The sequence below is a fragment of the Agathobaculum butyriciproducens genome, from assembly GCA_003096535.1.
Classification (GTDB): domain Bacteria; phylum Bacillota; class Clostridia; order Oscillospirales; family Butyricicoccaceae; genus Agathobaculum; species Agathobaculum butyriciproducens.
Map to the genome: position 1 here is coordinate 1 of QEKJ01000006.1, position 115,343 is coordinate 115,343.

Consider the following 115,343-nt stretch of genomic DNA (forward strand, 5'->3'; position numbering starts at 1 on the left):
TCGGACATTTTTGCACCTCCATTCGGATTTTTTGTAATAAAAAAACTTACCTCGAGGACTACTCCTTTGCGGTAAGTTAATTATTGCATTTTGGGTCTGCTGATATTACAAAGAATTGCTATTGCGGCCCACCCTGCCGCGGTGTTATAATGATAAATTGTGAAAGTGTATAAACCACGCGCATGATTTTCTGCGCGAAAACAATCACGGAGGTTTACTCTTTTGAAAAAACATCGCTATACCGCGGCGGCCGTAATGCTCAGTCTTTCGATGCTGACCGGCGCCGCTGCCGCCGATTATTCCGATTTAAAGCCGCACTGGGCCGAGCAGGCCATGGAATTCGCCGTACAGTCCAATCTGATGGACGGCATTTCGGAATACACCTTTGCTGCAGATGCACCTGCGACCCGCGCCTGTCTGGTGCAGGCGCTGTACCGCATGGAGCACGCGCCTGCAGCTGACACAGTGCTTACCTTTCAGGATGTCGCGGAGGATGCGTCCTTCCTGACCGCGGTTCAGTGGGGTGTGTCCAACGGCATCATCACCGGTTACAGCGACACGGTATTTCGCCCCGGCACCTCACTTACGCGCGAGCAGTTCGCCGTTATGCTGTACCGCTTTGCCGAATACAAAAAGCTGGATGTGGCGGCACAAAGCGCTCTCTCCGGCTACACGGATGCTTCTTCGATTCATCCGTATGCGCAGACCGCTATGCAGTGGGCCAACGCCGAGGAACTGATCACCGGCACGACCGCGACCACGCTGTCTCCGCAGCGCACGGTCTCCCGCGCACAGCTGGCGACTATTTTGCAGCGTTTTGCGCCGATGGTCTCCTACCAGCAGCGGGAAACCGATGCACCGAAGCCGCCGCAGACCCATTCCTACACAGCCTTCACCACCAAACTGGGCGACGTGACGCGCAGCGAGACCGAACAGGACCTGACCGAAGTCCATCGAGCGACCCGCCGCTACACGGACGGTCAGGGCTGCGCGGTTGAGATGGGACACTCTGCCGCCGTACTGGATGCACCCGCGCACACAGCCGCGCAGTTTGAGATGAAGGGCACGTCCGGCACCGTTCGCTGGTACGACACCGCAGCGTCCTCGTGGAAACAGCAGCCGCTCACTGCGGGTACGCTGCCGAGCGGCATGTACTTCCTGCGGGTGGACGGCGTGGACAGCATTCTCGTCACGCCGATGACCTATGCCGCGCGAGACAACGGCATGATCGAGTATTTTCCGGGCAAAAACGGCTCTCTGAAGATCGAGCGGACAGCTTCGGGCTTCCGGTTCTCCGTGCAGGTCGCGGCTCTTACGCAGGGCACCTACAGCGACTATCTGCTGCTGACTTCTCAGCAGACGCTCATCGACTGGAGCGACCCGTCCATGCTCAGCCGCTGGGCGAACTACAGCCTGATCGGCACCAACCGCTGGTGCTACAACGGCTACTACTATACCGCACCTTCAACCTACTATCCGTTCGACGAGAACTACTTCTACTCACTTCCGGCGGCGCATATTGCCGGCAAGATGGCAAACGACACCGATCAGCCGGCCTCCCGCGCGATCGGTCTGGCGATGATCGACCTGATGCGCGAGCAGCAGAACGAGTACGGCTTTATCCCCTCTCAGGCGGGCAGCACATGGCTCAAGACGGATTACGGCATCGAACCCGGCTACTACGATACCCGCTTCAACACGGATTTCTGGCTGGCGAACATCAACGCAGCCGAAAACTTCGGCGTGACCGGCTGGCTGGACAAGACCCGCAAGTATGCGGATTTTCTCGTCAGCTTTGCCGAGCAGCATCACTTCACCTTCGGGCCCGGCGATGACGAGGGATGGCTCGTGCAGGATTACTGGCACCCGAACGGAGAGTCCTCGCCGACACACGCTTCGCTCAACCATCATGCCGCCGAAGCCGAATTCCTGTACCGGATGGCAGACGCAGTTGATGAGGACAGCTACGCCGTCCTCGCTGACCGCATGGTGCGCGGCATTGAGCAGAGCGAACTGCTGTGGTACAAGCCGGACGGTGATCTGAACTACTCCTACAAGCCGGACGGCACCTGTTCCGGGCAGGATTATCCGTATTTGACCTACAACGACCTGCTTGAGCTGCAGCGGCTGTATGCAGCCCGGCACGGTCAGGAAAATCCGGCGATCGCCCGTTTGCTGCAGGTCAAGCTGACCTGGATGAATAAAAACGGCGTGACCGGCTACAACAAATAATTTTGGGGACGGAGAGAAATAAACGTGACACCAAATTCATTCGCTTATATCGTCTTTCTGGTGATAGGCGCACTCATTTACCACCCACTGTCACAGAAGGCCAAGAAACCCTTCCTTCTGCTGCTGAGCATCTGGTTTTACGCCATCGGCGGTGTAAAATTTCTGCCGCTGCTGGCGCTGACCGTTGCCTTCAACTTCTTTGCAGCGCAAACGCTGGAACGCACCGAGCGTAAGCGCAGTCTGCTCACGCTGGTTCTTGTGCTCAACCTCGGCGCACTCGGGTTATTCAAATACCTCGGCTTTTTCGGAGAGCTGCTCGGCTGCACCGGTGTGCAGCTCAGTCTGCCGCAGCTGGCCCTGCCGATCGGCATTTCGTTCTATACGTTCGTCATCTGCGGCTATATGATCGACGTGTACCGCGGTCGTGAAGCCGAGCGCAATTTCCTCGATTTTGCGCTGTTCACCACCTTTTTTCCGGCGATCCTGTCCGGCCCGATCGAGCGCTCGAAGAGCCTGCTCCCGCAGTTCAAGCAACCGCGCCGCGCAAACGCGGACGATGTGCGCTTTGCCGCCGAACGGCTCATCGAGGGCACGGTCAAGAAGGTACTGCTCGCAGATAATCTGGCGATTCTGGTCAACACCGCATACGCTGATCCGGCGCAGTTTTCCGGTCTGGAGCTGGCGTTCGCCGCGGTGGCGTATGCCCTGCAGATCTACTGCGACTTTTCCGCCTACTCCGACATGGCGATCGGCTCCGCACGGCTGTTCGGCATTACGCTGATGGAAAACTTCCACGCACCGTACATGGCGCAAAGCTCCAAGGAATTCTGGCACAGATGGCACATTTCGCTGTCCACCTGGTTCCGCGACTACTTATATTTCCCGCTCGGCGGCAGCCGCAAGGGCAAAGCGCGCACCTACATCAACGTGCTGATCGTGTTCGCACTGAGCGGCCTATGGCACGGTGCCGCCATGAAATATGTGCTCTGGGGACTGCTGTTCGGCGTTTTTCAGGTTATCGGCGGCCTGCTGACACCGGCAAAGCAGCGCCTGTGCGCCGCACTGCACATTCCGTGGGACGCAGGCTGGCTGCAGATCATCCGCGTGATTATCACCTTCGGCCTTTCCACGTTTGCGTGGATATTCTTCCGCGCGGATTCTGCTTTGCAGGCGTGTGCTATTATCAAACGCATTGTGACGGCGGCAGGCGCATGCTTCCCGCTTGACCTGACGCATCTCGGTCTGACCGAGCGTGCGCTGCATGTGCTTGCCGTGAGCCTCATCGGACTGGTGCTGACCGACATCATCGGTGACCGTTTTCCGCTGCGGGAAAAGCTGCTGGAGACCGTCTGGCTCCGGTACGCGGTCTGGGTTATCCTGCTGGCAGTGACGGCCGTCTGCGGCGCGTACGGCACCGGATTCAACCCGCAGGAATTCGTCTATTTCCAGTTTTAAGGAGGAATCGCCGTGAAACACATTTTCAAGAGAGAACTGGCGGCCTTCCTTGCCGCTGCGGCAGTGCTCGGCGGTATCCTCGCCGGTGCGACCCATTATCTTACACCGCAGCAGCATGATTACGGCTCGGTCTGGGGCATGTACGAACAGGAGCAGACGGATTCGATCGATGTGCTGTTCTTCGGCTCGTCCGTCACCTACTGCGATGTGGTACCTGCCGTATACTGGGAAAATTCCGGTCTGACCGCCTTTGTGCAGGCCGGACCCGAGCAGCCGCTTCCGCTGACGCTGGATTACTTAAAGGAAAGCCTGCGCACGCAGTCACCCAAAGCGGTTTTTGTGGAGTGCACCGGTATAGCGTTCCACAAATACATGGGCTTTACCAAGACCAACATCGGTCAGATGCCGTGGGGCATCAATCGTCTGCACGCGACCTTTTTTAATGCCGAACCCGAGGTCCGCAAGGGACTGCTGTTTCCGCTGTACTTCTATCACGACCGCTGGACGACCCTCAAGAGCGAGGACGTGCAGCCGTACACCGAGGATATGCTGGCCGGCTACACCTTTCTGTCCGGCGGCACGGACAAGGGTCCGGACGACTGCGAAACGGTTGATATTGCCCCGGAGGACTGGGAACGAAACACGGACGCCCTCGAGGATATTTACGCGCTCTGCCGCAGGAACAATATTCAGCTGGTGCTGTACCGTGCTCCGACAAAGCGTCTGCACGACGCTGACTGGGACAGGCTGACCGCGCAGTTTGCAGGACGCGACGGCGTATCGACACTGAATTGCAACGACTACACCGCGCAGATTGCCGCAGATCCGGAAAACGACTTCTACGACTCACTGCATTACAACTGTGTCGGTGCGGAGAAATTCAGTGCGTTTCTCGCGGACTGGACGAAGAACAATCTCTCGATCTCGCCGGATGAACCGCAGGATACCATGCTGTGGACGGCACGCCTGCAGCATTTCCGCGATTTAACGGCAAATCCGCCGCAGGAGAACACAAACGCATAACAAAAAAGGACTGCTGCACAGGTTTTATCCTTGTGCAGCAGTCCTTTTCTTATGCGCTTATTTCCAGAAATCAGTTTCTTCCTTGATGCCAATGTTCTTCGCGTGAAATACCGGATTCTCACCGCGCTTGCGGCTTGCAACGTAATCATTCAGGCACCTGATTGCCGTGCCGCCAAGAATCAGAATGGTCGGCACGTTGACTACGACGATCATACCCTGCAGCATATCCGCAGTATCCCAGACCAGACCGGCGTTTGCAATCGCACCGATGAACACGATGACCGTAGCAAACAGGCGGAAGAGGAGCAGCTCATGCTTTTTGATGCTGCGGTGCAGGATGAACTCCAGACAGCCCTCGCAGTACGAGTAGTTGCCGAGCAGCGTGGTGAACGCGAACAGCATCATCGCCACAGCAAGGAACACCGGACCTGCCGTGCCGAGCGTGGATGCGATAGCATTCTGTACATAAACCGCGCCGGCGATTTCCTCGGTTGGAACAACGCTGGTGGACAGACACATGAACGCCGTTGCCGTACAGATGAGCAGCGTGTCGATGAATACGGACAGCATCTGCACCAGACCCTGCTTGGCCGGATGGGAAACAGATGCGGTTGCGGCTGCATTCGGTGCAGAGCCCATACCTGCTTCGTTCGAGTACAGACCGCGCTTTACGCCGTACATGATGCAGCTGCCGGAGAAGCCGCCCATCACGGACTGGAAGTCAAATGCGTTGCGGAAGATGGACGCGAACATGCCCGGTACATTCCTGATGTTCAGGCAGATAATGAGCAGCGAAACCAGTACATACAGGATACCCATGAACGGAACAAGGATTTCGGTGATGCTTGCCAGACGCTTTGCGCCGCCGAGTACCATTACGCCGAACAGGAACGCCAGAATGACGCCGATGAACGCCGGCGTGATAACCGGATGGTAGAACTTGAACACCGAGAACGTGGACTGCAGATTGTACGCCGCCAGCATGTTATAGCCAACTGCGTAGATCAGGATGATGAGCACCGAGAAGATGACACCCATCCAGCGCTTGCCGAGTGCATCGCGCATGTAGTACGCAGGACCGCCGTAGCAGCTGCCGTCCGGTGCACGCTTTTTGTAAATCTGCGCGAGCGTAGACTCGATGAAGGCGGTTGCACCGCCGAGCAGTGCGGTTACCCACATCCAGAAGATAGCGCCCGGTCCGCCGAGGCAGATTGCCGTGGATACACCGATGATGTTGCCCGTGCCGACACGCGACGCGGTGGAGATCATGAGTGCGCCAAACGAGGAAATGCTCCCCTCGCTTTCCGGCTTCTCCATGATGACCTTGCACGCGTCCCTGAACAGACGAATCTGGATGAACCTGCAGCGGAACGTGAAGTAAATGCCGCTGACTACCAGAAACAACGGCACAAACCACGGCTGATACAGTACATCCGATATCGCTGCGATAACGGAGTTGATCGTTTCCAACATAATTTCTATTCCCTTTCCAAAGTACTTTTGTTATCGGTTGTAGTCAACCGGTAACATTTATTTATTATTATACAGGAATTCGACAGACTTCTCAAGCACAAGTTATACCTTAATAAAATAAGTGTTCCAGTACCCACGCAAACGCCTTTGCCGTGCGGCAGTCTGGCTGCTGAAAATGCCCGCCGCTGTTCCATTCCAGTGTGCAGCTTACGTTTTTCTCCTGCAGGAGCGCATACGCTGCCCGCATGCGGTCACCGACGGCAGCCATCACCGGATTGCGCGTCTTTTCCTCGCGGTTGCCCAGGCTGAGATAGACGGCAGCGCTGTGCAGATCATGCACCTGCATGTACTCCAGAAATTTCGGAAACCACAGCGACGGCGAGGCTGCCGCGATGCCGGAAAAACGGTCGGTCCGATATGCGCTCCACAGGGCAAACAGCCCTGCCATTGAGTATCCGCCGATGATGTATCGTCTGTCTGCGTCCTCACACAGCGGCAGGATTTCGCGGAGCAGTGCCGCAGCACCGTCTCCGAAGTCCTCATGGCCGAAAACCGCCGGTGCGCACCACGGAGACAGGTCGTCGTTCCACCTTTCAACCTTGACGGCAATCAAACGGAACGGCTGTGCAGTCAGCCGCTTGATCTCTCGGATTTCGTTCTCGATGGCTGGCAGGTCGTGGTCCCCAACCGGCTGCAGCAGCACGTTTTTCGCATTCGGCTCGCCGTATTCGTAAATCCTCATGCAATCCTCTTCTTCTATGCATTTTCGCACTGATTTTACCACAAAATGCACCGCACCGTCAAATTTGCAGTGATTGACAATCCGCGTCCGCAACGGTATGATAGATGCAAAGGGTAAAAAGGAGTTTCCGCTATGGAAAAATATATACTGGCGCTCGATCAGGGCACGACAAGCTCGAGAGCGATCTTATTTGACAGCGAACAGAATATTCTCGCCATCCGGCAGCATGAGCTGACCCAGCATTATCCGCACGAGGGATGGGTCGAGCAGGACCCGATGGAAATCTGGTCCACGCAGTATGCAGCTATGCTCGAGGTGCTGGCTGCCGCCGATGTTTCTCCGTCCGATGTGGCGGGCATCGGCATCACCAACCAGCGCGAGACGACCATCCTGTGGGATAAAAATACCGGACGGCCGATTCACAACGCTATCGTCTGGCAGTGCCGCCGCACAGCGGATATTGTGGACAGGCTGGTGCAGGACGGTCTGTCCGGGCACATCCGCCGCACGACCGGTCTGGTTCCGGATGCGTATTTTTCGGGAACGAAAATCAAGTGGCTGCTCGACCATGTGGAGGGCGCACGAGAGAAGGCCGAGCGCGGAGAAATCCTGTTCGGCACGGTGGATTCCTGGCTGGTGTGGAAGCTGACCGGCGGCAAGGTGCACATTACGGACGCGACCAATGCCGCACGCACGATGATCTTCGATATTCACCGTCTGGACTGGGACGATACCCTGCTTGAAGCGCTCGATATTCCCCGGGCGATGCTGCCGCGCGTGTGCTCCTCAAGCGAGGTGTACGGTTCTGTTTCCCTGCCGGGCGGCGATATTCCGATTGCAGGCATTGCAGGCGACCAGCAGGCGGCGCTGTTCGGTCAGACCTGCTTTGCGGCAGGCGATGCGAAAAACACCTACGGCACGGGCTGTTTTCTGCTGATGAACACCGGCACGACCGCCTGCGAGAGCAAAAACGGCCTGCTGACCACCATCGGCATTCAAATCAGCGGAGAGACGCAGTACGCGCTCGAGGGCAGCGTGTTTGTCGGCGGCGCCGTCATCCAGTGGCTGCGGGATGAGATGCGCTTTTTCTCCGAGAGCCGCGATGCGGAATACTATGCGGGCAAGGTGAAGGACACCGGCGGCGTGTACCTCGTACCTGCATTCACCGGTCTGGGCGCGCCGCATTGGGATATGTACGCACGCGGCTGTCTCATCGGTCTGACGCGCGGCACGACCCGCGAGCACATCATCCGCGCCGCACAGGAGTCCATCGCCTATCAGGTGAACGACCTGCTGACCGCCATGAAACGCGATACCGGCACTGCCCTCTCCTCCCTTTCTGTGGACGGCGGTGCTAGCCGCGACAGCTTCCTGATGCAGTTCCAGAGCGATATTTCGGACTGCACGATTCGCCGTCCGGTCATCCGCGAAACAACCGCGCTCGGCGCATGCTATCTTGCCGGACTCGCGACCGGTGTGTGGCACAGCCGCGAGGAGCTGAAGCAGCTCTGGCGGTGTGATACGCTGTATGCGCCCTCGATGGACGAGAATAAACGCCGCAAGCTGCTCTCCGGCTGGGATAAGGCGGTTGGACGGTCGCTTGATTGGGCTGAGCATTAAAAACAGCAAAAAGTAAACCCGAAGTGCAGGTGTAAAACCTGCACTTCGGGTTTTGTATTTAAGGCAACACCGCACAATTAAAGCGGCGGCTCCTTAATCTGGTTTAGTCGTTCGCTTGAATCCATGCGGGCAGCTACTCGATATTCAGCAGCACATCATCGGCTCCGGCCTCGAGGAACATCTGCCGCGCACGGTCAAGTGCGGCCTGCTTTTTCTCAGCGGAGAGTGCCTCATAGGCTGTCTGCGTCATGCCCATCACACTGCTGCCCTCGAGCACGCCGAGCGAGCGGACACCGGCGTTCTTGCCCTCCCGGATGTCGGACACAGTGTCACCGACCTTGATGACCGTCTGTACGGACGGCACCCCCCCTCGCTCACGAAAAGACGGGTTGTCAGAAAGCTGATAAGTCATCAATCGTCCTCCTTTGGGTCTGCGTGTTCCATTGGAACACACTCGACTTGGTGATGTGTAAACGATACGACATTAACTTCACTCCATCGGCATATGAGCGATTTCATCGAACTGTGCTTGATACTTTGCAGCGCAGGCAGGGCAAATATGCTGTTCACCGATTTGCACACGAGTTGGCTTACCACAAAAGACACAAGCCGTTGAATGTTTTGCGACAATTACTTTCCCGTCAGCAGCGGAAATTTCAACCTCCATGCCGATGGGCCAATTAAAGGTTTTCCGAAACTCCTTGGGAATGACTACGCGACCGAGATCATCTATCTTACGAACCGGACCCATTTCAGCCATTTCACAGTATCTCCTTGTATTATAGAGTAGTAGTTATTAGATCCCCTCTCCAAGGGCTGTGCTACAATGTAAAGGATGCTGTGGATTGGTTCGCAACTCCTACCGTCAGACGGTTCACGGAAGGCTCCGACCACAGCCCTTTACGGTATTGTTAATCAGTTAGATACCGCCAGACGGTTTATGTTGAACAAGGTTACAAGAGTAAAGTGTTCTGTGGAACCGGCATCAAATAAACATATCGGAGGTATTCATTATGATTTGTGTGGGTATTGATGTTGCCAAGGATAAGCACGATTGCGTTATCCTGAATTCGGAAGGGAAAGTCCTTGCAGGTGTATTCACCATTCCTAATAATGCAGATGGATTTGATACCTTGCTACAAAAGATTCACGGCTGCACAAGTCCAGATGACAAAATAAAAGTAGGACTTGAGGCTACTGGACATTACAGCTACAACATTCTCGGATTTCTGCTTAACCAAGGCCTGCCAACCTATGTTATCAATCCGCTGCACACCAACCTTTTCCGAAAAAGTATGAGTCTTCGTAAAACCAAGACTGATCGGGTTGATGCTAAAACTATCGCAGCTATGCTTATGTCTAATGTGGACCTCAAGTCCTACACAGATACAGCATACCACAACGAAGAGTTAAAGTCACTAACCAGATACCGATTTGATAAAGTTCAAGAAAGAGCTCAACTGAAACAATCGGTTTCTCGTTTGGTTACCATACTGTTTCCAGAGTTAGAAAAACTGGTGCCAACGCTGCATATGTCGTCTGTTTACGCACTTCTCATTGAATTTCCCGGAGCAAAGCAGATTGCCGAAGCTCATTTGACGCACTTGAAATCTCTCCTGAAAGATGCCTCTAAAGGCCGATATGGACGAGATATGGCAACAGAAATTCGTGATGCTGCCAAGCGTTCAATCGGTTCTGTTATGCCCGCTAAATCGCTTGAGTTGCGTCATACAATCCGCTTGATCCGTGAATTAGATTCAGAGATTAAAGATATTGAAGCAGCTATTGAGGCCATCATGGAAGAACTTCAGTCTCCCATTACGACTATTCCCGGCATGGGTTTTCGCATGGCAGCTATGATCCTTGCCGAAATCGGTGATTTCTCCTTTTTCGATTCTCCAGACAAGATCCTTGCCTATGCAGGCATGTCACCGTCCACCTATCAATCAGGGCATCTTTCATTGGCTGGAACCTACTCTCACATGGAGAAACGAGGCTCTCGCTACTTGCGCTATGCGCTTTACAACGCGACCAAGTATGTCTGCCATTGGGATCCGGGCTTTGCGGCTTACCTTGCTAAAAAGCGAGCTGAAGGAAAGCATTACAATGTTGCACTTTCTCATGCCGCTAAGAAATTGGTTCGGCTGATCTACGCCTTGGAGAAATCTCGGCAGCCGTACAGGCGTGCAGCTTAAGTTCTTATAATAAGCTCAGTTAGGCGTCCGACGGACGTCAGCTTTGCCATACCTTTTTTGAATCGTCTGCATTATTTTCACCTTTCCACACATTTGGGGTTGACTTCTAATAGTTAGTCTTCCGTTATACAGATATAAAAAACTTACCTTTGAGGTGTGTTCCTCTTGGTAAGTTTAATATTACATTTTTCGTCGAAAAATGTAATGCGGTTGCCACTTTACAAAAACGGTATATCGTGGTATTATAATCTATACCACGGTAAGGGAGGTTTCGCCATGGCTGTTGACAAAAAGGGCACAAAGCAGATTGCGGCCAACAAAAAGGCATGGCATGACTACTTTGTCGAGGAAAAGTATGAAGCGGGCATCGAGCTTGCGGGTACCGAGGTAAAGTCTATCCGTCTGGGACAGATCAATCTCAAGGATTCCTTCTGTTCGTTCAAGGACGGTGAGATTTTCGTGCGTGGCATGCATATTTCGCCGTACGAAAAAGGCAATATCTTCAATAAGGACCCGTTGCGCGTGCGTAAGCTGCTCATGCACAAGCGCGAGATCGTCAACCTGTTCAGCAAGACCAAGCAGGACGGCTATTCGGTCATTCCGCTGGCGGTTTATTTCAAAAGTTCGCGCGTGAAGGTTGAAATCGGTTTGTGCAAGGGCAAAAAGCTGCACGATAAGCGTGACAGTATCGCCGCACGCGATGCAAAACGCGAGATGGACCGTGCGATGAAAGAGCGTAATCGTTAATCAAAAAATGGAAAAGCTGAGAGCAGAATCATTCGCTATTCTCAATTTTCCATTCTCCATTTCAAAATGGGGCCGTAACGGGTTCGACGGGGGTGTTGAAGCCGGGATAGCGGGCCGCAGTGGGGATCTGCGATAAAAGCTCCAACTGTTTATAAATTAAACAACAACAATTATACTCTTCAGGCTGCCTAATTAGGCTTAGCCCGTCGGCTCAGAGAGGACCACGGCTCAGAGACCCGGCGTCGATTAGTGGTGAACGTGTACGAGGTAAGAGTTGCCCTCGTCATGTAAAATGACTCTACCAAAACGGTAAGCCTGTTTGCCGGCGTGCCGCGGCGGGAATCTTAATCGACAAACTGCGCCCGGAGAAGTCCCCGTGGATGCGCTTTCGGACAGGGGTTCAACTCCCCTCGGCTCCACCAAAACCAACACAAAACCGACGGTTTAGACCGTCGGTTTTGCTTTTATCTGCAGCAAATAATATTTTTGTGAGAATGCGATTTTGCGTTGCAGCAATTTGCAGCCATTGACAGCCGCAAAATTCCATGGCATCGTTAAGCCACAGAGGTGAGGAGCATGGCATATGGCAGCATTACACAGCGCGGCGACAAGTACCGCGTGTGCTTTGACTACGGCGTTGACCGCGAGGGAAAGCGTGTTCGCAAATACCGGACGTTCGACACGAAACGCGACGCGATCCGTGCGTTCAACGAGCACAAGGTCAAGATGGACAGGGGACGCAGGTCATGCCGAGCGAATACGCGTTCGCGCAGTGGCTTGACTACTGGTACGATAATATTATCGTGCCACAGATCGAGCAAACGACGTCATACGGTCATCAAGCATCATAATCTGCTGACGAACACGCTGAACGCGGCGGAGCGGCAGGAGTACATCACGAAAAATCCAATGCGTGCGGTATCGCCCCCGAAAAAGCGTCAGCGCGAGGCGAAGTTTTACACGCCCGAACAGCTTGGTGTTCTGCTCGCCAAGGCTGTCGGAACGCGGCTCGAGCTGCCGATGTTTATCTGTGCGTATCTCGGACTGCGCCGCGGCGAGCTGTGCGGCCTGCGGTGGAGCGATGTTGACCTTGAACACCATACCATCACGATTGAGAATACGCGCACGCAGGCCGGTAAAAAGGAAATCGAGAAGGGCACGAAAACGGCGTCCTCTACGCGCACGCTTTATCTGCCGGATACACTGTGCGATATGCTGAAGGCAGCAAAGGAGCATCAGCAGGCGTGCAGGGCAACGTACAAGAACACTGTGATTGTGATGGAGGACGGCAGGCCGTTCCGGCCGAATTATCTGTCCGAGCTATTCGGAAAGTTCCTCGCGGACAACGACCTGCCGAAAATCGTGCTACACGAGCTGCGGCACACATTCGCGTCGCTGTCCAATCAGGCGGGCATTCCGGCGTACAATATCGGTAAGGCGCTCGGCCATTCCACGCCGGCCACCACGCAGAAGATTTACACGCATCTGCTCGACCAGACGCACACGCAAGCGGTTGAAGGCGTGGCTGCAATCGCGGACGAGGCACGCCGGAAGGCAGGCAAGGAATATCTTTTACAGCTTGCGAAGGCGCTTATTGATGAAATCCGCGTGTGGGACCCGATGAAGTTCGGGGGACTGCAACGAGTACATGGAGGAAATCCAGTCAATCGGAGGGCGACTCGAGCCGCATACGGATGCGGCAGCACTCGGCAATATGCTTTACGAGACGTTTCGCGCGTCCTTCGGCACCCGCTCGTTCCGGTGTACGATTGAGGAATGCAAGGCAGTAGCGGAAAGAGCATTTGAGCAGGTGCAGAGGTGAGGAACGCGACAGAGTATATCCTGATGAATAAGGATGTGCCGTATGCGCTGTTCTCCTGCGCGCAGGATGAATTTGGCGAGGAGAGTGCTATTCTTCGTGAGTGGTATACCAACCTGCGGCCAATCGGCCTGCAATCGCTCACGGCGTGGCTTGAGAAGCGCAGAGCGCCCAAACGACGCAAACATATGGAGCAGCTTCTCGAGCAGTACGGCTGTGTCGGTCTGGAGGGCTTTCTGCGTGTGACGCATGCGCTGTCAGCGGCGTCAAGTAAAGTTCGCAAAAAGGCTCCTGAAAAATGAAGTTAAGCTATGGTGGTCAGTGTGGCCGCAATGGATGCATGGCTTATGTAGGCTCTGGAAACAGACCAGTCCTCGGCGTATTCCATGAGATACGCTGTCACCAGACGAACATAAGAACTTTCATTCGGAAAGATTCCAATCACGCGAGTACGTCTGCGGATTTCACGATTCAATCTCTCAATCATGTTGGAAGATGAAATCTTTCGCGCGTCCAGTATGGGGAATGCATAGAAGACCAGAGAATCTTCCAACCCCTCTTCAAGACACTGAACCGCTTTCGGAAAGCGCTTGGCATAGGAGTCCACATCGAGTGGGGGTGCGGTTCTAATGAGAACGCTAACCGTCTAATCCGGCGATGGTTTCCAAAAGGTACTGACTTCTCCAAAGTGACGGCAGCACAGATCGCTGCCTTGCAGGACTGGATCAATAACTATCCACGCAAGGTTCTCAACTGGTCAATCTCCAATACAGTGTATGAACTGTATATGCAGCAGGAATAAACCGTTCAAATCGCATATTTTCTCATTTTAGGAGTGGCGAAAAAAGTCACTCCTTATCGGCGCACTTAAAATACCGAAAAGCGTGATAATACGGTGTATACAAGCCTAAAAAGCGAAGATATTGTATGCTTTATATATATTACCTAAATTATGCAACTCAGTTTTTGGCAAGTTTACTATTGCAACTCAGCCATTTCATTTTTCGATGGGTTTCGCAGTCTCCCCTGTTTTTCTGCAACTTCGAAAAGGAGAACGGCAGTCGGGTTACTCTTGCGTTTGTTTCGTGAAATATTCGCAATTCACAGATACCGTACTGCTACACATAGCGGCTGCTCTGCGCAACTCTTTTGTCTGGTGATCATGCACGGCGCCTGCGAATTATATTTATCAACACACTTTACCGTAGGATGCGACGACTCGTCACACCGTATGTAACTCATCTGCGCCTTGCCTAACCGCAGGGGCGCACCATGTGCGCCCGAGAACACGTTCGATATGGCGTTGCGTGGGAGCACAATGTTCTCCCCTACGATATAACATGTGCCAATCGTTCAATGCGGTGCGCCGAGTCGCCTCACCCTACGATATATGTAATATAAAACATGAAAAAGGGTAAACCATCGTTTCTCTTCACTCTCCGAAAACTCCTAACTCCTGTCTTTCATCTAATCCCCACTCCCGCAAACAAAAAGAGGAAGGCTCAACGCCTTCCCCTTTCAAACTTTCTATATTACTGCTCTCTAAAGTGCACCTCACCGGTCTCAGCGTCCATGCCCTCCACGATAGCGAGCGACTCAAGCTGATAGCCCAGATTGCGGATAATACGGCCGCCCTGCTGGAAACCCTTCTCCACGGCGATGCCGATGCCCTCGACCGTACCGCCGGCCTGTGCCACGATGGAGATCAGGCCCTGCAGCGCACAGCCGTTTGCCAGAAAATCGTCGATAACAAGCACATGGTCGTCCGGACCGAGGAACTTCTTAGAAACGATAACCTGATTCTTACACTTATGCGTAAAGGATTCGACCTCGGCAACATAAACCTCACCGTCGATGTTGACGCTCTGGGTCTTCTTTGCAAACACAACCGGAACACCGAAATGACGTGCCACAATGCAGGCAATGCCAATACCGGATGCCTCAATGGTAACGATCTTGTTGATCGGCTTGTCCGCGAAACGGCGCTTGAACTCCTCGCCCATCTGATCAAACAGGTTAATATCCATCTGATGGTTCAGAAAGCTGTCTACCTTCAGAATGTTGCCTTCCTTAACAACGCCATCCTTGACAATTCGTTCCTCTAAAAAGTTCATGCTGCCACTCCCTGTTTTTTGCTTTATTTTCATCAGCTCTGCAATAGCTGCACTTGGTATTTTATCATTGTACTATACTTCGACAGGTTTTTCAATCATTCGTGCGGAAATTATTCCTCAATTTTCTCCACGTACTGCTGAATGATTTCCGCAACCTGCTCATGCGTGCCAACAGCGTTGATAAACTCCAGCAGCGCATTGGCCGTCATGTGCGCGGGCAAATCCAGCGCGTGCAGCACGGCAGCGCGGCGTGCGGTGCTGTCGGGTCTGCCGGACAGTCCCCACTCGTAAAAATCCGCCTTGGTGATGACCGGATGCACCGGCATTTCGCTCTCGTCCTGCTGTGCAAAAGTTGCACCCGCTCGGCGGAGCGCATCCAGAATCACCTGCGGACGCATGCCCTCCACGCCTAGCTTGCCCTCCTTGGAGCCGTGTCGCTTGCGGCGTTCCTTGCCCGCGATATCAGGCACATACGCCTGCTTGACGCAGCCCTTCGGCAGCGCGCCCTTGAGATAGTTGCGGATGACAAAACCCGCACCGTCACTGTCGGTCAGCACAATGAGACCGCGCGTTTCCGCGATACGGCGCAGCAGCTTGAGCTGGTCTTTATTGTTAAAAATGCGGAATCCGCCGCTTTCAAGCACCACGGTGTCCACCACCTGCCGGACGGTGTTCACATCATACCGGCCCTCTACCAGAATTGCTTCCCTGATGCGTGTCATTTCTTTTCCCCCTTCAGCTCTGCCGCCATGGTGAGCAGCGTCAGCTCGATCTGCTTCTGCCGGTCTGCTGCGCCGCCCTTGAGTGCGGCATCGGTCTCCGCGCACAGCGACGCCGCCTTTCGCAGCCAGCTGAGCGGCACACGCCGTGCTGCATTCTGAATCTGCCTTGCGTAGTACGGCGATTTCGAGCCAATCATCTCCATCAGCTGTTTTTCGCCGCTGCGGTTCTCCGCGCACAACTTGGCAGCATACAGACGCTGGATGTGACGTGTGATGGCGGTGAAGATCATGACCTCGTTGTTCTTCTGCGCGAGCAGCTCCCCGACGAGTGCGACCGCCCGATCAAACCTGCCTGCGGTTACCGCGTCGGTCAGGTCGAACACGACTGCATCCAGCACCGGCGAGCATACCGCATCGATGTTATAGCGCTTGATAACGCCGGTCGTGGTGTGCGCGGCTGCCTTTTCCATCTCACCGGCGAGGTTGGTCATGGAATTGCCGCACAGGAAGATCATGTACGACGCATCTCCCGGTTCGATCATGCAGCCAAGCGCCTTTGCACGACGCTCGAGCCACGCCACCAGCTCCTGCTCCTCTGCGTGTGCGAACTCGGCAAAGCAGGCATGCTTCTCGAGCGTTTTGTACAGCTTGGTGCGCTTGTCCGGCTTGCCGTCCAGCACGTCGTAGTAGAACACGAGGCAGACGTACTCCGGCAGATCACCAAGTACGCTCGGCAGCACGTCTGCGAAACCGGCAGGCGGCTTGAACAGGTCGAAGTCCTTGACGATGATGAGCTTTTTATCTGCCATCGCGGGATAGCTGTCAATGGCTTCGGTCAGCATTTCCGGTGTCAGACCCTTGCCCTCGAACTCAATAAGATTGAAATCCGCAAAGGTCTCGTCCACCACCTTCTGCCGCAGCTGCCGCAGATAGTATTCCTTCATGTAGCTTTCCTCGCCCGAAATGATGTACAGCGTGGCAAATTCGCCGTTTTTCAGGTCGCGGATCAGCTGTGATTTTCCGTTTGGTTTGGTTTCTCTTGCCGCCATGTGTTACTCCTTTTTGAACTGCCGTGCGATCTCGCCTTCCTTATAGGTGCTCTGCACGTCCAGTCCCTTGTGCGACCGCAGTCCCTTCTCCGAACTCGCCGCAATGATGATATGCTGTGCGCCTGCCGCTTCGGCGTACTGTGCCATGCTTTCGCCGCTGCTCAGATGGTTCGCGCTGAGCACCAGCTCCGCTGCGGCAGGCAGCGTGTTTTGTTCCAAATAGGCCGAAAGCTGCTTCTCGGTCGGACTGTGCAGGATGAGCACCTCGTCCGCTATGCTTACGGCCAGTTTTCCCTCGGTGATCGGGAAAAGCTCCACCGGCGCGATCGGATTTGTGAGCGTCACCGGCTCGCTTACCTCCTGCGCCTCACGCTCGTGCACGAAGAAAAGCAAATCGGCGTTGGTCCTGCGCTCCTGACAGCCTGCGGGCATGAGCAGTTCCCCAACCTCGACCGTTTCCATCAGCTCCGGCAGGTTGCGCGCATGTCCCTGATCGACCGCGGTCAGCACGACCGTATCCAGCCGCTTCAGACCATTCCAGCGCAGCCACTCGCGTACCTGACGCGCAGCGTTCCGGTAGCTGCCGCAGTCTATGAGCATCGCGTGTTCGGTGTCGCTCAGCAGAATGGCCTGACCGCTGCCGCACGGCAGATACGTCACCGTATACTGGCCGTTCTGGTGCTGCACCTCGGCAATACATAAGCCGATCAGCACCACCGCCAGACACGGCAGCACGGCTTTCCATTTGACGTGCTTTCCGGCAGTCAGCCACACGAGCAGCGCCGCGAACACGATGCCGAGCGCCGCCAGACCGAAGGTGTTGTTCGGGTGCAGCGTGCCGAAGCCGAGGTCCGCGATGATATTCGCTGACCAGAGCAGATAGCTTATGAGCGGACGCACCAGTCCGGCGAGCATCGGCACAAGCGCCGGACAGACGGCTGCTGCAACACACAGCACGAACCCGCCCACAAAGCAGAGCGAGGTCACGCCGACCGTCATCAGGTTGCTGATGGGCGACAGCACGGACACCGCGCCGAACGAGGTCAGCAGAATCGGTACTGTAAATATCGTAGCGCAAACCGTGCAGCTGAGTGCGCTCGTGATGACCGCAAGCGCCTTGCGCACGAGTTTCGGCGCACCGGCAAACGGCTTTTCGAGCGCATGCTGCAGCTTCCCTGCGAACAGGATAAGACCGAGCGTAGACGCGAATGAAAGCTGCAGACCCACACTTGCGATCGCGTACGGATTGACAAGCAGCAGAACAGCCAGTGCCATCAGCAGCGCGTTCAATCCGCCCGACCGGCGCCGGAGCAGAAATCCGCCTGCGGCCGTCAGGTACATCAGTGCCGCACGCAGCACGGACGGCGTGGCTCCCGCGACCGGCACAAACAGCAGCACCAGCGGGATGGACACAACCGTTCCCCACCGTTTGCCGAACAGCAGCGTGCAGAACCCGACGAGAAAGCCGATGTGCAGTCCGGAAACAGCCACCAGATGGCTGAGACCCGCAATGCGGAACGCAGTCTGATCGGTGTCGCTCAGATTTTTGCTGCCGCCGACCAGCAGTCCGGTCAGCAGTCCGGCTTCGCGTTCCGGAAGGGCACGCTGCACCGCATTTCGGCAGAACCGCGCGATCCTCTGCGGCGCAAAGCGCAGGCTGTCCCGTTTAGAGTCCAAGACCTCGAACTGCACCGCGTTGTGCTCCTCGTCGGTCGCATACGCGCCCGCGATATAGCAGCCCTCTGACGCCTGATACGCCGCACGGTCAAAGCCGCCGAGCGTGTCCGGCACATAAAGTGTGGCCATGACGCGTACCCTGTCTCCTGCCAGCAATGGCGGTTCGGTTTCCGGCAAGTAGCACCGCAGGCGAAACCGCCTGCCGTCCGTTGTCTCCGCCGAGAGCAGTACGCGCTGGTCGGTGTCGTACACCTCGGCATCCCGCAGGGCGGCTGCGGTGATCTCCTGCGTTTCGCCGGCTAAAGCACGAATGGGCACGACCCGCAAATCCCGGAACACGGCAAAGCCGGTCAGCGCAAGAGCGGCAGCCGCCAGCACAGCAAACACATTCAGCAGACACTTGCGGCGGCGCAGAAACACAGCCGCAAGTACCAGAAGAAGCGCGATCGGTGCAATGATATGCAGCTGCACCGGCAGCTCCAGGCAGACTGCCGCGTACAGCGCGGCAGCCATCGGCGGCACCAGATAAACCAGAGGGCGTTCTCGCATACGGGGTCACTCCCTTGCCTTTTCTACTATTATAGCAAAGACCGGAACGCGCCGCAACCGCAGACCGCCTTACAGCGTACTTCTGCGGAACTGGGTCGGTGTTGCGCCGGTTTTCTCGGTGAAGGCTGTAATAAAGTTGACCTCACTGCGGTAGCCGACGCGGAACGCAATTTCCTTGACCGAAAGCGACGTGGACTGCAGCAGGGCCTTGGCCTCGTCAATCCGATGCAGCATGATGTACTCGTGCGGGGAAAATCCGGTCGTGCTGCGGAACAGCCGCGAGAAATGCGACGGACTCAGGCTGACCGCGTCCGCCACCTTCTCCACGGACAACGGTTCAAACAGGTGTTCTCCGATATACTTGACCGCCTGTGCAATGGCATCGTTTTTCCGGTCGGGTCCCGCCTGCACCGGAAACAGCAGCGCGCACAGAATTCGGTAAATGCGCTGCGAGCGGTCCAGCTCGGTCATGTCGCCGGTGCGCAAGCCGGAAATGATCTGTGCCAGCTCCTGCTCGATGCGTAAATCCGCCGGCGGCGTAAGCACCTGCCTGCCGCCGCGGAACGCGAGTATCTGCTCGAAAAATGCCGCCGCATTTGCGCCGTCAAAGTGAATCCAGAGCGCTTCCGCGTCGCCCTTGGTATAAAAATGATGCGGTCTGCGGCAGTCCACCAGTCCGATCTGTCCGCGCTCGGCGCAGTAGAGCTGGTCGGTCTCGAAGTACATCGTACCCGAGCGAACGTAGGTCAGAAAGAGATTCTTGTGGCTTTCCAGATGGGCGATGTCGCAGCTGTCGAGAAAATTATACCGCGCATCGTAGTAATAATGTCCCACGCGGGTGACATAGTAAAACAGCCGCCGAGCCGTTGCGGACGGCGTTGAGAAAAATCGTTCCGAGCGCGACAGCACACCCGGCTCACTGAAAACCTTCACGGCATTCCCTCCTCTGCCTTCTATGATAGCACAAAATATGAATAGATTGCAGTATTTTGTTATTGCCAAATCAAAGAAAATTCGGTATGCTGTTAGCAGAAGTAAAAAAGCTGAACCGGAACGATAGATATTGCGGTTCGTTCCGTCCGATCAGCTTTGAAGGCAAGGGGTTGTTGTAATGATAAAGGAAAAGACGTTTTATAAATCCTTTATGGTGCTGGCACTGTCGCTGGCGCTGCAGAACCTGCTCACCTACGGCGTAAACCTGATGGACACCATGATGCTCGGACGGTACAGTCAGGATGCCATGGGCGGCGTAAGCCTGTGCAATCAGGTGCAGTTTCTGCTGCAGATGCTGGTCGTCGGTGCAGGCGAGGGCGCGGTCGTTATGGGCTCGCAGTACTGGGGCAAAAACAAGCTGGAGCCGATCCCGCACATCATCGGTGTGGCTTTGCGCTTCGGCGGTTCACTGGCAGTGCTGATGTTCGGCATTGTACTGTTCTTCCCGCACCAGCTGCTGTCGCTGCTGTCCAACTCGCCAACGGTCATCGCGGAAGGTGAAAAGTATTTCCAGATCATCTGCTTTACCTATATTATCTTTACAATAACCAATATTCTGGTCGCATCCCTCCGCTCGATCGGTGTAGTAAAGATCGGTTACATGATCTCGGGTTCGACGCTCATCATCAACGTGTGCCTGAACTACTGCCTGATCTACGGCCACTTCGGGTGTCCGGAGCTGGGCGTGCGCGGTGCGGCTATCGCAACGCTGGTTTCCCGCTGTGTGGAGCTGCTCATCGTTATCTACTACCTGAAGTTTAAGGAGCACAAGCTGAACCTGAGCCTGCGCAAGCTGGTTCACATCGACACCAGCTATGTGCAGGATTACATGCACGTTTCCCTGCCGGTGCTCATCAATCAGGCGCTCTGGGGCATCGCGCAGATGGTACAGACCGGTATCCTCGGTCATCTCGGCGGTGATGCCACGGCTGCCAATGCGATTGCGGTGCAGGTATATCAGGTTCTGTCGGTTGTCTGCTATGGCGCCGCGTCCGCATCCGGCATTGTGGTCGGCCGCACCATCGGCGAGGGCAACCAGCAGCGGCTGCGTCCGCTTGTACATACGCTGCAGGTCCTGTTCGTCTCCATCGGACTGTGCTCGGGTCTTTTGATCTTCCTTCTGCGCGTACCGATCCTTGCGCTGCTCGGCGGTACGCTCACCGAAACGGCGTACACGTATTCCCTGCAGTTCATGCTGGTGCTCGCCATCACAACGGTCGGCACCTCGTACCAGATGGCGTGCGATAACGGCATCATCCGCGGCGGCGGCGACACCAAGTTCAGCGCCAAGATGAATATCATCAGCATGTGGCTTATCGTTGTGCCGTTCTCGGCAATGGCGGCTTTCTGGTGGAAGTTCCCGCCGGTTGTCGTATTCTTCCTGCTCAAGTGGGATCAGCTGTATAAGATCATTCCCGTGGCTATCCGCCTGCACAGCTGGAAGTGGGTCAAGAAGGTGACTCGGCCGGATACCGCAGAAGGTTAAAATCGAATTTATCCTCTCTCTTTGGGGCTCGCTGCAAGGCGGGCTCCTTTTTCTGCACCGAGTTTCCGGGGCATACGAACTGCGTTAGCGTGTTCGCCCCTGCCGGGCGGCTCCTTTTTCTACACCGGCTGACCGAGGCACACGAACTGCCGCAGGCGAGTTCGCCCCTGACGGGCGGGGGTTTTTCGCTGAACCTCAGCGGGGAGTTGCGCTCTTCGGAGTGCGGAGATTCGCCGTACCCACGGCGAGGGGCAAGAGGGTAGACACCTACGGTTTCTACCCTCTTAACTCCCGTTTCCCTTTATTTCTTAGTCTGGCGCAGATTGCCGACATGTGACCGCTGCGAAATGGGGAACGGCAGTCGGGTTACTCTTGCGTTTATTTCATAAAATATTCGCAGTTCACAGATAGCGTACTGCTACACATACGGGCAACTCTACGCTGGGTGCGGCATAACAGTGCCGCACAATTCTTTAGCGCGTTGTTATAGACAGGGCCTGCGAGAATAAATGCTGCCGAACGCCTACATTCGCAGGTGCCGGGCGTAACAACGTGCAAACGAATTGCGCGACACGGGTATGTCGCGCCTGCGCAGATGAAATCACATGTGTAGCAGAACGGTATCTGACACTGCGAACAGGTTGCGAAAGATACAGAAGTAAAAATCCTCTGCCGTTCCCCATTTCGAAGCGGTCACATGTCGGTAATCTGCGCCAGACTATCTAACAAGGGAAAGGTAGGAGTCCAAAGAGGAAGGGAAACCGCAGGTGTCCCTTCCTTTTTGCCCCCGCCGTGGGTACGGCGTCACCACCGCCGCGGGCGCGGCAGCCCCCCGCACACTCCGCAGAGCGCAACTTTCCGCGATTTCAGTTGACAACTGCCCGCAAAAGTGGCATAATAGATACGCAATACAGAAAATGCGATGAGGAAACGAGTTTTCCATCCGCCGTTCTTCAGAGAGAGGACATTCGCTGCAAGTCCTTGTCCGGTGCGGAAAACAGCCACTTCCGAGCAGTCTGCAACTGAAACAGACCGTCCGATCCCCGATACCGGATTACCGAGATGGATATGGCATACCCATATTCAAATCAAGGTGGTACCGTGGAAGCATGCTTTCGCCCTTGAAGTCCGGGCGGAGGCTTTTTTCATTTTCTGTTTTATTTCCGTAAATTCTTTTTTGGAGGAATCAATTTATATGCAGTACAGAGGACTCAACGAGCTGCGCGAGATGTACCTCAGTTTCTTTGAAACCAAGGGTCATCTCCGCCTGCCGAGCTTTTCGCTCATCCCGCAGAACGACCCGTCGCTTCTGCTCATCAACTCCGGCATGGCGCCGATGAAGCCGTTCTTCACCGGCGAGCAGGAGCCGCCGCGCCACCGCGTTACCACCTGCCAGAAGTGCATCCGCACCGGCGATATCGAGAACGTTGGCAAGACCGCCCGTCACGGCACCTTCTTCGAGATGCTGGGCAACTTCTCCTTCGGCGACTACTTCAAGCGCGAGGCTATTCACTGGAGCTGGGAATTCCTGACCAGTCCGGAGTGGGTCGGCATTGACCCGGATCGCCTGTATCCGTCCATCTACGTTGACGATGACGAGGCATTCGAGATCTGGAACAAGGAGATCGGCATTGCACCGGAGCGCATCTTCCGCTTCGGCAAGGAGGACAACTTCTGGGAGCATGGCTCCGGTCCGTGCGGCCCGTGCTCTGAGATCTACTACGACCGCGGTCCTGAATACGGCTGCGGCAAGCCGGGCTGCACCGTCGGCTGCGACTGTGACCGCTACATGGAGGTATGGAACAACGTATTCTCCCAGTTCGACAACGACGGTCACGGCAACTACTCTGAGCTGAAGCAGAAGAACATCGACACCGGCATGGGTCTGGAGCGTCTGGCGTGCGTGGTACAGGGCGTTGGCTCTCTGTTCGACGTTGACACCGTGCGCAACATCACCAACAAGGTTTCCGAGATCGCCGGCAAGCACTACGGCGAGAGCGACAAGACCGATGTTTCCCTGCGCGTTATCACCGACCACATCCGCTCCACCGTTATGATGATCTGCGACGGCGTTATCCCGTCCAACGAGGGCCGCGGCTACGTTCTGCGCCGCCTGCTGCGCCGCGCCGTTCGTCACGGCAAGCTGCTCGGCATTGACAAGCCGTTTATGTCCGACGTTGCTTCCACCGTTATCAACGAGTCCGGCGGCGCATATCCGGAGCTGGTTGAGAAGCAGAAATATATCCACAAGGTTATCGAGAACGAGGAAGCCAGCTTCAACAAGACCATCGACAGCGGTCTGGCTATCCTGAATGACAAGATTGCCGCTTCCGACGGCAAGGAGCTGTCCGCTGCGGACGCATTCCAGCTATACGACACCTACGGCTTCCCGATCGACCTGACCCTTGAGGTACTCGAGGAGCAGGGCATGACCACCAGCCGCGAGGAGTTCGACCGCCTGATGAACGAGCAGCGCGAGCGTGCCCGTGAGGACCGCAAGAAGATGGGCGACCTCGGCTGGCAGAGTGAGGATCTGGGTCTGGACAAGTCCATCAAGACCGCATTTGATGGCTACACCACCCTCGAGGAGTCCGCAAAGATTCTGGCTATCGTAAACGAGGGCGAGGTTTCCGGCGCAGCTGCCAAGGGTGAGAAGATCACCGTTGTACTCGACCGCACCCCGTTCTACGCAGAGATGGGCGGCCAGATCGGCGACCACGGCGTTATCACCGGCAAGAACGGCGCTATGGCCGTTTCCGATGTTCAGAAGACCAAGGACGGCAAGTATATGCACATCGGCGTTGTCACCGATGGCGAGCTGTCCGTTGAGGACGAGGTTACGGCTTCTGTTGATGCGGCTTACCGTCAGGCTATCTGCCGTGCACACACCTCCACCCACCTGCTCCAGAAGGCGCTCCGCACCGTGCTCGGCGACCATGTTGAGCAGGCAGGCTCCTACACCGCAAACGATCATATCCGCTTCGACTTCACCCACTTTGCAGCGCTGACCGCTGAGGAGCTGGCTAAGGTCGAGGATATGGTTAACGATGCGATTCTGGCTGGCAGCCCGGTTATCACCGAGGAAATGAGCATCGACGATGCCAAGAAGAAGGGCGCTATGGCACTGTTCGGCGAGAAGTACGGCCAGACCGTCCGCGTGGTACAGGCCGGCGACTCCATCGAGCTTTGCGGCGGTACCCATCTGGACAACACCGCGAAGGCCGGTTCGCTCAAGATCATTGGTGAGGCTTCTGTTGCCGCAGGCGTGCGTCGTATCGAGGCCGTTACCGGCAAGGCTGTCCTCAAGCTGATGAACGACCGTCAGGCTGTTCTCAACGAGGCCGCTGCTGCACTCAAGACCAATCCGAACGAGCTGTCTGCCAAGATTGAGCAGCAGGTAAACGATATGCGTGCTCTCAACAAGAAGCTCGAGAAGATGGGCGCAAAGGTCGCTGCAATGCAGATGGTTGACCTGTTCAACGTATCCCGCAACATCAAGGGTGTAGAAGTGGTTGCCACCAAGCTGGATGACGCATCTGCTGACATGCTGCGCACCATGGGCGATGACATCAAGGGCAAAAAGGACAACATGGTTGCTGTTCTCTCCGCAGTCAACGGCGACAAGGTAAGCCTGCTTTGTGTCTGCGGCGCTGAGGCCGTCAAGAAGGGCGCACACGCCGGCAAGATCATCAAGGAAGTTGCCAAGATCGTTGGCGGCGGCGGCGGCGGTCGTCCGGACAGCGCAACCGCAGGCGGCAAGAATCCGGCAAAGCTGGAGGAAGCACTCGAAGCTGTCAACAACATCGTTGACGCAATGCTGTAAACCGTAAATCAGGGCAAAACCGCGGGAAATCCTCCCGCGGCACACCCATTCAGAAAGGAGCGATCATTCCATGGAAGATTGTCTGTTCTGTAAGATCATCGCGGGCGATATCCCGTCGAGCAAGGTGTACGAGGACGACCTCTGCTACGCCTTCAATGACATTGACCCGCAGGCTCCCACGCATTTTCTCGTGATCCCGAAGCAGCACATCAAGTCTGTGGCCGCCGTTGATGCGTCCAACAGCGCGATTGTAGCGCACTGCTTTGAGGTCATTGCGAAGATTGCCAAGGAGCGCGGCATGGACAGCTTCCGCGTGGTCTCCAACATCGGAGAACAGGCGGGTCAGAGCGTGTTCCATCTGCATTTCCACGTTCTTTCCGGACGGGATATGACCTGGCCGCCGGGCTAAACCTTCTTCTAAGGGGGACGCTGTCCCCCTTAGATACCCACAAAGTTCCGTAGAAACTTTGTGGGATATCCCCCTCTCGTCCGCACAACGGACGAGGCCGTGCCGCTGCGGCACGGGCAGTGGAGAAAAAGTCCGGCAGAGCCGGACTTTTTCAGGGAATTGAATCGGCGTACTGCGGTACGCCGCTGCCTGCGCTTGCGCGAACGGCAGAAAAAAGGCACACCGTTTGGTGTGCCTTTTTGTATGCGTTGGTTTACGTTTTGCTTATTTCTCAGATGATAATACCCTCGCAATGGTCGATTTCGTGCTGGATAATCTGTGCGGTCCAGCCAGTGAAGGTTTTCAGTCTCGTCTGGAACTTTTCGTTCTGGTACTGCACCTTGATGGATTGCCAGCGACGCGTTTTGCGCGTGCCGGTCAGCGACAGGCAGCCCTCCTCGGCCTCATAGCCGCCGGACTGCTTGACAATTTGCGGGTTGAACATCACCATGTACGTTCCCTCGTTATCGAACGCGATGATGCGCTTGTTCACGCCGATCATGTTCGCCGCCATGCCGACACAGCCGTCCTTGTGCGCTTCGAGCGTTTCCAGCAGGTCGGTTGCGGTTTGGATATCGTCCGGCGTGGCCTGCTCGGCCTTCTGCGCTAAAAATTTCTCGTCTTTGCAGATTTCCTGAATCATATTGTGCTCCTTATTTATGTTTGCGTTCCCAGTCGGCCATAACGGCCAGCTGCTCCGGTGTGTGGAACCAGTGCTCGCCTTGCGGCACGATGATCAGCTCCGCACCGGATTGTGCCGTGTAAGTGCGGATAGTCGCCAAGTCGGTCATGCTGTCATTTTCGCCGTAGAGAATGTACTGCGGGCAGTACCAGTCCTTTGCCGGATGCGCACGCACCCAGCAAAGGTAGTCCCACGAGAGCATATCCCCTTCCCTTGCGGGATACATGCCGCGCTCGCGCAGGATTTTCTCGGTAATGCCTGCCGCGCATATTCTGTCGCAGATCAAGCGCTCCATATCCACGATGGGCGACACGAACAACGCTTTTTCCGGTGCGGCAAACGCCAGCCGCGCAAAATACGCCCCGATACTGGTCGCGCGCACGTTTGTCGCGCGCCAGTGTGCTCTTGCGTAAGCCATCACGCGGGTGAGTTCAGGGGCGGCTGTCCATGGTGCAAATTCCTCATCCCGGTTTTGGCGTGTGCCGTGATTCGGCAGGTCGATGGACAAAACCTGTGCGTCCGGAGACATGATTTCGGCAAACGGCAGGGCTTCTTCCTTACAGCCGAATTGTCCGTGAACGAACAGCCACAGCGTGTCCGACGGCTCGCCGTACAGCACCGCCGGTGTGTTTTCGATGAAGAGTTGTTCGGTTTTCATGCGTTACCCTTGTCTGCCAGCCAGTTCAGCGCGCACCATGTGTGCAGTGCTGCGCCGCGCGGCAGGATATCCTCGTTGAACACGACCCTTTCGTTGTGCATCGGCTCACCGAACGCAGGATTTTCCTGTTTGGTGCCTGCACCGATGAGCAGGTATGCGCACGGTAAATCATAGGTGTAGGACGCGAAATCCTCCGAGCCCATGCCGCCCTCGTCCAGCCGATAGACCAGCTTTTCACCGAACAGCGCCCCGGCAAGGTCTGCCATACGATTGGTCAGCGCAGCGTCATTCCTGAGCGGCGGCGCGGACGCGATCTCTTCCGTGACGGCTGTGCCGCGGAACGCCTGTGCAGTGCACCGGGCGATTTCCCCGATGCGGGTGAAGAGCTGTGCGGACAGGTCGCGGTCAAAGCTGCGGATGGTGCCCTCGAGCACCGCGGTCTGCGGGATGATATTGGGCGCCTCACCGCCGGTCATGCGGCCGATGGTCACGACAGCAGGCGTTTTTGCGCCGATCTCGCGGCTGATGATCTCCTGCAGCGACAGGTAAATGTGGCTTGCGATATTGAGCGGGTCCACGCCCTTTTCCGGCATTGCGCCGTGGCATCCAACGCCGTTTACCGTAATGCGGAACAGCGTGCAGCCCGCCATAAACGTGCCGCGTCCGCACAGAACCAGTCCGGACGGCGTGCCCGAATTGACGTGCAGCGCAAAGCCTGCCTGCGGTGCCGGGTCTTTCAGCACGCCCGCCGAGAGCATGGCCTTCGCGCCGGTAAAGCCCTCCTCGTCCGGCTGAAACACCAGCTTGACCGTGCCGTTCAGCTCACCTTGGTACTCGCGCAGCAGCTTTGCCGCACCGAGCAGCATCGCCGCGTGCATGTCGTGGCCGCAGGCGTGCATGCAGCCGTTCGCGGATGCAAAATCCAGTCCGGTCTGCTCGGTCACGCGCAGCGCGTCCATGTCGGCGCGCAGGAGCAGACAGCGGCCGGTCTCGGTGCCGGTTATCTCCGCGACGACGCCGCCTGCCAGCTCGCGCGGCTGATAGCCCATCTCAAGCAGGCGTTTTTTGACGCAGGCTACGGTGTTCGGCAGGTCGGTGCCGACCTCGGGTGCAGCGTGCAGCGTCCGCCGGTCGCGGACAATATCCTCTCGGATGCGCTCTGCCGACGCAAGCACCTGCTCCGCCGTTATGGTTAAGGTTTGTGACATAGTTGTACCTCCCTTGTTGGTGTTTCTGTATTGCCTTAAGTATACCATAAATTGCAGAAAAAAACCGCTCTGTTTTTATTTGGCGCAGCCATTTCCCGTATTTGCCTTGACGAAACGCGCTGTAAATTGTATCATATAGGTATATCATTGTGTCCACATGGCAACTTGGCGGCAGCGTGACAGGCTGAGGGGAAATCCGCCGATGTCATCCAGATGCAACGCAAACAAAGGGAGTATGTAGGTATGAAAAAAATTCTAAACAGCCTGCCGTTCAAGCTGCTGCTTGGCGTTGCGGTGGGCATCGTGCTCGGTCTGGTGGCGAACGAGGCCGTGATGAACGTGGTCGTAACGATCAAGCAGGTGCTCGGTCAGATCATCACGTTCTGTGTGCCGCTGATCGTTATCGGCTTTATTGCGCCGTCCATCACCAAGCTGGGCCACAACGCATCCAGAATGCTGGGCATTGCGCTCATTATCGCGTATGTGTCGTCGGTCGGCGCAGCGCTGATGAGCACGGCAGCCGGTTACGCACTCATTCCGCACCTGTCGATCGTATCGCAGGTTGACGGTCTGCGCGAGCTGCCCGAGGTACTGTTCCAGCTGGAGATTCCGGCGATCATGAACGTGATGAGCGCACTGGCTCTGTCGCTGATGGTCGGTCTGGCTATCACCTGGACCAAATCCAAGATGATGGAGTCCCTGCTTGACGAGGTGCAGAACATTGTCCTCGCCATCGTCACCAAGATCATCATCCCGATTCTGCCGTTCTTTATCGCGTCCACCTTCTGCGGTCTGGCGTATGAGGGCACGATCACCAAGCAGTTTCCGGTGTTCATCAAGGTCATCATCATCGTTATGATCGGTCATTATATCTGGATGGCGCTGCTCTATGGAGTTGCGGGCGCATACTCGGGCAAGAACCCGATCGAAGTAGTGAAGCACTACGGTCCGGCGTACATCACCGCAGTCGGCACGATGTCCTCCGCTGCGACACTGGCAGTTGCTCTGCGCTGCGCAAAGAAATCATCTGTACTGCGTAAAGACATGGTCGATTTCGGTATCCCGCTGTTCGCCAACATCCATCTGTGCGGCTCGGTGCTGACCGAGGTTTTCTTCGTCATGACAGTCTCGCAGATTCTGTACGGCAAGATTCCGTCTGTCGGAACCATGATCCTGTTCTGCGTGCTGCTCGGCATTTTTGCCATCGGCGCACCCGGCGTGCCGGGCGGTACGGTTATGGCTTCGCTCGGTCTGATCACCGGCATCCTGCTGTTTGACGGCACCGGCACCGCGCTTATGCTGACCATCTTTGCCCTGCAGGACAGCTTCGGCACCGCCTGCAACGTCACCGGTGACGGCGCGCTGACGCTTATTCTGACCGGCTACGCGAATAAGCATCATATCGCGGAGGAAAAGCGTGAGGTTGAGGCAGCGGAAGTTCAGTAATCAAATGAGAAAAGGAGTCCGCTTCTGCGGGCTTCTTTTTGTACCGAGAGAAATGAGGTGTTCGGATGAGGAAAGCGTATTATGTCGCGTGCGCTTAGTGTATGAGCGGATGTTTCTGCACGGAGAGCGTGTTTGCAGCGATTGTGATCGCTGTGCTGATCGGTTTTCTGCTCTCGCGTTGCGTGACACGCACGCCTGCGTTTCGTCCGGTCAAAGATTCGCTGCTGTGGCTGGGTACGGTTCTGGCAGCGCATTTGCTCGCGGATTGGCTGGGTCTGCCACTGTACATCGCGCCCCTGTGCGATGTGGAGATTCAGGAATCCGGGGCGCTCTCTGCTGCTGACGGATTGCTCGTCTTGATGGTAATGGCCGTGTTTGCGATGGGTTCTCTCAGCGTGTATGCGGTTTCGCTGGGGTTGACGGTGCGGTGGCGCTCAAAACAAGCGGCATGACGCAAATTTCCTTCAGGAATTTTCACAAAACACTTGACTTTTCCCTCCGGATTTGGTATCCTATTTAGGCAAGGTTTGATAGACCGTTGCAAATCCGGGTGTAGCGCAGCTGGTAGCGTGCTTGACTGGGGGTCAAGAGGCCGCAGGTTCAAGTCCTGTCACTCGGACCAGATAAAGCCGTTCTTTCGTTGGAAAGAGCGGCTTTTTTGCAATTTATTTGGCGTTTTCAAAATCCTGAAAACTGCATTAAAATCCAAGCTGAAACAAAACGGATGCCTCTCCAGGTACAGAGAAGCATCCGTTTTTGCAATTTCAATTATTTAACAGAAAACTATAACCGCAGCACACAGCAAATCACGAAGCGACGATCACACGGATTTTTCCGCCGTTTTCCGCTGTTTTATTGGCGTATACGCGGAAGCTCGTGTAGTTGGATTTCGCCGTCTGCAGCGAAACAAACCGGTTCTGCTCCGAGACGTAAACGCCGATGTTCTCTGCCAGCTCGTAATAGCCGTCCTTGGTGCGGACACCGGAGGAACCGTCAAATGCCGACGGCTTTACCGTGTCAATCAATGTCAGCTTGAGCGTATCCAGCGAGGTATTGACGATGCTTTCATCGGTTGAGTACCCTCTGGGGACTGCAATCGGTACACCGCCCAGACCGCGCGGCAGCGTGAGTACACGGAATGTGCTTTCCTCCTGTTTGGCTCCGTCCCAATGGCGGAGCACAACATATTCCGGAGAATTGCCATCTTCCTCATCCGTCTTATCCCGCTTGCCATAGCCAATACCATAAATCCAGCTTTCTCCGGTCACATCGCCCAGAACAATATTCGTCACCGTACCTGCATTATCCTGCACGGTATACTTAATCTGCGAAGCCGGAACCGAGGTCAGGTCAATATCGCTGACGTTGATCGCGTTCAGCGGTGCGCCGGAGAGCACCTCCTCATACACGCGCACCTTGGAGGAAACAGCGTTACTGCCCAGTTTGCCCTCCGCAACAGACCAGTTTCCGGCGGTCTTTCCGGAGAGCGTGCGGCGAATCAGGTCTGCCCCCTCACCGGACTGGCTGACCGTAACAAGACGCCCCATCACATCGGTTTTTACGTCCTTGGCGATTGAAATATCCCGCAGTGTCAGACCGTTTGTCAGCGTGACCGTGGCCTTTTCCGCGTCAATCTTGGTTACAATGCCCTGCATCTCCGCGCTGACATCCTTTTTCGGGTACGCAGCCGCAACATTGCCGTCCGCGTCAAACAGCAGCGTGATGTAATCGTTCAGCTTCATATCCTTGAACGTTGCCGCCGCCTCGGAGGAAACCGAGAATTTCTGTCTCAGAATCTCCACCTGAGAGGGATGGCTGTACGTTGTCGAGTCGGTCTGATATTTTCCGCTCAGCCTGGTATCCGAAACGATCGCCTGACGGTTTGCGGCATCGAGCGTCACAACATCGTACTTTTTCAGCTTGCTCGCGTCGATCTTCGCACCGTTTTTGATGATCGTATACTCCGCCGGAATCCGGCGCGAGGTCGCCAGACCGTAAACAAACGAGTGCGCGGCACCTGCTGTCGTTTTCGGCAGGACTGCCATCAGCTGCAGCACGCCGTACTCGTTGTAGTACAGGGTCAGCGTGTCGCCGGACTGCAGGTTCGCCCATGCATTTTCGTACTCATTCATGACATGGTCGCGGCTGATATACAACTTAGTCTTGCGGTCCGGACGCAGTGTTCCGTTCGTGGTAACGATACGATCTGCTGCCGCATTGACAACCTCATAAGTTTCAGTCTTGTTGCCGTTCGGAATCACACCGACCGCAACCTTGCTGCTGCCCTTGCCGATAACGATTGTGCCGTACACGCCGATCATGCTGCTGTCCAGCGTACCGGCGGTCTTACGGGGAGATTCCGCATCCACAACACCGTCCTCATAGAACAATGCCGCATCTGCAGCAAGGCCGCTGTGTGTTTTTCCGGTCTCAAGCAGAATGCAGTCCTTGACCGTCGAGGACGCGACCTTGTCAAGCAGTGTGCTGCCCTCTTCTCCCTTTTTATCCGTATTCAGAGCGTTCAGCAGAAGCACCGCCGCGTCTCCGCGCTTGACTGCGGCACGCGCATCCGTAATCGTGACGCCGTCCGTCAGACCGATGGCCTGTGCCTGCGCGATATAATCTGCAGGCCAGAACGGACCGACATCCTCCTCTTTATAGCCCAGCATACGCAGCAGCATGGTGCAGACCTCGCCGTAGCTGACAATCTTATCCGGGCCGAAGCTGCCGTCCGCATAGCCGCGGATGATGGACTTTTCCTTCAGCTCCGGATGGCGTACTGCCGCGTTGATATACGGCGCTGCCCAGTGCGAATGCTTAACATCCGGAAAAATCGTGTAGCTGGCATACGGACTCACATCCGTCACACCCATGGCGGTAACCGCCAGCTTGCAGAACTGCGCCCGCGTCAGCGCCTTACCCGGCGCGAAGCTGCTGCCGCCTACGCCCTGCATGATACCCAGTGCATCCAGAACGGCGGCCGTCTGCGATACCCTGCTGTCTGAAATATCGGTAAACACCGCCGAAGCCGGTGCAACCATGATCAAGCCTGCCAGACACAGGCTGACAAATCTTTTTTTCATTTTCCTACCTGTCCTTTCCTTTTACTGCGTCCGCAGCGCATCTACCGGCTGCAGGTTCGAGGCTTTATTGGCGGGATACAGTCCGAAGATGATACCCAGCAGCGCAGAAAACAGAAATGCGCCGATGACCAGTCCCGCAGAGGGCAGTACGGTGAACTGCTCCACGGTCGGCATGTAGCTGTTCTGCGTTTTTGCGAGCAGCAGATTGCCCAGCACCGCCGAAAGAAAGCAGCCGAGCACAATGCCGATCACACCGCCGCAGCACGAGACCACCGAGGCTTCTACCAGAAACTGCCCGATAATATCCCGCTTGCGGGCGCCGATTGCCATACGGATACCGATCTCGCGGGTGCGCTCGGTAACAGACACCAGCATGATATTCATAATGCCGATACCGCCGACGAGCAGCGAGATTCCGGCAACACCGCCGCCGAGCAGCGCAAGCATGTTGTTGGAGGACTCGCTCTGCTCCTGCCACTGGCTGTCCGACGAAGCAGAAAAGTATCCGTTTCCCGCCTCGCAGCGGCCCTGCATAAAGCCCGGCAGAAGCTCGTCTGTCAGCTCGGCAATCACGTCCTTTTCCGCCGCCTTCACGATATACTGGCGGTCTGCCATGCCGTATACACTCATCATCGTGCTCTGCAGCGTGTACGGCATCACAATCATCTGATCGTCTGTATTCAGCTTGCCGTCATACTTGCCGGCATACACGCCGATGACCTCAAAGCCCTTGCCGCCGATCTGCAGCTTCTGCCCGATCGGACTCATCGCCCCGAAGAAATACTTGCGCAGTGTTTCTCCGATCACGCAGACGCGGGCGCGCGTGCGGCAGTCCGCAGCGGAAATATCCCGTCCGGCGGAAAGCGCATGACTGGTCACCTCGCCGTAATGCTCGTTGCCGAAGTACATATAGGTGTAGCCGCTGTTGCTGTCGTTGTTATCCAGCCTTTTGGCCCGGTACTGGATGCCGCTGTTCTGCCAGTCGTAATACTGGCTCTGCGGCGACCATGCAGCGATTTTGTCGGACAGATCATTCGTCATATAGTCCTCAAACTCCTGCCAGTCGCGGTTTTTCGCACCGTATCCGTAAATGTCGATGCGGTTGACGCCCATCGCCTCATACTGCAGGCGCTGCAGCTTGCTCGTGCCCTGAATCGACGCCACGATAGCGATAACCGATGCCACACCGATGATGATGCCCAGCATGGTCAGAATCGAGCGAACCTTGTTGTTCAGGATGGACTTGAACGCCATACGAACCGTCTGCATCCAATTCATACGGACCCTCCTTTCGTGTCCGAAATGATCCTGCCGTCCTGTATCGTCACGATGCGTTTTGCCATCTGTGCAAGATGGTTGTCATGCGTGATGAGGATGATGGAGGTTCCCTGCTCATTGAGTGCAGTCAGCTTGCGCATAATATCCAGACCGGAGGCAGAATCCAGGTTGCCGGTCGGCTCGTCCGCCATGATGATCGGCGGCTTTGCCGCCACTGCCCGCGCGATCGCAACACGCTGCTGCTGTCCGCCGGACATCTCACCCGGACGGTGATCCATGCGCTTTTCCAGTCCGACCGAGACCAGCGCCTCCTGCGCCAGACGGCGGCGTTCCTCCCGCGGCATACCGCGGTAGATGAGCGGCAGCTCGACATTTTCGAGCGCCGTCAGCGCCGGAATCAGATTAAAGCCCTGAAAGATAAACCCGATCTCCCGGTTGCGGATACCGGACAGCACAGACGGCTTCATATCGCTGACCGGCTGCCCGTTCAGATGATAGGAGCCGTAGGTCGGAATATCCAGACAGCCGAGAATGTTCATCAGCGTGGACTTGCCCGAGCCGGACTGTCCGAGAATGCACAGAAACTCTCCCCAGGATACCTGCAGCGAGATATCATCCAGTGCACGCACTTCGTTTTCTCTTCCTTCGTTGTAAATCTTGCTCATGCGCTGAACGTCAATCAACAATTCAGCGCGACGCTCCGTGTCAGGAGTCTGCGCCTTTCTTTCCCACATAAGCGCGCCCTCCTCAACCGACTGACATGCCGTCATCCGACATATCGGCGTACAGATCGCTCGGTCCGGCGAGGAATACCTCGGTGCCTTCTTCCAGACCGCCGAGGATTTCCGTGTTGGTCGAATCGGCAATGCCGGTCTCGACCGGTACAAGCTGATAACCCTCCGGAATGCCTTCGGTACCCTCGGGAATCGGCAGGGTCTCTTCAAACGGAATCTCGTTTCCGTTCTCGTCCGTCAGCGGCTTGGCGAATACAGCTGTGCCGCTGTCCGTGTTGACGATAGCCGACGACGGTACCATCAGGCAGCCGTAGGACGAGGCCGTCGTGATTTTATATTCGATAGACATGCCGCTGTAAACTTTCTGTCCCTCCAGCGGATCCACCGAAATGACCGCCTTGAAGGTCGGCATGCTGCCCTGCCCATCACCGGAGCTCTGTGTCGGCTCCAGCGCTACCGACTGCACCTCGCCGGTCAGCGAAATCTCGGAGCCGTCCGACGCGTACATCGTCATAGTCGCCTGCTGTCCTTGCTGCACCGAGCCGATATCCATCGAGGAGACCTCGGCGTTGACGACAATATCATTCAAATCGGCAACCACAACGAGCGTCTCCGAGCCGGTCGCCTCCTGTCCTTCAACCGCGTTCAGGCTGACAACAATGCCGTCCATCGGAGAGGTAACAGTCGAGTTCTGAATCTGCTGCTGCAGTTCGGCAATGTGTGCCCGCTTTTCGTTTGCAGCCGTCTTTGCACTGTCAACCGTGCGGTTTGCCGCCGCAATACCATTCTGCGCGGCTGCAATCTCATCCTGAGAAGCGTCACTCGACAGGGACATGATAAGCGCACCGCCGTTGTAGGTGCTGTAGCTTGTGCCGTTCAGCTTGATGATCTCGCCGCTCATCTGTGCGGTGACGGCTTCCTCGCGGCTGTATTCCAGTGTGCCCGCGTTCGCCGGATAGATCGCACCGAGGCGCCCGGCATTGATCGTCGCGGTGGCTGTCATGCCCTTTGTCAGCGAACCGGGGTTATTCACCGTAATGCCGACGCGGATAACGCGCACACCCTCACTCGAAATCTGCTGTGCTGTCTCGACCGACGATACCGTACCGCTCACCTCGCTCATCGCAGAAGCGATGGATACCGTGGCCGACTGTCCGGTGCGAATGCTGCGGGCATATTCGGCGCTGAACGCCAGCGTCAGCTTCATCTGGCGGTCATTTACCATGTAGCCGATGACCTGACCCTCGCTCACCTGCTCACCGACACGGAAGGACACATCCTTGTCGTCCGAATCCTTGGCCGGAATCAGTTTGCCGGTAAACGGCGCCGTGATGTTCAGACGGCTCAGTTTTCTCTGCGCCGCGCTCAAGTCGGACTGTGCCTTGGAGACCTCCAGCTGCGCGTCCGAGACACCGCGTTCCGCCTCGGTCAGTTCCTTTTGTGCATCCGCAAGTTCCTTGCGGGTTTCGGTCGGGTCGATCACCAGCAGCGGATCACCGGTGTGTACCTCGTCGCCCTCGGCGACCAGCACCTGTGTTACCTTGCCCTTAACCTCCCGGCCAAGTTCCTCGCGTTTTTTTGCAGCAGTAACGCCGCTTCCCTCTATGTAGGTCTCCAGATCGCCGCAGCTGACCATAGCCGTGGTCTGCGTCACGTCCTCCGTACCCGCATCGCGGGATTTCACCACGGCCCAGATGCCGCCGCCAAGCAGCAGCGCAACTGCCGCCGCCGTAATGCCGATACGCGCACCCTTGCTCAGTCTGCGCTTTTTGCGATTCATTTTGTCTGCGTATTTGTTGCGCTTGGGCAACACCTCGGCTGCAGGCTCTGCCGTGATTTCATCCTGTACCGCAGGCACCGCCTGCGTCTGCTCTAAAGGCGATTCTTCCTGTTTCTTGTGTCTGTCGAATAACCTCTTCTCGTTTTGGCTCAAACTATGATGTCCTTTCTGTTCTCTATCCATTATTGATAAAGCGGCATAGCCGCCTTATTCCCACGTAAATCTGTGCTTGCAAAAGGTTAAGCATCCTAATTTGAGTGAATATGACTTTTTCAGCGGCACCTCCACTGCCGCTTCCGATCGCTGTCAGACTTTCTCGGAATTCGTTCCCGTGTCCGCATATTGTACATTTGTGCATCGGACATATATCACCATCATATTAGCATATTGCACAAATCCTTGCAAGACATGTTTGCTTACAATTTAGTGAAAAACACATCCGGAGGCAGGTGACGGGCGGAAACGATAAGTTAGAACAAGCTAACCCATCTGCAGTATATACCGTAACTAATAAGGCTGTATCTGTCTATGCTTTCCTTTATTATATGAGCAGAGCAGGTTTTATGCGCTGTCCAAAAGCAAATTTTCAACGCTTGTTTTCCTGCGCTGGCAAAACGCGTTTGCTTATCATATTTTCTGGCTTCCGTCACAGCATTTGCATCTCATATTTCGACCTTTGGTGCGCAACCTACTATCAGCAAAACCCAACACACCAAACCGAATCGAAAAGGAGCGAACAAACATGACTAACACGAAAAATGGTTCTAATCAGGGCATGGTACCGGAAGCACGCGCGGCAATGGATCGCTTCAAAATGGAGGCAGCTGCCGAGGTCGGCGTAAACCTCAAGCAGGGCTATAACGGCGATCTGACCAGCCGTCAGGCCGGCTCCGTAGGCGGTCAGATGGTGAAGAAGATGATCGAATCCTACGAGCAGAATATGGCAAACCAGGGCTAAACGCTTCTCTTTCCTGCGTAAAAAGGGACACAGAATCATTCCGTGTCCCTTTACTTATGCTTTCTCTGCCTGTCTGCGGAACAACTCATCGAGTGTTCTGCCGCTCTTGTCCTTCCATTCCGTCCAGCCGTTCGCGCTTGCGCCCAAAACGAAGCAGGCCGCCGCACTGGGCGAGGAAAACGACATGGATTTGCTCAGATAATGCTTGTTATCCTGATAAACGATATCCATTTTCCGATACAAGTCAATTTCTATCCATCCGAACAGTACAAAGCCGCCGCTTCACAGGGAAACGGCGGCTTTTTACTCTTACTCAGGACTCTCTCCAGTCCGCGAAAATACGCTCTGCGTCAGACGCACTTGCGCACGCGAGCAGCTTGTCAGCCAGCTCCTTGCATTCGCCGCAGGAGTGCTTTGCAAGGTCTGCCTTTGCTGCCAGCATTGCGGATGCCGACATGGACAGATTGGTCACGCCGAGACCGCACAGCACCGGCGCCATGCCGGCCGTGCCTGCCATCTCGCCGCACACGCCGACTTCGATACCGTTCTCGTTCGCTGCTTTGGCCGTCATGGCGATCAGGCGCAGCACGCCCGGATGCAGCGGACGGTACAGATAGGAAATCTTCTCGTTGATGCGGTCCACCGCGCAGGAATACTGAATCAGGTCATTCGTGCCGATCGAGAAGAAGTCAACCTCCTTCGCCAGCACATCTGCGCAGACAGCCGCCACCGGAATCTCGACCATAATGCCGACCTTGACGTTCGGATTGAAGGGTACGCCTTCCGCGGTCAGCATGTCCTTCGCCTGCTCGAGCACCTGCTTTGCACCACGCACCTCATCCACCGACGAAATCATCGGGAACATAATGCGCAGATCGCCGTACTGCGCGGCACGCAGCAGCGCGCGAAGCTGAATCAGAAACAGCTCCGGCTGATTCAAGCAAATGCGGATCGCGCGGTAGCCGAGGAACGGATTCTGTTCCTTCTCCAGTGCCAGTGCGGGCACTTCCTTGTCGCCGCCGATGTCCAGCGTGCGGATGATAACCGGCTTGCCCTGCATGATCTCACACGCCTTCTTGTAGGCGGCGAACTGCTCTTCCTCGCTCGGCAGGTCGGTACGATCCATGAACAGGAACTCCGAGCGGAACAGACCGACGCCTTCACCGCCAAGCTCCGCTACGCGGACTGCGTCATCCGGCGTACCGATGTTGCCCTCGATAATTACACGGCGGCCGTCCGAGGTCGCGCCCTCCTTATCCTTGTACTGCGCGAGCATGGCACGATGCGCCGCATCGGCCTTCTGGCGCTCCGCAAAGTCGGCAAGCGTCTGCTCATCCGGCTGCGCGACTACTTCACCTGCCGCGCCGTCGATCAGCAGCAGGTCGCCGTCCGCGATCTCGTCCGCCTTTTCGCCGGCACCGACAATCGCCGGAATACCCATCGAACGCGCCATGATCGCCGAATGGCTCGTGCGGCCGCCGATCTTCGTGATAAAACCGGCAACCGGCTTGCCGCCGATCTTCGCCGTGTCGGACGGCGTAAGGTCGTTCGCCACAATAATGCACGGCTCGGTGATCGTGTCGATCGCGTTATCCGCAATGCCCTTCAGATTCTTAATGACCCGCTGCGAGATATCACCGATGTCTGCTGCACGCGCCTGCATATATTCGTCGTCGAGTGCGCGGAACATCGCCTGAAAGTTCTCGCAGTTGACAAAGCACGCGTACTCCGCGCAAACCTTCTCATCCGTTACAATGTTTGTCATGCCCTCAACAAAATCAGGGTCGTCGAGCATCATCAGATGTGCGTCAAAAATTTCCGCCTCAGCCGCACCGATATTCTTTTCCGCATCGTCACGCAGCACTTCGATCTGCTGCTTGGCTTTTTCCACTGCGTCAAGAACGCGCTTGCATTCGGCTTCCACATCGGCAACGGTCTCCTTAACGACCGAAAGATCTTCTTCCTTGATCACGAGAGCCTTTGCCTTCGCCAGACCCTCCGAAACGCCGATAGCCTTGAATTTAACCATGGGGTTTTCCTCCGTTTTTACGATTGTATTTTTATACAAATTTCGCAACCAAACCTATATTATATTGTACAACATCCCCATACTTTCGTCAAGCAAATAAAGTTTTTTCTGCAAACCGACATTTATTTTTGAAAAACGAGTGCCGTACTCGGGATTTGTCTGCTATAATAGAGGCATTCCACACTACTTCTACTGGAGGAAGGATAATTATGGCTAATCGCTGCACTCGTATTCCCGAGATCATGTTTCCGCGTGAAGGCGTGGACCTGTCCAAGTGGGCAGTCATCGCCTGCGACCAGTACACCTCTCAGCCGGACTACTGGGCCGAGACTGACAAGACCGTCGGTGACGCACCCTCTACCCTGCGTCTGACCCTGCCGGAGGTTTATCTGGAGGACGCGGACGTTGCTGCCCGCACGGAGAAAATCCATCAGACCATGCAGCAGTATGTGCAGGACGGCACGCTGCGCACCCTGCCCGCCGGCGTCGTTCTGACCGAGCGCTGGTCCGGCGGCTCCTGCCCGCGCCGCGGCATCGTGCTGTCGGTCGATCTGGAAGCGTATGAATACACGCCCGGTTCCGCATCGCTCATCCGCCCGACCGAAAAGACGGTTGTCGAGCGTATTCCGCCCCGTCTCAAGGTTCGTCAGGGCGCGTGCCTGGAGCTGCCGCACATCATGATCCTGATCGACGATCCCGACCGTCAGATCATCGAGCCGCTGTTCGAGCAGACCGCCTCTTATGACAAGCTGTACGATACCGACCTGATGCAGAACGGCGGTCATATCACCGGCTGGTTCCTGCCGAACGGTCCGGAGACCGAGGCCATCGAGGCCAAGCTCGAAGCACTCTGCGACCGCGAGACCTTCAACAAGAAGTACGGCTGCACGGACGCACAGGCGCTGCTGCCGTATGCAGTAGGCGACGGCAACCACTCCATGGCCACCGCAAAGGCGTACTGGGAAGAGGTTAAGAAGGGCCTGACTGCAGAGGAGCAGGAGAACCATCCGGCACGTTTTGCACTCGTTGAGGTTGTCAACATCCATGACGAGAGCCTGATCATCGAGCCGATCCACCGTGCCCTGTTCGGCGTAGACGCCGATGAGCTGCTCGGCGCACTGACCGACTTCTACAACGGCGAGGGCTGCAAGGCTTACGTTGCCGACGAGGCTCCCAAGAGTGAGAACGCGCACTTCTTCCCGTTCTGCTCGGCGAACAAGTCCGGCGTGTTCATTGTTGAGAACCCGAAGTGGGCCATTCCGGTCGCTACCATCCAGACCGGTCTGGACGCTTATCTTGAGACCCACACCTCCGCGAAGATCGACTACATCCACGGCACGGACGTTGTTGTTTCGCTGGCGGAAAAGCCGGGCAACCTCGGCTTCATCCTGCCGGACATCGCCAAGAACGACCTGTTCCGCGGCGTTGTTTTCGATGGCGTTCTGCCGCGCAAGACCTTCTCCATGGGTGAGGCGCACGAGAAGCGCTACTACATGGAGGCAAAGACCATCGTAAAGTAAAGGCAATACCGCACAATTAAAGCGGCGGCTCCTTGTGCAGGCTCCGGTCGCACTGCCGCGGTGCTTTGCGGAAATTTTGTGTCCTGACTTTGGCTTCGGTTCCTTGCGCGAGTTCCGTCCGCGCTGCCGAAGTTTCACGGTAATACATCAAGTATTACCGCAAAACTGTGCCTCGTCAGTACGCAAAATTTACTCGCAAATCACTCTTGTTCAATTATGCGGTATTACCTAAAGTTACGCCTTTTCAGAGGACGCAGCCGCATCGGCTGCGTCCTTTTTCCATTCCAGCACTGCCGTGTTTCCTTCTGTGCGGCAAAGCACAAAGGCGGGCGCCAGCGCGAACGGCTTTTTCGGGTCGAACGGACATTGCAGACGCAGTCCGGTCTCGGTCGGCTGAATCTGCACGTTTTCGTTGGATAGAAGCGCGTCCAGGACCGTATCTCCGGTGACAAGCGGCGGCTCGGGCGGCGCATTGCTCTGCGGCAAAGGCTCCGGCGCAGACGCGAGATAGAACCGTTCGGGTTCGCCCTCACAGCCAGTCTCATGCAGCATTTGCCGCGAGAGATGCCGGCGCAGGCGCAGACGGCCATGCTCCGGTGCAGGCAGACCAACCCGCAGGATGTTTCCGTTCACAACCGCATAGCAGCGCAGCAGTTCGTCCCCGCAGACGGCGCAGTCGAGATTGACCTGCACGCCGCAGGCATCCGGGGTCCAGTCGATCGTGCCGATTGGGTTGTTGTTACAGAATACGTCTGCGCGCATGGGCGGTTCTCCTTTCTGTGCAAATTTGAATTTTACTACTTGCTAAAGCATATAAAATGGGAGCCAACCTTTGGCTGGGAGGTTCAAAAGGATAGACACCAAGGTTTGCCCCTGCCGCGGGCGCGGCACGTTCCTGCCGTCCGCAGACGGCAAATCCCAGTCTATACGCAAAAAGCGCATACCCCATAAAAAGGATATGCGCTTTCTCCCGCCGTTATACGGCTTACCCTTGCACCGAGCCGAGTCCGAAGCTGACTGCCAGTGCTTCATCGACGTGCCGCATGGCTTTTTCGTCGAGCGAGCCCATTTTCTCGCGCAGGCGGCGTTTGTCCAGCGTGCGGATCTGCTCGGTCAGGATGATGGAATCCTTGGTCAGTCCGTAGTTCGGCGCACCGACCGTGATATGCGTCGGCATTTTCGCCTTGTTGATCTGCGATGTAATAGCGGCGGCGATCACGGTCGGACTGTACCGATTGCCGACGTTGTTCTGCACGATCAGCACCGGACGGATGCCGCCCTGCTCACTGCCAACCACCGGACTGAGATCGGCATAGTAAATATCGCCTCGTTTGATGTTGCTATCCACTTTGGTTCACACTCCGATGAAATAGATTTACGGTGCTGCCTGATGTTTTTCCCGCAAACCTATTTTCCCCGTGTCACACAAAATTATAACTGTATAATGCAGAAAAGCGGAGAGAGAAAAATCTCCTCCGCTTCAAAGCTGTCGCGAAACTACAGTTTCGCCGACAAGCAGGAACGGACCGCAGGCCGTTCCAAAGTCGTCCGAAAGTTCCTGTTCAGAAACTTTCTCCCTCCAGAAGTAAGAAAACCGTGATACATGCTCCCGGTTTTCTTGCATTTGCAACGCAAATGCTGTTTTAATAGCGCTGCCGCGCGATACTATCAAACTAACAGGATACCGACTTTGAGAGACAAATGAAGCGAGGGAAAATCCCTCGCTTCATCTTATGCACGCAATGTCAGTAAATTACCGATAGAAGCGCGGCACGCGCCGGCTGATGGCGCACAGCACCTCGTACGAGATGGTGCCCGCCGCGTCTGCTGCGTCCTCTGCCGTCCAGCCTTCAGGACCGAACACGGTCACTTCGTCACCGCGATGTACGTCTACGCCCTCCGGAATACGCACCATGCACATATCCATGCAGATGCGGCCGAGCACGGGCGCTTTCACGCCGCCGAGCAGCACCTGCGCCTTGCCCGAGCCTGTACGCAGATAACCGTCCGCATAACCCATTGAGATAACCGCCATATGGGTCGGCTCTGCCGTCTCGAAGGTGCGGCCATAGCTGATGGTCGTATTCGCCGGAATATCGCGCACCTGCACCACACGCGCCTTGACGGTCATGGCGGGTCTCAGATCGAGCACCGGCGGCACGGAGGCATCCGGCCGATAGCCGTACAAGATAATGCCCGCGCGGGTCATCGTGCAGTGCATCTTCTCGTAGGTTTGGATGGCGCCGCTGTTCGCACAGTGGCGCAGCGGCAGGTCAAGGCCGGCCGCTTGCAGACCCTCGCACACATCCGAGAAGCGCTTGTACTGCAATTCCGTGTACGCCTCGCCGGAGGGCACGTCGGCAACCGCAAAATGCGTGAAAATGCCTTCGCTGATCAGGCCCGGCAGCTTGGAGCACGCAAGGATATCCTGCACGGTCTGCTCACACTCCCACGACGGGAAGCCGAGCCGCGTCATGCCGGTATCCAGCTTGTAGTGTACGGTGACCGGCTTGCCGGTGCGCTCTGCTGCCGCGCTGATGAGTTCTGCGGTCTCGCGGTCGTACACCGGCACGGTGATGCCGTACTGTACCGCCGTGTCCATATCCTTCTCGTCCACATAGCCAAGGATGAGGATGGGCGTTTCGATGCCTGCTTCTCGCAGCTCCACACCCTCCGGAATGGTCGCTACCGCAAAATACGGTGCGTCCATCTTCTCCAGCCGCTTAGCCACCTGCACGGCACCGTGACCGTATGCGTCCGCCTTAACGACACACAGGACCGGCGCCTTTGCCTGCTCGCAGATCACGCGATAATTATGCTCGATCGCACCGAGGTCGATCTCCGCCCAAGTGCGGTGTTGATTTACTTCCATTGTTTTCGTCACTCCAACAGAACCGTTTGGTTCCTGATTTACTGACAGGATTCCACCTGTATGGTCAGCACGCGCGCACCGTCCGCATACAGCTCGGCATAGACCGGCTGCAGATCGCTCTGCCGCAGCCACACCTGCTTTTCCACGCTGTCGTCTGCCTTCTCATAGCGCAGCACGAGCAGGCTCTCGCCGTTTGTGTGCTCGCTCCACACCTGTGCAGGCGCAGCGTACCGCAGATCGTTCAGCAAACAGAACCACGCGTCTGCCGGGGTCAGTCCGGTGTGTCGAGGAGCAATATCATCCAGCTGCAAGTCGTTGTACTGCAGCGTGAACGCGCCGTTCTCCTCACCCGAGATGCGCCCGCCGATACCGGCGACCGACTCCGGTGCGGTCAGCGTGAAGGAATCGCTGTCCTCTCTATTATAGACATAGTCGCTTTCAAATTCCAGTACAGATTCGTCCAAATCCGAGATTATTTTCAAATGCGCCGTACAGCTGTCCAACGATGCGAAATGCGCACGCACATCCTCAGCACTCATTTCCGCCGAGCGGCCGCAGCCGCAGAGCAGAACAAGCGCCGCCAAACCACACAGCAGCCTGTTCAGATTACCACTCCTTTGACCGGTTTATCACCATGTTTTCGAGTTATATCGTTTCAGCAGAATCGGCAGCTGCGTCAGCATATCGCTCGGCGTCATGCCGTATTCGCTCAGCGCATTCGCAGCCAGATCTCCGGCTCTGCCGTGCAGCCACGCCGCCGTACAGGCTGCCGAAACCGCGTCAATGCCCTGTCCGCACAGCGAAACCAGCATGCCTGCCAGCACATCGCCGCTGCCGCCTTTCGCCATGCCGGGATTGCCCGAGGTATTGCGATAGCAGCCGCCGTCCGGCGTAAAAATGCGGGTGCGGTGTCCCTTGTAGAGCACGATGCACCGATAGTCCTGCGCGAACTGTGCCGCGTCCGCAGCGGTCGCATCCGGCTTGCCGCTGAGCCGTGCAAACTCGCCTGCGTGCGGCGTGAGCACGACCGGCTTTGCCGTTCGCCGCAATATATCCTTATGCCCGGTAATCGAATTTATGCCGTCCGCATCTAGCACAATCTGGCAAGCAGCTTTTTCAAGCAGGGTACACACGATTTCGGTCAGCGTATCCGAACGGCCGAGTCCGCACCCGATGAGCAGCGCGTCCGCCTTTTCGGCAAGCGCAAGCAGCTTCGACAGTGCGTCCATGGAAAACAGCCCGTTTTCATCCTGCGGCATGGGCCGCACGACCGGCTCATTCAGCTTGACCGCCAGCACCGGCCACGCACCCTGCGGAACTGCCAGCGTCACAACGCCGCTTCCCATGCGGACCGCGCCCTGTGCCGAAAAATATGCCGCGCCTGTATATCCTGCCGAGCCGCACACGCACAGAATGCGGCCGTAGTCGTTTTTATTTGTCTCCGGATTGCGCGGATGCAGTACGCTGTCCACAAAATCCTGGTTTATCTCTGTCATATCGTTTCCTTTCAAGTCGAAGCCGCTGCCGCGTTCGCCTGCGCGTGCACTGCGTCGATTGCGAGGACGACCGCCAGCGCAAGCATCTCATCCGCCGAATCTGCGATGTCCAGCGCGTAGCAGTCGCCCCATGTGAACCACTCCTTGGAGATGGACACGACCTCGCGGCCATTCTGCGTGATACGGTATTCATGCGCCCAGAAATCGCCCTCGATTGTCCAGTCGAGACCCTCTATCCCGTACTTTTCGAAGAAAAACGTAAACCGCTTGACGATTTCCGCGCGTTCCACGCCGTCCATGTACACAAAGAAGCGAGGCATCATGCTGAACACCTTCTGCTGGATGAATGCAGTTTCCCGGCCGGTCAGGTCGGTAACGTGCAGCTTCTTTCCCCACGAGAAAAATTCGCCCTCAACGTAGTATTTGTCCGCGCCGGTTTCATCAAACACGGTGAAGCGATCTACCCACGAAAAGACTTTCTGTTTGATGCATAGTTTCATAACTATCCCTCCCCCTTTTCTTACAGAATAACACGGCGTGTGCTGACCGTCAAGCACGGACGTTTCGCTGCACCGCCGCATAGGCTGACACGAGGAGGTGATACTTTGGCGATCAAGATTTTTGTCGATCAGGGACACAATCCGTCCGGTCCGAACACCGGCGCGGAAGGCAGCGGACTGCTCGAGCAGGATGTGACCTACGCGGTCGGCGTGTATCTGGCCGATCTTCTGCGGGCTGACCCTCGGTTTGAGGTGCGACTGAGCCGCAGCACACCCGAGGAAATCCTCGGCACAAGCAACGCCACCAGTCTGGCCGAGCGCGTGCGGCTGGCGAACGAGTGGCCTGCGGATTACTTCATCAGCATCCACTGCAACGCGAACGTAAATCCCGCCGTCAACGGCACCGAGGTGTATGTTTATCGGGAAAATACGCAGGCGTACTGGCTGGCGCAGCATGTGCTCGCCGGCATCGTTGCGCGTGTCGGCACGCGCGATAACGGCGTGCGCGTCCGTCCAAGCCTGTATGTCCTGCGGCGGACGCAGATGCCTGCGATTCTGGTCGAGCTGGCATACCTGACCAATACTTCCGATGCGATGAAGCTGGAGAACGATCCGTTCGGGTTTGCACAGGGCATTTATAACGGTCTGCTCAGTTATTTTGATTTGGAACCGTATTAAACAAAAAAACGAGAGGTCTTTTGACCTCTCGTTCTATCTTTCTTAACGCACTTTACTAACGTCGCAGCTTTTCGCGCGTTAGCGCGCATTTAATAGAATTTGCAGTGCAAATTCCAAAAAAGCGGGAGCATGTATCGGCGCAGCGCGGCCGAGAAGCCGCGCAAGGATAGCGCAGGATTTTTTGACTTTGGGAGGGAGAAAGTTTCCGTATGGGAACTTTCGAACGACTTTGGAACGGCCCACGGTCCGTTCCTCTTGTCGGCCAAACCGTGGTTTGGCGACAGCATCTTAAAATCCTCCGGTGACGCCTAAAACCTGTCCGGTAATGAAAGACGACTTATCCGAGCACAGATACAGAATGCTGTCCGCGACCTCGGCTGCCGCGCCGACTCTTCCGAGCGGTGTCTGATCGGCAAGCTCCTGCATGGTATCCGCACTGTGCATGGCATTCATGTCGGTGTCGATCACGCCCGGCACAATGCAGTTGACCCGGATATTGCTCGGGCCAAGCTCCTGCGCGAGCGACTTGCTCAGGCCGATAATCGCAGCCTTGCTCGCGGAATAATGGCTCTCGCAGGACGCGCCGCACTCCCCCCACATGGACGACACCGTAACGATGCTTCCCTTGTGATTGTGCAGCATTTCAGGCAGCACAGCGCGGATGGTGCGTACCGTACCCATGAGATTGACATCCAGCATGCGCATCCAGTCCGCGTCGGTGATATTCTGGAACAGCTTTTGTTCGGCGATGCCTGCATTGCAGACCACGGCATCGATGGTGCCGAATCGCGCCTTGACCTCCGCCGCGGCCAGCTCGACCGCTGCGGTATCCTGCTGGTCGGCCAAAAGCGCCAGTGCGCCAGTCTCCCCAGCGAGCCTGTCCGCCGCCTCACGGCTTTTGCTGTAAGTAAACGCGATATTCCATCCGTTTTCGGCAAACGTGCGCACACAGGCGGCACCGATGCCGCGCGAGCCTCCGGTGATGAGAACAGTCTGCGCCATGTCAGATGGCAACCGTCTGCTGTGCCTCGAACAGGCACTGGTTCAGATCCTTGCTCTGTGCCAGACCCTCCTCAATGTCGATATCGGTAACAATGTTGTTATCCGAAACAACAACACGATTGGCCTTGCCCTCCATCAGAGCACGAACCGCAGCATAGCCCATGCGAGTCGCCATAACACGATCCATAGCAGACGGAGAGCCGCCGCGCTGGATGTGACCAAGGATCGTTACACGGGTATCAATGCCGGTAGCCTCGTGAATCTGGTCTGCAACGGCCTGTGCGGAGCCATAGCCCTCGGCTACGATGATGATATGGTGGTTGCGGCCCTTGATACGGCCGATACGCATTTTCTCTACGATCTCGGTGTCGAAATCCAGCTGACGCTCGGGCAGGCAGATCGCGGTCGCGCCGACTGCACAGCCAACCTGCAGTGCCAGATGACCTGCACGGCGGCCCATGACCTCTACGACCGAGCAACGCTCGTGGGACTGCATGGTATCGCGCAGCTTATCGATGCACTCGATCGCAGTATTGCAGGCGGTGTCAAAACCGATGGTGTAATCCGAGCAGCCGATATCATTGTCGATGGTACCCGGAACGCCGATGCACGGAACACCCTTGCGGGAAAGCGCCTGTGCACCGCGGAATGTACCATCGCCGCCGCAGCAGATCAGGCCGTCAATGCCGAGGTAGCGGCAGGTGTCAGCCGCTTTCTGCAGACCTTCCTCGGTCAGCATCTCCTTGCAGCGTGCGGTGTACAGCATGGTGCCGCCCTTGCGGATAATGCCGTCTACACTGCGGGCACCCATCTCGATGATGTCACCGTTGATGAGACCGCTGTAACCGCGGCGAATGCCGAGAACGGAAATATCGTTTGCGCTTGCGCTGCGGACTACCGAGCGAATAAGTGCGTTCATGCCGGGTGCGTCGCCGCCGCTGGTAAGTACGCCGATTCTGCGAATTTGTTTATCCATGATAAAGCCTCCCTGTTGTCGGTTCTGTTTTCTTTCTTGGCGGCACGGTCAATGCCGCACTGACCTCTGTATTGCAGTTCTGTTTCCCTCTGCGGAAACCGTCTCTCTCCCCAAGGATAAACACAGTCTCCTATTGTATTATAACATCTTCCTCGCGCAAGAGAAAGCGTAATTTTGTTAAAAATGCAATATCCGGTTTGCACCAGTACCGGCGGGCAGCGAGCGTCTTTTTCTTCGTGTCCATCGGGTAGAGATAGACCGGCGTATCACCGGGCTGTGTGCACAAAACCTCTTTAATCTGCGTCCATTCATCACTCTGCAGGCTGGAAATACGCAGGAACAGCTTTTGCGGCGCCAGCTTTGCCGCCTGCGCATCGGTGTAGACCGACTTCTGCGTGCCCTTTTTCGGCTGCTGCAGGCTCTCCACTGCACTCTCGGTGAGCGGCTGCGCCTCGTTCAGCAGCACCTTGGGCGCCTCGTCCTCTCGTGCGTCGATCTTACCGGTAAGCAGGACTGCGCTGTCCTCGGTGAGGTATGCGCCGCACTGCTGCAGCGAACGCGGGAACACGACAAGCTCAATCGCCGCCGTGTCGTCCTCCGCGGTGACATACGCCATCATCGAGCCGTTCCTGGTCGATTTCAGACGCACCGCCGTGATAACACACGCAAGCCGGACGGTCATGCCGTCCTTGTAGACCGGCCTGCTGCTCTCGCCCGTCAGGTCGTCGATGATCTGCTTGACGGAGGCCGCCTGCGCCTTCTGCGTCAGGCTGCGATACTCGTCCATCGGGTGACCAGAGAGGTACAGACCGGTGGTCTCCTTCTCCATCGCCAGCAGTTCCCGCTTGGGTACTTCCGGAATGTTCGGCATCGCAATCTGCGTGTCGCGCACCTCGTCGTTGCCCATGCCGAACAGGTCCATCTGACCCTCGATGTTCTTCTTGCGGTTCTGGGCAATGGCATCTACTACGGGATTGACGATTTTCAAAAGCTGACTGCGGTAGTAGTGCATGGAATCGAACGAACCCGCCTTGATGAGACTTTCGAGCGCTCTGCGGTTGAGTTCGCGGTCATACATGCGCTCGCAGAAATCCTGGAACGAGGTAAACAGGCCGTTCGCCTCTCGCTCCTCGACAAGCTGCTTCATAAACGAGCGTCCCACACCCTTGACGGCTGCCAGACCGAAGCGGATATTCTCTCCTGCAACCGAAAACTCATCGTAGGATTCGTTTACGTCCGGCGGAAGCACCGCGATGCCCATATCACGCGCCGCCTGAATATACTCGGAGATCTTATCCGAAACATCCAGAACGCTCGTCAGCAGCGCCGCCAGATATTCTCTCGGGTAGTGGCATTTGAGGTACGCCGTGCGGAACGATACGACTGCGTAGCATACGGCATGTGCCTTGTTGAACGCGTAGTTTGCGAAATCCATGATCTCGTCAAACAGGCTTGCCGCAACAGCTTCAGGCACGCCGCGCTTGATGGCGCCGTCAATGCCCAGCTCCTCATTGCCGTAAATGAAGTTGACGCGCTCCTTTTCCAGCTCCTTCATCTTCTTTTTACTCATGGCGCGGCGCACCATATCTGCCTTGCCAAGCGAGTAACCAGCAAGGCTCTGGAACACCTGCATAACCTGTTCCTGATAGATCATACAGCCGTAGGTGACGCTTAAAATCGGCTCGAGCAGCGGATGCTTGTACGTTACCTTTTCCGGATGGTGACGACACTCAATGTAGCGCGGAATGGACTGCATCGGACCGGGTCGGTACAGCGCAACGACTGCGGTAATGTCCTCGATGGACTGCGGGCGCAGACCGGTAACGACGTTGGTAATGCCCGCGCTTTCCAGCTGGAATACGCCCATGGTCGAGCCCTTGCCGAGCATCTCGTAAGTCGCGGGGTCGCTCATATCCACGTTCTCGATGGAAAAATCCGGCGTGTGACGGCGAATCAGCTTTTCCGCGTCCGCGATAACGGTCAGGTTGCGCAGGCCGAGGAAGTCCATCTTGAGCAGACCGAGTTCCTCGATGGTCACCATCGTAAACTGCGTTACCATCTGGTCGCCGTTGCGCGACAGCGGAACGTAGGTGTCCACGGGGTCCTTGGTGATAACCACGCCTGCCGCATGCGTCGATGCGTTGCGCGGCATGCCCTCGAGCGCACGCGCCGTATCAATAAGCTCTTTGACCTGCGGCTGCTCGTCGTACATCTTTTTCAGCTCCGCGTTGATGGTCAGCGCCTTGTCGATCGTAATGTGCAGCTCGTTCGGCACCTGCTTGGCAACCGCGTCAACATCGTTGTACGGAATGTTGAGCGCACGGCCGACATCGCGGATGGCACCGCGGGCAGCCATCGTGCCGAACGTGACAATCTGCGCCACGCGATCCTTGCCGTACTTGCGGGTAACGTACTCGATGACCTCCGGACGGCGAACATAGCAGAAGTCCACGTCGATATCCGGCATGGAGACACGCTCCGGATTCAAAAATCGCTCGAAGTACAGCGAATAGTGAATCGGGTCAAGGTCGGTGATAGCGAGGCAGTACGACACGATCGAGCCTGCTGCCGAGCCGCGTCCGGGTCCGACCGGAATGCCCTGACTTTTTGCGTAGCCGATAAAGTCGGACACGATGAGGAAGTAATCGACAAAGCCCATCTTGGCGATCATGTCGATCTCGTACTGCAGACGCTTGCGCACGGTGCCGTCATCGTTCGGATAGCGCCTTGCGAAGCCTTCATCGCACAGCTTCTGCAGATATTCGAGCGAGGTGTAGCCGTCCGGCACATCGAATTCCGGCAGGTGGTACTTGCCAAACTCAAACTCAACCTGACAGCGTTCTGCGATCTTTACTGTGTTGGCGAGTGCCTCCGGGTGCTCCGGAAACAGCGCCGCCATTTCGTCCGCGTCCTTGATGTAGAACTCCTGCGTCTCAAACTTCATGCGGGTCGGGTCATCCACGGTCTTGCCCATCTGAATGGACATCAGCACGTCCTGAATGCGCGCATCCGCCTTAGTCAGATAATGCGCGTCATTGGTCGCCACCAGACCGATATTCAGCTCTCTGGAAAGCTGGTACAGACCCTCATTGACTTTCTGCTGCAGCGGAATGCCGTGGTCCTGAATTTCAAGGTAGAAATGCTCCCGGTCAAAAATATCGAGGAACTGCTCGCAGAGGTCATACGCGCCGTCCATATCACCGTCCGCCAGCGCACGCGGAATCGCGCCCGCCAGACACGCAGACAGACAAATCAGACCTTCGCTGTGCGCGCGCAGCAGCTCCATGTCGATACGCGGCTTCATGTAAAAGCCCTCGGAGAAACCGCACGACACCATGTGGATGAGGTTGCGGTAGCCGGTCATGTTCTCGCACAGCAGGATGAGGTGCGTGTGCCACTCGCCGTTGATGTAGCTGCGATCAAAGCGCGAATGCGGCGCCAGATACACCTCGCAGCCGATGACCGGATGGATCCCCTTCGCCTTGCAGGCGCGGTAAAAGTCGATCACGCCGTACATGACGCCATGGTCGGTCAGCGCGCAAGAGGTCTGCCCCAGCTCTGCCACACGGTCCACCAGCTTTTCGATACGGCAGGCGCCGTCCAGCAGGCTGTATTCGCTGTGGACATGCAGATGTGCAAATGGTACCAATTTAGTCCTCCTTTTCCGCAAGCTCAATGATCTTTTTCAGGCGGTGGCTCAGTCCCGGTTTGGAGATAGGCGGGTCAAAGCGCTGCGCCAGCTCGGACAGGCTGTCCGTCGGGTATTCCAGACGCAGGCGCACAGTCTCCCACAGGTTGCCCGGAAATGCATCCTCCCCCTGCCGGTCGATCAGCGCCTGAATCGCCGCGATCTGCCGTGCCGATGCATCGGCGGCCTTCATCATGTTCGCGGTCTCACAGTTGACCTGCCGGTTGATCGTGTTGCGCAGATTCTTCTCTACCTTCGCCTGCATCAGCTCCATCGCCGCGTGCGGCGCACCGATGCGCGTAAGGAAATCCTCCGCGCTTGCGCCGTCCTTAAAGTACAGCAGATACGCGCTGCCGCGCCGTGCCTGCTTGGGCGATAAACCTAAATCAAGCATCAGGCTTGTCTCCTCGCCCGACAGACTCTGGTGGGTGGTTTTCAGCTCGAGATGGCTTTTCTTGTCCGGTCCCGCGACCGTGCCGCCCATGAGGAAGGCGCCGCGCAGGAAGGACGCAATGCAGCAGTCCTCCTCGAGCAGATTGCGGTTGATGTGATAGGTGATGTGGCTCTTGCAGTCGTAGCCGAGCGCGTCAAACACGCGTCCGATCTGCGCCGGTTCGGTGAGCACAAGCTGCTGCTTGCGGCCTGCCTTCTGCGGCTCGCACTCAACAAAAAACGCGCGCTGCAGCAGCGCCTGCAAGCGGCGGACAACGGTCATGTTCTCCGCCGACAGCCGTATCTCCTTGTGCGAAAAAACCGAGGCATGGAGCAGTGCGCCGTAAACCTCGGCACGCGTGCAGCAGGCGCGCTGCATGGATACCCGGCACAGCTCGTTTTTGACCTCGGTTGAAAAAGACATATATTCTCTCCGTTCTGTACAGCACGCTTCGCCTGTCCGGAACGAAGCGGGTTTATCTCTGGTAATCGCGGTGCATGGTTACTACACCGTATTCCTGCCTGCGCAGGTGTTCGCTCAGCGCCTCGGTGATAGCGACCGAGCGGTGCTTGCCGCCGGTGCATCCGATGCTGATAATCAGATTCGCCTTGCCTTCCGCGATATAGCGCGGCAGCAGAAAGTCGATCATGCCCGTCAGGTATCGCATCAGCACATCCGCCGTACCGCCGCGGAACACATAATCGCGCACCTCCGGATCGGTGCCGTTGCGCTCGCGCAGGCTCATTTCATAATAGGGATTGGGCAGGAAACGCACATCGAACACAAGGTCGCTCTCGGGTGGAATGCCGTACTTGAAGCCGAACGACTGTACGATGACCTCAAACACCTCTCCGCTCTCGGTTCCGGAAAACATCGTCAGCAGACGTTCGCGCAGACCGGCAGCAGACAGTCCGGTGGTGTCCACCACAAAGTCGGCACGGTCGCGCAGACCGGACAGCATTTCGCGCTCCTTTTCAATGGCGGCTGTCATGGACATGCCCTTTTCCATCAGCGGATGCTTGCGGCGCGTCTCCTTGTAGCGGCGGATGAGCGTCGGCGTGTCCGTGTTGAGGAACAGGATACGGTAATCGCAGCCCATGCTCTTGATCGAATCCAGCGAATCAAACAGCTGCTGAAAATCGCCGCCTGCACGCACATCGGTGACGAGCGCCACACGTTCATAGCGTTCGGTTGCCGCCAGACAGATCTCCGCAAAGCGCGGTATGAGGGAGATCGGCAGATTATCGACGCAGTAATAGCCTAAGTCCTCAAGCGTGGCGACCGCGCGGCTCTTGCCTGCGCCCGACATACCGGAAACGATCAAAAAATACATGTTACCTTTCCCCCTGCCCTGTGGTTCTGCTGTGATAACGCCGCCGAGCGGCGCTGCTGATTATTTTACGATGCGCACCTCGCACTCCAGCTCCACGCCGAACTGCTCACGCACCCTGTTCTGCACCAGTTCGATCAGACGCAGCATGTCATCGCATGTTGCACCGCCGCGGTTGATGAGAAATCCTGCGTGTTTTTCCGAAACCTGTGCCGCGCCGACGCTCGTGCCCTTGAGACCGGCCTGCTCGATAAGCTGGCCCGCAAAGTGTCCCACGGGCCGCTTAAATGTCGAGCCTGCCGACGGGAAATTGAGCGGCTGTTTGTCGCGTCTGCGCTGCGCGAAATCGTTCATCTTATCCAGAATCGCCGCCGAATCGCCGTTCTGCAGCTGCATGGTCGAACGGAGCACCGTCCAGTCCGGATGCTTGCGGAACACGCTCGTGCGGTAGTCGAAGCCGTGCTCATCGCCCTTGAGGGTACAAATATTGCCTTCGCCGTCCACGAACTCGGTCTCCTGCACAATACCGGCCATCGTGCCGTCATACGCACCCGCATTCATGTAAACCGCGCCGCCCAGACTGCCCGGAATGCCGCCGGCGAACTCGGCTCCGGTCAGACCGGAACGCTGTGCGCGGCGGGCAATGCGGCTGAGCAGCGCGCCCGCCTCGGCAGAGACGGTGTTATCCTCGTTTACGCGGACTTCATCCAGCTCGGATGTGCAAACAACCGCACCGCGGATGCCCGCATCGGCCACCAGCATGTTGGAGCCGTTGCCGAGCAGCAGGAACGGAATATTGCGCTCGCGCAGTACGGCAAGTGCCGCGGTCAGTTCCCTGCGGGTCTTCGGCTGCACGAACAGGTCCGCCGGTCCGCCGATGGCGAACGTAGTATGGCGGCGCATGAGTTCGTTTTCTGCAATATCTATTTCAGGTGCGGCCTCTCGCAATGCCGCGATGCAATCCTTAATATGCTCCATAAGGCGTTTAATCCTCCAAAAAATCTATATAAAAAAGTTTAAGTAGTATACCCTCGGAATTCCGGCCGCGTCATGCGGCGGTGCATCGAAGGTCCGGCACCGGGAGCAGGCTCCAGTTTGTCCTGCCGTGCCGTTTTGTTTTTTGCTTTACTGTTTATTATAGCAAATACAAATGGGATAAGCAATCAGTCCAAGCGGGTTTCCGCAGATTTTTTCGGTTAAAAATCGGATTTTTCTCTATTCGGCACCGGCTGAGCGGGGCACTCGAACTGCCGCTGGCGGGTTCGCCCTATCCGGGCGGCAGCTTTTTTCAGCACCGGCTGACTGGGGCACGCGAACTGCGTCAGCGTGTTCGCCCTATCCGGGCGGCTCCTTTTCTTCACCGGCTGAGCGGGGTACTCGAACTGCCACTGGCGGGTTCGCCCCTAACGGGCGGGAAGTTTTTCGCTGAACTTCAGCGAGGGGATTCGCCGTCTGCGGACGGCGGGAACGTTGCGGCGCCCGCCGCGGGGGCAAAAAGGAAGGGACACCTGCGGTTTCCCTTCCTCTTTGAACTCCTACCTTTCCCTTGCTTCCTAATCTGGCGCAGATTACCTACATGTGACCGCTCCGAAAAGGAGTACGGCAGTCGGGTTACCGCAGCGTGTCTTTCTCCGCCTTTTCGCAGTTCACAGACAGCGTACTGCTACACATACGGGCTACTCTGCGCAGGCGCGGCATAACCGTGCCGCGCAATTCGTGAGCGCGTTATAATAGACAGGGTCTGCGAGAATAAATTGTACCAAACGTCTAAATTCGCAGGTGCCGTGCGTTACAACGTGCCAAAGAGTTGCGCGGCACTGCTATGCCGCGCCTGCGCAGGCTCTCCGGCCTGTGTAGCAGAACGGTATCTGGCACTGCGTATAGGTTTCGGCATGGGAGCACACTGTGCTCCCCTACGGTAGAAAAAATCCTCTGCCGTTCCCTTTTTCGCAGCGGTCACATGTCGGCAATCTGCGCCAGACTATCCAAGGGAAAGGGGTGATCCACAAGAGGGTGGAAACCGCAGGTGTCTACCCTCTTGTGCGCCCGCGCGGCGTCAGCGCAGATGTCTACCCTCTTGTGCCCCTGCCGGGCAGGCAAGATTTCCTCGCTTCGCAAGCGACACTCTGCCATTCTGCACCTGAACGCAAAAGAGGAACACTGCTGCCTCGCAGTGTCCCTCTTTGCGCATATTACTGGTTTTTGTTTTCCTGATTTTTCTGCTGTGCCGCACGGCGGCGCTCTTTTGCGCTCACCGGAGGCATAGTCTCCTGCGCTTCAACGAACGCGTGTGTCTCCGGGTCGATGCGCTTATGCCCGCGATAGTCGTTCGTATCCACGGACAGACCGCGCTTTTTCAGCAGATGATTGATCTTCTCGGTCAACATGCTGTACAGCACGGCAAACAGCGGCACGCCGACCACCATGCCCGCGAAGCCCATCACGCCGCCGAACAGCAGAATGGCGAACATGACCCAGAAGCTCGACAGTCCGGTGGCGTTGCCGAGGATTTTCGGTCCGAGGATATTGCCGTCAAACTGCTGCAGCAGCAGCACAAAAATGACGAAATACAGCGCCTGCACCGGACTGATGACCATGATCAGAATGGTGCTCGGAATCGCACCGATGAACGGCCCGAAAAACGGGATGATATTGGTCACGCCGATGATAACCGCAATCAGGAGCGCGTACGATGTCGGCATGGTCATCCAGCCGAACGAGATCATAAGACGCATACCGATAAAGCACAGCACGCCGATGATCGACGAGTCCATCAGTTTGCCGGTGATGAAGCCTCCGAACACGCGGTGGATATGCGCCACACGCGCCATGATGGCATTCGCCTTTTCAACCGCGAAAAGGCTGTACGTCATCTTTTTCGCCTGTGCACAGAAGGTGTCCTTGCTGTTGAGAATGTACAGCGCGATAATGACACCGATCAGCAGATTCATCAGCACGTTTACGGTCGTAACAACGCCGCTCATCATGTTGCCGAGCTGCGGCAGCAGGTCATTCTGCGCCCAATTCATTATCTGTGCGGAGAACTGATCGTACAGGCGCATGAAGCTGTGCTCAATTTCCGGGTTGTTGTGCAGCAGCGACGCCACCCAGCCGGATATCTCGTTCATATACAGGTCCATCGAGTCTACCAGCGAGGTGATACTCGTGACCAGTTGCGGCAGCACCATCCACAGCAGCACGCCTACAACCGCCAGACCGAAGGCCAGCGTCAGCGCACTGCACAAACCCTTGGCAAGCCGTGTGCCGTTTTTAAATTTATGCGACATCGGCGGCTGCAGATTGCGGTACAGCATGTTGAACACCGGCATGAGCAGGTACGCCATCACAAAGCCGTAGATAAACGGGCTGAGGATGCTGAAAAATTTCTTGATTACGCCCCAGATTATTGTCATGCGGAACAGCACGAACACGACCAGTACGCAGGCTACAATGACACCTAACGCAGTCAGCCCCCACTCAATATAGTGCGGCTGCAGGTCAAGCCGGGACTTTTTTTCCTGATTGGGATCTTCCAACAATAAACTCCTTCCTGTTAGCTGTCAGAGAATGAAAATGAAGATTGAATACGCTTAGTCCTCATCCTCATCAAAGAACACGCGCCACAGCAGGTACAGCCACGTTGCGGCAAACGCTGCGAAGATGATCGCGCGGAACTTCTTGAAGAATTTAGAGAAGCAGGTGCCCAGCCACAGACCGAACGACAGCAGGCAGGTCTCGTAGATGAAGAACTCGATGAGCGAGAAGCCGCGGATCTTTTCGGTCGTGGTGTTCATAAAGCGTCCTGCCTGATCGCAAGCGTTTCCTGCGGTGTGCAGCATCTGCTCGGCACGGCTGCGCAGTGCATCGCGGTCAATACTATCCAGATAGTTTTTCATAGCTTGTTCTCTCCTTTTCGTTTTACCGTATTACGCGGACGCGCTGTCCGCCTGTGCTCCCTGGGTTTGGGGGCCCCGGCGATGCTGCACGGCGTTTTCCCCATCGGGGAAATACGGCCGAGCCGCATGCCGATTTTTTCTGCCAGTGCGTCGGCGTCCGCGCTGCTCGTCCTGCGCAGAGCCGCCTGCAGGATCAGTCCCGCAGCCCGCGCATCCGACCCGGCCTCGTGGTGGTTCAGGTCGATGTGCAGCGCGGCGGATACCGTATCCAGTTTATGATTTTCCAGCTCAGGCCATACCCGCTTGGACACCTTTACCGTGCATAAGTACCGGCATTCGGGCATTTTCAGTCCGTAATGCGCCAGACAGCTGCAAAGCACATTCGTATCGAACATAGCGTTGTGGCACACGATGACGCTGCCCTCCGCGATGTCGGCGAGCGGCTCCCACACCTCGGCGAACGACGGTGCGTCCGCGACCATCTTCTCCTTGATGTGGTTGACGCGGACATTGCCCCAGTGGAACTTGCCCACGCATTCCGGCGGACGGATGAGCGAGATTTTCTCATCTACCAGCTGATTATCCTCAAACACGCTTGCGCCGAGTGCGCACGCGCTCAGCGGCGAGGCGTTTCCGGTCTCGAAATCCAGTGCAAGATATCTCATTGCAGCGCCTCCCGTCCGGCCGCGTCTGCGCGTTCCTTCGCCGCGAGCAGCAGTCTGTACAGCGGCGCAAGCTGCCGCATGGTCTTCAGCATGAACGGAACAAACGTGCCGTCCAGCACCGGAGCAAAGTCCTCACTGTTTGTGTAATCCACGCCGATCTCCTTGCGGTTCAGCCAGTCCTGATATTCCGGCTTTGCGTCCGGGAATTTCGGGCGCTTGTACATCTCGCCCGCAAGGTGCACCTGCGGACAGCTGTTCACCGCACGAAAGGCGTCAAGGAACAGCCTGTCTTCTGCGAGGATCATTTCGCGCAGCGCTTCCATTTCGCCTCTGCCCCACGCGCCCCAGCAGCCGAATGCCCAGTATTCGGGATGCAGTTCAAAGTAGTATGCGGGAACGGATTCGCGTTCCCGTCGTGCTCTGCGGAAGAACAGCCACATGTTCGCCCGGTAGAGCGTTTTATCCTTGGTATATCGGGTATCGCGCCGCACGCGGGATACCATGCGGGACGGCACAGTGACGAACTGCGGGTCGATCTTGACCATCTCCGGCGTCATTTCCGCGATCAGTTCGTGAAAGGGCCGGATGGATAACCGCTTGATCTCGTCCTTGTGTGCATCGTAAAATTCTTTGCTGTTTTGCAGACGATTCAGTTGCAGAAGATCCACGCCTTCTGCGGAAAAACCGTGAAATGCCATTTGTGTTGTTAGCCACCTTTTTGTTTTTGACGATTGTAAATCGTCGTTCAGGCATAGAAATACCTAAGTATATTTTACCGCGTTTTTTCATTTTCTGCAACAGGAGTTTGACAGTTTTCCGTTCATAACACGTTAATCTCCCTGTGTATTTGTGCAATTTGTTGACCGCCGCTTGACAGAAAGGGTTGTTCCCTGCCGAAAATTCTGGTATACTGAGGATAAGTATATTGATAGAAAAAGGTGGAACGATCATGCTTACTGCTGCTAAAAAGGAATTTATCGAATTTATGATGAGTGCCGACGTACTGCGCTTCGGCGATTTTACAACCAAATCCGGCCGAAAGACCCCGTATTTCGTCAACACCGGCAACTACAAGACCGGTCTGCAGAACTCCCGTCTGGGTGAGTTTTACGCAGCTCTGGTCAAGGAGACCGTCGGCGATCAGTTCGACGCAATGTTCGGTCCGGCGTACAAGGGCATCCCGCTTGCTACCTCGGTTTCCGGTGCGCTGGCCCGCAATTACGGCATCGACAAGCCGTTCTTCTTCAACCGCAAGGAGGCGAAGGACCACGGCGAAGGCGGCAATATCGTCGGCTACAAGCCGCAGGACGGCGACCGCGTGATCATCATCGAGGATGTAATCACCGCAGGCACCGCTATCCGCGAGACCATGCCGGTGCTGCAGGCCTGCGCAGATGTGAAGGTTACCGATATGTTCATTTCGGTAAACCGCTGTGAGGTCGGCCAGAACCCAGGCAAGACCGCTGTTATGGAGGTCGGCGAGGAGTTCGGCATCAAGGTGCACGCACTTGTCACCGTGCAGGATATCCGCGAGTATCTTGCGGATAAGGAGGAGTATGCTCATCTGCTGCCGCTGATGGATGCTTATATGAAGCAGTATTGCGTATTTTAACTATCGCGGCACAATCGCATAAGAAAAAAGAACGCTCGATGGAGCGTTCTTTTTGTTTGCCTTTTTTCCACTAAGCACCGCCCATTTCGGGCGGTGCTTTCATTTTATCTCACTTTTCCGCCTGCAAAGTCTGCAAAAACTTACGCATCCTGCGGCAAGCCTCGCGCAGATGGTTCATCGAGTACGAATACGAAATACGCACATGACCCTCGCCGCTCTCGCCGAAGGCGCTGCCCGGAATGACCGCGACCTCCTGCTCGTGCAGCAGTCTCTCGCAGAATTCGTCACTCGACAGACCGGTGGACTCGATCGACGGGAACATATAGAACGCGCCCTGCGGCTCAAAGCACTCAAGGCCCATGGAACGCAGCTCGCCGAGCAGGTAGCGGCGGCGCAGGTCATACTGCTCGCGCATGCGCTCGATGTCGTCCTCACCGGTGCGGATAGCCTCAATGCCCGCGAACTGCGCGGTCGTCGGCGCGGACATAATACCGAACTGATGAATCTTGCAGATGTGGCGCATCAGCTCCTTCGGACCCATTGCCCAGCCGAGACGCCAACCGGTCATCGCATAGGACTTGGAGAAACCGTCCACAACAATGGTGCGCTCCTTCATGCCGTCCAGCTCCGCAAAGCAGACGTGGCGATCCGGGCCGTAGGTCAGGCTGTTGTAAATCTCATCCGACAGCACGATGATATTCGTGTCCTTGATAACCGTCGCAATCGCCTGCAGCTCATCGCGCGTCATGATCGCGCCGGTCGGGTTGTTCGGGTACGGCAGGATGAGCAGCTTGGTGCGCGGCGTAATAGCGGCGCGCAGACTGTCCGCCGTCAGCTTGAACTGGTCCTCCGCGCGGGTCGGCAGCGGCACCGGAACACCGCCTGCCATCTGCGTCAGCGGCTTGTAGCATACAAAACTCGGCTCCGGAATGAGCACCTCGTCACCCACGTTGACAATCGCACGGATGGTGTTGTCGATCGCCTCAGAGCCGCCGACCGTCACAAGGATCTCCTTGTCCGCATCGTAGCACAGGCGGTACTTGCGGCGCACGAGCGCGGCAATCTGATTGCGCAGCTCGGCAAGACCCCAGTTGGAGGTATAGAAGGTCTGTCCTTTTTCCAGAGACTGAATGCCGGCGCGGCGAATCTGCCACGGCGTTTCAAAATCCGGCTCGCCCACACCGAGCGAGATCGCGTGCGGCATTTTAGCCGCCAGTTCAAAAAAGCGGCGAATGCCGGAAGGCTGTACCTCTTTTACACGCGCAGAGAGAATCTGCTCGTAGTTCACCATGCCATGACCTCTCTCTTATCGCTGTCTGCCGGGTCAAATTCCACACTGTTGTCCTTGTATTTTTTGAGGATGAAATGCGTACCGGTGGACAGCACGTTCTCCATCGGCGCCAGCTGCTCGGAGACAAAGCGGGCAACCTCGCGCATGGTGCGTCCCTTGATGATAACGGTCAGATCGAAGCCGCCGCTCATCAGATACACGCTCTCCACCTGATGGTGCGAATAGATCTGACGGGCGATCTCATCAAAGCCCATACCCTTCTGCGGGGTGATCTTGACCTCGATCAGCGCGGTTACGCTCTCCTTGGATGTTTTATCCCAATCGACCACGGTCTTGTAGCCGAGGATCGTCGAATTCTTCTCGTAGGCCTTGATCGCGGCAGCAACGTCCTCTTCGCTTTCGCCGAGCATCGCGGCCAGCTGTGCCGGAGTCAGGCGGGCATCCTGCGCCAGCAGATCAAGCAGCTTTTCAGGGTTTTTCATAATAAATGACCTCCCTTTTTCGTTTTTTAAGAATTACTTTATTATAGCACTGCGGTGCAGTTCTGTCTATGCTTGGAGCAGAAATTTTGCGGCTGCGGAATGGAGAATTGAAAATGGAGGATGGAGAATGAACGTGATTGGCAATCGGTGTACCGCACAAACGAATTTTCACGAACTGCATCGCAGGAGCGAACATTATTCGCCCACACCCATTTAACGGCAATGCGGGCGCACACTGTGCGCCCTACGGGATAACCGATGCCGATGAATTGCCCAATCCATTCACACAAATGAAACCATCGAGTTAATTCTCCATTTTCTATTCTCAATTCTCCATTACTCAGCAAAAAAGAAGTCCGAAAAACTTTCGGACTTCTTTTCATTACGCCAAAATCAACGAACCACAGCGCCCTGATCCGCAGAGGTGACCAGACGCGAGTAGCGGTACAACCAGCCGGACTTGACATTCGGCTCACGCGGAACGTACTTGGCACGGCGTGCCTCCAGCTCCTCGTCGGAAACATTTACGTTTACCTTGCTGTTCGGGATATCGATGGAGATGATATCGCCTTCCTGCACCAGACCGATCTCGCCGCCGGAAGCAGCCTCCGGCGAAACGTGGCCGATGGATGCGCCGCGGGACGCACCGGAGAAACGGCCGTCGGTGATGAGCGCAACCGTGGTATCCAGCTTCATGCCGGCCAGCGCAGAGGTCGGGTTGAGCATCTCGCGCATGCCCGGACCGCCCTTCGGGCCTTCGTAGCGGATGACAACAACATCACCCGGCACGATCTTGCCGTTGTAGATGGCGGAAATTGCGTCCTCCTCGCAGTCGAACACGCGTGCCGGACCTTCGTGCACCATCATTTCCGGTGCAACAGCCGAACGCTTGACAACACAGCCGTTCTTTGCGATGTTGCCCCACAGAACAGCGATGCCGCCGGTCTGCGAATACGGATTCTCGAGCGGACGAACGACCTCCGGGTTCTTGTTGACAACGCCTTCGAGGTTCTCACCGACCGTCTTGCCGGTGCAGGTGATGAGCGACAGGTCGAGGAAATCGCGCTTGGTCAGCTCCTTCATGATGGCCGGAACGCCGCCTGCCATGTAAAGCTGCTCAATGTGATGCGGGCCTGCCGGAGCCAGATGGCAGATATTCGGCACCTTGCCGGACAGTTCGTTCAGGGTCTCAAGCTGCAGTGGAACGCCTGCTTCGTTTGCGATTGCCAGCAGGTGCAGAACCGAGTTGGTCGAGCAGCCGATCGCCATCTCGCAGGTCAGCGCGTTGCGGAATGCTGCCGGCGTGAGGATGTCGCGCGGCTTGATGTCCTTCTCGATCAGCTCCATGATCTTCATGCCGGCGTGCTTTGCCAGATGAATACGGGCAGCCGAAACCGCCGGGGTCGTGCCGTTGCCCGGCAGCGCCATGCCGATCGCTTCGGACAGGCAGTTCATCGAGTTTGCGGTGTACATGCCTGCACACGAGCCGCAGCCCGGGCAGGAATTGCACTCGGCCTCGTAGAACGTTGCCTCGTCCATCATGCCGGCCTTGTAAGCGCCGACCGCCTCGAAGGTCTTGGACAGGGATACCTCCTCACCGCCGAAATGGCCTGCCATCATCGGGCCGCCGGAAACCAGAATGGACGGAATGTTCAGACGAGCGGCAGCCATCAGCATACCGGGAACGATCTTGTCGCAGTTCGGGATGAGCACCAGACCGTCCAGCTGGTGCGCCTGTGCCAGCGTCTCTACGCTGTCCGCGATCAGCTCACGGCTTGCCAGCGAATATTTCATGCCGATGTGGCCCATCGCAATGCCGTCGCATACGCCGATGGCCGGAACGAGCACCGGCGTACCGCCTGCCATGCGAACGCCTGCCTTAACCGCATCCGCGATCTTATCGAGGTTGATATGGCCCGGGATGATCTCGGAATACGCCGAAACCACACCGATGATCGGCTGATTCATTTCCTCGTCGGTCATACCGCAGGCGCGCAGCAGCGAACGGTTCGGCATGCGCTCGGGTCCTGCAGTGATGTTGTCACTTCTTCTCACGGGGATTTTCCTCCTTTGAAAGCAGTCCAGCAGACTGCCTGATAGAAAAAACGGGCGGACGGGAAAATCCGTCCGCCCGTTCGGGGTAACTAAAAGCTGACGATCAGCACGCGAAATGCTTCACGTCTAACCGCAACCAAAGGTTGCGGCAATCATTCGGCACACAAAGTGTGCCGTAAAAAGTCAGGACATGCGCCTGACTTTTTACACCCCGACTCAGCGCCCGTGGGGCGCGTCATTGGGGTATTGACCAGTGGTTTCTACGGAACCGCTGGTCATATATAGGGGGCTTTTGAAGCCCCCTATAAGAAATAGTCTCAAGCGGAGCGCGAGATTATTTCTTCAGCCAGCTCATCATGCCGCGCAGCTTCTTGCCGGTCTTCTCGAGCTCGGTGTCTGCTTCCAGAGCACGGGTAGCGAGGAACTTGGCACGGCCGCCTGCACGGTTCTCCTGAATCCACTCGGTAGCGAAGGTACCGTCCTGGATCTCGCGCAGGATCTTCTTCATCTCCTTGCGGGTCTCCTCGGTGATGATGCGCTTGCCGGTGCGGTAATCGCCGTACTCAGCGGTGTCGGAGATGGAGTAACGCATCTTAGCGAAGCCGCCCTCGTTGATCAGGTCAACGATCAGCTTCATCTCGTGAACGCACTCGAAGTAAGCGTTCTCCGGAGCGTAGCCAGCCTCAACCAGGGTCTCAAAGCCAGCCTTCATCAGCTCGCAAACGCCGCCGCAGAGGACAGCCTGCTCACCGAACAGGTCGGTCTCGGTCTCGGTCTTGAAGGTGGACTCGATGATGCCGGCACGGCCGCCGCCGATACCGCAAGCGTATGCCAGAGCGATGTCCATAGCCTTGCCGGAAGCGTCCTGATATACGCAAGCCAGATCCGGTACACCCTGACCCTCTTCGTATGTACGGCGAACGATGTGACCCGGGCCCTTCGGAGCAATCATGATAACGTCAACGTCAGCCGGCGGAACGATCTGCTTGAAGTGGATGTTGAAGCCGTGAGCGAAAGCCAGTACGTTGCCCGGCTTCAGGTTCGGCTCGATAACGTCCTTGTAGATGTCAGCCTGCTTCTCGTCCGGGGTCAGCATCATGATGATGTCGCCTGCTGCTGCAGCCTCAGCCGGAGTCATAACCTCCAGACCGTAGTCCTTAGCCTTCTTCTCGTGCTTGGAGCCCGGGCGCAGACCTACTACAACGTGTACACCGGAGTCCTTCAGGTTCATTGCGTGAGCATGACCCTGGGAACCAAAGCCGATGATTGCAACGGTCTTGCCGTCGAGCAGAGACAGGTTGCAGTCTGCGTCATAAAACATCTTTACCATTTTTATTTCCTCCTAAAAATTTATAAAGAGTCAATTATATGAATCAGCAGTCAGTAATCAGTGATTGCAAGGTGCTTCCTCCCCGGTTATAAAACATTTCTCCGGCGCGGCAGCGCTTTTCAGTCCCAATTTCCAACTCCTAATTAACCAAAATTATTTTTCAATTGCCGTAACACCCGAACGGCTCATCTCGAGGATCTTAAAGTTCGAGATGACGTCGAGGAAGGCATCGATGCGGCTCGGCACTTCGGAAAGCTCGATGATCATTTCGCTCTCCTGCGTATCGACCACGCGCGCGCCATACAGGTCGCACAGTTGGCGGATATCATTTCGAACGCTCACGTCCGGCGTATGCAGCTTGACGAACACCAGCTCACTGCAGCAGGAGCTGTCTTCTTCGAGGTGTACAACATGCATGACCTCTTCCAGCTTTGCCAGCTGCTTCATGATCTGCTCAAGCACCATATGGTCGCCCTGCACGATGATAGACATGCAGGAAACCTTCGGATCAGTCGTGGCCGAAACGGTCAGCGAGTCGATGTTGTAGCCGCGGCGGCCAAACAGGCTGGATACGCGGGCCAGAACACCGGCGTTGTTCTGTACGGTGACAGAAAGGATATACTTTTCCATAATTTCTCCTTCCTTATTCCGTTACAAGATCGTCAACCGTGCCGCCTGCCGGGATCATCGGCAGGACGCGCTCGTCCTTGTCGATCTGTGCGTCGATCAGCACAGGACCGGTACGCTTCATCGCTTCACGCAGCGCGTCGCGCAGCTCGGCGATATTGGAAACACGGAAGCCGCGTGCGCCGAAGGCGTCGGCCAGCTTGACGTAATCTGTCTTGCGGTGCGGGTCGGTCTGCGAGTAGCGGCTGCCATAGAACATGGTCTGCCACTGACGCACGTTGCCGAGCACGCGGTTATTCATAATGATCGTGATCACCGGCAGATTATAGGAAACCGCGGTGCAGATCTCGTTAAGGTTCATGTGGAACGAGCCGTCGCCCGTGATGTGGACAACCGTTCTGTCCGGGAAGGCCACCTGTGCGCCGAGAGCCGCGCCGTAGCCGAAGCCCATCGTACCCAGACCGCCGGACGTCAGAAACTGACGAACGTGCTTGCGGCCGTTGTACTGCGCGCTCCAAAGCTGGTGCTGACCAACGTCGGTTGCGATAATGGTGTCCTCCGGGGTCTCCTCCGCAACTGTGCGGAGCAGCTGGTGCGGATGGATAACGCTCTCGTCGTCCTTCGGCACATAGTCGAGCTTTGTCTGCCACTCGGCAATCTGCGCGCGCCATGCGTCGTGCTTTGCCTCCTTGATATACGGCATAACCTTTTCGAGGAAGGTCTCCGCATCGGAAACAATGGCATAATCAACGCCGATGTTCTTATTGATCTCCGCGTTGTCAATGTCAACGTGGATAACCTTCGCCGACGGTGCAAAACGCTTGGTGTTGGTCGCAACGCGGTCGGAGAAGCGGGCGCCGATGCAGACCAGCAGGTCACAGCGCTCAACCGCCCATGCGGCAGAAACCGTACCGTGCATACCGATCATGCCGAGGCTGAGCGGCTCGGTATCCGGGATGCAGCCGATGGCCATCATGGTGTGCGCCGACGGAATATCCGCCTTGCGCTGCAGCTGCAGCAGCATGTCGCCTGCGTCAGAGGTTTCAACACCGCCGCCGTAATAGATCATCGGACGCTCGGAGGCGGCGATCATATCCGCTACGGTCTGCAGCTCTTCGTCCGAAATCTCGTAGGTCTCGTTGATCTCAACCTTGCCCTTCGGGATAAACTCACACTTAGCGGCGGTAATATCCTTCGGGATGTCGATCAGCACCGGACCCGGACGTCCGGAAGCAGCAATGCGGAACGCATCGCGCACGGTGTCAGCGAGTTCGTCAACATCACGGACAACGAAATTGTGCTTGGTGATCGGCATGGTGATGCCGGCAATGTAAACCTCCTGAAAGGAGTCGCGGCCGATGAGGCTGGTGCCGACGTTGCCGGTGATGGCAACCATCGGGATGGAATCCATATACGCGGTAGCAATACCGGTTACGAGGTTGGTCGCACCCGGTCCGCTCGTTGCCAGGCAGACGCCTACCTTGCCGGTCGCACGGGCGTAGCCGTCCGCTGCGTGTGCTGCGCCCTGTTCGTGCGCGGTCAGAATATGTCGAATGCGGTCGCTGTTTTTGTAAAGTGCGTCATAGATGTTCAAAACCGCACCGCCGGGATAACCGAAAATGGTATCAACTCCCTGCTCTACAAGTGCGTCGATCAGAATCTCTGCGCCGTTCTTTACCATTGCGAATCCGCCTCCTTTCTCTCATTTCAACATAGCATACATACTTATGCAGCAGCCGGATAACGATTGCCGCAAGATACCGTATAAACAAAAAAGCCCTTGTCTCACAAAGAGACAAAGACCAAAAACTCTGCGGTACCACTCTTTTTGCCACACTGCCCTATTCGGCGGCATGACCACTCACCCGATCGTTTAACGCAGATCATGCGGGATAGCTTACACTGAACCCTGTTTCATTTCATTTCAGCAATCCGGCTCCCGGAGGACTTTCGCACTTTCCGTTTCCCACTGTCTTACACCAGCCGACAGCTCTCTATCATGGGTCCGGGACGCTACTTTTCCGTTCGCAGCCTGTATCTTTTTGAATGTTGTTTATATTATAAAGGCGTTTTCTCAGAATGTCAACGTCTTTCCGACTGCAAATATGCGAAAACTGTCGTGCATATTTCTTTGTTTTTTCGCCATACTACACAATGCCAAACATGTACAGTTTTCGCCCCGGTAAACTGTGCTATTTTCACAAACAAAGGAGGTGCAGTCGTATGGCAGTGCCGCTGCTGCGCACGCTGATTTTATACTGTGCGGTCATCTGCGCCGTGCGGCTGATGGGGAAACGGCAGATCGGCGAGCTGGACCCGTCCGAGCTGGTCGTTACCATTCTGGTATCCGATCTGGCGGCTGTGCCCATGCAGGATTTAGGAATTCCGCTGCTCTCCGGTCTGGTGCCGATCGCCACGCTCGTGGTGCTCGAGATTTTCCTCAGCTTCGCCGCACTCAAAAGCCGCAGATTCCGGCGGCTGCTGAACGGTCAGCCGGCCATCATCATTCGCAGGGGACAGCTCGATATTGGCAAACTGCGGCAAATGCGGCTGACGACCGACGAGGTGATAGAAACACTCCGCAAACAAAACGTTGCAGCCGTGTCCGATGTGAAATACGGCGTCATCGAGCCGGACGGCACGCTGACGGTTATCCTCAAGCAGCCGCAGCAGCCGGTCACGGCGGAAATGCTCGGCATTACGCCCAAGGATACCGGTCTGCCGCTCGTTGTCGTGTCGGACGGCAAGATGGTTTCGCGCTCGCTCGAGCTGCTGCACCTCTCCCCTGCGGATATCGAGCGGCGGCTGAAAAACCAGAGTATCGCGGTCGAGGATGTGTTCCTGATGACGCTCGACGACTGCGGCAACACGTTCCTGCAGAAAAAGGAGGGCCGTGCATGAAGCGATTGCTGACGGCTGCCGTGCTGTGTACCGTGCTCATCCTCGGCAGTGTATGGAGCGTAAGAGCCGTGGATAACACGGCACAGGCGGTCGCCCTCGAAGTAGAGAACGACCGCCTGAATGAAGCGCAGGAGACATGGGACGCAGCACAGACCCTGCTCGGCGCTCTGCTGCTGCACAGCGAGATTGATCAGGCTGACCGGCTGTTTGACCGTATGCTTGCCGCACAGCAAAACGGCTTGACGGACGAATTTTCGCTTGACCGCGCAGAGCTGCTCGCTCAGCTGAGGCATTTGCCGGAGGTGCAGCGTCCGACGCTTAAAAATCTGTTTTAAGGCAACACCGCACAATTAAAGCTGCGGCGCTTTGCGGAAATTTTGTGTCCTGACTTTGGCTTCGGTTCCTTGCGCGAGTTCCGTCCGCGCTGCCGAAGTTTCACGGTAATACATCAAGTATTACCGCAAAACTGCGCCTCGTCAGTACGCAAAATTTGCTCGCAAATCGCTCTTGTTCAATTATGCGGTATTCCCTTAACGGTATTCACGCACCTGCACGGACAGACCGTCCGGATCGTAAACGTAGAAGTAGCGCGCGTCCGGCTCCGGCTGGCGGATATCGGACGGATTCATGCCGTGCAGGACGGCACGCTCATGCGCACTGGCGATATCCTCCGTACCGAAGCAGAGGAACATACCGGACGCCTTGACGGTCTCACCCTCCGGCATGCCGATCAGCTCCAGCTGGGTTTCGCCGTTGGCGTTCTGCAGATAAGCAATGCTGCCGCCGTTCGCGGAGAACTGCGTGTGAATCTTCAACTCGGTGAGCGTCTGGTAAAAATGCAGCGATTTCTCGAAATCGCGCACGCGGAGCGCTAAATGGTGGATGTGCATAGCAGACACCTCGTTTCGTTGTTTTGTTTTATTGTATAAAACTCTGCGACAGGCTGTCAATAGGAAAGTTTCTGCTGAAATGGTGATTTGTTGCTTACGAAGCAAGCGGAATCCTGCCTGCCCGGCAGGGGCACAAGAAGGAGAGAACCAAGGTTCTCTCCTTCTTGTGAATCATCCTTCTTCCTTAGAGGGTCTGACGCAGATTACCGATATGTGACCGCTGCGAAATAGAGGAACGGCAGAGGATTTTTTCTTCCGCAGAGACGCACTGCGTGCGCTCATGTATCCGCGTATTCGCAGCGTCAGATACCATTATTCTGCTACACAGGCGGGCAACTCTACACTGGGTGCGGCATAACAGTGCCGCACGATTCGTAAGCGCGTTATGATAGACAGGGCCTGCGAGGATAGATTGTACCGAACGCCTAAATTCGCAGGTGTCATCCGTTATAACGTGTTAAAGAGTTGCGCGACACGGGTATGTTGCGCCTGCAAAGATGAAACCGCAGGTGTAGCAGTAATGTATCTGACACTGCGAATAAGTCGAGAAAGACACGGAAGAAAAAATCCTCTGCCGTTCCCCCATTTCGCAGCGGTCACATGTCGGCAATCTGCGCCAGACTAACTGACAAGGGAAAGGTAGGAGTCCAAAGAGGAAGGGAAACCGCAGGTGTCCCTTCCTTTTTGCCCCCGCAGCGGGCGCCGCACTCTCCCGTGCTCCGCAGAGCGCAACTCTCCGCTTGATTTCAAGCGAATACCTCCCGTCCGTTAGGGGCGAACCCGCCTGCGGCAGTTCGTGTTCCCCAGTCATCCGGTGCAGGAAAAAGGAGCCGTCCGGACGGCTCCCATCTCCCCGGGCAAGCAGTAAAATTCCCTCTTGACATTCCGCAATCACCGACTACAATATTACTTAGGAAACGAAGTAATTAGGCGAGGTGATTTCATGGATACCGGGCGGCTTATCAACAAGCTATCCAACTGCCTGCGCCGCCGGTCGGCGGAAACGCAAAAGCGCATTCACATCAGCGGCACCAAAGGTCAGATACTCAACTATATTTTAATAGAAAGCCAAAAGCGCCCGCTTGTACAGCGCGACGTCGAACAGGAATTCGGCCTGCGGCCTTCCACCGCAACCGAAATGCTGCAGACCCTGCAGGCTGCCGATCTCATCCGCCGCGAACCCGATCCTGCGGACGCACGGCGCAAGTGCATTGTCTGCACTGAAAAAGCCGAAGCCTTCCGTCCCGCCTGCCTGCAGGAGATTACGGAGACCGAAGCCATGCTGCTCCGTGGCATCTCGCCCGAGGAGCGGGACACATTTATGCGGATCGGGCTGAAAATGCTTTCAAATTTTGAAAAAAACGATTAACCATTCCCGCAGGGCGGGCTGTCCTGCCGCTTCGATGGGAACAATCGTTAAATTTCCAAAGTAAGGAACGTGAACAATTTGGATAATGATACTCTCCTCGGCAAAGCGCCGATACCTCGTGCAGTAGCCGCAATGGCGATTCCGAGCGTCATCAGCAGCCTTGTCACCGTGGTGTACAACATGGCGGACACCTTTTTCGTCGGACAGACCGGCGATGCCCTGCAGGTAGCCGCCGTCAGTCTGACCAACCCGATCTTCATCCTGCTGATGGCGTTCGCCAACATGTTCGGCATGGGCGGCAGTGCGATAATCTCGGTCGCGCTCGGCGAGAACAACCACCAAAGCGTGAAGAAAATCTCCTCGTTCATCTCATGGGCGAGCTTGGTCGTCGGCGCAGCGTTTGCCGCCGTACTGCTGTGCTTCACCGCGCCCATCCTGCACCTGTTCGGCGCGGACGCAAGCACATTTGCGTTTGCCCGCGGCTACACGGTTTACATCGCGTTCGGCGCACCGTTCGTCATCTGGTCGGCGGCAGCCAGCTTCGTTGTGCGTGCGGAAGGCGCGAGCAAGGAGGCCATGATTGGCAGCATGATCGGCACGATTGCGAACATCGTACTCGACCCGGTTTTCGTCTCCGGTCTGGGACAGGGCGCGGCAGGCGCAGCCATTGCAACCACCATCGGCAATATGCTTGCGGCGCTGTACTACCTGTGGTATTTTCTCAAAAAGTCGCGGCGGTTTTCGCTTGCGCCGAAGGACGCGCTCTGCGGCACGCACATTGCCGTGCGCGTGTGCTCTGCCGGCTTTCCAACCGCCATTTTCTCCGCGCTGATGTGTGTTTCAACCATTGTGCTCAACCTGATTCTGGTCGCCTACGGCAACGCGCCCGTTGCGGCGATCGGCATCGTGTTCAAAGCGAATATGTTCATCACCTTCCTGCAAATGGGCCTTGCAAACGGTGTACAGCCGATTTTCGGTTACAGCTACGGTGCGGGTGATATCAAGCGTTTTGCCGATACCGAGCGTTTTACCAAGCTGTGCTGCTTTGTTGTCGGATTGGCGGCAACCGCGCTCTATTTCTTCCTGCGCAAGCCGATCATCGGCCTGTTCGTAGACGACAGCGGCGTTATTACATACGGCGTGCAGATGCTGATCGCCTACATGCTGTCCGGCCCGTTCATCGGTTTTTTGTTCGTCAATATGAACTGTATGCAGTCGGTCGGACGCGCCCTTCCGGCTACCGCGCTGTCCGTGCTGCGGCAGGGTCTGCTGCTCATTCCCCTGCTGTATCTGCTGAATGCGGTTTTCGGTCTGAATGGTGCAGTTCTCGGACAGTCCATCACGGATTATGTCACTATTGCGCTGTCGTGCGTGGTTTGGAGAAGGATTCGGCACGGATTGGAGCAGCATCCATAATGGAGATGAATGTGATGGTTCAACGTGTGCCATCCCTAACCATTCACCAACACTGCCGCAGGGGGGACCAGTGGTCGCCCACGCAGCGCCATATCTTTAATTTTCCATTCTCAATTCTCAATTTTTACCCATGAACGTAAAACAAAAAGAGGTCTGCCCCGCAGACCTCTTTTTCCTATTCACTTCGCCAGCATAAAGTACGCCAGCACGGCGATACCGAGGATAATACGATACCAGCCGAACACCTTGAAATCGTGCTTCTTGACAAAGCTCATCAGGAAACGGATGATGAGCAGCGAGGACACGAACGCGGTGATTGTACCGATACCGAGGATCATCAGCTCGGTGGATGTAAACGCAAAGCCGAACTTGAGAATCTTGAGCAGGCTTGCGCCGAACATGACCGGAATGGCCAGAAAGAACGTAAACTCCGCAGCCACGGTACGCGACACGCCGAGCAGCAGTGCGCCGACGATGGTCGCGCCGGAGCGCGAGGTGCCCGGGAACACAGCCGCAATCAGCTGGAACATACCGATCATAAATACGGTCGGATAAGTAAGCTCCGTGAGTGCGTTGATGCGCGCCGGCTTGCCCTTATGCGCATTCTCGACCAGAATAAACGCTGCGCCGAACACGATCAGCGCAATGGAAACCGTCTGGTAATTGTAGAACAGTTCTTCAAACAGGTCGTTCCACTTGAGACCGACGATCGCCGCCGGAACGCAAGCTACCAGAATCTTGATCCACAGCTTGACGGTATCCATATTCAGCACGATGGATGCGCCGCCGTGACGGCCCTTTCGCCGTTCAAACGGGAAAATTTGTCCCCAGAACAGGACAACGACCGCGAGTATCGCACCGAGCTGAATAACCACCTCGAACATGCTGTAAAACGCTTCCGACACGTCCAGCTTTACAAACTCATTGAGCAGAATCATGTGTCCGGTACTGCTGATCGGCAGCCACTCGGTGATGCCCTCTACAATGCCGAACAGAAATGCTTTGAGCAATTCTATCACAGGGTTTTCCTCCTTAAATTTTTGTTCCGTTTTTCTTATGTTATTTTATACCTTACCACAACTTATGCCATCCCGCAAGCAAACAAGCGGAAATGTCATAAAAAAGTTATACTTTGCAGCAGGCTGACTTGCCATTCCGAGTGTACCGTGGTATATTATAAATGTATAGTTATGATTGACAGAAAGGTGTTTTCATGGAATATATCACCCACTCACCCGAGGAGACCGAAGCACTCGGCGCAGAATACGCCAAAAGCCTCAAGGCAGGCGATGTCGTTGCGTTCTCCGGCGACCTCGGTGCCGGCAAGACCGCATTCACGCGCGGCGTGCTGCACGGACTCGGCTACGAGGGCCGCGTCACCAGCCCGACCTTTGCCATTGCAAACGAATACGAAACGCCGACGGTCAAGGTCGCGCACTTCGACCTGTACCGCATTCTCGACAGCGAAGCGCTGTTCGAGATCGGCTTTGACGAATATCTCGACGGCAGCCGCATTGTGCTCATCGAATGGAGCGAAAACGCCGCAGACGTTCTGCCGGAAGCCTACAAAACCGTCCATATTGCCTACGGCGATGCGGACAACGACCGCCGCATTACGATTGGAGAAGTGACTGTATGAAAATTCTTGCACTGGAATCCTCGGCGGTCAGCGCGTCTGTCGCGCTCACCGAGGACGAAAAACTGGTGGCGCAGTCCTTTCAGAACTGCGGCCTGACGCACTCGCGCACGCTGCTGCCGATGGTGGAAAACCTGCTGGCAAACTGCGGCGTATCGCTCGCTGACGTGGACGCGATCGCTGTCGCGCACGGCCCCGGCTCGTTTACCGGTGTGCGCATCGGTGTGGCCACGGTCAAGGGTCTGGCGCTCGGCGCGGACAAGCCGTGCCTCGGTGTCTCCACGCTCGAGGCGATGGCATGGGGCGCCCGCGCACTCGGCGGCGATCTGTGCTGCGTGATGGATGCGCGTGCGGGTCAGGTCTACAACGCGCTTTTCACCGTGGAGGACGGCAGAGTACGCCGTCTGTGCGATGACCGTGCGATCAAGCTGACCGAGCTTGCCGAAGAAATCGGAGAAGCGCCGTATTTTCTGGTTGGAGATGGCGCAGATCTGTGTTATAATACTATCAAAGAGAACTGCACCGGTCTGCGGCTCGCACCTGCCGAGCTGCGGTTTGCGACCGGATTTGGTGTTGCCGCCGCCGCACTCCCCCTGTTCCGCGAGGGCAAAGCCTGCTCCCCCCAGGAGCTGGACGCCTTCTATCTGCGTCGTCCGCAGGCAGAGCGCGAGCGCATGGCGCGTCTGGCACAGACCAAACAGCAGACAACACCGCACAATTAAGCTGCGGCGCTTTGCGGAAATTTTGTATCCTGACTTCGTTCCGATTTCACGGTAATACACAAAGTATTATTGCAAAACCGCGCCTTGTCAGTGCGCAAAACCCACTCGCAAATCGCTCTTGTTCAATTATGCGATATTGCCTGAAGCAAAAAAGTTTTAGGATAAAGGAGATTTTTATTATGGCAACCGTACATGAAATGGACCACCCGCTTATCAAGCACAAGCTGGCGCTGATGCGCGACAAGACCACCGGCGTTAAGGAGTTCCGCGAGGCTGCTGCTGAGATTGCAATGCTGATGTGCTATGAGGCTACCCGCGATCTGCCGCTCAAGGAGATCACCATCGAGACTCCGGTCGCTGAGGCGCGCGTACAGGTTATTTCCGGCAAGAAGATCGCGCTCGTGCCGATCCTGCGTGCAGGTCTGGGCATGGTTGAGGGCATTCTGGAGATGATTCCGGCAGCCAAGGTCGGCCACATCGGTCTGTACCGCAACCCGGAAACCCTGCAGCCGATCGAATATTACTGCAAGCTGCCGAATGACATCGAGGATCGCGACGTACTGCTGCTCGACCCGATGCTGGCTACCGGCGGTTCCGCTATCGCTGCCATCGACGGTCTCAAGCGCCGCGGCGTAAAGCACATCAAGCTGATGAACCTCATCGGCGCACCGGAAGGCGTTGCCGCTGTTCAGAAGGCTCATCCGGACGTTGAGATCTTCGTTGCCGGCATTGACGAGAAGCTGAATGACCACGGCTACATCGTTCCGGGTCTGGGTGACGCCGGCGACCGTATCTTCGGCACCAAGTAAGCAATATACCGCTGATTTTTCGGTATCTGCAGTACAATTTCACACCGACCGTCCCTGCAAAGAAGGGTGAACCGTATGACATTTGATGGTATCCGGCGTTTATCCCCGTATTGGAGCCTCGCCCTTTGCTACGGCGTCGTGACGGCGGTCGGGCTGATCCCCGGTCTGCTGTATGGCAATGAATTTGCCTACTGGCTGCTCGGCTTCTGGCTGATTCTGCCGGTTTCGGCGCTGCTGTGTACGTTCCGGGCGGCATACCGCGCCCTGCCGCGATACGGTCTGATGCCCGTGTTCGTCGGCCTGTGGGCGATTGTTCTGCCGCTTGCCACGTTCCGCTCGACTGAGATGCAAAGCCTGTTTTACGGGCTTGTTCCCTCGCTGGTCGGCTTAACGCTAGGCGTACTGGTGCGCAAATTTGTATTCTGGTATCGAAACAGATAGAGACACTTTTAAGGACACTTTTGCGGTGCGGCTTTCGAGCCGCACCGTTTTGTTGGGAGAAAATTGAACCTATGCAATTTTACGAACTAAACTCCAGCCGCATGGACTACCGCGAGCTGAGTGCGGACGACCTCGACCTGCTGACGCCGCTCCTGCGCAGCGCGGAGACCATGCAGACGCTCGGCGGCGCACTCTCCTACGAGCAGACGCTGGACTGGCTGGTGGATACGCTGCGCCGCTATCAAACCGAGGGCTGCGGTTGGCTGCTCGCACTTGATAAGCCGACCGGCGTTCCCGCGGCTCTGTGCGGCCTGACTTACGAGCAGGTCGGCGCGGAACGCGTGCTGACCGCGAACTGCATCGTCCGGCATGAGCTGCGCGGCATCGGCGTCGGCCGCGAGTGCATCGCCGCGTGCCTGCTGTACGCGTTCGAATCCATGCACGCCGACGAGGTCAGCGCCTTCGTGCAGAAGGATGATCTCGCAGGACTGCATACCGCCGTTGCCTGCCGTATGCAGCCGACCGAAAAGGTCAGTCATACCGTCTTCGGCAAGACCGCACCGTGTGTACGGTGTGTAGTCCGGAATCCGCACCTCGCAGAGAAGGCAGAATCAGAAAACGAACTGTCAGAAAATAAAAAGAGCACCGAAACGTGAGTTTCTGTGCTCTTTTGTTATCATTTTGTGCGATACGCATTGTTTAGCAATGGTGCATGCGGTTTACCCGGTGCGCCAAGGTCGTACCCCAGGGTACCTTCTCTTGCGGCGTTGCCGCAATTCACCTTGCCGCACCCTACGGTAAAGTCCGTCATTAAATGAAACCCGCAGGTGCCGTCCGTAATAACGCGAAAAAGAGTCGCGCAACACTGTTATGTTGCGCTTGCGTAGAATAAACCGCATGTGTAGCAGTACGGAATCCGGCATTGCGCAGAGGTAAAGAAATGGGAGCACACTGTGCTCCCCTACGGCAGAAAAAAATCCTCTGCCGTTCCTTTATAGTCTCAGTTCTGAAAATTTCGCCGTGCTATTCCAAAGGGAAACGGGAGTCAAGAGGGTAGAAACCGCAGGTGTCTACCCTCTTATTGCCGCGGCGCAACCGCCGCAATTCCCCACACGCCGTGGGTACGGCGCGTTTCTCCGTTTGCCAAACGATAATCATCGATACTGCTCCGCCCAGACAGCCTCATTCGCCTCCAGCGACTTCGGCACATCCAGTACCCGCTGGTTCGCGCTGCCGCGAAACCGCAGCTCGATGTTCTTCTCCGCCATGATAAACGGCCCGTCTACCAGTAAATCCAACTGCCCGAGCAGCTTTTTCACAAACGGATCGCTCAGCTCCAGCAGCTGCTCAAACGTGTACCCCGAGTACGCCATCAGGTGCTTGCCCTTGCGCTTCAGCTCCACCGCAAGATGATACAGCGGTTCTGCCTTACAGAACGGCTCGCCGCCCGAGAACGTCACACCCTTGATGAACGGATTGCGGCACATATCCTTCAGCAGCGTGTCCAGCTCAATATCCTGACCGCCCTCAAAGTCGTGCGTCTGCGGGTTGTGGCAGCCCGGACAGCCGTGCGGACAGCCCTGCACAAACAGCGTATAGCGGAAGCCGGGGCCGTCCACAATGGACTCCCCGACTGTACCTGCAATGCGGATTTTACCTTCCATCAGGCGGTGTGCTCCTGACGCATGGAGCAGCAGCTCGAAACACTGTGCTTTACGCGGTCGTGCTCCTCCGCGCGCTTGCCGTTGTTGAAGCGGTCGAGCGTGCCTACCAGATAACCCGTAATGCGGCGGATACGTTCAAAGCCTACACCTTCACCAATCATCGGCTCCTGTGCAGCGATATTCTTAGTTTCCATGATAGAATGCTCCCTTTCCTGTCACTTTTTGACGATTTTCAATGCATTCGGCTGACGGTCGGCTTCTTCGGCAGGGTCGCCGTGATAGCCGATCGTGGTGCTGTTATAATTTTTATACAGTCCCAGCTTCTGCAGCTTGGACAGCGGAACGCCTTCACCCTCGCGGCGGCCGCAGCGCGGACATACTTCACCGATAATGCCGGTATAGCCGCAGACCGGATCGCGGTCGATCGGGTGGTTGATCGCGCCGTAGCCGATGCCGGCTTCCTTCATCGCGCGAACGACAGCCTCAAACGCTTCGAGATTCTGCGTCGGATCGCCGTCCAGCTCAATGTAGCTGATATGACCGCCGTTGGTCAGCTCGTGATACGGCGCCTCGCGGGCGATCTTCTCAAACGCCGAAATCGGATAGTAAACCGGCACATGGAAGGAGTTGGTGTAGTAATCACGATCGGTAACGCCGGGAATCATGCCGTATTTCTCACGGTCGATCTTGACAAACCGGCCGGACAGACCCTCTGCCGGGGTAGCGATCAGCGAGAAGTTGAGGTGGTATTTCTCGGTTGCCTCATCCATGCGCTGACGCATGTGACCAACGATCTCAAGACCAAGGTTCTGCGCCTCGTCGCTCTCGCCGTGGTGTACGCCGATGAGCGCCTTGAGGCACTCTGCCAGACCGATGAAGCCGAGCGTCAGCGTTCCGTGCTTAAGCACCTCGCCAACCTCGTCATCCGGACCCAGTTTTTCGGAATCCAGCCATACGCCCTCGCCCATCAGGAACGGGTAGTTGCGCACGCGCTTGCCGCACTGGATACGGAAACGGTCGAGCAGCTGGTCGATAACGAGGTCGATCTTGCGGTCGAGATCCTCGAAGAACCAGTCCAGATCGCCGTGGCTGCGGATTGCGATGCGCGGCAGGTTGACCGACGTGAACGACAGGTTGCCGCGGCCGTAGGTAATCTCACGGGTCGGATCGCACACGTTGGACATAACACGCGTGCGGCAGCCCATGTAGCCGACCTCGGTCTCCGGATGACCCGGCTTGTAATACTGCAGGTTAAACGGTGCATCGAGGAACGAGAAATTCGGGAACATGCGCTTCGCGGAAACGCGGCATGCCAGCTTGAACAGGTCGTAGTTCGGGTCGCCCTCGTTGTAGTTGACGCCTTCCTTGACCTTGAAAATATGAATCGGGAAAATCGGGGTCTCCCCGTTGCCCAGACCGGCCTCGGTCGCGAGCAGCAGCTGCTCCATGACCAGACGGCCCTCCGGTGAGGTATCCGTACCGTAGTTGAGCGACGAGAACGGAATCTGCGCACCTGCACGCGAATGCATGGTGTTCAGGTTGTGAACCAGCGCCTCCATTGCCTGATAGGTGGTCTTGCGAGTTTCCTTATCCGCGTACTTGCGGGCAAACTTCATGCACTTTGCAACCGTCTTTTCGTCGAGCGTCTCGGAAAGTACCTTCGCCATCGCTTCATCATAGCCGTTACCGCCTGCCAGACAAGCCCACTTGCCGGTCTCCTGCTCGACACGCTCGGTCAGCGCACGCGCATCGACCTCGTTGTTGTCGTCCTCGCCGAACACCTCAAGGGCCTTGGCGAGATTGTCGCGGAACAGCTTGCGGAAGGTCTTGCGCACGCCCGGCGCCATCGAGTAATCGAAGTTCGGCACGCTCTGACCGCCGTGCTGGTCGTTCTGGTTGGACTGGATGGCGATGCACGCCAGCGCGGAGTACGAACGGATGTCGTTCGGCTCACGCAGGAAGCCGTGACCGGTGGAAAAACCATCGCGGAACAGCTTCAGCAGGTCAATCTGACAGCAGGTGGTGGTCAGCGTCAGAAAATCCAGATCGTGGATATGGATATCGCCCTCGCGGTGCGCCTTGGCATGCGCCGGATCGAGGATAAACATCTCATAGAACTGCTTGGCGCCCTCGGAGCCGTACTTGAGCATGGTGCCCATCGCGGTATCACCGTCGATGTTGGCGTTCTCTCGCTTGACGTCGTTCTCGAGCGAGGACTTGAACGTCAGATCCTCGTACACCTTCATCAGACGGGTGTTCATCTCACGCACGCGGGTGCGCTCGTTGCGGTACAGGATGTACTTCTTGGCCGTGCGGGCATGTCCGCTTTCGATCAGAACCTTCTCAACAGTGTCCTGCACCTGTTCAACGGTGGGAGTTTCGGTTCCAGCAGTCTCCTCCAGCGTTTTTTCGACCTGCTCTGCCAGCTCCTGCGCCATATCGTGGTCCTGGCCGCCGGATGCCTGTGCTGCGCCGAAAATTGCATTTGTGATCTTGTCGATCTCAAAGGGAGCCATGCGCCCGTCCCGCTTGACGATCTGCTGAATCATAAAGAAAAATCCCTCTCTCATACAAAAACCGCCTGACGGCGATTTCTTGATTATTTACTAAATTATGTAGTGCTGCATTCGATATCGCACAATATCTTGTGTCTGCTTATCTCTTGCTTATATATTCTAACGCAGAAACACCGCCCTGTCAAGGCGCTAAATTCTTTTTGGCACATTTGCAAGAAAAGCACTATTTTTATTGGAGTATTCTCTAAACTTTTCCTCTTGACTCGAAAAATTTATCAGAAAAGCGCGACAAATTTCACAAAGTTTCTCCTTTATTTTCTCTGTGGTAATTTCTCCCGCGAGAAACGGATACACTATATATGGTATCCGTTCTATTCTCCATCACAAGATGAAAAAAAGAACCCCGGAACAGGATTCCGAGGTTCTTTGGTTTCGATCAGAAAATGATCTTATGCCTTGCCGTTGCAGCCCAGAACATTGATCAGCTTGTGGGTAACCATGTCCTTGACAGCCTGACGAGCCGGCTTCAGGTACTGGCGCGGGTCGAAGTGATCCGGATGCTCAGCGAAGTGCTCGCGGATAGAAGCGGTGATAGCCAGACGAATATCGGAGTCGATATTGATCTTGCAGACGGACAGCTGTGCAGCGTGACGCAGCTCTTCCTCCGGAATGCCGATTGCATCCGGCATCTTGCCGCCGAACTTGTTGATCTTGTCAACAAACTCACGCGGTACGGAAGAGGAACCGTGCAGTACGATCGGGAAGCCCGGCAGACGCTTGGAAACTTCCTCGAGTACGTCGAAACGCAGCGGAGGCGGAACCAGAACGCCGTCAGCATTGCGGGTGCACTGCTCCGGAGTGAACTTGTAAGCGCCGTGAGAGGTGCCGATTGCGATCGCCAGAGAGTCACAGCCGGTGCGGGTTACGAACTCCTCAACCTCTTCCGGATGAGTGTAGGAGGAATCCGCAGCGGAAACCTTAACGTCATCCTCTACGCCAGCCAGGGTGCCGAGCTCAGCCTCGACAACAACGCCGTGAGCGTGAGCGTACTCTACAACCTTCTTGGTCTCCTCAACGTTCTCGTCGAACGGACGGGAGGAGCAGTCGATCATAACGGAGGAGAAACCGCCGTCGATGCAGGCCTTGCAGGTCTCGAAGTCCGGGCCGTGGTCCAGGTGCAGAGCGATCGGAATATCCGGGCACTCGATAACAGCAGCCTCTACCATCTTAACGAGGTAGGTGTGGTTTGCGTAAGCGCGTGCGCCCTTGGATACCTGCAGGACTACCGGAGCGTGCTGCTCCTGGCAAGCCTCGGTGATACCCTGAACGATCTCCATGTTGTTCACGTTGAAAGCGCCAACAGCGTAGCCGCCGTCGTAGGCCTTCTTGAACATCTCAGTAGTAGTAACTAAAGGCATGGGAATACTTCCTTTCTGATAAAAACTGAATCTTAAAAATTCTGCTTTTATTTTATCAGTTAAGCATACTAAAATCAAGTCCATATCAAAAAAATCCTGTCATTTTTTCGCCGAATTCCTGCGGCATGTTTGCCAAAATTGCCAAACCTGCCGAAAACGCAGGATTTTCATTGATTTTTTTCATATTATATGATACTCTTTATGAGTAAGAAAATGCATGGCACAGCTCTGCGTTTTAATTTGCTTAGGAGGTTTTATCAATGAGTGAACTGAAAGGCGCTTGCGTCATCGGTCAGTCGGGCGGCCCGACTTCCGTAATCAACTCTTCTGTTCTGGGTGCGCTGGAGGCAGCACTGGACAATCCGTCCATCACCCGCGTATTTGGCATGGCACACGGCATCAAGGGCCTGCTGAACGACGACCTGTATGATATCGACAAGGAAGACCGCGACGAGCTGGCTCTTCTGCGCTACACCCCGTCCTCTGCACTGGGCTCCTGCCGCTACAAGCTGGCTGATCCGGATGTTGACGACACCGATTACAAGCGCATCCTTGAGATCTTCAAGAAGTACGACATCCGTTACTTCTTCTACAACGGCGGCAACGACTCCATGGATACCTGCAACAAGGTTTCCAAGTATATGATGAAGTCCGGCTACGAGTGCCGCGTAATGGGCATTCCGAAGACCATCGACAATGACCTGTTCGGCACCGACCACTGCCCGGGCTTTGCTTCCGCTGCCAAGTATATCGCTACTTCCTGCATGGAGATCTATCAGGACGCTCGCGTATACGACACCGGCATGGTCTGCGTCGTAGAGATCATGGGCCGTCACGCTGGCTGGCTGGCTGGTGCTGCCGGTCTGGCTACCGCTATGGGCGCAGGTCCGGATCTGGTTTACCTGCCGGAGACCGACTTCGATATGAAGAAGTTCCTGGCTGACGTAAAGCGCATCTACGACGAGAAGGGCAACTGCCTGGTAGCTGTTTCCGAGGGTATCCACTACGCTGACGGCTCCTTCGTATCCGAGGCTAAGACCTCTGCTACCGACGGCTTCGGCCATGCACAGCTCGGCGGTCTGGCTTCCATGCTGGCTGACACCGTTAAGAACGAGCTGGGCTGCAAGGTTCGCGGCATCGAGCTGAGCCTGCTGCAGCGCTGCGCTGCTCACTGCGCTTCCAAGACCGACGTCGACGAGTCCTATATGTCCGGCAAGGCTGCTGTTGAGAACGCAGTTGCAGGCAAGACCGACTACATGCCGGGCTTCAAGTGCACCCGTGACGAGAACGGCTACAAGTGCGAGATCGAGCTGCTGCCGCTCTCCGAGGTTGCCAACACCGAGAAGAAGGTTCCGCGTGAGTGGATCAACGAAGAAGGCAACGGCGTAACGCAGGAGTTCGTTGACTACGCTCTGCCGCTCATCAACGGCGAGAACGTTGGCCCGAAGGTATCCGGTCTGCCGCGCTTCGCTAACCTGAAGAAGATCAAGGCTGAGGCTTAATCTTTTCGGTTTAACTGAACAGAGCGTGCCTTGCGGTGCGTAATCAAAACGGGTAGAGCCGCAAGGCTCTGCCCGTTTGCTTTTAAGAGGAATTTCTGTATGAAGCTTTTGAAATCCAAGAAAAATCTTCTGCTTGCGGCTTCCGTCATCGTCTGGCTGGGCACCTGCCTGCTCGCCATGCATTGGAACACCGTGTATGACGGTGCCATCGGCGGCTTCCCGACCTATCTGTGGGTGTTCGCGCCGGTCGCGCTCATTTTCAACATTTTTATGAACAGCAGACCCAGTAATCCCGACGGCAGGGATCACAGCCGCTGGGCGCAGGCGCTGCTCGTCTTTCTGGTGGCGCTGATGCTGTTTATTGCCCTGCTGTCCGGCATGAACCCGCTGTATGAGATCAGCTTCTGGTGGATTGCAGCGCTGATCGTGCTGTCCTTCATCGGCCTGCTGATCGGCAAGTGCATGAACCACCCTCTGCAGGAGGCTTCGCTGCGGCAGTCCGCCTATACCATCTTCCTGCTGTACCTGTCCTACGCCATCGCGCAGCTCGGCATGATCGCCGTGCTGCATCCGGTATCCGTTGACGAAATCATCCGCACCGGCGAGGCCGCAGGCGGCGAATATATGTCCCGCATCGGAGGCAGCGCGGAGCATCCTCTCGGCGTGTATTTTTTCATCAGTCCGGACGACGGCTGGTGCTACTATGACGTGCTGACCGGCGAAGCCGCTGCCGATTATCACAGCGCCTACGAACCCGCTTAACAAATCGAGGTACTCTTATGCTTGAAATCACCAAGGACCCGACCTTTGCCGAGCGCAATATTCCGCTCGGCATCCTCGAAGTCACCTATCCCGACCGTTCTGCATGGGATATAACGAAATTTTACGACCTTGTTCACGCAGAACTGGATGCCCTGCGCGAAAAGTATGCCGACTACGACCGCAAGGCCGTTTTCGGTGAAAACCCGTACTTCCGGTTTTTCAAGAAGTTCAAAAAGACCTATCCTGTCATGCAGCAGTTCGAGTCGGTGCTGTTCAAGGGACGTCCGTTCCCCGAGGATGACCCGGTGATGGGTGTTCCCTTTCTGCTGGAGCTGACCACGTTCGTACTCTCCGGCACACATGACATCGACCGTATGGACGGCCCGTTGACCATCTTCACGCCGAGCGAAAAGCTGCCGTTTCTGGGTATGCGCGCCGCAAGTACGCATACCTACCCGAAGGACATCTGCGGACGCGATAGCTCGGGTATCATTTTCAGCATGATCGCCGGTGCGGACGACCGAACCTGCATCCATCCGGACAGCCGCCATGTGTTCCATCCCGTGTTCGGCACGCCGGATACCGATCAGGCGGTTATCGAGAACGCACTCCGACGACTCGAGTTCTTCGTGAAGGTTCTGGCACCGGATGCAGAAATCGAAAGCCGCATCATTTAAGCGATTGCAGTAATGGAAAATTGAAAATGGAGAATTGAGAATTGCGGTATCGCGCACAGCGCGATGATTTAATCCCGCCTTTCAGGCGGCTCCTTCATTTTCCATTTTCCATTCTCAATTCATCTCTAACGAAAAAAGCTCTCTGAACAAAGTTCAGAGAGCTTTTCTTATCTGTGCTTACTTTTTCAGCGTTTTTGCAAAGCTGTCCTTAAGGGTAACAATGCGGTTGAATCGGCCGCTCTCGCGGTCCTTGCAATAATAACCCATGCGGACAAACTGGAAGCGTTCGCCTTCCTTGGCATCAGCCAGCGACGGCTCGAGCTTGCAGCCGGTCAGCTTCTTGAGCGAATCCGGATTGAGGTAATCCAGATAATCCGTGCCCTCCGGTACGTCATTAACGTTCTCGAGGGTAAACAGATTATCGTACAGATACAGGTCCGCGTCGATGGCGTGCTCGGCAGATACCCAGTGAATGGTGCCCTTGACCTTGCGGCCGTCCACCGGCATGCCGTTGCGGGTCTCAAGATCAGCCGTGCAGCGGATTTCCACGATCTCGCCGTTGTCGTCCTTGACGATCTCGTTGCACTTGACGATATACGCGCCCATCAGACGAACCTCGCCGTCCGGCTTGAGACGTTGGAACTTCGGAGGCGGAACCTCCGCGAAATCGCTCTTTTCGATATACAGCTCACGGGTGAACGGAACCTTGCGGTTGCCTGCTTCCTCATTGCGCGGATTGTTCGGCACTTCGAACTCCTCGCACTGACCCTCCGGATAGTTGGTGATAACCAGCTTGACCGGCTCGGTGACTGCCATGCGGCGCAGCGCGGTCTCGTTCAGCTCCTCGCGGATGCAGTGCTCGAGCAGCTTGATGTCAACCAGCGAGTTGGCCTTTGCGATGCCGGCGCGCTGTACAAAATCGAGGATGGCGCTCGGCGTGTAGCCGCGGCGGCGCAGCGCACACAGCGTAGGCATACGCGGATCGTCCCAGCCCTCAACGTGCTTTTCAAATACCAGCTGACGCAGATAACGCTTGGACATAACGGTGTGCGTTACATTCAGGCGGGCAAACTCGCGCTGCTTGGGATGATGCGGCAGCGGGCAGTTGTCAACCACCCACTCGTACAGCGGACGGTGGTTCTCAAACTCAATCGAGCACATGGAGTGCGTGATGCCCTCAAGTGCGTCCTGAATCGGGTGTGCAAAGTCGTACAGCGGATAGATGCACCACTTATCGCCCTGACGGTGATGGTGTGCACGCACGATGCGGTAAATCGCCGGGTCGCGCAGGTTCATGTTCGGACTTGCCATGTCGATCTTGGCACGCAGCGTCTTGGAGCCGTCGGCAAACTTGCCGTCGCGCATGTCCTGGAACAGCTGCAGGTTCTCCTCAACCGAACGGTCGCGGTACGGGCTCGGCTTGCCCGGCTCGGTCAGAGAGCCGCGGTACTGGCGCATTTCCTCCTGCGTCAGATCGTCAACATACGCCTTGCCGTCCTTGATCAGCTGTACCGCGCAGTTAAAGCAGGTTTCAAAGTAGTCCGAGCCGTAGTACACACCGCCGCTCGGCTCCTCGCCGGTCAGCCACTTGATGTCCTCCCAGATGGAGTCTACATACTCGGTATCCTCCTTGACCGGGTTGGTGTCGTCATAGCGCAGATTGAACAGACCGTTGTATTTTTTTGCGATAGACCAGTTGATGAAGATCGCCTTTGCCGAGCCGATATGCAGATAACCGTTCGGCTCCGGCGGAAAGCGGGTGTGGATGCGCTCGGAAAGACCGTTTTTAATATCCTCGTCGATGATTTCTGTGAGGAAGTTGTTTACATTCTCTAACATTTATTATTCTCCCTTGGAATTGAGAATTGAAAATGGAAAATTGAAAATTGCGGTATCGCGCTGCGCGCGATGATTTAATTCCGCCCTTTGGGCGGCTCCTTCATTCTCCATTATCCATTTTACATTTTCCATTATTCAAAGCGCATCTGCGCACTTAGACAGGCGTTCCAGAACCTTTTCCTTACCCAGAATACCCATTACGGTCTGGAGGTCCGGTGCGTTCTGGCGGCCTGCCACTGCCACACGGACAACCATGGACACATCACCGACGGCGCCCTTATAGGCGGACGGGTCAGCCTTATACGCCTTGGTGTCGGCGGCGTAGCCGTGTGCAGAAGCGATCTGCTTCATCTTGTCGAAGAAGCCATCCGGCGTATCGTTCTCGTCGAACATGCCTGCAAAATCGCTCAGGATTGCCTTGGCGTCCTCAGCGGAGACGCGCTCCGGCATGGTGTAATCCGGCTGGAACAGCTCGTCGAACATGAAGTCCATGTAGCCCTTGGCATCCGACCACAGCGCAAGATCCTTGCGCGGCTTTTTGCCGCCGCGGCCGATGGCGAGGTACGCCTTGGAGAATGCCGGGTCGCGGGTCAGCAGTGCGTTAAACTCCTTGTCGTTGACAGCAGACCACTCGGCAACAAAGTTGTAAACCTGCTCTGCCGTCATGCGCGAAATGACGTTCTTGGAAACGTCGCGCAGCTTCTCGATGTCAAACAGCGCGCCCGAGCCGCTCATCTTCTTGGTGGTGAACTGGAAATCGTTCATCGGCAGATCGGGATTTGCGCGGCGCCACTCCTCGAAGTTGGAGTTGAGGAGCGTCATCAGGTACTCGAGAACCGCCGGTACCGGATAGCCCTCCTGCGCGTAGAACGTCAGCGCCAGTTCCGGGTCCTTGCGCTTGGACAGCTTGCGCTTGCCGCCGGTCTCCGGGTCGATCTTCATCAGCTGGGCGGTGTGTGCGTACTTCGGCGCCTTCCAGCCCATCGCGCGGAACAGCTGCAGGTGTACCGGCAGCGTTGCCAGCCACTCCTCGCCGCGGACAACGACGGTCGTGCCCATCAGATGGTCGTCCACAACGTGCGCAAAGTGGTAGGTCGGGATGCCGTCGGACTTGAGGATAACCACGTCCTGATCGTTCTCGGTGACTTCCATCTTGCCCTTGACGAGATCTTCATGGCGGATCTTGTGCTCAATGCTGCCCTCCGAGCGGAAACGAACAACATACGGCGTGCCCTTGGCGAGCTCTGCCTCGATGTCCTCCATCGGACGGTCGCGCCATACGGCGTACTTGCCGTAGTAGCCGAAGTTTTCCTTGTTCTTCTCCTGCTGCTCGTGCGCGGCGGAGAGCTCCTCCTCGGTGCAGAAGCACGGGTACGCCATGCCGCGCTGCACGAGGCTCTTGACGAAGGTCTGGTAGATCTCGGCACGCTGGCTCTGTCGGTACGGACCGTAGATGCCGGTCTCGCCGTCAGTCGTTGCACCCTCGTCGAACGGCAGGCCGAACGACTTGAACGCGTCGATGATCATCTGTACGCCGCCTTCTACCTCACGCTTGCGGTCGGTGTCCTCAATACGCAGATAAAATACACCCTTGGACTGGTGCGCCAGGCGCTCATCCACCAGTGCACCGTACAGGTTGCCGAGGTGCATGAAGCCGGTCGGGCTTGGGCCCATGCGGGTTACCTTTGCACCCTCGGGCAGCTCACGCTTGGGATAGCGGGCCTCCATCTCCTCCGGCGTGGTATTGATATGCGGAAACAGCAGTTCCGCCAAACGGTTGTAATCCATTTATCTCTCACTCCAACTCGTTAGACTGCGCGGAGACGCGGTTTGTGCGCTCCACGAGTGTTTTTCCCATAATAGTATTATTTTAGCACAATGCAGCCTTGTACGCAAGACATAAAGCCGGTTTTAATCGCTTGTTTTGCCGCTTGCGAAGCGAACGGAAATTGCGCTGACGCCGCGCGGGCGCACAAGAGGACAGACACCTGCGGTTTCCGCCCTCTTGTGAATCTCCCCTTTCCCTTAGATAGCCTGGCGCAGATTGCCGACATGCAACCGCTGCGAAACAAGGGAACGGCAGAGGATTTTTTCTTCCGTGTTTTTCTCAACCTATTCGCAGGGTCAGATACATTACTGCTACACATATCAGAGGGTCTCCGCAGGCGCGACATAGCAGTGTCGCGCAACCCGTTGGCACGTTGTACCGCACGGCACCTGCGATTTTAGGCGTTTGATACAATTTATCCTTGCAGGCCCTGTCTATCATAAAGCGCTAATAAATTGTTCGGCACTGTTATGCCGCACCCTGCGTAGAAGCCGATATGTGTAGCAGTAAGCTATCTGTGAACTGCGAAAAGGCGGAGAAAGACACGCTGTGGTAACCCGACTGCCGTTCCCCTATTTTGGAGCGGTCACATATAGGAAATCTGCGCCAGGCTATCTAAGGGAAAGGTAGGAGTTCAAAGAGGAAGGGAAACCGCAGGTGTCCCTTCCTTTTTGCCCCAGCGGCGGGCGCCGCAACGTTCCTGCCGTCCGCAGGCGGCACACTCCCCGCTGAGGTTCAGCGAAAAACGCCCCGCCCGTTAGGAGCGAACACGCTGACGCAGTTCGTGTGCCCCGGTCACTCTATGTCAAGAGAAAAGGAAAACGGCACAGCTTACGCCATGCCGTTTCTGTTTTACGGATTTTCCGCCGGAGCATTCGTACCATTCGCCGTATTCGGCTGCTTCGCCGCATTATTGTTATCTCCGGTCACGGCGTCTGCGCCATCGCGGATAGCGTTGCCAGCATCGTCCACCGCGTCTCCGACGGCATTGCCTGCTTCGTCCACGCCTTCGCGGACGTCATCACCGACGGTATTCGTGTTGGTGTCGCGCCGCTCATCAACAGCGTTGTTGGTGCCATTGTTGGTGCCATTGCCGTTGTCTGTGCCGTTATCCTTGCTGTTGCTGCCGCAGCCGCAGACGAACAGCATCGTCAGCGCCGCCAGCAGGGCGATCAGCTTTTTCATAGCAGTCCCTCCTAATCTGTTTTCGTTAGTATGAGGCTGCTTTTTCAAATTTATGCACTGAAATCAATTTTTTTGAGGTGATGTAACACGACCGAGCAGGTCAGTCCCGTCACCAGTCCGAGCGGCACGCTCATCACGAGCAGGAACGGCAGATATGCGATTACGGCCCAGTTTTTCAGCCAGATCACAGCCGCTGCCATCTGTCCGATATTATGCGCCGCAGCGCCGCCTACGCTCACGCCGAACAGTGAGCAGAATCTGCCTTCGGCTTTGAGCAGGATTCCCATCACGATGAGCGACAGCAGGCCGCCGAACAGCGAGAACAGGAACGCCGACACGCTGCCCATCAGCAGCGAGGAAATGGCAACGCGCGTTACCACAATGGCGAATGCGTCTCTCGCGCTCAGCCGCGTGAGCGCAAACAGCGTCACCACATTCACCAGCCCTAATTTGACGCCGGGCACGGGCACGATGGCATCCAGCGGGAACATGCGCTCGACCAGCGAGAGCACGACGGCCACCGCCGCCAGCATGCCGCAGAGCGTCAATCGTTTTGCATTTTTCATGTGCTGCACCCCTTACGATACCACAGCGTCGATGCTGCTGTCATTCACGCCGACCAGCTTGAGCACCACGCGGTGCGGCAGACAGACCGCCGCCTGTCCGGCATGGGTAAGTGTACCGGTACGCACGCACACCTGATCCCGACAGTCTGCGTCCGCCATTTTCGCTGTTTTGCCCGAGAGCACAATGGTGTTGCCGTCCAGCTTGATCGTGCGGTCGGTCGCGTCGTTCAGCTGTACCCGCTCGATGAGCGTATCGTTCTGCCAGACCTCAGCGTACAGCTTGTCGCCGGAGCTGTGAAACGTCAGCGCTGCCGCCAGCGCGCCTGCCATCGCCAGAACCACGCCGATGATGATAAAATCACCGAATTTCAGCTTATTCCGCATAGGTGTATCCCTTTTTCTCGCCGAGGAACTCAAACGTGCAGTCCCCTGTCTTGGATGTGGTGTACACCTGCTTGTCCGAGGTGATGAACACGGCCGCAATCTCGTTCTCCTCGCAGTATTTCATGCCCTTATCCAGACCCATGACGAACAGCGCGGTTGTCAGCGCATCCGCCTTGGTCGAGCACGAGTCAATAACGGTCACGCCGCGCAGGCCGCTGTCCGCCGGATACCCTGTTGCTGGGTCAAAAATGTGGTGATAGCGCTTGCCGTCCTTTTCAAAAAATCGCTCGTAATCACCCGAAGTAACAACCGAGCCGTCACGCAGCGACACCACCGCAATCGAATCCGTGTTGTCGTCTGGATCGGCAATGCCGATGTTCCAGTCGTCCGTGCCGCTGTCTGCGGTTTTGCCGCCGTACATCTCAATATTGCCGCTCAGCCGCGCCAGAACGTGCCACTGATCCGAGGTGTCGCTCTCCACCATTTCGTGCACGATGTCGCCTGCGTAGCCCTTGCCGATACCGCCCAGATCGACCTGTGCGCCGTTCAGCAGCTGCACCTGATTGTTGCCGAGCAGCTTGACGTTCTGATAGCCGACATGCGTCAGCGCTTCATCAATCTCGCTCTGCGCGGGCACACGCGCGTTGTCCGTGCCGATGCCCCAGAGGTCGGTCAGCGGCGCCATCGTCGGGTCAAACGCACCGTTTGTCGTCTCGGCGTACTCGAGTGCTTTCTCAAGCGCGGTGTATGTGTCATCGCTCACCTCGGTCGGCTGGCCGTTCGCGTGATTCAGCTTGTAGAGATCGCCCGCCTGCTGCGTGCGCGAGAGCGCCGCGTCCAGCTGATTGACGCGCTGCTCGATCTTGACAGCCATGTCCTCTGCCGCGCTTTCGCTCTTTTCGCTTGACACATCGACCGACATGTAGGTGTCCATCGCAAAAAAGTCCTCGGTGATAGTGTAGAGCTGTGTACTGCTGCCGCTTGAGCCGCAGCCGGACAGCGCAAGCAGCAGCATCGCCGCTGCAAGATAGCGTTTCATAGCATTGCTCCTTTGTTTATACAATACAAAATCACTGTACATTATACCGCACGTTCCCGCAGCGTGCAAGTATCATATAAGACAAAAAAACAGCACCGAACCGTAAAGTTCGATGCTGTTTGTGACTTATGCAGCCAAAGGATTAAAGGCCAAGCTCCTTCTGGAGAGCCTCGATCATTTCCTTGTACTCCTCGTCCTTCAGGATAACCGGCTCCGGATTGGTGATGGCAAAGCTGCCGCCGAACTCAAAGCCGCCCTCGTACTTCGGTACGATATGGAAATGCAGGTGCGGATTGCTGTCGCCGAACGAACCGAGGTTGATCTTGGTGCAGCCCCACAGCTTCTTGATAGCGCCGGAAGCAGCAGCCAGATCTGCACAGTAATCGTTGCGCTCCTGCTCGTCGCACTCGCACAGCTCCTTCTTATGGCTCTTGAGCGCCAGTGCGCAGCGACCCTTGTGTGCCTGATCCTTGAACAGGTACAGGGTACCTGCCTTCATGTCGCCAACCTTAAACATGATTGCTTCGCGGCCCTCATGGTGCTCATCACAGTAAAAACAGCCCATTGTTATGATCTCCTTCATGTATAAATTCTCCGGCAGGTCACACCCTGCCGTAATCTATCTTTATTATACAACGGCCCGGCCGGGATTTCCACTGTTTTTTATATGGCGTACAAATTCGTATCCCACGCCGGAACATAAGGATGGTGACGCAGATACAGCCGGTAGCTCGGCTGCAGCGCATGGATGAGCAGCGGCAGCTGGAAAAAATCCTCACTGCGGTGATAGGCAGCAATATTCAGCTTGGGCGCGTACTGCCGAATGGTTTTCTCGGCGCCGGCGATGGCTTCGCGCTCTGCGCCCTCCACGTCCATTTTGAGATAGGTGCACGGGCGTCCGGACAGCACGCTGTCGAGCGCACGCATCTGCGTCTCTTTGCCCTGCCCCGCTACGCGGGACTGGCGGCCTGCCTGATCGGTGAAGCATTTGACCGTGTCCTCGTTCCACGCGCCCGCCTGCACGAGCGTAACATCGCCCGTGATATTGGCACTCGCCCACTCATTCAGCTTGCGGAAGCTGCGGCGATCGGGTTCGAGGGCGGTAACGGACGCAAACCTGCCGTCCGTGTAGTGCAGCAGCTCGCGGATGGTGTCACCGTTGTATGCGCCGAGGTCGGAGAAGTGCTCCTCTGCGGTCGGGCGCAGGAGATTATGAAACACCTCATCCTTGTCGGATTCGCTGTGACGCAGGTATTCCATTTTGCCGGACAGCTTAAAGCGCACGGTATCGAGGAAAACCTCGCGCGACAAATCATCCGCCAGAAGATCATACGCGCGCTGCATTTCGTCCCGGTGCATGCGCACGAAATCCTCATCGAACAGCGGTCCCTCGACCACCGGCACGTCCGGTGCCACCGCATCGTATTTGTCCTCGAGCGCATACATCAGCTGCAGCACCTCGGCTCTCTGGCTGGCGAACGCAATCACGATTACAATATCCTCGCCAAGCTCCGCCACCGTGTCCGACAGCTTGCGCACGCAGAACCCGTGGAACAGATTGCCGCGGGCAAATTCATCACTCGCGAACACCGCAGACGCACGAATGCCCAGCCGCTCGAACTGTGCAAGTATTTTGTCCGCGCCGTCGCCCATGCCGTACAGCGCGATTGGACGCGTTTCTTCCTGCAATCGACGCCAGACCGACTGCTCTAACGATAAAAAATCCATAATTTCTCCCATTCTATATACAAATGACATTTATCTAACTTTTACCGTAGGGCGAGTGCCTCACGGTAGTTGTTTCATCCAATCCGCAGAATGGATATTGTGCCAACCTGATAAAACGGACGCGCAATGCGCGCCCCTACAATATTTTACATGGTACAGCATAATAAACCGACCGGAACACCGTATCTGTTTTCTCCCTACTATTATACGAAAACCGTCTGCGGATTGTAAAGCCAAAATTTTGCTTGTTTGCGGTTGCGGATTACGCTCCCTTCATATATAATTATAATTAGTGAATGAGAGGTGTGTGGTGTTATGTCCAAGCCGAACGGTATTGTGGCAATGAATCCGGAAAAATACCGCGAGATCGACGGCGTTGTGTTCGACGAAGCGAGCTATGCGCGGCATTGCCAACCGAAAACCGAGGAAGCACCTGCTCCCGAGACCGCACCCGAAGCAAGTGATCCGGCACAGTCTGCCGCACCAGCATCTGTTTTCGCGGTGGACCCCTACCCGGAAGGCTGGTATCCTGCCGATGACGAGCGCCCGCCGGTGCCCATCATGGGCGGCGCTGTCCCCTCGACAGCTGGTGAGGAAACCGTTGTCTCCGCATCCGGTGAAACTACCGTTATACAGACCGTCTGCGTGCCGTGCGGCTCAGGCTCCGGCTCGTATGTGACCTCGTACACCACCTCTTACCGCACCAGTTATTCCGGTTCCGGATCAGGTTCGTTCCGGTTCGGTTCCGGCTCGTGCCCGGTCGGCGGCTACGGATTGGAGCTGATCTGATGCAGGCGTTCCACTCCAACTGGACAAGACCATTTTTCATCAGCAATCCCCATATGGAATACCGAATCGAGCCGTTTGAACTGCTCACGACCGCGCTTTCCGCGCTCGAGTGGCGCAGAGAGAACGGTTCGATCCGTATGATCTGCGACACACCTGCCAAGCGTTATTATGAATCGCTCGGGTTTTGTTTTTTGTGGGATGACGGCGTGTATCCCCTGTTGGACACCATGCCCGAGGACATAAACGCCACAGCCTTCTGGGCGGCCGGCAAGCTGTACGCGCTCTCCGCTGTGCCATCGCCGTGCGTGATGCTTGATACAGATTTCATCTGCTGGAAATCCATCAGCAATCTGCTCGACGGACCGGACACCGCAGCCATCCACCGCGAGGACATTATGCCGTCCATCTATCCGGATCAAACGGCATTCGCCAAAACCGAAGGCTTCCCGCTTGATTCATTTGACTGGACGGTACAGCCGTTCAATACCGCGCTCGCCTATTTCGGCAATGACGAGTTCCGACGGTACTACACGGACACCGCCATCCGCTTCATGCGCTGCTCACCGGATGCCGACGACACACTCACCTACATGGTGTTCGCCGAGCAGCGGCTGCTCGCCATGTGCGCCGAGAAAAAGCACGCACGCGCGGCTGCCCTCAGCGACCTGCCTGCGCTGTTCGGCGGTGCGCAGAACGGCTGTTTTACCCATATCTGGGGCTTTAAGCAGCAAATGCGGGAGAATCCCGAGTTGTATGAGGATTTCTGCAGACGGTGTGCCGCAAGGCTGCAGAAAGACTTCCCGGAGGAATCCAAAACGATTGCGAAAATTGCGGAATTATCTCCGTTTTTTGCATAAAAAAAGACAGCCTGTCGGCTGTCTTTTGCTTTTTGTTTACAGAAAATGCAGCTATGTTCATTCTCCATTTTCCATTCAGAATTTACCGCTTCTCCCATGTCCGCCGCTGCTGGTATGGCTGACGCTGCCGGAAAATCCGGCTCCGCCGTGACCGCCGCCGGTCGAATTGTTATTATTGTCATTCCGCGGAATCTGCCGCCGCTTCTGCGAGGTATAACGGTAAATATCGCGGCTGAGCGTCAGCTTGAGACCGCCGTTTCCCACATACTGGTTTGCGGTCGTCTGCGTACGCACGGATTTCATCTGCGAGCGGAACACCATGCACACGATGAGTGCAATGACGCACGAAATGAGCAGCGACAGGCCGAATGCACCGCCGAGCGAAAACGAATCGTCCGCTGTGTCTTCCTGCGTACTGTCCGAAATCTCGACCTCATTATGCACCGGCACACCGGCTTCGCCGCCTTTGGCGACATGCTGCAAATACCACTCACAGCCGGAAACGAAGTCCGAAAAGCCGCCGTACCAGTCGTCGTTTCCGAAATTATCCAGGAAATACGACTCCAAATCCTGCTGGACCGCATCGCTGAAAATCTCCTCGGCTTTCGCGCCGTGCGCATAGGTCGCAAAATCGCGGTCATCCAGACTGATGAGCAGCGCCACGCCGTCGCCGTCCTCGCTCGCACCCAGATCAAGCTCGTTGTAGAGCTGCTCCGCCGCGTCGTAAGCGCCGTCTCCGTACGGCGTGTAGTCGTCAATCGTGATGATGCCGATGCCGATGCTGTATTTCTCCGCGATCGCCCTGGTCTTTTCCTCGAGCGTGTCAATCTGGGTCTGCGTCAGCACCTCTTCATAGTCGAACACGCGCGGCTTGTCTGCCGACGGGTCAATCGAATCCGTACCGCCGAGCGGTGCGGTCTGGTCAGTTTCCTCCGTCTGGGTGGTCGAGGTGTCGCTCTCATCCGTTATATCGTCCTCAACCGCAAAGGCCGGAAACAGCAGCAAAAGCACTGCCAAGAGCGCAGCCAGACGCAGTTTTCTCTTGTTTTTCATCTACGCCGCCTCCTTACAGAAAATACAGCAGCGCCGTCAGCACCGCAGTCATGGGCGCGGCAACGGCGGCAAACAGACCCCAGAACCGCTTTCTGTCCACCGGCAGGTCACCGACCATGCGTCCGGTCTGACCGTTCATCGCAAACATGTAATTCTTGCCGTTCCAGCGGGTATTCAGCATCCAGACCGGCAGCAGCGCGTAATGCACGCCGGTGCGTTTGAGGTGAATGTCCTCGCCGGTCGGCATGACCGAGGTATACGGACGGCCGTTTCGCGCGGTTCCCTGCAGCGCATCCGACAGCGACTGCCGACAGCGTTTGTCCGCGCGGCTGCTACTCTCCTCGATGGAAACATCGAACTTATCCGCGAAAAATCCGGGCAGATAGGCGGTCGAGAACGGCTTCAGGCCGGCATAATCAAACGGCTCGATGGAATCCATATAATCATCCGGCATCTTGCGCGATGCATCCACCGGCACGCGGCTGAACGGCAGCGTACCCGCGCGCTGCACCTCGTAAAAGCTGGTCTCGGTGATTTCCGTGTCTCCGTAACGGAACACGCGCGTGGTCGTCGCCATGTAATTCGCGCTGCCTTCGGCTTCACCGTCGAACAGCCAGAACGGCACATAAATGCCGCGCAGCTCCTCGATATGATTATTATCGCGGAACAGCTTGGGCAGCAGCAGCTTTCCCTTGTAATGCTGCTTGAGCGCGGAAACCGCATCCTCCTTGCTCAGCGTGAACGGCAGTATGTAGTCCGGCTTGAGAATGCCGCTGAACTGCTCGGGAATGACGGTCGGGTTGCCGCAGTACGGGCACGAGGTCGCCGCCGTGGTCTCCTCGCAGATCAGCTGCGCACCGCAGGACGGACAGCTGTATACGCGCATCTTGTCCGCGTCCGTGCCCCAGTCCTCATCTGCGGAGGATTGCCATTCGCCGGTGTCGCTCCCCGTCTCTGGCTGAGACGCGGCCTGCTGTTCCTTTTCGGCGTACAGCTTTTCGATCTCTGCCGGGTCAAATGACGAGCCGCAGTAGTCGCATTGCAGCCGTCCCGTAGCGCCGTCGTAGTGCAGCGGTCCCGTGCAGGACGGGCATTGGTAGTTTGTTGCTTTGTCTGACATTTCTTCACCATCACTTTTTATTTTTGAAGTGAATCCGTAGGGCGGGTTTCCCTCACCCTACGATATACATTGAATCGTCTATCATTTTTACATATTTGGTTTCGCCTTGCCGCACTCCGAGCAAAACTTTCCCTGATTGACTGCGCCGCACGAGCACGTCCAGGTCGTATTCTCCGGTCGGGGCTTTCCGCACTCAGAGCAGAATTTTCCGGTATTGACCGTACCGCAAACGCATTTCCAGCTGCTCTGCTCAGGTCTGGGCCTGCCGCAGCCCATGCAGAATTTGCCGGTGTTGCCGGTCTGTCCGCACGAGCACGTCCACTCACCTGCCGTCTGCGCCTGCCGGGCCTGCTGCTGACCCATTGCGTACAGATTCTGCACGCTGGCGCCGCCTGCCTGACCGGCCATATTCATGCCCATGAACGCCATCGCCGGACCGGCGTTCGCATTCGCTGCCGCAGACTTCATCGCCTCGGCCTGCGCGTGCACGAGCGAGCCTGCCGCACGGGTCGGATCGCGGTAGGCAGCCTCGCGCTGCATTTCCTTGATGGTCTTTTCGTCCTCCTCGTCTGCCTTGACCGAGTTGACGCCGAACGACACGATCTCGATGCCGCGCAGCTCACGCCACTTGGATGAAAGCTGTTCGTTGAGCGCGTCCGCAATTTCCATCGTATGCGCGGGCAGCGCCGAGTAGCGCACACCGTTTGCACCAATGCGCGCAAAGGCGGGCTGCAGCGCGGTCAACAGCTCGCTTTTGAGCTGGCTGTCCAGATTTTCCCGCCGGTATTCCTCTGCCATGTTGCCGCACACGTTGGTATAGAACAGCATGGGATTGACAATCTTGTAGCTGTACTCGCCGAAGCACCGCAGGCCAATGTCCATGTCGATGCCCGCCCGCTCATCGAGCACGCGGAACGGCACCGGAGACGCGGTTCCGTACTTGTTGCCGGTCAGCTCCTTGGTGTTGAAATAGTAGACGCGCTGCGTGCGCGGCGCTTCTCCGCCGAACGTGAAGCGCTTGGCCATGTTGGCGAACATTTTGCACACGCTGTCACCGAACGAACCGGCGAAAATAGTCGGCTCGGCGGACGAATCGTAGACGAACTCGCCCGGCTCGAACGCGGCTTCCACGACCTTGCCCTGATCGACGATCATCATCGCCTGTCCGTCCGCCACCGCGATGACCGAGCCGCTCGTGATGATATCCTCGTCGCCCTTGGTGTTGCTCGACCGCTTGGTGACCTTTTTGCGGCCCTTGACCGCGAGCACATCCGCGTTTATCGCATCACAGTAAAAATATTCCTTCCACTGGTCAGCCAGCACACCGCCGCCCGCGCCTGCTGCTGCTTTGATAAGTCCCATTTGACATTCTCCTTTTATCTGATAGCGTGCCGTTGTTTTACAATCTATACCTTGGTGAATAATTCAGGCAGCACCGCACAATTAAAGCAGCGGCTTCTTGCGCAGGCTCCGGTCGCGCTGCCGCGGCGCTTTACGGAAATTTTGTGCTCTGACTTCGTTGTGATTTCATGGTAATACATCAAGTATTACCGTGAAATCACGTCTTGTCAGTCCGCAAAATTTACTCGTAAATCGCTCTTGTTCAATTACGCGGTATTGCCTTAAGAAATCCTATTTCCAGTTTACGTTTTTTCAGCGCAAAGCGCAAGTCCATTCACACACATTTCACATTTTTGTCAAGATACGGTTGTGCCATGCTATTTCTTCCGCTTTTTCGTAGACTTTCGACGTGCGGTGTGATAGAATAAGATATCTGCATACCGCATATTTCGAAGGCGGTACTGTCTGGAGGAGTAAACAATGGAAGCGAACAAGGAAAATCAGCAGAGCATTGAACAGGCGTTCGAGCAGGCTCTGGACGCATATAAGGCAGGCAATTTTGCCGAAGCAGCCGGTCAGTGGCTGGCTCTCGCGGAGGACGGCTGTGCACCGGCGCAGCGTGCGCTCGGCTCGCTGTATGAGCGCGGACAGGGCGTGGAAAAGAATGCTGAAAATGCCTTTGAATGGACAAAAAAGGCGGCTGAGCAAAACGATCCGGTTGCTATGTTTAATCTGGCGTGCTACCATGACAAGGGCTTCGGCGTGAAAAAGAATCAGCAGACCGCGCTCACCTGGTACCGCAAGGCCGCTGAATACGGTCATCCGGAGGCTGCGGCACTGATCGCCAGCCTGATCGAGACGGGCGACCGCGGCTTGGAGAAGGACATGGACGAGGCTGTCCGCTGGTACCAGATTGCCGCAAACCGCGGCAACGTACTGGCGATGGGCCGTCTGGCATGGCTGTACAGCACCGGTACCGGCGTTCCGCAGGATGCGGCCTTCGCCTTCCAGTATTTTCTCAAGGCCGCTCAGGGCGGCAACGCAGCGTGCATGATGAACACCGCCATCCTGTACGCACGCGGCGAAGGCACGCCGCATAACGCGCACGAGGCGCTCTACTGGGCCGAGCAGGCCAAGAAGCACGGCGCTCCGCAGGCCGAGCAGCTCATCAATGCCATCAAGAAGAACGGATAAGATCGAAAACCGGCGTTTTTACGTCGGTTTTTCTTTTTTTGCAGGTCAGATCAAGCGGCACAGCTCATTTTCCTGTATCATGCAGGGACAAGGAGGGATTTTCATGCAAAACTGGCACGACAATGTTCTGCGGCTGATCGCTGAGATTGACCGCTGTATCCGTGCGCACGAGGGCGAAACGCTGACACTCGCGCATTTAGCGAGGCTGCTTGACTGTTCGCAGTCGCAGGTTTCGCACCAATTCCACGCGCTGACGGGCACTTCCCTGCGGGATTTTGTGCAGGCACGCCGTCCGGCGCTCGCGCTGCCTGCGGTTCGGGACGGAGAACAGCGGCTGCTTGATATCGCGCTCGACTGCGGTTTTTCCTCGCAGGAGGCGTTCACGCGCGCGTTCCGTGCGGCTTACGGCATCACGCCCGGCGAATATCGGCGCTCTCCCCGCCCGCTGTCGCTGCGCACGGTGATTCGGCCGTTGGACTGTTATCTCGCAGAGCAGGCTCCCGCAGGCACGGAAGGAGATGTGCAGACGTATTTTATCACGCTTCCGTCGCACCAATTTGCACACATTCGCAACTATGAGAGCATCGGCTACTGGGATTTTATGCAAAAGCAGTCCCGCATTCCCGGAGCGGATTTGGAGACGGTCAGCGCACTTCTGCGGCAGCTTGCCCCCGAAGCCGAGCAGCGGATGGCGTTCGTGAATGAGCCGAGCGGCCGTATCTGCAGCTGGGGCATTCCTCTGGCGGAATGCTGGGGTGTGCGTCTGCCGCGCGATTGCACAGATGCGGTGCCCGCTCCGCTGCAGCTGATGGAGGTCCCCGAAGGGGATTATCTGGTTTTCGAGCACGGTCCGTTTGATCTGCAGACGGAAAACGGTCTTGTTGAGGCAAAAATCGAGCGTGCGATGCGTGATTTCGATTACGAGGCCGCCGGCTGCTGTCTGGATACCGCACCCGGTCGTGTGTTCTATTTTGTGCACGATTGTGTGCGTTTCTGGAAATATATCCGGCCTGTTGTTCGATTTTAGAAAAAACAGTTGAAATTCTTTCTCGATGGTGATACAGTTATATAGTTACTCATTTTCACCGATTGGAAAGGAATTTCATGACATTTTATCAGGAATTACAGGTCAATCAGGCAGGCTCAAAGAAAATCATCCGCGAGAGTGCGTCACAGCGTGAAAAACTGTACCATATTGCCGTATATTTGACCAAAATTGCGATAACCGTCGCATTCTGCTTCATTTTTGTTTCACTTTACAGTCTGGGCTTCGGCGCGGACAACAGCATTGTCGGCGTAGTCGTGCTGCTGTATCTGCTCGTATTTCGCAGCGCACATCTGTGCATTCGCACAGGGCAGTCCACGCTGCTGCTCGCCGGATTTTTCGGCATTATGGCCGTCGGACCGCATGCGGCTAATCTGGCCGGCCCGGTCGGCGGATTGTTCATCAATGCTGCTGCGATTGCACTGCTCATTCTGTTCGGCTGCCACGAGCCGAGAATGTTTAATCAGTCCACACTCGTGCTCGGCTATCTGCTGCTGTATGGTTACGATGTGAGCGGGCACGCCTATCAAATGCGCCTGTTTGGACTTGCTGTCGGTGCGCTTCTGGTCTGCGCGGTATTCTACGGCAACCATCGCGGCAATGCCTATGAGCTCTGTGCAGGAGACATCCTTCCTGCTTTCGATCTGCGCCATCCGCGCTCCAAATGGCAGCTTTGCCAGATCATCTGCGTTCCGCTCGTGCTTTTCCTTGCAGAGCTGAGCGGCATGCCGCGTGCGATGTGGGCGGGCATTGCCGCCATGAGCGCAATCCTTCCCGCGATGGACGATATGCGCTACCGCGTTCGCTGGCGTATCATCGGAAATATCGCAGGTGTTTGCTGCTTTTTAGCGCTGTATTTCCTGCTTCCGTCCTCGATTTACGCCTATATCGGCGTGATTGGCGGCATCGGTGTCGGTTTCTCTGCGAAATACGGCTGGCAGGCTGTGTTCAACACGTTCGGTGCGCTCGCTATTGCAACCAGCGCATACGGACTCAAAAGCGCGGTCGGTCTGCGTGTCGCGCAAAATGTGTTCGGCGTGGTCTTTGCGCTGCTGTTCTGCCTGATTCTCCACCGCATTTTGGCCCGCTGGGAGCGCTCTGCAAACTGAGCCAGCAGCTGTTCTGTGCAAATGCACGGAACAGCTGTTTCTTTTTTGCACATACCGTAAACCATTTTTATAAAATCAGTTGACATTGCAGTAAATCTGTGGTTTAATGCAATAAGCAAAACAACGAGGAGGAACTCCCAATGAGTGACATTTCCAGCAAAACTGCGCCGCGCAGCCGTTTTTCCGTGCGCGAGATCTGCTATTCCGGCCTGTTCGCAGCGGTCATCGCGATCATGGCGCAGATTTCCATTCCGATGCCCGGCGGCGTACCCATGACCATGCAGACGTTCGCAATCACACTGGCGGCTGTCGTACTCGGCGCCAAGCTGAGCACGGTTTCAAGCGTAATTTATCTGCTGCTCGGTGCCGTCGGCGTACCGGTGCTTGCGAACTTTTCCGGCGGTTTTGACAAGTTTATCGGTCCTACCGGCGGTTTTCTGATCTCCTTCCCGCTGATGGCGTTTATCATCGGCTGGGGCGCCGACCACCGTCATGCATTCCGCGGCGCGTATGTACTCGCACTGATCGTCGGCACGATTGCCAACTATGTTGTCGGCACGGCGATGTTCTGCGTACTCATGAACAGCTCGATCGCCGCAGGCGTGACCGCATGCGTGCTGCCGTTCATCCCGACCGCTATCATCAAGGCTGTTCTTGCAACCGTGATCGGCTTTCTCGTTCGCAAGCGCATCCCGGGGCTCAAGGCATGATCCGGCTGCGCCCGCATCATCTGCTTTGCACACAAGGCTACTCCGGCAAGGGCTATAGCACAGAATTTGTGCAAAATATGAGTGCAATTGTGCATTCTCTACGAAATGTACCGGGAACCCGAATCCGGCTTGTCTTTGGTTCGGATTCTCTGTGCGCGCACTGCCCGCACCACACCGCTGACGACCTGTGCGAATCACAGGAAAAGGTCTCTCGTTTTGACCGAAAGACGGTCGAATACTTTGATTTGCACGAGGGCGAGTACGTTTATCAGGACCTGATCCGTGCTATCGACACACAAATGACTCCGGCCATGCTGGAGGATATTTGTCGCGGATGTGCATGGTACCCCGTCAGCGCCTGCAAAAAGAATATCTGCGGAAAATGAAATGAGGCACACCGAAAGGTGTGCCTCTGAGGCTGTCGAAAAACTTCGTTTTCCGAACAGCCTCTCGCTCGAAACCACGCTTTCGAGCGAATCTCGAAGAAAAAACGCGTCCTGCGGACACATTTTTTCTTCCCTTGTATAAATTCCGAGATACACAAGGTGAATTGCCGCATAGCGGCAAGAGAGGGTGGCCTGGGCCATGCTCCCGGAATTTATGAATTTGCAAAGCAAATTCGATTGAATGCGTGCTGCCGCACGAAGCATAAAAATCGAATATTGCTTTTTCGACAAGCTGTGAGGCACACCGAAAGGTGTGCCTCTCTCCCTGTCGTCAGAAAATATGTTGTCACTTCTCACAATTTATCATGTCCCGTTTTAGATATTCCTACAAATTTCCATCAAGATATTGACAACCACCTTAAAGGTGGTTATTCTTATCTTATAATAAACACCTTACAGGTGATTATCAAAACAGAGGTGAGGTCAATGAAGCGCTTCAAGCTGTCCAACTCCGAGGAAATTCTGATGGACACCTTATGGCGGGAAGACCGTCCGCTCACAACGCTGCAGCTTGCCGAAAAAGTTACGGAAGCCCGCTGGAACACCAATTATATCGACAAACTGCTCGGTCAGCTTGTCAAAAAAGGCATGGTGCAGGTCAGCGGTCTGCTGCAGAACGGACGCTATCAGTCGCGGCAGTTCGTCCCCTGCTACACCAAGGACGAATTTCTGGCGAATATGCTCGAGGAGCAAGGCGTGAACCAGGCACTGTTTGCTCGAATCGCCGTGGCGCTGTTCAAAAAACCTGCCAAATCAAACGAATCCGAGCAGGAAGAAAAGCTGATTGCCGAGCTGGAAAAAATGGTCGATCAGTACGAAGCTGCGCTACAGAACAAAGAAGAGAAATAATATGCAAATAACCCTGTTTTCCTTTATATCTGCACTTTTGTGGAGCAGTTTGTTGATTATTGTAATCTATCTTGTGCGGCGCACACGCTTCCGGCCGCATTTCGGCGTGCTGACCATGGTGCTGCTGTACCTGTTCTGCGCCGCGCGCCTGCTGCTGCCGCTCGAGTTTCCGTACACAGTGATTGTGAGCGACAGCGTCGTGTATCCGCGCATCTACAGCTTTCTGGCGCGCAAGCCCGATTCGGTCACGCACCTGCCGGTCGGACTGCTTTTGTGTGCAATCTGGCTGTTCGGCACAGTTTTTCTGCTGATTCGTTACGCGCTGCAGTATCGCAAAGCCATCCGCGCTGCGCGGCAAGCCAGGCCATGGGACAGCCGCACGGCTTCCCTGCTGAGCGAGATCCGGCGGCAGACCGGCCGCACCATCAAAGTTCGCGGACGTACAGCCGCGAATATCGAATCCGCCTTTGGCGTAGGTGTGCTGCACCGGTACATCATTCTGCCGGACAAGACGTACACAGATGCCGAGCTGCACTACATTCTGCTGCATGAGTACACGCATTTTCTCAACCATGATACGGCTGTCAAGCTGCTCGTAACGCTGTACTGCATCATTTTCTGGTGGAATCCGGTCGTATACCTGCTGCAGAAGGATTTGGAACAGACGCTCGAGCTTAAGTGTGACCGTGCGATTGCACAGACGCTGAATGCGCAGGAACGCACAGCCTATCTGCGCGCCATCCTCGCCGCAATGAAGCAAGGCTGCACGCAGCAGCCGGTGCCGCAGCCGTCCACGGCCCTGTTTCGCGCCGAGGCGAACAAGGCCATGCGGGAGCGGTTCACCGCCGTGCTCGCCTGCGCGGAGCAGCCGAACGACCGAACCGCAAGTGCCGTACTCATCGGCAGCTTTGCTGTCCTGCTGGCACTGTCGTATGCGGTGCTGCCGCAGCCAGCATTCGAGCCGCCGGCCGAGCCCGACAGCAGCTCGACCGTCTATTTTGACGACGAGAATGCCTATCTCAAGCAAAGTGCAGACGGACGATACTGGCTGTGCATTGACGGCCACAAGCCGTATGAGCTGACAGAGGGTGACGTGCAATTTTATCTGGAGCACTCGGTTTTCAAATATATCCGCGAGACCGAGCAATAAAAGGCAGCTGCCGAAGGATAGCGGCAGCACAGAGAGTAAAAGCAAAATGTGGGACGAAAATAGAAGCAGCTGAGATGTGGGGTCTCAGCTGCTTTTGTGCAGACAAAAGAAAAAGCCACTCAAAATGAGTGGCTTGGTGGTGGACATTAACGGGTTCGAACCGCTGACCTTCCGCACGTCAAGCGGATGCTCTTCCAGCTGAGCTAAATGTCCAAATCAGGGATGGCGGCTGCCATCCCTGTTGGCTGCAAATTTTTACTTGGTCTTGCTGCGGCCCAGATACTCACCGGTACGGGTGTCGATCTGGATGCGCTCGCCCTGCTCGATAAAGATCGGAACCTTAACAACAGCACCGGTCTCAACGGTAGCGGGCTTGAGTACGTTAGTAGCAGTGTTGCCCTTAACGCCCGGCTCGGTCTCAGTGATCTCGAGCTCAACGAACAGCGGCGGCTCAACTGCGAAAACGCTGCCCTTGTAGGAAAGAACCTTAACGTTCTCGTTCTCCTTCACGAAGCGGAAATCGTCGCCCAGAGTATCCTTGCTGATCGGAATCTGCTCATAGGTCTCGTTGTCCATGAAGTAGTACAGGTCACCTTCATTGTACAGATACTGCATCTCGCGGCGCTCTACGAAAGCCTCCTCGAACTTAGCAGTCGGGTTGAAGGAGGTCTCAGTAACCGCACCGGTTACGACGTTCTTCATCTTGACACGAACAAAAGCAGCGCCCTTGCCCGGCTTTACATGCTGGAACTCAATAACCTGCTGTACCTGACCGTCCATTTCAAAAGTTACGCCGTTACGAAATTCACCTGCGGTCATAATCGCTATGCCTCCAAATAATAGTATTTTTTACATCATTAAGCATCATTCGACTGTTCATACAAAACAGTGCTTGTATATAATACCCTATTTTCGCGTATTTTGCAAGAGGGTAACGCATATTTTCTTGAAAATTTTTATCGCGGGTTGAACCTGGCACTTTCCTGCACCGGTTGACCTGGGCACACGAACTGCCGCAGGCGGGTTCGGCCTGACGGTGCGGCTCACGGGCGGCTCCTTTTCCTGCACCGCCTGCGCGGTTCGCATTTCCTCAGTTGCCCTATGCCGAGAAAACGAAAAAGGCACCGCTCACGCGGTGCCTCTCCCTTCTGCGGATATGTTGGCCGCTCAGCAGCAGCAGTTGCCGCAATTACCGCAGCCGCCGCAGGTATTATCACCACAGGTACCGCAGGAACCACAGCCGCCGCTGCCCTGACCGCAGCATACCCAGATCAGGATGATCAGGATGATAATCCACCACCAGGAATTTTCGCCCCAGAAGCTGTTAGAAGAACACATACTGTCATTTCCTCCTATCAAAGATTTCATTACATTCTATGGTAAGAGGCCGAAAATGGTTACACATTCTCAATTCTCAATTTTCGCCAATACGCCGTCCTTGTGCAGACCGATAACCTTTACGGTGACCGGATGATTTTTCTCCGCCTTATCCTCTATATATACAGGAAAGCCGTAGCGTCCGTGCGCCGCCCACAGGCCGCCGGTCGGGTGCTCGGGCAGCGCGTACAGCGTGCGGCCGACAAACTGCTTTCGATAGACGATACTGCTTGTCTCCGCCACCTGCTTTGCCCGCTCGGCGCGGGCGGTTTTGGTCTGCTGATCGAGCTGACCCGGCATGGCGGCCGCCTTTGTGCCCTCGCGTACGGAATACGGGAATACATGCACGGACGCGAACGCGCATCTCTCCAGAAAGGCCAGCGTCTGCGTAAACTCGTCCTCGGTCTCGCCCGGAAAGCCGACAATCAAATCGGTCGTAACCGAGCAGTCCGGAAACGCACGTCTCAGCCGCTCGACACACCGGTAAAATTCCTCGCTCGTGTAGTGGCGGTTCATGCGCCGGAGAACGGTATCGCAGCCGCTCTGCATAGACAAATGAAAATGCTGTGCGAGATTGGCAAAGCCGGCAAGCCGTTCACAAAACGCATCGTCCACCGCCCGCGGGTCGAGGGAGCCGAGCCGGAACTGCACGTTCGGCTGCGCGGTCAGCAGCTTCTCCAGCAGCTCGGTGAGCGGCACCTGCGGCTCGAAGTCCTTGCCGTAGGACGCGATCTCGATGCCGGTCAGCACGATCTCGTGCACGCCCGCGTCAGCCAGCCGCGCCGTCTGATCGAGCGCCTGCTCGACCGGCAGTGAGCGCACTCGCCCTCTCGCATACGGAATGATGCAGTAGGTGCAGAAGTTGTTGCAGCCGTCCTCGATCTTGAGCAGCGCGCGCGTGCGGCCGTGCGGGATACCGGCAGGCAGAGTCTCAAAGCCGCTGTCCTCGCTCTCATGTACCTGTACGGCCTGTCCGCTGACGGCCTGCTCGCACAGGCCGATCACCTGCGCCCTGTTCCTGGTACCGCAGATGAGGTCGATCTCGCCGGTGGCGCGGACACGCTCCGGATCGGTCTGTGCAAAGCAGCCGCACGCCGCGATAACCGCGTTCGGATTGTCTCTCCGCAGCTTGTGGAACGCGCGGATATTCTTATGGTCGGACACCGATGTTACCGTACAGGTGTTGACGATCACGGCGTCCGCGCCCTTATCCACGATCTCATGTCCGCGCGCCTGCGCCAGCTGACTGAGCGCCTGCGTCTCAAATAAATTAACCTTGCAGCCCAAGGTGAAAAAAGCAAATTTCACAAATGTACATTCCTTTGCTCTCAGCGGCCCGCTGCGCGCTTGCGAATCCCCTATATATAATAATAAGGTGTTCGATTGGATTACAGCGTTTGTAACCTTACTCTCGCGCGCGTGCGGCCGCTGTGGATTTTCGCTGTCGATTCCTGCGTTTTTTTCGCGTTTGACAGGCTCTATTTTATCACAAAAATGCGAAATTTCAAAACAATGTTTGACAAACCTGTTCAAGCATGCTATACTGTAACCGTAATGTAACTTTGGAATGTAACCATTTTGTAACTATAAGGAGTGCAGATAATGCCTACCACCAAGAAGAATAACCTTCTGGAATACAAGGGTCACCCGCTGATGCGTAAGGAAAACATCATCTATTACGGCTCGATGAGTGACTCTCACATCATTATGATGCAGATCCTCGAATCTAGTGATTACAAGGGTCTGCCGGTTGCAAAGCGTGTATCCGTACAGCTTCAGCAGACCGATCCCAACGTACGTATGAAAGAGCGTATCGTCAAGAAAACCGAGAAGAACAGCATGTGGGCAGCGATGGATATTGCATCCATCTGGCTCGGCAGAGCACTGCACACGAAGTAAGACTTCACCGCAGCTTGCTGCGGCAGTGTAAAGGCTGTTTTCTCCCATTTTGAAACGGAGGCTTCAATTTCATGTCTTTTTCTAAAAAACTCGCTCGCTTCGCACTTTCCGGTGCACTTGCGATGTCGATGGTCCTGCCGAACTCGCTGGCAGTATTTCAGGCCAAGGTAAACGCAGATTCGCTTTACCTGCGTCAGTCCCCCGGCGGTGCAGTGATCACGACCCTCTCCAAGGGTACCACGGTTGCGGTACTGAATAACAGCTCCAGCTGGTACAAGGTATCCGTAAACGGCAAGGAAGGCTACGTCAGCGGCGAGTACCTGACCGGCACCACCGCAACCGACGTTGCACTCGGCACCGGCACTGTAAAGTGCTCGAGCAGTGTAAATTTCCGTTCGGCGCCGAACACCTCGTCCACCTCTTACGGTGAGCTGAAGAACGGCACCAAGGTAAATGTAGTCGGCGTAAGCAGCGGCTGGTACAAGGTTACATACAATGGCAAGACCGGCTATATCCATCCGGATTATATCACGCTCGCAAGCAGCTCCGCCGGCACCGCCATCGCTCCGTCGAACACCGTTACCTCTACGACCGGCACCGCCGGTACGGTGAAGTGTTCCTCGAGTGTAAACCTGCGTTCCGAGGCCAATACTTCCTCTTCCATTCTGGCAGAGCTGAAGAACGGCACCGCAGTTACCGTTGTCAGCACCGCAAACGGCTGGTGCAAGGTAACCTGCTCCGGCAAGACCGGCTACATCAAGCAGGATTATGTATCGACCACCGGTTCGGCATCCAATAACACGTCCGCGTCCACCGGTACGGCAGCAGTAGTTAAGTGCTCCTCTACCGTAAACTTCCGCTCTGCGGCAAGCACCTCTTCCACCATTCTCGGTGAGCTGAAGAACGGCACCGCTGTTACCGTGCTCAGCACGTCTAACGGCTGGAGCAAGGTATCCTACGCAGGCAAGACCGGCTACATCAGTGCGGACTATCTCGTAACTGCTTCGTCCGGTACGGCGATCAGCCCGTCGAACACCGCAGCTTCTGTCTCGATCAGCGCAAAGCGCCAGAGCGTGCTGAACTATGCTGCACAGTTCCTCGGTGTTCCGTATGTATACGGCGGCAGCACGCCGAGCGGCTTTGACTGCTCCGGCTTCACCTCCTATGTGTTCAAGAACACGGTCGGCTCCATCCCGCGTGTCGCTCAGGCACAGTATGATGCCACCACCCGTGTTTCCCGCGACGACCTTCTGCCGGGCGATCTGGTATTCTTCGGCAGCAGCACCTCGTCCATCAGCCATGTAGGCATTTATGTCGGCAGTAACCAGTTCATCCACGCACCCAGCACGGGCGATGTGGTTAAGTACTCGTCGCTGACCGGCAGCTATGCGACCCGCTATCAGGGCGCAGGCCGCGTAATTTTTGAGTAAGGTTACATACCAGAAATCCCTTCGGTTTTCCGAAGGGATTTTTCTTTTGCCTGTTGAGAGCGGTTATCCCAGCAGCACCGCTTCCCCGTCCTGCCACTGTATGGTCTGCGGCGTGAAGTCCCGCTGTTCCATGCGGGTATTCCACTGTGCGGCGAACGCATCGGAGAGTGCCTGAGCGGTCTGCTCGGGCAAGGTAAAGCCTTCCAGCTTGATGGTCCGGCAGGCAAGGCTGAGTTTGCCGTTTGAAACAGCTACGCTCCACGCGCCGTACAGCTTGCAGCGCTCCGGCAGAAACAGCAGCGCCGTGCGCAGCTTGCCGGGTACCAGATTGCTTTCCGTCAGTGCTTGACGGGTTACGGCTGCCGTCACGGAAATCGTGCCGTCACGGCTGATTTTGACCGCCGTGTCCTCGACCGGAAACGGCAGCGCTTCGGTCATCACAGACGCGATATCTTCCTCCGTAATGTGAAATTCCATTGCATCGCCCTCCTCGGGTGCGGCAGGCGCTGTGCTGGTATCCGCCCTGCCCATCAGCATATTTCCCAGCATCAGCAGGCACAGGAGCAGGCATACGCCTAAGATTACGGTATAGACTGCGCTTTTTTCCTCCTGCATGGCGGGTGCCTCCCTTTTTGCTTCTTGCAACAGCTTATGCGGGATTGGGGTTTATATGCGTGCTATCGGATGCGGAATTGGAGCCAGCCTTTGGCTGGGAGGTTCGCCGCACCCGCGGCGGTGGGCAAAAAGGAAGGGACACCTACGGTTTGCCCGTAGGCTGCTAAACATCGTTCCCGCGCCGTGCGCGGATTAAATGAGTGCCCTTCCTCTTTGAACTCCTCCCTTTCCCTTGTTTCCTAATCTGACGCATACCAGAGACCGGCGACCGCTTCGAAAAGGAAAACGGCAGTCGGGTTACTCTTGCGTGTCTTTCTCCGCCTATCCGCAGTTCACAGATAATCTACTGCTACACATATCGGCTACTCTCCGCAGGCGCAACACAAGGTGAATTGCCCGAAGGGCAGGAGAAGCCACACTGGGGTGCCCCGCCGTGCAACCCATCTGCACATTACTTCACCGCAGGGTCAATCTCCATTTTCTATTCTCAATTACTGCTTCGCATACGAAAAAAGCACCGCTTTCGCGGTGCTTTCAGTCTGTCGATAAAGTCAATCTATCGTTTTTACTTTTCGTGCGGCAGCACGCATAAAATAGAATTTGCACAGCAAATTCATAATTCCCGGGGGCGTGGCCCAGGCCACCCTCTTTTGCCGCTATGCGACAATTCACCTTGTGTACCTCGGGAATTATACAAGGGACGAAAAATTGTGCCCGTAGGGCGCGGCTTTTCGTCAAGATTCGATTGAAAGCGTGGTTTCAATCGAGAGGCTGCTCGAAAAACGGAGTTTTTCGACAGCCTCAAAGCACCGCTTTCGCGGTGCTTTTCGCATTTCTTTAGAAGAACTTATCCTTAATGCCGAGTGCAAAGATGATGAGCACGATAACCGGCAGGATATAGCTTACATAGAAGCGGATATTATCCTTGACCTTGAGTCCGCCGCCTTCGTTGGCCTCCTCCTTGAAGTTCTTCCAGCCCCAGCCGCAGCGGGAGGTGCAGAACAGCAGGTAAACCAGCGAACCGAGCGGCAGCCAGATGTTGGACACGAGGAAGTCCTCGAGGTCGAGCACGTTCGAGCCTGCGCCGAACGGCTGGAAGCCGGACCAGACATTGAAGCCGAGCACGCACGGCAGTGACAGCAGGATCATCAGCACGATGTTGATGGCTGCGGTCTTTTTGCGGCTCCAGCCGGTCAGGTCCATGCAGCAGGACATGATGTTCTCGAACACAGCGAGGACGGTCGAGAAGGCCGCAAACGCCATGAATACGAAGAACAGGCTGCCCCACAGGCGGCCGAGCGCCATGTGGTTAAAGATATTCGGCAGCGTGACGAAGATCAGGTTCGGACCGCTGTCCGGTGCCACGCCGAAGGCAAAGCACGCCGGGAAGATGATCAGACCGGCAGTAAATGCTACGAACGTATCCAGAATCGCAACATTGACGGCCTCGCCGAGCAGCGCACGGCCCTTGCCGATATAGCTGCCGAAGATAGCCATCGCACCGATGCCGAGCGACAGCGTGAAGAACGCCTGATTCATCGCGGCAACGATAACATTGGCGATGCCGCACTCCTGCATACGGCCGAGATCCGGAATCAGATAGAAGCGCAGACCCTCGCCCGAGCCTTCGGTCAGGATGCTGTTGATCGCCAGAATAACCATGATGGCCAGCAGAATGATCATCATCACCTTGGTAACGCGCTCCAGACCGCCCTGCAGACCGAACGAGTTGATCATAAAGCCGACGATAACGACCGCAACCATGCAGACCGCCATAACCACCGGCTTGCCGAGCATTTCCGGAAAGGCTGCCTGCACCTGCTCACTGGTCGCACCGACAAATCGGCCGCTGACCGTCAGGTAGAAGTAGTACAGCATCCAGCCGCACACGGTGGTGTAGAACATCATCAGCAGGTAGTTGCCGATCATCGCCAGATAGCCGTGGATGTGCCACTTGCTGCCCGGCTTCTCGAGCGCCTGATACGCCCGCACCGGACTTTTCTGGCTCGCACGGCCGATGGCAAATTCCATCGTCATGATCGGCAGACCGAGGATGAGCAGGAACAGCACATAGCACACGACGAACGCGCCGCCGCCGTACTGACCGACCATCCACGGGAACTTCCATACGTTGCCCACGCCGATGGCGCAGCCTGCGGAAAGCAGGATGAAGCCGAGACGTGAACCGAGTCTTTCTCTTGGCATTGTTTATTTTTCCCCTTTTTTCTGTGCCGCGTATTGAGCAAACTGCAATATCGGCACGACTTACATACTATAATCAAGCGTCATGATTGTTCTTCGACGCGTGATTTCTCTAATTTGCGGATCTCTTTCCGCTTTTTGCGCAGCTCGCGGAAGAAATTCCGCAGAATGTCCGCGCATTCCTGCTCCAGCACGCCGCTCACCAGCGCGGGCTGATGATTGTACGGCAGTGCGAACAGATTTATCAGCGAGCCGCACGAGCCGGCCTTCGGGTCGGGCGCACCGTAGTACACGGTTTTCATGCGCGAGTTGATGAGCGCGCCTGCGCACATCGGGCACGGCTCGAGCGTAACGTACAGATCGCAGCGGTGCAGCCGCCAGCCGCCCAGCTTTTTGCACGCCTTCTCGATGGCCTCGATTTCTGCATGGTGCAGTGCGTTTTTCTTTGTTTCCCGGCGGTTGCGTCCGCGTCCGACAATTTTGCCGTCGCAGACAACCACCGCGCCGACCGGCACTTCGCCCTCGTCCGCCGCCTTTTGCGCCAGTTTGAGCGCGGCCTTCATGTATTTTTCCTGTTCGGTCATAAATTCCTCAGATTTTCCCGAGCAGACGCGCTTTCGCCTGCTCAAATTCTTCGCGCGTGACAAAGCCGCGCTCGCACAGCCCTGCCAGAACGGAAAGCTGCTCGACCGGTGTCGGTGTGCGGTCGCTCAGCGCCACCTCGTCAAATTCCTTTTCCGGAATGAGCGCGTCAAACGCCGCAAGGCTGTCCGGCGAAAACCGCAGGTCCACGCGCCGGTTTTCCCACTGCACCCGAAGCTGCACATAGCGTTCATCGTGCTGCACCTGCTCGGTGCGGACCGGTTCGGACTGCACCGCCGCCTCGATGGCGCGTCCATGCGGATTGAACGAAAACGGATGTTCCCAGCCTGCCCAGTATGCCGCCGAGCGGTCAACGGTCACACCGCCGCCGGATACGCGCGTTTCCGTGCGCATGCCGCCGCACAGACGGTAAAACCGGATTGCCTGCACCGGCAGTTCGCCGCTGTACAGGTTGTCCTTGCCCGTGTAAAGGTTTCTGTCGCGCCGGAAAAAGCACAGCGTATCTCCCTCGCGCCAGACCTCCAGCTTGCCCTTTGACAGCAGCTCACCGCCGTCCGTCACTCTCACCAGAAAGGACTTTTCGGGCGGGTTCTTCGGCTCTCCGGCACTGCGGCAGTCCAGTCCCCATTCCTGCAGCACCGCAAGGTTTTCCGCACGGTACGACACGGAAAGCGCCGCCTTTGTGCCGCGCACATCGGTCAGCGTCAACGCGATCGGACGCACCTTGTACACGCGGAGCAGACCCTGTATTTCGTCCGGCTCGGTCGGTGCCGCGTCCGCGGTAAGCGTGTACGCGCCCTTGTCCAGCGTGAGCGGCAGCTGCCCGCTGCCCTCGTCGGTCGGCATCAGCGTCCACGCCACCGGCTCGGAAAATAAGTAATAGCGTCCCGCCGGTACGAACGGTGCGTCCTCTCGAATGGCTGTAACTACGTTTTTACTCATCAGAATTCACCTGCCCCACAGTAAAGTCCATGTTAAAAATTTCAATTTGCTTGCAAATTGCATACAGGGGTATGGATATCCCCTATCAAGCGTCAGCGCGCTTTCATTTGTCTTTGCCGCGACAGATTCATCGTGCCGTCCTGCATTTTCGACAGATTTTCCAGACAGTTGCCGGTACCGTATGCCACGCACGAAACCGCTTCGTCCGCGACGCGCGTCGGAATGCCGGTCTTGGAGGCGATGAGCTTGTCAAAGCCCCAGATCAGCGAACCGCCGCCTGTCATGGTGATGCCGTTGGCGGAAATGTCGCCGGTCAGCTCGGGAGGTGTGCGCTCGAGCACCCAGTGCACCGCCTCAACGATCGCTGAGGAGACCTCCTCGAGTGCATCGAGGATCTCACTCGAGCTTACGGTAAACGTGCGCGGCAGACCGGTCATCAGACAGCGTCCCCTGACCTCCATGATCGCTTCCTCGCTGCGCGGATACACACAGCCGACCGTGCGCTTGATCTCCTCTGCCGTGCGGTCGCCGATCAGCGCATTGTGCTTACGGCGGACGTACTTGACAATGGCCTCGTCGAACTTATCGCCCGCGACCTTGATAGACGTGGATTCGACGATGCCGCCGAGCGAAATAACCGCCACATCGGTCGTGCCGCCGCCAATATCGACCACCAGATTGCCGTTGGCCCTGTTGATGTCGATGCCCGCGCCGATGGCCGCCGCGACCGGCTCCTCGACCAGAAAAACGCGCTTTGCGCCCGCCTGCGTGCCCGCATCAATGACGGCACGCTCCTCCACCTCGGTGATGATGGACGGCACACAAATGACCACATTCGGCTTGA

104 protein-coding genes, 2 tRNA genes, 1 other RNA gene, 3 pseudogenes and 1 other annotated feature (1 of these 111 running past the window's edge) are annotated in these 115,343 nt (G+C 56.3%); of the genes and pseudogenes, 43 read left to right on the top strand and 67 right to left on the bottom strand.

The features are described from left to right. Window positions 1-222: 222 nt before the first annotated feature. From C7386_RS06320 to C7386_RS06330, 3 genes are read left to right on the top strand one after another with little or no spacing between them, the layout of a single operon-like run. Window positions 223-2,232, top strand: a complete 2,010-nt coding sequence (locus C7386_RS06320) for an S-layer homology domain-containing protein (RefSeq protein WP_116705083.1) — start codon at window positions 223-225, stop codon at window positions 2,230-2,232. Between the two features lie 24 nt (window positions 2,233-2,256). Further along, window positions 2,257-3,687: an MBOAT family O-acyltransferase gene (locus C7386_RS06325; protein WP_165815486.1), complete on the top strand. Its 1,431-nt coding sequence runs from the start codon at window positions 2,257-2,259 to the stop codon at window positions 3,685-3,687. A 12-nt stretch (window positions 3,688-3,699) separates the two neighbouring features. After that, window positions 3,700-4,710, top strand: coding sequence for a hypothetical protein (locus tag C7386_RS06330; RefSeq protein WP_116705085.1), 1,011 nt, complete (start codon window positions 3,700-3,702; stop codon window positions 4,708-4,710). Between the two features lie 57 nt (window positions 4,711-4,767). Here C7386_RS06330 and C7386_RS06335 read toward each other — a convergent pair whose 3' ends face one another. Both C7386_RS06335 and C7386_RS06340 read right to left on the bottom strand, forming a co-directional pair. Continuing rightward, a complete protein-coding gene (locus C7386_RS06335; RefSeq protein WP_116705086.1) occupies window positions 4,768-6,183 on the bottom strand; it encodes an alanine/glycine:cation symporter family protein in 1,416 nt (471 codons plus the stop codon). Window positions 6,184-6,292: 109 nt separating this feature from the next. Then, the gene (locus C7386_RS06340) at window positions 6,293-6,925 is read right to left on the bottom strand and encodes an alpha/beta hydrolase (protein WP_116705087.1); all 633 of its coding nucleotides are present in this window, start codon (window positions 6,923-6,925) and stop codon (window positions 6,293-6,295) included. A 132-nt stretch (window positions 6,926-7,057) separates the two neighbouring features. Here C7386_RS06340 and glpK point away from each other — a divergent pair, with 132 nt between their 5' ends. Continuing rightward, window positions 7,058-8,545: a glycerol kinase GlpK gene (gene glpK, locus C7386_RS06345; RefSeq protein ID WP_116705088.1), complete on the top strand. Its 1,488-nt coding sequence runs from the start codon at window positions 7,058-7,060 to the stop codon at window positions 8,543-8,545. 133 nt (window positions 8,546-8,678) lie between these two features. Here glpK and C7386_RS06350 read toward each other — a convergent pair whose 3' ends face one another. Together C7386_RS06350 and C7386_RS06355 are read right to left on the bottom strand one after the other, a co-directional pair. Further along, window positions 8,679-8,957 (bottom strand): HAD hydrolase-like protein, encoded by a 279-nt coding sequence (locus C7386_RS06350; protein WP_116705089.1) that lies wholly within the window; start codon window positions 8,955-8,957, stop codon window positions 8,679-8,681. A 78-nt stretch (window positions 8,958-9,035) separates the two neighbouring features. Further along, the gene (locus C7386_RS06355; RefSeq protein WP_116705090.1) at window positions 9,036-9,305 is read right to left on the bottom strand and encodes an AbrB/MazE/SpoVT family DNA-binding domain-containing protein; all 270 of its coding nucleotides are present in this window, start codon (window positions 9,303-9,305) and stop codon (window positions 9,036-9,038) included. 253 nt (window positions 9,306-9,558) lie between these two features. Here C7386_RS06355 and C7386_RS06360 point away from each other — a divergent pair, with 253 nt between their 5' ends. The 5 genes from C7386_RS06360 to C7386_RS06380 all read left to right on the top strand — a co-directional run bounded on the left by C7386_RS06360 (window position 9,559) and on the right by C7386_RS06380 (window position 13,608). Continuing rightward, window positions 9,559-10,740 (top strand): IS110 family RNA-guided transposase, encoded by a 1,182-nt coding sequence (locus tag C7386_RS06360; RefSeq protein ID WP_110435693.1) that lies wholly within the window; start codon window positions 9,559-9,561, stop codon window positions 10,738-10,740. 276 nt (window positions 10,741-11,016) lie between these two features. Further along, the gene (smpB, locus tag C7386_RS06365; RefSeq protein ID WP_116705091.1) at window positions 11,017-11,487 is read left to right on the top strand and encodes an SsrA-binding protein SmpB; all 471 of its coding nucleotides are present in this window, start codon (window positions 11,017-11,019) and stop codon (window positions 11,485-11,487) included. A 68-nt stretch (window positions 11,488-11,555) separates the two neighbouring features. Continuing rightward, window positions 11,556-11,909, top strand: a transfer-messenger RNA (tmRNA) gene (gene ssrA, locus C7386_RS06370). 154 nt (window positions 11,910-12,063) lie between these two features. After that, window positions 12,064-13,260, top strand: coding sequence for a site-specific integrase (locus C7386_RS06375; protein WP_110436979.1), 1,197 nt, complete (start codon window positions 12,064-12,066; stop codon window positions 13,258-13,260). 45 nt (window positions 13,261-13,305) lie between these two features. Next, on the top strand, window positions 13,306-13,608 hold the full coding sequence (locus C7386_RS06380) for a hypothetical protein (RefSeq protein ID WP_133241585.1): 303 nt from the start codon (window positions 13,306-13,308) through the stop codon (window positions 13,606-13,608). 2 nt (window positions 13,609-13,610) lie between these two features. On the opposite strand, the pseudogene C7386_RS06385 reads toward C7386_RS06380, so the two are convergent. Then, window positions 13,611-13,910: pseudogene (locus C7386_RS06385) on the bottom strand (transposase); the annotation flags it as partial. Between the two features lie 9 nt (window positions 13,911-13,919). Here C7386_RS06385 and C7386_RS13700 point away from each other — a divergent pair. Beyond that, a pseudogene (locus tag C7386_RS13700) lies at window positions 13,920-14,108 on the top strand (transposase); the annotation flags it as partial. 730 nt (window positions 14,109-14,838) lie between these two features. Here the strand turns inward: C7386_RS13700 and C7386_RS06390 are convergent. From C7386_RS06390 to C7386_RS06410, 5 genes are all read right to left on the bottom strand, one after another. Beyond that, window positions 14,839-15,420, bottom strand: a complete 582-nt coding sequence (locus tag C7386_RS06390; protein WP_110436982.1) for a xanthine phosphoribosyltransferase — start codon at window positions 15,418-15,420, stop codon at window positions 14,839-14,841. Between the two features lie 110 nt (window positions 15,421-15,530). Further along, entirely contained in the window at window positions 15,531-16,142 is a 612-nt protein-coding gene (locus tag C7386_RS06395) for a ribonuclease M5 (protein WP_110436983.1), read from the bottom strand. Then, window positions 16,139-17,191, bottom strand: a complete 1,053-nt coding sequence (gene holA, locus C7386_RS06400) for a DNA polymerase III subunit delta (protein ID WP_110436984.1) — start codon at window positions 17,189-17,191, stop codon at window positions 16,139-16,141. The genes C7386_RS06395 and holA overlap by 4 nt, the downstream gene beginning before the upstream one ends. Before the next feature lie 3 nt (window positions 17,192-17,194). Next, on the bottom strand, window positions 17,195-19,417 hold the full coding sequence (locus tag C7386_RS06405; RefSeq protein ID WP_110436985.1) for a ComEC/Rec2 family competence protein: 2,223 nt from the start codon (window positions 19,415-19,417) through the stop codon (window positions 17,195-17,197). Window positions 19,418-19,486: 69 nt separating this feature from the next. Further along, a complete protein-coding gene (locus C7386_RS06410) occupies window positions 19,487-20,350 on the bottom strand; it encodes an AraC family transcriptional regulator (RefSeq protein WP_110436986.1) in 864 nt (287 codons plus the stop codon). 178 nt (window positions 20,351-20,528) lie between these two features. Between C7386_RS06410 and C7386_RS06415 the strand changes: the two genes are divergently transcribed. From C7386_RS06415 to C7386_RS06425, 3 genes are all read left to right on the top strand, one after another. Continuing rightward, complete coding sequence (locus tag C7386_RS06415; protein ID WP_110436987.1) at window positions 20,529-21,896, top strand: MATE family efflux transporter; 1,368 nt, start codon at window positions 20,529-20,531, stop codon at window positions 21,894-21,896. 1,195 nt (window positions 21,897-23,091) lie between these two features. Continuing rightward, window positions 23,092-25,719, top strand: coding sequence for an alanine--tRNA ligase (alaS, locus tag C7386_RS06420; protein ID WP_110436988.1), 2,628 nt, complete (start codon window positions 23,092-23,094; stop codon window positions 25,717-25,719). 70 nt (window positions 25,720-25,789) lie between these two features. After that, the gene (locus C7386_RS06425) at window positions 25,790-26,128 is read left to right on the top strand and encodes a histidine triad nucleotide-binding protein (RefSeq protein WP_110436989.1); all 339 of its coding nucleotides are present in this window, start codon (window positions 25,790-25,792) and stop codon (window positions 26,126-26,128) included. Window positions 26,129-26,399: 271 nt separating this feature from the next. Here the strand turns inward: C7386_RS06425 and C7386_RS06430 are convergent, their stop codons facing one another. Genes C7386_RS06430 through C7386_RS06440 form a run of 3 tightly spaced genes read right to left on the bottom strand, consistent with a single transcriptional unit; the run spans window position 26,400 to window position 28,715 of the window. Further along, window positions 26,400-26,810, bottom strand: coding sequence for a peptide deformylase (locus C7386_RS06430; RefSeq protein WP_110436990.1), 411 nt, complete (start codon window positions 26,808-26,810; stop codon window positions 26,400-26,402). A 10-nt stretch (window positions 26,811-26,820) separates the two neighbouring features. Then, on the bottom strand, window positions 26,821-27,507 hold the full coding sequence (locus C7386_RS06435) for an alpha/beta hydrolase (RefSeq protein ID WP_116705092.1): 687 nt from the start codon (window positions 27,505-27,507) through the stop codon (window positions 26,821-26,823). Next, complete coding sequence (locus tag C7386_RS06440) at window positions 27,504-28,715, bottom strand: M20 metallopeptidase family protein (protein ID WP_110436992.1); 1,212 nt, start codon at window positions 28,713-28,715, stop codon at window positions 27,504-27,506. Before C7386_RS06440 ends, C7386_RS06435 begins: the two co-directional genes overlap by 4 nt. Window positions 28,716-28,958: 243 nt before the next feature. On the opposite strand from C7386_RS06440, the gene C7386_RS06445 reads away from it, so the two are divergent. The 3 genes from C7386_RS06445 to C7386_RS06455 all read left to right on the top strand — a co-directional run bounded on the left by C7386_RS06445 (window position 28,959) and on the right by C7386_RS06455 (window position 30,783). Beyond that, window positions 28,959-30,161 (top strand): dicarboxylate/amino acid:cation symporter, encoded by a 1,203-nt coding sequence (locus C7386_RS06445; RefSeq protein WP_116705093.1) that lies wholly within the window; start codon window positions 28,959-28,961, stop codon window positions 30,159-30,161. A gap of 101 nt (window positions 30,162-30,262) precedes the next feature. Further along, window positions 30,263-30,613, top strand: a complete 351-nt coding sequence (locus tag C7386_RS06450; protein ID WP_116705094.1) for a hypothetical protein — start codon at window positions 30,263-30,265, stop codon at window positions 30,611-30,613. Window positions 30,614-30,707: 94 nt separating this feature from the next. Next, window positions 30,708-30,783, top strand: a tRNA-Pro gene (locus C7386_RS06455). Window positions 30,784-30,967: 184 nt separating this feature from the next. Here the strand turns inward: C7386_RS06455 and C7386_RS06460 are convergent. Genes C7386_RS06460 through C7386_RS06475 form a run of 4 tightly spaced genes read right to left on the bottom strand, consistent with a single transcriptional unit; the run spans window position 30,968 to window position 37,189 of the window. Continuing rightward, window positions 30,968-33,244, bottom strand: a complete 2,277-nt coding sequence (locus tag C7386_RS06460; protein ID WP_116705095.1) for an S-layer homology domain-containing protein — start codon at window positions 33,242-33,244, stop codon at window positions 30,968-30,970. 21 nt (window positions 33,245-33,265) lie between these two features. Continuing rightward, window positions 33,266-34,522 carry an ABC transporter permease gene (locus C7386_RS06465; RefSeq protein ID WP_110436996.1) on the bottom strand — a complete coding sequence of 419 codons (1,257 nt, stop codon included), beginning with the start codon at window positions 34,520-34,522 and terminating at the stop codon, window positions 33,266-33,268. Continuing rightward, window positions 34,519-35,256, bottom strand: a complete 738-nt coding sequence (locus C7386_RS06470) for an ABC transporter ATP-binding protein (RefSeq protein ID WP_110436997.1) — start codon at window positions 35,254-35,256, stop codon at window positions 34,519-34,521. Before C7386_RS06470 ends, C7386_RS06465 begins: the two co-directional genes overlap by 4 nt. 13 nt (window positions 35,257-35,269) lie before the next feature. Next, window positions 35,270-37,189, bottom strand: a complete 1,920-nt coding sequence (locus tag C7386_RS06475) for an HlyD family efflux transporter periplasmic adaptor subunit (RefSeq protein ID WP_165815488.1) — start codon at window positions 37,187-37,189, stop codon at window positions 35,270-35,272. A gap of 589 nt (window positions 37,190-37,778) precedes the next feature. Between C7386_RS06475 and C7386_RS06480 the strand changes: the two genes are divergently transcribed. Beyond that, entirely contained in the window at window positions 37,779-37,994 is a 216-nt protein-coding gene (locus C7386_RS06480) for an alpha/beta-type small acid-soluble spore protein (RefSeq protein ID WP_116705097.1), read from the top strand. A gap of 54 nt (window positions 37,995-38,048) precedes the next feature. Here the strand turns inward: C7386_RS06480 and C7386_RS06485 are convergent, their stop codons facing one another. Beyond that, entirely contained in the window at window positions 38,049-38,225 is a 177-nt protein-coding gene (locus C7386_RS06485) for a DUF4357 domain-containing protein (RefSeq protein WP_110437047.1), read from the bottom strand. Window positions 38,226-38,307: 82 nt separating this feature from the next. After that, entirely contained in the window at window positions 38,308-40,023 is a 1,716-nt protein-coding gene (ptsP, locus tag C7386_RS06490) for a phosphoenolpyruvate--protein phosphotransferase (RefSeq protein WP_110437048.1), read from the bottom strand. Window positions 40,024-40,232: 209 nt separating this feature from the next. Between ptsP and C7386_RS06495 the strand changes: the two genes are divergently transcribed. Next, complete coding sequence (locus C7386_RS06495; protein ID WP_110437049.1) at window positions 40,233-41,543, top strand: DUF1015 domain-containing protein; 1,311 nt, start codon at window positions 40,233-40,235, stop codon at window positions 41,541-41,543. A 234-nt stretch (window positions 41,544-41,777) separates the two neighbouring features. Here the strand turns inward: C7386_RS06495 and C7386_RS06500 are convergent, their stop codons facing one another. The 6 genes from C7386_RS06500 to C7386_RS06525 form a co-directional block, all read right to left on the bottom strand. After that, window positions 41,778-42,305: a hypothetical protein gene (locus C7386_RS06500; RefSeq protein ID WP_110437050.1), complete on the bottom strand. Its 528-nt coding sequence runs from the start codon at window positions 42,303-42,305 to the stop codon at window positions 41,778-41,780. Window positions 42,306-42,528: 223 nt separating this feature from the next. After that, window positions 42,529-42,891, bottom strand: a complete 363-nt coding sequence (locus C7386_RS06505; RefSeq protein ID WP_110437051.1) for a type II toxin-antitoxin system PemK/MazF family toxin — start codon at window positions 42,889-42,891, stop codon at window positions 42,529-42,531. Window positions 42,892-43,296: 405 nt separating this feature from the next. Next, entirely contained in the window at window positions 43,297-44,415 is a 1,119-nt protein-coding gene (gene alr, locus C7386_RS06510; protein WP_110437052.1) for an alanine racemase, read from the bottom strand. Between the two features lie 38 nt (window positions 44,416-44,453). Then, the gene (locus C7386_RS06515) at window positions 44,454-44,999 is read right to left on the bottom strand and encodes a hypothetical protein (protein WP_110437053.1); all 546 of its coding nucleotides are present in this window, start codon (window positions 44,997-44,999) and stop codon (window positions 44,454-44,456) included. 45 nt (window positions 45,000-45,044) lie between these two features. Beyond that, window positions 45,045-45,911: an NAD(P)H-hydrate dehydratase gene (locus tag C7386_RS06520; protein WP_110437054.1), complete on the bottom strand. Its 867-nt coding sequence runs from the start codon at window positions 45,909-45,911 to the stop codon at window positions 45,045-45,047. Window positions 45,912-45,922: 11 nt separating this feature from the next. Continuing rightward, the gene (locus C7386_RS06525) at window positions 45,923-46,411 is read right to left on the bottom strand and encodes an LURP-one-related/scramblase family protein (RefSeq protein ID WP_165815489.1); all 489 of its coding nucleotides are present in this window, start codon (window positions 46,409-46,411) and stop codon (window positions 45,923-45,925) included. Window positions 46,412-46,516: 105 nt separating this feature from the next. On the opposite strand from C7386_RS06525, the gene C7386_RS06530 reads away from it, so the two are divergent. Beyond that, window positions 46,517-47,089, top strand: a complete 573-nt coding sequence (locus C7386_RS06530) for an N-acetylmuramoyl-L-alanine amidase family protein (RefSeq protein WP_110437056.1) — start codon at window positions 46,517-46,519, stop codon at window positions 47,087-47,089. Window positions 47,090-47,377: 288 nt separating this feature from the next. Here the strand turns inward: C7386_RS06530 and C7386_RS06540 are convergent, their stop codons facing one another. The 10 genes from C7386_RS06540 to C7386_RS06585 form a co-directional block, all read right to left on the bottom strand. Next, window positions 47,378-48,091 carry an SDR family NAD(P)-dependent oxidoreductase gene (locus tag C7386_RS06540; protein WP_116705098.1) on the bottom strand — a complete coding sequence of 238 codons (714 nt, stop codon included), beginning with the start codon at window positions 48,089-48,091 and terminating at the stop codon, window positions 47,378-47,380. A gap of 1 nt (window position 48,092) precedes the next feature. Then, entirely contained in the window at window positions 48,093-49,067 is a 975-nt protein-coding gene (pfkA, locus tag C7386_RS06545; protein WP_116705099.1) for a 6-phosphofructokinase, read from the bottom strand. Between the two features lie 130 nt (window positions 49,068-49,197). Further along, a complete protein-coding gene (locus C7386_RS06550; protein WP_116705100.1) occupies window positions 49,198-52,716 on the bottom strand; it encodes a DNA polymerase III subunit alpha in 3,519 nt (1,172 codons plus the stop codon). A 1-nt stretch (window position 52,717) separates the two neighbouring features. After that, the gene (gene whiA, locus C7386_RS06555; RefSeq protein ID WP_116705101.1) at window positions 52,718-53,611 is read right to left on the bottom strand and encodes a DNA-binding protein WhiA; all 894 of its coding nucleotides are present in this window, start codon (window positions 53,609-53,611) and stop codon (window positions 52,718-52,720) included. Window positions 53,612-53,663: 52 nt separating this feature from the next. Continuing rightward, the gene (rapZ, locus tag C7386_RS06560; protein WP_116705102.1) at window positions 53,664-54,521 is read right to left on the bottom strand and encodes an RNase adapter RapZ; all 858 of its coding nucleotides are present in this window, start codon (window positions 54,519-54,521) and stop codon (window positions 53,664-53,666) included. 60 nt (window positions 54,522-54,581) lie between these two features. Further along, window positions 54,582-55,496, bottom strand: a complete 915-nt coding sequence (gene murB, locus C7386_RS06565) for a UDP-N-acetylmuramate dehydrogenase (protein ID WP_110437063.1) — start codon at window positions 55,494-55,496, stop codon at window positions 54,582-54,584. 1,214 nt (window positions 55,497-56,710) lie between these two features. Then, window positions 56,711-58,054: an AI-2E family transporter gene (locus C7386_RS06570; RefSeq protein ID WP_318261220.1), complete on the bottom strand. Its 1,344-nt coding sequence runs from the start codon at window positions 58,052-58,054 to the stop codon at window positions 56,711-56,713. A 54-nt stretch (window positions 58,055-58,108) separates the two neighbouring features. Next, on the bottom strand, window positions 58,109-58,414 hold the full coding sequence (locus C7386_RS06575) for a hypothetical protein (protein WP_116705103.1): 306 nt from the start codon (window positions 58,412-58,414) through the stop codon (window positions 58,109-58,111). Further along, entirely contained in the window at window positions 58,411-59,079 is a 669-nt protein-coding gene (locus C7386_RS06580; RefSeq protein ID WP_116705104.1) for a 3'-5' exonuclease, read from the bottom strand. The genes C7386_RS06575 and C7386_RS06580 overlap by 4 nt, the downstream gene beginning before the upstream one ends. After that, window positions 59,076-59,777 carry a DUF2461 domain-containing protein gene (locus C7386_RS06585; protein WP_116705105.1) on the bottom strand — a complete coding sequence of 234 codons (702 nt, stop codon included), beginning with the start codon at window positions 59,775-59,777 and terminating at the stop codon, window positions 59,076-59,078. Before C7386_RS06585 ends, C7386_RS06580 begins: the two co-directional genes overlap by 4 nt. A gap of 251 nt (window positions 59,778-60,028) precedes the next feature. Between C7386_RS06585 and pyrE the strand changes: the two genes are divergently transcribed. Next, window positions 60,029-60,691 carry an orotate phosphoribosyltransferase gene (pyrE, locus tag C7386_RS06590; protein ID WP_116705106.1) on the top strand — a complete coding sequence of 221 codons (663 nt, stop codon included), beginning with the start codon at window positions 60,029-60,031 and terminating at the stop codon, window positions 60,689-60,691. 109 nt (window positions 60,692-60,800) lie between these two features. Here pyrE and C7386_RS06595 read toward each other — a convergent pair whose 3' ends face one another. The 6 genes from C7386_RS06595 to ilvB form a co-directional block, all read right to left on the bottom strand. Continuing rightward, complete coding sequence (locus tag C7386_RS06595; RefSeq protein WP_116705107.1) at window positions 60,801-61,982, bottom strand: pyridoxal phosphate-dependent aminotransferase; 1,182 nt, start codon at window positions 61,980-61,982, stop codon at window positions 60,801-60,803. Beyond that, window positions 61,976-62,464 (bottom strand): Lrp/AsnC family transcriptional regulator, encoded by a 489-nt coding sequence (locus tag C7386_RS06600; protein WP_110437071.1) that lies wholly within the window; start codon window positions 62,462-62,464, stop codon window positions 61,976-61,978. The genes C7386_RS06595 and C7386_RS06600 overlap by 7 nt, the downstream gene beginning before the upstream one ends. 393 nt (window positions 62,465-62,857) lie before the next feature. After that, window positions 62,858-64,519 (bottom strand): dihydroxy-acid dehydratase, encoded by a 1,662-nt coding sequence (ilvD, locus tag C7386_RS06605; RefSeq protein WP_227600625.1) that lies wholly within the window; start codon window positions 64,517-64,519, stop codon window positions 62,858-62,860. A 334-nt stretch (window positions 64,520-64,853) separates the two neighbouring features. Next, complete coding sequence (gene ilvC / locus C7386_RS06610) at window positions 64,854-65,849, bottom strand: ketol-acid reductoisomerase (RefSeq protein WP_110437072.1); 996 nt, start codon at window positions 65,847-65,849, stop codon at window positions 64,854-64,856. 153 nt (window positions 65,850-66,002) lie between these two features. After that, a complete protein-coding gene (gene ilvN, locus C7386_RS06615) occupies window positions 66,003-66,479 on the bottom strand; it encodes an acetolactate synthase small subunit (RefSeq protein ID WP_116705108.1) in 477 nt (158 codons plus the stop codon). 13 nt (window positions 66,480-66,492) lie between these two features. Beyond that, a complete protein-coding gene (gene ilvB / locus C7386_RS06620; RefSeq protein ID WP_116705109.1) occupies window positions 66,493-68,157 on the bottom strand; it encodes a biosynthetic-type acetolactate synthase large subunit in 1,665 nt (554 codons plus the stop codon). A gap of 107 nt (window positions 68,158-68,264) precedes the next feature. After that, window positions 68,265-68,514 (bottom strand) — a binding site (T-box leader). A gap of 185 nt (window positions 68,515-68,699) precedes the next feature. On the opposite strand from ilvB, the gene C7386_RS06625 reads away from it, so the two are divergent. Further along, on the top strand, window positions 68,700-69,377 hold the full coding sequence (locus C7386_RS06625) for a DUF421 domain-containing protein (protein WP_158576144.1): 678 nt from the start codon (window positions 68,700-68,702) through the stop codon (window positions 69,375-69,377). Next, window positions 69,374-69,712 (top strand): DUF4363 family protein, encoded by a 339-nt coding sequence (locus C7386_RS06630; RefSeq protein WP_116705111.1) that lies wholly within the window; start codon window positions 69,374-69,376, stop codon window positions 69,710-69,712. Before C7386_RS06625 ends, C7386_RS06630 begins: the two co-directional genes overlap by 4 nt. Window positions 69,713-69,907: 195 nt before the next feature. Here C7386_RS06630 and C7386_RS06635 read toward each other — a convergent pair whose 3' ends face one another. Further along, entirely contained in the window at window positions 69,908-70,267 is a 360-nt protein-coding gene (locus C7386_RS06635) for a VOC family protein (RefSeq protein WP_116705112.1), read from the bottom strand. A gap of 943 nt (window positions 70,268-71,210) precedes the next feature. Between C7386_RS06635 and C7386_RS06640 the strand changes: the two genes are divergently transcribed. After that, complete coding sequence (locus C7386_RS06640) at window positions 71,211-71,636, top strand: MarR family winged helix-turn-helix transcriptional regulator (RefSeq protein WP_110437078.1); 426 nt, start codon at window positions 71,211-71,213, stop codon at window positions 71,634-71,636. A gap of 78 nt (window positions 71,637-71,714) precedes the next feature. Further along, window positions 71,715-73,052: an MATE family efflux transporter gene (locus tag C7386_RS06645; protein ID WP_252197204.1), complete on the top strand. Its 1,338-nt coding sequence runs from the start codon at window positions 71,715-71,717 to the stop codon at window positions 73,050-73,052. Window positions 73,053-73,231: 179 nt separating this feature from the next. Here C7386_RS06645 and C7386_RS06650 read toward each other — a convergent pair whose 3' ends face one another. Beyond that, a complete protein-coding gene (locus tag C7386_RS06650; RefSeq protein WP_110437080.1) occupies window positions 73,232-74,071 on the bottom strand; it encodes an undecaprenyl-diphosphate phosphatase in 840 nt (279 codons plus the stop codon). Between the two features lie 194 nt (window positions 74,072-74,265). Here C7386_RS06650 and tsaE point away from each other — a divergent pair, with 194 nt between their 5' ends. The 5 genes from tsaE to C7386_RS06675 all read left to right on the top strand — a co-directional run bounded on the left by tsaE (window position 74,266) and on the right by C7386_RS06675 (window position 77,316). Further along, a complete protein-coding gene (gene tsaE, locus C7386_RS06655) occupies window positions 74,266-74,691 on the top strand; it encodes a tRNA (adenosine(37)-N6)-threonylcarbamoyltransferase complex ATPase subunit type 1 TsaE (protein ID WP_110437081.1) in 426 nt (141 codons plus the stop codon). After that, window positions 74,688-75,410 carry a tRNA (adenosine(37)-N6)-threonylcarbamoyltransferase complex dimerization subunit type 1 TsaB gene (tsaB, locus tag C7386_RS06660; RefSeq protein ID WP_116705114.1) on the top strand — a complete coding sequence of 241 codons (723 nt, stop codon included), beginning with the start codon at window positions 74,688-74,690 and terminating at the stop codon, window positions 75,408-75,410. Before tsaE ends, tsaB begins: the two co-directional genes overlap by 4 nt. A 179-nt stretch (window positions 75,411-75,589) precedes the next feature. Further along, window positions 75,590-76,219, top strand: coding sequence for a uracil phosphoribosyltransferase (gene upp / locus C7386_RS06665; protein ID WP_110437083.1), 630 nt, complete (start codon window positions 75,590-75,592; stop codon window positions 76,217-76,219). 75 nt (window positions 76,220-76,294) lie between these two features. Further along, window positions 76,295-76,660, top strand: a complete 366-nt coding sequence (locus C7386_RS06670) for a hypothetical protein (protein ID WP_110437084.1) — start codon at window positions 76,295-76,297, stop codon at window positions 76,658-76,660. A gap of 71 nt (window positions 76,661-76,731) precedes the next feature. Beyond that, window positions 76,732-77,316 (top strand): GNAT family N-acetyltransferase, encoded by a 585-nt coding sequence (locus tag C7386_RS06675; RefSeq protein ID WP_110437085.1) that lies wholly within the window; start codon window positions 76,732-76,734, stop codon window positions 77,314-77,316. Between the two features lie 498 nt (window positions 77,317-77,814). Here C7386_RS06675 and nrdG read toward each other — a convergent pair whose 3' ends face one another. From nrdG to fba, 4 genes and pseudogenes are all read right to left on the bottom strand, one after another. Beyond that, window positions 77,815-78,324, bottom strand: coding sequence for an anaerobic ribonucleoside-triphosphate reductase activating protein (gene nrdG / locus C7386_RS06680; protein ID WP_110437086.1), 510 nt, complete (start codon window positions 78,322-78,324; stop codon window positions 77,815-77,817). Continuing rightward, window positions 78,324-78,470: pseudogene (gene nrdD, locus C7386_RS06685) on the bottom strand (anaerobic ribonucleoside-triphosphate reductase); the annotation flags it as partial. The gene nrdG and the pseudogene nrdD, both read right to left, overlap by 1 nt. A gap of 69 nt (window positions 78,471-78,539) precedes the next feature. Then, on the bottom strand, window positions 78,540-80,873 hold the full coding sequence (locus tag C7386_RS06690; RefSeq protein ID WP_116705142.1) for an anaerobic ribonucleoside triphosphate reductase: 2,334 nt from the start codon (window positions 80,871-80,873) through the stop codon (window positions 78,540-78,542). A gap of 416 nt (window positions 80,874-81,289) precedes the next feature. Next, window positions 81,290-82,258, bottom strand: a complete 969-nt coding sequence (gene fba, locus C7386_RS06695) for a class II fructose-1,6-bisphosphate aldolase (protein ID WP_116705115.1) — start codon at window positions 82,256-82,258, stop codon at window positions 81,290-81,292. A gap of 260 nt (window positions 82,259-82,518) precedes the next feature. Here fba and C7386_RS06700 point away from each other — a divergent pair, with 260 nt between their 5' ends. The 3 genes from C7386_RS06700 to C7386_RS06710 all read left to right on the top strand — a co-directional run bounded on the left by C7386_RS06700 (window position 82,519) and on the right by C7386_RS06710 (window position 85,199). Next, complete coding sequence (locus C7386_RS06700) at window positions 82,519-83,760, top strand: 6-phosphofructokinase (RefSeq protein ID WP_116705116.1); 1,242 nt, start codon at window positions 82,519-82,521, stop codon at window positions 83,758-83,760. Window positions 83,761-83,859: 99 nt separating this feature from the next. Then, window positions 83,860-84,522, top strand: coding sequence for a hypothetical protein (locus tag C7386_RS06705; protein ID WP_116705117.1), 663 nt, complete (start codon window positions 83,860-83,862; stop codon window positions 84,520-84,522). A 17-nt stretch (window positions 84,523-84,539) separates the two neighbouring features. Then, a complete protein-coding gene (locus C7386_RS06710) occupies window positions 84,540-85,199 on the top strand; it encodes a hypothetical protein (RefSeq protein WP_116705118.1) in 660 nt (219 codons plus the stop codon). Between the two features lie 177 nt (window positions 85,200-85,376). On the opposite strand, the gene C7386_RS06715 is transcribed toward C7386_RS06710, so the two are convergent. From C7386_RS06715 to C7386_RS06750, 8 genes are all read right to left on the bottom strand, one after another. Further along, window positions 85,377-87,038 carry a glutamine--tRNA ligase/YqeY domain fusion protein gene (locus C7386_RS06715; RefSeq protein ID WP_110437092.1) on the bottom strand — a complete coding sequence of 554 codons (1,662 nt, stop codon included), beginning with the start codon at window positions 87,036-87,038 and terminating at the stop codon, window positions 85,377-85,379. 135 nt (window positions 87,039-87,173) lie between these two features. After that, on the bottom strand, window positions 87,174-88,826 hold the full coding sequence (gltX, locus tag C7386_RS06720; protein WP_110437093.1) for a glutamate--tRNA ligase: 1,653 nt from the start codon (window positions 88,824-88,826) through the stop codon (window positions 87,174-87,176). A gap of 892 nt (window positions 88,827-89,718) precedes the next feature. Beyond that, on the bottom strand, window positions 89,719-90,051 hold the full coding sequence (locus tag C7386_RS06725) for a hypothetical protein (RefSeq protein WP_116705119.1): 333 nt from the start codon (window positions 90,049-90,051) through the stop codon (window positions 89,719-89,721). A gap of 50 nt (window positions 90,052-90,101) precedes the next feature. Beyond that, window positions 90,102-90,617, bottom strand: coding sequence for a Gx transporter family protein (locus tag C7386_RS06730; RefSeq protein ID WP_116705120.1), 516 nt, complete (start codon window positions 90,615-90,617; stop codon window positions 90,102-90,104). 12 nt (window positions 90,618-90,629) lie between these two features. Continuing rightward, complete coding sequence (locus C7386_RS06735) at window positions 90,630-91,001, bottom strand: NusG domain II-containing protein (RefSeq protein WP_116705121.1); 372 nt, start codon at window positions 90,999-91,001, stop codon at window positions 90,630-90,632. Beyond that, on the bottom strand, window positions 90,991-92,040 hold the full coding sequence (locus C7386_RS06740; RefSeq protein WP_165815490.1) for an FAD:protein FMN transferase: 1,050 nt from the start codon (window positions 92,038-92,040) through the stop codon (window positions 90,991-90,993). Before C7386_RS06740 ends, C7386_RS06735 begins: the two co-directional genes overlap by 11 nt. Before the next feature lie 142 nt (window positions 92,041-92,182). Next, window positions 92,183-92,623, bottom strand: coding sequence for an HIT family protein (locus C7386_RS06745; protein WP_227108968.1), 441 nt, complete (start codon window positions 92,621-92,623; stop codon window positions 92,183-92,185). A gap of 80 nt (window positions 92,624-92,703) precedes the next feature. After that, a complete protein-coding gene (locus C7386_RS06750) occupies window positions 92,704-93,768 on the bottom strand; it encodes an FkbM family methyltransferase (protein WP_116705123.1) in 1,065 nt (354 codons plus the stop codon). 315 nt (window positions 93,769-94,083) lie between these two features. Here C7386_RS06750 and C7386_RS06755 point away from each other — a divergent pair, with 315 nt between their 5' ends. Together C7386_RS06755 and C7386_RS06760 are read left to right on the top strand one after the other, a co-directional pair. Next, window positions 94,084-94,557: a hypothetical protein gene (locus C7386_RS06755; protein WP_116705124.1), complete on the top strand. Its 474-nt coding sequence runs from the start codon at window positions 94,084-94,086 to the stop codon at window positions 94,555-94,557. Then, window positions 94,557-95,414 (top strand): hypothetical protein, encoded by an 858-nt coding sequence (locus tag C7386_RS06760; protein WP_116705125.1) that lies wholly within the window; start codon window positions 94,557-94,559, stop codon window positions 95,412-95,414. Before C7386_RS06755 ends, C7386_RS06760 begins: the two co-directional genes overlap by 1 nt. A gap of 75 nt (window positions 95,415-95,489) precedes the next feature. Here the strand turns inward: C7386_RS06760 and C7386_RS06765 are convergent, their stop codons facing one another. The 3 genes from C7386_RS06765 to C7386_RS06775 all read right to left on the bottom strand — a co-directional run bounded on the left by C7386_RS06765 (window position 95,490) and on the right by C7386_RS06775 (window position 98,949). Next, on the bottom strand, window positions 95,490-96,467 hold the full coding sequence (locus C7386_RS06765) for a TPM domain-containing protein (RefSeq protein ID WP_116705126.1): 978 nt from the start codon (window positions 96,465-96,467) through the stop codon (window positions 95,490-95,492). A gap of 13 nt (window positions 96,468-96,480) precedes the next feature. Further along, window positions 96,481-97,587, bottom strand: a complete 1,107-nt coding sequence (locus C7386_RS06770; protein WP_116705127.1) for a primosomal protein N' — start codon at window positions 97,585-97,587, stop codon at window positions 96,481-96,483. Window positions 97,588-97,674: 87 nt separating this feature from the next. Next, a complete protein-coding gene (locus C7386_RS06775; protein ID WP_116705128.1) occupies window positions 97,675-98,949 on the bottom strand; it encodes an SPFH domain-containing protein in 1,275 nt (424 codons plus the stop codon). A 459-nt stretch (window positions 98,950-99,408) separates the two neighbouring features. Here C7386_RS06775 and C7386_RS06780 point away from each other — a divergent pair, with 459 nt between their 5' ends. The 7 genes from C7386_RS06780 to C7386_RS06810 all read left to right on the top strand — a co-directional run bounded on the left by C7386_RS06780 (window position 99,409) and on the right by C7386_RS06810 (window position 105,431). Further along, entirely contained in the window at window positions 99,409-100,122 is a 714-nt protein-coding gene (locus tag C7386_RS06780) for a tetratricopeptide repeat protein (RefSeq protein WP_116705129.1), read from the top strand. Window positions 100,123-100,225: 103 nt separating this feature from the next. Continuing rightward, entirely contained in the window at window positions 100,226-101,149 is a 924-nt protein-coding gene (locus tag C7386_RS06785) for a helix-turn-helix domain-containing protein (RefSeq protein ID WP_116705130.1), read from the top strand. A gap of 77 nt (window positions 101,150-101,226) precedes the next feature. Beyond that, on the top strand, window positions 101,227-102,276 hold the full coding sequence (locus C7386_RS06790; RefSeq protein ID WP_110437107.1) for an FUSC family protein: 1,050 nt from the start codon (window positions 101,227-101,229) through the stop codon (window positions 102,274-102,276). 140 nt (window positions 102,277-102,416) lie between these two features. Next, window positions 102,417-102,986 carry a biotin transporter BioY gene (locus C7386_RS06795; RefSeq protein ID WP_110437108.1) on the top strand — a complete coding sequence of 190 codons (570 nt, stop codon included), beginning with the start codon at window positions 102,417-102,419 and terminating at the stop codon, window positions 102,984-102,986. Further along, window positions 102,983-103,372 carry a DUF1284 domain-containing protein gene (locus C7386_RS06800; RefSeq protein WP_110437109.1) on the top strand — a complete coding sequence of 130 codons (390 nt, stop codon included), beginning with the start codon at window positions 102,983-102,985 and terminating at the stop codon, window positions 103,370-103,372. Before C7386_RS06795 ends, C7386_RS06800 begins: the two co-directional genes overlap by 4 nt. A 486-nt stretch (window positions 103,373-103,858) precedes the next feature. Then, on the top strand, window positions 103,859-104,281 hold the full coding sequence (locus C7386_RS06805) for a BlaI/MecI/CopY family transcriptional regulator (RefSeq protein ID WP_110437110.1): 423 nt from the start codon (window positions 103,859-103,861) through the stop codon (window positions 104,279-104,281). Between the two features lie 52 nt (window positions 104,282-104,333). Beyond that, on the top strand, window positions 104,334-105,431 hold the full coding sequence (locus C7386_RS06810; RefSeq protein WP_165815491.1) for a M56 family metallopeptidase: 1,098 nt from the start codon (window positions 104,334-104,336) through the stop codon (window positions 105,429-105,431). A gap of 137 nt (window positions 105,432-105,568) precedes the next feature. Here the strand turns inward: C7386_RS06810 and C7386_RS06815 are convergent. The 4 genes from C7386_RS06815 to mtaB all read right to left on the bottom strand — a co-directional run bounded on the left by C7386_RS06815 (window position 105,569) and on the right by mtaB (window position 108,116). Next, window positions 105,569-105,644, bottom strand: a tRNA-Val gene (locus tag C7386_RS06815). A 42-nt stretch (window positions 105,645-105,686) separates the two neighbouring features. Then, window positions 105,687-106,253 carry an elongation factor P gene (gene efp / locus C7386_RS06820; RefSeq protein ID WP_110437112.1) on the bottom strand — a complete coding sequence of 189 codons (567 nt, stop codon included), beginning with the start codon at window positions 106,251-106,253 and terminating at the stop codon, window positions 105,687-105,689. A 345-nt stretch (window positions 106,254-106,598) separates the two neighbouring features. Beyond that, window positions 106,599-106,769 (bottom strand): hypothetical protein, encoded by a 171-nt coding sequence (locus C7386_RS13440; protein WP_165815492.1) that lies wholly within the window; start codon window positions 106,767-106,769, stop codon window positions 106,599-106,601. A gap of 69 nt (window positions 106,770-106,838) precedes the next feature. Continuing rightward, window positions 106,839-108,116, bottom strand: coding sequence for a tRNA (N(6)-L-threonylcarbamoyladenosine(37)-C(2))-methylthiotransferase MtaB (gene mtaB / locus C7386_RS06825; protein ID WP_110437113.1), 1,278 nt, complete (start codon window positions 108,114-108,116; stop codon window positions 106,839-106,841). A gap of 294 nt (window positions 108,117-108,410) precedes the next feature. Between mtaB and C7386_RS06830 the strand changes: the two genes are divergently transcribed. Next, complete coding sequence (locus tag C7386_RS06830; protein ID WP_110437114.1) at window positions 108,411-108,707, top strand: hypothetical protein; 297 nt, start codon at window positions 108,411-108,413, stop codon at window positions 108,705-108,707. A 71-nt stretch (window positions 108,708-108,778) separates the two neighbouring features. Next, window positions 108,779-110,137, top strand: a complete 1,359-nt coding sequence (locus C7386_RS06835; RefSeq protein ID WP_110437115.1) for a C40 family peptidase — start codon at window positions 108,779-108,781, stop codon at window positions 110,135-110,137. Window positions 110,138-110,200: 63 nt separating this feature from the next. On the opposite strand, the gene C7386_RS06840 is transcribed toward C7386_RS06835, so the two are convergent. From C7386_RS06840 to C7386_RS06860, 5 genes are all read right to left on the bottom strand, one after another. Then, window positions 110,201-110,752 (bottom strand): hypothetical protein, encoded by a 552-nt coding sequence (locus tag C7386_RS06840; protein ID WP_110437116.1) that lies wholly within the window; start codon window positions 110,750-110,752, stop codon window positions 110,201-110,203. Between the two features lie 837 nt (window positions 110,753-111,589). Further along, window positions 111,590-112,957, bottom strand: a complete 1,368-nt coding sequence (locus C7386_RS06845; RefSeq protein ID WP_116705132.1) for a sodium-dependent transporter — start codon at window positions 112,955-112,957, stop codon at window positions 111,590-111,592. Between the two features lie 80 nt (window positions 112,958-113,037). Next, complete coding sequence (gene tadA, locus C7386_RS06850; protein ID WP_116705133.1) at window positions 113,038-113,538, bottom strand: tRNA adenosine(34) deaminase TadA; 501 nt, start codon at window positions 113,536-113,538, stop codon at window positions 113,038-113,040. Between the two features lie 7 nt (window positions 113,539-113,545). Then, complete coding sequence (locus C7386_RS06855; RefSeq protein ID WP_116705134.1) at window positions 113,546-114,499, bottom strand: SHOCT domain-containing protein; 954 nt, start codon at window positions 114,497-114,499, stop codon at window positions 113,546-113,548. Window positions 114,500-114,591: 92 nt separating this feature from the next. Then, on the bottom strand, window positions 114,592-115,343 hold the 3' portion of the coding sequence (locus tag C7386_RS06860) for a rod shape-determining protein (RefSeq protein ID WP_116705143.1). It continues 283 nt past the right edge of the window; only the last 752 of its 1,035 coding nucleotides appear in the window; its start codon lies off the right edge, out of view — the gene reads right to left on this strand; the stop codon is at window positions 114,592-114,594.

Excerpts from the sequence above, each read along its gene's own strand:
- C7386_RS06800 (WP_110437109.1), top strand. The coding sequence starts at position 102,983 with ATGATCCGGCTGCGCCCGCATCATCTGCTTTGCACACAAGGCTACTCC.
- C7386_RS06700 (WP_116705116.1), top strand. The coding sequence starts at position 82,519 with ATGAGTGAACTGAAAGGCGCTTGCGTCATCGGTCAGTCGGGCGGCCCG.
- C7386_RS06440 (WP_110436992.1), bottom strand. The coding sequence starts at position 28,715 with ATGTCACAAACCTTAACCATAACGGCGGAGCAGGTGCTTGCGTCGGCA.
- smpB (WP_116705091.1), top strand. The coding sequence starts at position 11,017 with ATGGCTGTTGACAAAAAGGGCACAAAGCAGATTGCGGCCAACAAAAAG.
- C7386_RS06705 (WP_116705117.1), top strand. The coding sequence starts at position 83,860 with ATGAAGCTTTTGAAATCCAAGAAAAATCTTCTGCTTGCGGCTTCCGTC.
- alaS (WP_110436988.1), top strand. The coding sequence starts at position 23,092 with ATGCAGTACAGAGGACTCAACGAGCTGCGCGAGATGTACCTCAGTTTC.
- C7386_RS06755 (WP_116705124.1), top strand. The coding sequence starts at position 94,084 with ATGTCCAAGCCGAACGGTATTGTGGCAATGAATCCGGAAAAATACCGC.
- tsaB (WP_116705114.1), top strand. The coding sequence starts at position 74,688 with ATGAAAATTCTTGCACTGGAATCCTCGGCGGTCAGCGCGTCTGTCGCG.
- C7386_RS06835 (WP_110437115.1), top strand. The coding sequence starts at position 108,779 with ATGTCTTTTTCTAAAAAACTCGCTCGCTTCGCACTTTCCGGTGCACTT.
- C7386_RS06675 (WP_110437085.1), top strand. The coding sequence starts at position 76,732 with ATGCAATTTTACGAACTAAACTCCAGCCGCATGGACTACCGCGAGCTG.
- C7386_RS06790 (WP_110437107.1), top strand. The coding sequence starts at position 101,227 with ATGACATTTTATCAGGAATTACAGGTCAATCAGGCAGGCTCAAAGAAA.
- C7386_RS06495 (WP_110437049.1), top strand. The coding sequence starts at position 40,233 with ATGGCTAATCGCTGCACTCGTATTCCCGAGATCATGTTTCCGCGTGAA.
- C7386_RS06465 (WP_110436996.1), bottom strand. The coding sequence starts at position 34,522 with ATGAATTGGATGCAGACGGTTCGTATGGCGTTCAAGTCCATCCTGAAC.
- C7386_RS06460 (WP_116705095.1), bottom strand. The coding sequence starts at position 33,244 with ATGAAAAAAAGATTTGTCAGCCTGTGTCTGGCAGGCTTGATCATGGTT.
- C7386_RS06745 (WP_227108968.1), bottom strand. The coding sequence starts at position 92,623 with ATGAAGGAGATCATAACAATGGGCTGTTTTTACTGTGATGAGCACCAT.
- C7386_RS06375 (WP_110436979.1), top strand. The coding sequence starts at position 12,064 with ATGGCATATGGCAGCATTACACAGCGCGGCGACAAGTACCGCGTGTGC.
- ilvN (WP_116705108.1), bottom strand. The coding sequence starts at position 66,479 with ATGGAAAAGTATATCCTTTCTGTCACCGTACAGAACAACGCCGGTGTT.
- C7386_RS06390 (WP_110436982.1), bottom strand. The coding sequence starts at position 15,420 with ATGAACTTTTTAGAGGAACGAATTGTCAAGGATGGCGTTGTTAAGGAA.
- C7386_RS06520 (WP_110437054.1), bottom strand. The coding sequence starts at position 45,911 with ATGACAGAGATAAACCAGGATTTTGTGGACAGCGTACTGCATCCGCGC.
- C7386_RS06575 (WP_116705103.1), bottom strand. The coding sequence starts at position 58,414 with ATGAAAAACTATCTGGATAGTATTGACCGCGATGCACTGCGCAGCCGT.
- C7386_RS06690 (WP_116705142.1), bottom strand. The coding sequence starts at position 80,873 with ATGATTCAGCAGATCGTCAAGCGGGACGGGCGCATGGCTCCCTTTGAG.
- C7386_RS06795 (WP_110437108.1), top strand. The coding sequence starts at position 102,417 with ATGAGTGACATTTCCAGCAAAACTGCGCCGCGCAGCCGTTTTTCCGTG.
- C7386_RS06355 (WP_116705090.1), bottom strand. The coding sequence starts at position 9,305 with ATGGCTGAAATGGGTCCGGTTCGTAAGATAGATGATCTCGGTCGCGTA.
- C7386_RS13440 (WP_165815492.1), bottom strand. The coding sequence starts at position 106,769 with ATGTGTTCTTCTAACAGCTTCTGGGGCGAAAATTCCTGGTGGTGGATT.
- C7386_RS06580 (WP_116705104.1), bottom strand. The coding sequence starts at position 59,079 with ATGAGATATCTTGCACTGGATTTCGAGACCGGAAACGCCTCGCCGCTG.
- C7386_RS06540 (WP_116705098.1), bottom strand. The coding sequence starts at position 48,091 with ATGGCGCAGACTGTTCTCATCACCGGAGGCTCGCGCGGCATCGGTGCC.
- C7386_RS06445 (WP_116705093.1), top strand. The coding sequence starts at position 28,959 with ATGAAAAAAATTCTAAACAGCCTGCCGTTCAAGCTGCTGCTTGGCGTT.
- C7386_RS06805 (WP_110437110.1), top strand. The coding sequence starts at position 103,859 with ATGAAGCGCTTCAAGCTGTCCAACTCCGAGGAAATTCTGATGGACACC.
- C7386_RS06765 (WP_116705126.1), bottom strand. The coding sequence starts at position 96,467 with ATGAAAAACAAGAGAAAACTGCGTCTGGCTGCGCTCTTGGCAGTGCTT.
- C7386_RS06480 (WP_116705097.1), top strand. The coding sequence starts at position 37,779 with ATGACTAACACGAAAAATGGTTCTAATCAGGGCATGGTACCGGAAGCA.
- C7386_RS06630 (WP_116705111.1), top strand. The coding sequence starts at position 69,374 with ATGAAGCGATTGCTGACGGCTGCCGTGCTGTGTACCGTGCTCATCCTC.
- C7386_RS06725 (WP_116705119.1), bottom strand. The coding sequence starts at position 90,051 with ATGAAAAAGCTGATCGCCCTGCTGGCGGCGCTGACGATGCTGTTCGTC.
- upp (WP_110437083.1), top strand. The coding sequence starts at position 75,590 with ATGGCAACCGTACATGAAATGGACCACCCGCTTATCAAGCACAAGCTG.
- C7386_RS06600 (WP_110437071.1), bottom strand. The coding sequence starts at position 62,464 with ATGAAAAACCCTGAAAAGCTGCTTGATCTGCTGGCGCAGGATGCCCGC.
- C7386_RS06430 (WP_110436990.1), bottom strand. The coding sequence starts at position 26,810 with ATGATTCAGGAAATCTGCAAAGACGAGAAATTTTTAGCGCAGAAGGCC.
- C7386_RS06830 (WP_110437114.1), top strand. The coding sequence starts at position 108,411 with ATGCCTACCACCAAGAAGAATAACCTTCTGGAATACAAGGGTCACCCG.
- rapZ (WP_116705102.1), bottom strand. The coding sequence starts at position 54,521 with ATGTATTTTTTGATCGTTTCCGGTATGTCGGGCGCAGGCAAGAGCCGC.
- C7386_RS06760 (WP_116705125.1), top strand. The coding sequence starts at position 94,557 with ATGCAGGCGTTCCACTCCAACTGGACAAGACCATTTTTCATCAGCAAT.
- C7386_RS06730 (WP_116705120.1), bottom strand. The coding sequence starts at position 90,617 with ATGAAAAATGCAAAACGATTGACGCTCTGCGGCATGCTGGCGGCGGTG.
- C7386_RS06585 (WP_116705105.1), bottom strand. The coding sequence starts at position 59,777 with ATGGCATTTCACGGTTTTTCCGCAGAAGGCGTGGATCTTCTGCAACTG.
- ptsP (WP_110437048.1), bottom strand. The coding sequence starts at position 40,023 with ATGGTTAAATTCAAGGCTATCGGCGTTTCGGAGGGTCTGGCGAAGGCA.
- C7386_RS06670 (WP_110437084.1), top strand. The coding sequence starts at position 76,295 with ATGACATTTGATGGTATCCGGCGTTTATCCCCGTATTGGAGCCTCGCC.
- pfkA (WP_116705099.1), bottom strand. The coding sequence starts at position 49,067 with ATGGATAAACAAATTCGCAGAATCGGCGTACTTACCAGCGGCGGCGAC.
- ilvC (WP_110437072.1), bottom strand. The coding sequence starts at position 65,849 with ATGGTAAAGATGTTTTATGACGCAGACTGCAACCTGTCTCTGCTCGAC.
- C7386_RS06360 (WP_110435693.1), top strand. The coding sequence starts at position 9,559 with ATGATTTGTGTGGGTATTGATGTTGCCAAGGATAAGCACGATTGCGTT.
- murB (WP_110437063.1), bottom strand. The coding sequence starts at position 55,496 with ATGGAGCATATTAAGGATTGCATCGCGGCATTGCGAGAGGCCGCACCT.
- C7386_RS06435 (WP_116705092.1), bottom strand. The coding sequence starts at position 27,507 with ATGAAAACCGAACAACTCTTCATCGAAAACACACCGGCGGTGCTGTAC.
- nrdG (WP_110437086.1), bottom strand. The coding sequence starts at position 78,324 with ATGGAAGGTAAAATCCGCATTGCAGGTACAGTCGGGGAGTCCATTGTG.
- holA (WP_110436984.1), bottom strand. The coding sequence starts at position 17,191 with ATGGCGGCAAGAGAAACCAAACCAAACGGAAAATCACAGCTGATCCGC.
- whiA (WP_116705101.1), bottom strand. The coding sequence starts at position 53,611 with ATGTCTTTTTCAACCGAGGTCAAAAACGAGCTGTGCCGGGTATCCATG.
- C7386_RS06840 (WP_110437116.1), bottom strand. The coding sequence starts at position 110,752 with ATGCAGGAGGAAAAAAGCGCAGTCTATACCGTAATCTTAGGCGTATGC.
- C7386_RS06340 (WP_116705087.1), bottom strand. The coding sequence starts at position 6,925 with ATGAGGATTTACGAATACGGCGAGCCGAATGCGAAAAACGTGCTGCTG.
- C7386_RS06770 (WP_116705127.1), bottom strand. The coding sequence starts at position 97,587 with ATGTCAGACAAAGCAACAAACTACCAATGCCCGTCCTGCACGGGACCG.
- C7386_RS06595 (WP_116705107.1), bottom strand. The coding sequence starts at position 61,982 with ATGGTGAACTACGAGCAGATTCTCTCTGCGCGTGTAAAAGAGGTACAG.
- C7386_RS06845 (WP_116705132.1), bottom strand. The coding sequence starts at position 112,957 with ATGCCAAGAGAAAGACTCGGTTCACGTCTCGGCTTCATCCTGCTTTCC.
- C7386_RS06525 (WP_165815489.1), bottom strand. The coding sequence starts at position 46,411 with ATGAAACTATGCATCAAACAGAAAGTCTTTTCGTGGGTAGATCGCTTC.
- C7386_RS06395 (WP_110436983.1), bottom strand. The coding sequence starts at position 16,142 with ATGACACGCATCAGGGAAGCAATTCTGGTAGAGGGCCGGTATGATGTG.
- C7386_RS06335 (WP_116705086.1), bottom strand. The coding sequence starts at position 6,183 with ATGTTGGAAACGATCAACTCCGTTATCGCAGCGATATCGGATGTACTG.
- C7386_RS06350 (WP_116705089.1), bottom strand. The coding sequence starts at position 8,957 with ATGACTTATCAGCTTTCTGACAACCCGTCTTTTCGTGAGCGAGGGGGG.
- alr (WP_110437052.1), bottom strand. The coding sequence starts at position 44,415 with ATGGAAGTAAATCAACACCGCACTTGGGCGGAGATCGACCTCGGTGCG.
- C7386_RS06710 (WP_116705118.1), top strand. The coding sequence starts at position 84,540 with ATGCTTGAAATCACCAAGGACCCGACCTTTGCCGAGCGCAATATTCCG.
- C7386_RS06740 (WP_165815490.1), bottom strand. The coding sequence starts at position 92,040 with ATGAAACGCTATCTTGCAGCGGCGATGCTGCTGCTTGCGCTGTCCGGC.
- C7386_RS06500 (WP_110437050.1), bottom strand. The coding sequence starts at position 42,305 with ATGCGCGCAGACGTATTCTGTAACAACAACCCAATCGGCACGATCGAC.
- C7386_RS06405 (WP_110436985.1), bottom strand. The coding sequence starts at position 19,417 with ATGCGAGAACGCCCTCTGGTTTATCTGGTGCCGCCGATGGCTGCCGCG.
- ilvB (WP_116705109.1), bottom strand. The coding sequence starts at position 68,157 with ATGGTAAAGAACGGCGCAGAGATTCTGATCGACGCACTTGTAGAGCAG.
- C7386_RS06855 (WP_116705134.1), bottom strand. The coding sequence starts at position 114,499 with ATGAGTAAAAACGTAGTTACAGCCATTCGAGAGGACGCACCGTTCGTA.
- C7386_RS06625 (WP_158576144.1), top strand. The coding sequence starts at position 68,700 with ATGGCAGTGCCGCTGCTGCGCACGCTGATTTTATACTGTGCGGTCATC.
- C7386_RS06715 (WP_110437092.1), bottom strand. The coding sequence starts at position 87,038 with ATGTTAGAGAATGTAAACAACTTCCTCACAGAAATCATCGACGAGGAT.
- fba (WP_116705115.1), bottom strand. The coding sequence starts at position 82,258 with ATGCCTTTAGTTACTACTACTGAGATGTTCAAGAAGGCCTACGACGGC.
- C7386_RS06735 (WP_116705121.1), bottom strand. The coding sequence starts at position 91,001 with ATGCGGAATAAGCTGAAATTCGGTGATTTTATCATCATCGGCGTGGTT.
- C7386_RS06415 (WP_110436987.1), top strand. The coding sequence starts at position 20,529 with ATGATAAAGGAAAAGACGTTTTATAAATCCTTTATGGTGCTGGCACTG.
- tsaE (WP_110437081.1), top strand. The coding sequence starts at position 74,266 with ATGGAATATATCACCCACTCACCCGAGGAGACCGAAGCACTCGGCGCA.
- C7386_RS06425 (WP_110436989.1), top strand. The coding sequence starts at position 25,790 with ATGGAAGATTGTCTGTTCTGTAAGATCATCGCGGGCGATATCCCGTCG.
- C7386_RS06635 (WP_116705112.1), bottom strand. The coding sequence starts at position 70,267 with ATGCACATCCACCATTTAGCGCTCCGCGTGCGCGATTTCGAGAAATCG.
- C7386_RS06450 (WP_116705094.1), top strand. The coding sequence starts at position 30,263 with ATGAGCGGATGTTTCTGCACGGAGAGCGTGTTTGCAGCGATTGTGATC.
- C7386_RS06470 (WP_110436997.1), bottom strand. The coding sequence starts at position 35,256 with ATGTGGGAAAGAAAGGCGCAGACTCCTGACACGGAGCGTCGCGCTGAA.
- glpK (WP_116705088.1), top strand. The coding sequence starts at position 7,058 with ATGGAAAAATATATACTGGCGCTCGATCAGGGCACGACAAGCTCGAGA.
- C7386_RS06785 (WP_116705130.1), top strand. The coding sequence starts at position 100,226 with ATGCAAAACTGGCACGACAATGTTCTGCGGCTGATCGCTGAGATTGAC.
- C7386_RS06780 (WP_116705129.1), top strand. The coding sequence starts at position 99,409 with ATGGAAGCGAACAAGGAAAATCAGCAGAGCATTGAACAGGCGTTCGAG.
- C7386_RS06485 (WP_110437047.1), bottom strand. The coding sequence starts at position 38,225 with ATGGATATCGTTTATCAGGATAACAAGCATTATCTGAGCAAATCCATG.
- pyrE (WP_116705106.1), top strand. The coding sequence starts at position 60,029 with ATGCTTACTGCTGCTAAAAAGGAATTTATCGAATTTATGATGAGTGCC.
- tadA (WP_116705133.1), bottom strand. The coding sequence starts at position 113,538 with ATGACCGAACAGGAAAAATACATGAAGGCCGCGCTCAAACTGGCGCAA.
- C7386_RS06750 (WP_116705123.1), bottom strand. The coding sequence starts at position 93,768 with ATGGATTTTTTATCGTTAGAGCAGTCGGTCTGGCGTCGATTGCAGGAA.
- C7386_RS06775 (WP_116705128.1), bottom strand. The coding sequence starts at position 98,949 with ATGGGACTTATCAAAGCAGCAGCAGGCGCGGGCGGCGGTGTGCTGGCT.
- gltX (WP_110437093.1), bottom strand. The coding sequence starts at position 88,826 with ATGGATTACAACCGTTTGGCGGAACTGCTGTTTCCGCATATCAATACC.
- C7386_RS06640 (WP_110437078.1), top strand. The coding sequence starts at position 71,211 with ATGGATACCGGGCGGCTTATCAACAAGCTATCCAACTGCCTGCGCCGC.